121 protein-coding genes, 1 other RNA gene and 1 riboswitch (1 of these 123 only partly in view) are annotated in these 115,343 nt (G+C 36.3%); of the genes, 54 read left to right on the forward strand and 68 right to left on the reverse strand.

Features of this window, described 5'->3' with window-relative positions; all coding sequences use genetic code 11:
- Positions 1 to 86 precede the first annotated feature (86 nt).
- The 6 genes from ACFOUV_RS03880 to ACFOUV_RS03905 all read left to right on the forward strand — a co-directional run bounded on the left by ACFOUV_RS03880 (position 87) and on the right by ACFOUV_RS03905 (position 4,535).
- A complete protein-coding gene (locus ACFOUV_RS03880; protein ID WP_379495440.1) occupies positions 87 to 599 on the forward strand; it encodes a QcrA and Rieske domain-containing protein in 513 nt (170 codons plus the stop codon).
- Positions 600 to 605: 6 nt separating this feature from the next.
- Entirely contained in the window at positions 606 to 1,280 is a 675-nt protein-coding gene (qcrB, locus tag ACFOUV_RS03885; RefSeq protein WP_379495441.1) for a menaquinol-cytochrome c reductase cytochrome b subunit, read from the forward strand.
- 15 nt (positions 1,281 to 1,295) lie between these two features.
- Entirely contained in the window at positions 1,296 to 2,069 is a 774-nt protein-coding gene (locus ACFOUV_RS03890) for a menaquinol-cytochrome c reductase cytochrome b/c subunit (protein ID WP_379495442.1), read from the forward strand.
- 81 nt (positions 2,070 to 2,150) lie between these two features.
- Entirely contained in the window at positions 2,151 to 2,723 is a 573-nt protein-coding gene (locus tag ACFOUV_RS03895) for a DUF1405 domain-containing protein (protein WP_379495443.1), read from the forward strand.
- A gap of 794 nt (positions 2,724 to 3,517) precedes the next feature.
- Positions 3,518 to 3,790: a sporulation protein YpjB gene (locus tag ACFOUV_RS03900; protein WP_379495444.1), complete on the forward strand. Its 273-nt coding sequence runs from the start codon at positions 3,518 to 3,520 to the stop codon at positions 3,788 to 3,790.
- Between the two features lie 64 nt (positions 3,791 to 3,854).
- Complete coding sequence (locus ACFOUV_RS03905) at positions 3,855 to 4,535, forward strand: zinc metallopeptidase (RefSeq protein ID WP_379495445.1); 681 nt, start codon at positions 3,855 to 3,857, stop codon at positions 4,533 to 4,535.
- A 70-nt stretch (positions 4,536 to 4,605) separates the two neighbouring features.
- Here ACFOUV_RS03905 and ACFOUV_RS03910 read toward each other — a convergent pair whose 3' ends face one another.
- A complete protein-coding gene (locus ACFOUV_RS03910) occupies positions 4,606 to 5,478 on the reverse strand; it encodes a YitT family protein (protein ID WP_379495446.1) in 873 nt (290 codons plus the stop codon).
- A gap of 215 nt (positions 5,479 to 5,693) precedes the next feature.
- Between ACFOUV_RS03910 and ACFOUV_RS03915 the strand changes: the two genes are divergently transcribed.
- From ACFOUV_RS03915 to nth, 14 genes are all read left to right on the forward strand, one after another.
- Positions 5,694 to 5,984: a nucleotide pyrophosphohydrolase gene (locus ACFOUV_RS03915; RefSeq protein WP_379495447.1), complete on the forward strand. Its 291-nt coding sequence runs from the start codon at positions 5,694 to 5,696 to the stop codon at positions 5,982 to 5,984.
- Between the two features lie 62 nt (positions 5,985 to 6,046).
- Positions 6,047 to 6,841, forward strand: coding sequence for a 4-hydroxy-tetrahydrodipicolinate reductase (gene dapB, locus ACFOUV_RS03920; RefSeq protein ID WP_379495448.1), 795 nt, complete (start codon positions 6,047 to 6,049; stop codon positions 6,839 to 6,841).
- A 50-nt stretch (positions 6,842 to 6,891) separates the two neighbouring features.
- Positions 6,892 to 7,314, forward strand: coding sequence for a methylglyoxal synthase (gene mgsA / locus ACFOUV_RS03925; RefSeq protein ID WP_379495449.1), 423 nt, complete (start codon positions 6,892 to 6,894; stop codon positions 7,312 to 7,314).
- Positions 7,311 to 8,435 carry an N-acetyl-alpha-D-glucosaminyl L-malate synthase BshA gene (bshA, locus tag ACFOUV_RS03930; protein ID WP_379495450.1) on the forward strand — a complete coding sequence of 375 codons (1,125 nt, stop codon included), beginning with the start codon at positions 7,311 to 7,313 and terminating at the stop codon, positions 8,433 to 8,435. The genes mgsA and bshA overlap by 4 nt, the downstream gene beginning before the upstream one ends.
- A 10-nt stretch (positions 8,436 to 8,445) precedes the next feature.
- Complete coding sequence (locus tag ACFOUV_RS03935; RefSeq protein WP_379495451.1) at positions 8,446 to 9,657, forward strand: CCA tRNA nucleotidyltransferase; 1,212 nt, start codon at positions 8,446 to 8,448, stop codon at positions 9,655 to 9,657.
- Positions 9,633 to 10,622 (forward strand): biotin--[acetyl-CoA-carboxylase] ligase, encoded by a 990-nt coding sequence (locus ACFOUV_RS03940; RefSeq protein WP_379495452.1) that lies wholly within the window; start codon positions 9,633 to 9,635, stop codon positions 10,620 to 10,622. Before ACFOUV_RS03935 ends, ACFOUV_RS03940 begins: the two co-directional genes overlap by 25 nt.
- A gap of 53 nt (positions 10,623 to 10,675) precedes the next feature.
- The gene (panC, locus tag ACFOUV_RS03945) at positions 10,676 to 11,548 is read left to right on the forward strand and encodes a pantoate--beta-alanine ligase (RefSeq protein WP_379495453.1); all 873 of its coding nucleotides are present in this window, start codon (positions 10,676 to 10,678) and stop codon (positions 11,546 to 11,548) included.
- Between the two features lie 11 nt (positions 11,549 to 11,559).
- Positions 11,560 to 11,943, forward strand: a complete 384-nt coding sequence (panD, locus tag ACFOUV_RS03950) for an aspartate 1-decarboxylase (RefSeq protein ID WP_379495454.1) — start codon at positions 11,560 to 11,562, stop codon at positions 11,941 to 11,943.
- A gap of 89 nt (positions 11,944 to 12,032) precedes the next feature.
- On the forward strand, positions 12,033 to 14,834 hold the full coding sequence (dinG, locus tag ACFOUV_RS03955; RefSeq protein WP_379495455.1) for an ATP-dependent DNA helicase DinG: 2,802 nt from the start codon (positions 12,033 to 12,035) through the stop codon (positions 14,832 to 14,834).
- 329 nt (positions 14,835 to 15,163) lie between these two features.
- Positions 15,164 to 15,679, forward strand: a complete 516-nt coding sequence (locus tag ACFOUV_RS03960) for a cell wall elongation regulator TseB-like domain-containing protein (RefSeq protein ID WP_379495456.1) — start codon at positions 15,164 to 15,166, stop codon at positions 15,677 to 15,679.
- Between the two features lie 16 nt (positions 15,680 to 15,695).
- On the forward strand, positions 15,696 to 16,883 hold the full coding sequence (locus ACFOUV_RS03965; RefSeq protein WP_379495457.1) for a pyridoxal phosphate-dependent aminotransferase: 1,188 nt from the start codon (positions 15,696 to 15,698) through the stop codon (positions 16,881 to 16,883).
- A gap of 18 nt (positions 16,884 to 16,901) precedes the next feature.
- Positions 16,902 to 18,194: an asparagine--tRNA ligase gene (gene asnS, locus ACFOUV_RS03970; RefSeq protein WP_379495458.1), complete on the forward strand. Its 1,293-nt coding sequence runs from the start codon at positions 16,902 to 16,904 to the stop codon at positions 18,192 to 18,194.
- A gap of 104 nt (positions 18,195 to 18,298) precedes the next feature.
- Positions 18,299 to 18,982, forward strand: a complete 684-nt coding sequence (locus tag ACFOUV_RS03975) for a DnaD domain-containing protein (protein WP_379495459.1) — start codon at positions 18,299 to 18,301, stop codon at positions 18,980 to 18,982.
- 4 nt (positions 18,983 to 18,986) lie between these two features.
- Complete coding sequence (gene nth, locus ACFOUV_RS03980; RefSeq protein WP_379495460.1) at positions 18,987 to 19,643, forward strand: endonuclease III; 657 nt, start codon at positions 18,987 to 18,989, stop codon at positions 19,641 to 19,643.
- 49 nt (positions 19,644 to 19,692) lie between these two features.
- Here the strand turns inward: nth and ACFOUV_RS03985 are convergent, their stop codons facing one another.
- Positions 19,693 to 22,530 (reverse strand): transglycosylase domain-containing protein, encoded by a 2,838-nt coding sequence (locus tag ACFOUV_RS03985; protein ID WP_379495461.1) that lies wholly within the window; start codon positions 22,528 to 22,530, stop codon positions 19,693 to 19,695.
- An 18-nt stretch (positions 22,531 to 22,548) separates the two neighbouring features.
- Positions 22,549 to 23,142, reverse strand: a complete 594-nt coding sequence (gene recU / locus ACFOUV_RS03990; protein WP_379495462.1) for a Holliday junction resolvase RecU — start codon at positions 23,140 to 23,142, stop codon at positions 22,549 to 22,551.
- Between the two features lie 118 nt (positions 23,143 to 23,260).
- Here recU and ACFOUV_RS03995 point away from each other — a divergent pair, with 118 nt between their 5' ends.
- Positions 23,261 to 24,226, forward strand: coding sequence for a DUF2515 family protein (locus ACFOUV_RS03995; RefSeq protein WP_379495463.1), 966 nt, complete (start codon positions 23,261 to 23,263; stop codon positions 24,224 to 24,226).
- A gap of 29 nt (positions 24,227 to 24,255) precedes the next feature.
- Here the strand turns inward: ACFOUV_RS03995 and ACFOUV_RS04000 are convergent, their stop codons facing one another.
- The gene (locus ACFOUV_RS04000) at positions 24,256 to 24,366 is read right to left on the reverse strand and encodes a spore protein (RefSeq protein ID WP_379495464.1); all 111 of its coding nucleotides are present in this window, start codon (positions 24,364 to 24,366) and stop codon (positions 24,256 to 24,258) included.
- Positions 24,367 to 24,524: 158 nt separating this feature from the next.
- On the opposite strand from ACFOUV_RS04000, the gene ACFOUV_RS04005 reads away from it, so the two are divergent.
- From ACFOUV_RS04005 to ACFOUV_RS04045, 9 genes are all read left to right on the forward strand, one after another.
- Entirely contained in the window at positions 24,525 to 24,734 is a 210-nt protein-coding gene (locus ACFOUV_RS04005) for a hypothetical protein (RefSeq protein WP_379495465.1), read from the forward strand.
- A gap of 75 nt (positions 24,735 to 24,809) precedes the next feature.
- On the forward strand, positions 24,810 to 25,163 hold the full coding sequence (locus ACFOUV_RS04010) for a DUF1798 family protein (protein WP_379495466.1): 354 nt from the start codon (positions 24,810 to 24,812) through the stop codon (positions 25,161 to 25,163).
- A 77-nt stretch (positions 25,164 to 25,240) separates the two neighbouring features.
- On the forward strand, positions 25,241 to 25,642 hold the full coding sequence (locus ACFOUV_RS04015) for a cytidine deaminase (protein ID WP_379495467.1): 402 nt from the start codon (positions 25,241 to 25,243) through the stop codon (positions 25,640 to 25,642).
- A gap of 231 nt (positions 25,643 to 25,873) precedes the next feature.
- Entirely contained in the window at positions 25,874 to 26,182 is a 309-nt protein-coding gene (gene gpsB, locus ACFOUV_RS04020; RefSeq protein ID WP_379495468.1) for a cell division regulator GpsB, read from the forward strand.
- Between the two features lie 77 nt (positions 26,183 to 26,259).
- Positions 26,260 to 26,629: RNase P RNA component class B (rnpB, locus tag ACFOUV_RS04025), an RNA gene on the forward strand.
- A gap of 210 nt (positions 26,630 to 26,839) precedes the next feature.
- Positions 26,840 to 27,976: a THUMP domain-containing class I SAM-dependent RNA methyltransferase gene (locus ACFOUV_RS04030; RefSeq protein WP_379495469.1), complete on the forward strand. Its 1,137-nt coding sequence runs from the start codon at positions 26,840 to 26,842 to the stop codon at positions 27,974 to 27,976.
- 2 nt (positions 27,977 to 27,978) lie between these two features.
- Entirely contained in the window at positions 27,979 to 29,478 is a 1,500-nt protein-coding gene (locus ACFOUV_RS04035) for a carboxypeptidase M32 (protein WP_379495470.1), read from the forward strand.
- Between the two features lie 56 nt (positions 29,479 to 29,534).
- On the forward strand, positions 29,535 to 30,623 hold the full coding sequence (locus tag ACFOUV_RS04040; RefSeq protein WP_379495471.1) for a type III polyketide synthase: 1,089 nt from the start codon (positions 29,535 to 29,537) through the stop codon (positions 30,621 to 30,623).
- Positions 30,623 to 31,162, forward strand: a complete 540-nt coding sequence (locus ACFOUV_RS04045) for an isoprenylcysteine carboxyl methyltransferase family protein (protein ID WP_379495472.1) — start codon at positions 30,623 to 30,625, stop codon at positions 31,160 to 31,162. The genes ACFOUV_RS04040 and ACFOUV_RS04045 overlap by 1 nt, the downstream gene beginning before the upstream one ends.
- 20 nt (positions 31,163 to 31,182) lie before the next feature.
- Here the strand turns inward: ACFOUV_RS04045 and ACFOUV_RS04050 are convergent, their stop codons facing one another.
- The 4 genes from ACFOUV_RS04050 to ACFOUV_RS04065 form a co-directional block, all read right to left on the reverse strand.
- Positions 31,183 to 32,793: a b(o/a)3-type cytochrome-c oxidase subunit 1 gene (locus ACFOUV_RS04050; RefSeq protein WP_379495754.1), complete on the reverse strand. Its 1,611-nt coding sequence runs from the start codon at positions 32,791 to 32,793 to the stop codon at positions 31,183 to 31,185.
- A gap of 80 nt (positions 32,794 to 32,873) precedes the next feature.
- Positions 32,874 to 33,377 (reverse strand): cytochrome B5, encoded by a 504-nt coding sequence (locus ACFOUV_RS04055; protein WP_379495473.1) that lies wholly within the window; start codon positions 33,375 to 33,377, stop codon positions 32,874 to 32,876.
- A gap of 29 nt (positions 33,378 to 33,406) precedes the next feature.
- Entirely contained in the window at positions 33,407 to 33,544 is a 138-nt protein-coding gene (locus ACFOUV_RS04060) for a cytochrome c oxidase subunit 2A (protein ID WP_379495474.1), read from the reverse strand.
- A 383-nt stretch (positions 33,545 to 33,927) separates the two neighbouring features.
- Positions 33,928 to 34,128, reverse strand: a complete 201-nt coding sequence (locus tag ACFOUV_RS04065; RefSeq protein ID WP_087971491.1) for a cold-shock protein — start codon at positions 34,126 to 34,128, stop codon at positions 33,928 to 33,930.
- A 301-nt stretch (positions 34,129 to 34,429) separates the two neighbouring features.
- On the opposite strand from ACFOUV_RS04065, the gene ACFOUV_RS04070 reads away from it, so the two are divergent.
- From ACFOUV_RS04070 to ACFOUV_RS04120, 11 genes are all read left to right on the forward strand, one after another.
- Entirely contained in the window at positions 34,430 to 35,020 is a 591-nt protein-coding gene (locus ACFOUV_RS04070; RefSeq protein ID WP_379495475.1) for an HD domain-containing protein, read from the forward strand.
- A gap of 93 nt (positions 35,021 to 35,113) precedes the next feature.
- Positions 35,114 to 36,070 carry a thymidylate synthase gene (locus tag ACFOUV_RS04075; RefSeq protein WP_379495476.1) on the forward strand — a complete coding sequence of 319 codons (957 nt, stop codon included), beginning with the start codon at positions 35,114 to 35,116 and terminating at the stop codon, positions 36,068 to 36,070.
- A gap of 30 nt (positions 36,071 to 36,100) precedes the next feature.
- Positions 36,101 to 36,589, forward strand: coding sequence for a dihydrofolate reductase (locus ACFOUV_RS04080; RefSeq protein ID WP_379495477.1), 489 nt, complete (start codon positions 36,101 to 36,103; stop codon positions 36,587 to 36,589).
- Positions 36,590 to 36,720: 131 nt separating this feature from the next.
- Positions 36,721 to 36,939 (forward strand): twin-arginine translocase TatA/TatE family subunit, encoded by a 219-nt coding sequence (gene tatA / locus ACFOUV_RS04085; protein WP_379495478.1) that lies wholly within the window; start codon positions 36,721 to 36,723, stop codon positions 36,937 to 36,939.
- A 19-nt stretch (positions 36,940 to 36,958) separates the two neighbouring features.
- Positions 36,959 to 37,132: a twin-arginine translocase TatA/TatE family subunit gene (locus ACFOUV_RS04090; RefSeq protein ID WP_379495479.1), complete on the forward strand. Its 174-nt coding sequence runs from the start codon at positions 36,959 to 36,961 to the stop codon at positions 37,130 to 37,132.
- Positions 37,133 to 37,222: 90 nt separating this feature from the next.
- Positions 37,223 to 37,984, forward strand: coding sequence for a twin-arginine translocase subunit TatC (gene tatC / locus ACFOUV_RS04095; protein ID WP_379495480.1), 762 nt, complete (start codon positions 37,223 to 37,225; stop codon positions 37,982 to 37,984).
- Between the two features lie 15 nt (positions 37,985 to 37,999).
- Positions 38,000 to 38,215 carry a YozE family protein gene (locus ACFOUV_RS04100; protein ID WP_379495481.1) on the forward strand — a complete coding sequence of 72 codons (216 nt, stop codon included), beginning with the start codon at positions 38,000 to 38,002 and terminating at the stop codon, positions 38,213 to 38,215.
- Positions 38,216 to 38,592: 377 nt separating this feature from the next.
- Positions 38,593 to 39,006 (forward strand): VrrA/YqfQ family protein, encoded by a 414-nt coding sequence (gene vrrA, locus ACFOUV_RS04105; RefSeq protein ID WP_379495482.1) that lies wholly within the window; start codon positions 38,593 to 38,595, stop codon positions 39,004 to 39,006.
- A gap of 173 nt (positions 39,007 to 39,179) precedes the next feature.
- A complete protein-coding gene (gene msrB / locus ACFOUV_RS04110) occupies positions 39,180 to 40,139 on the forward strand; it encodes a peptide-methionine (R)-S-oxide reductase MsrB (protein ID WP_379495483.1) in 960 nt (319 codons plus the stop codon).
- A gap of 54 nt (positions 40,140 to 40,193) precedes the next feature.
- Complete coding sequence (locus ACFOUV_RS04115; protein WP_379495484.1) at positions 40,194 to 40,406, forward strand: DUF6501 family protein; 213 nt, start codon at positions 40,194 to 40,196, stop codon at positions 40,404 to 40,406.
- Positions 40,407 to 40,616: 210 nt separating this feature from the next.
- Positions 40,617 to 41,177: a histidine phosphatase family protein gene (locus tag ACFOUV_RS04120; protein ID WP_379495485.1), complete on the forward strand. Its 561-nt coding sequence runs from the start codon at positions 40,617 to 40,619 to the stop codon at positions 41,175 to 41,177.
- Here the strand turns inward: ACFOUV_RS04120 and ACFOUV_RS04125 are convergent, their stop codons facing one another.
- The gene (locus tag ACFOUV_RS04125; RefSeq protein WP_379495486.1) at positions 41,178 to 42,368 is read right to left on the reverse strand and encodes a M14 family metallopeptidase; all 1,191 of its coding nucleotides are present in this window, start codon (positions 42,366 to 42,368) and stop codon (positions 41,178 to 41,180) included.
- 140 nt (positions 42,369 to 42,508) lie between these two features.
- Here ACFOUV_RS04125 and ACFOUV_RS04130 point away from each other — a divergent pair, with 140 nt between their 5' ends.
- The 3 genes from ACFOUV_RS04130 to ACFOUV_RS04140 all read left to right on the forward strand — a co-directional run bounded on the left by ACFOUV_RS04130 (position 42,509) and on the right by ACFOUV_RS04140 (position 45,743).
- Entirely contained in the window at positions 42,509 to 42,748 is a 240-nt protein-coding gene (locus ACFOUV_RS04130) for a 4Fe-4S dicluster domain-containing protein (RefSeq protein WP_379495487.1), read from the forward strand.
- Positions 42,749 to 42,901: 153 nt separating this feature from the next.
- Positions 42,902 to 44,431, forward strand: coding sequence for an FAD-dependent oxidoreductase (locus ACFOUV_RS04135; RefSeq protein ID WP_379495488.1), 1,530 nt, complete (start codon positions 42,902 to 42,904; stop codon positions 44,429 to 44,431).
- A 169-nt stretch (positions 44,432 to 44,600) separates the two neighbouring features.
- Entirely contained in the window at positions 44,601 to 45,743 is a 1,143-nt protein-coding gene (locus tag ACFOUV_RS04140; protein ID WP_379495489.1) for a glycosyltransferase family 4 protein, read from the forward strand.
- A 298-nt stretch (positions 45,744 to 46,041) separates the two neighbouring features.
- On the opposite strand, the gene ACFOUV_RS04145 is transcribed toward ACFOUV_RS04140, so the two are convergent.
- The 10 genes from ACFOUV_RS04145 to dapA all read right to left on the reverse strand — a co-directional run bounded on the left by ACFOUV_RS04145 (position 46,042) and on the right by dapA (position 56,555).
- Positions 46,042 to 46,893 carry an LAGLIDADG family homing endonuclease gene (locus ACFOUV_RS04145; RefSeq protein ID WP_379495490.1) on the reverse strand — a complete coding sequence of 284 codons (852 nt, stop codon included), beginning with the start codon at positions 46,891 to 46,893 and terminating at the stop codon, positions 46,042 to 46,044.
- 523 nt (positions 46,894 to 47,416) lie between these two features.
- Positions 47,417 to 47,677, reverse strand: a complete 261-nt coding sequence (locus tag ACFOUV_RS04150) for a hypothetical protein (protein WP_379495491.1) — start codon at positions 47,675 to 47,677, stop codon at positions 47,417 to 47,419.
- Between the two features lie 213 nt (positions 47,678 to 47,890).
- Positions 47,891 to 48,031 (reverse strand): YpzI family protein, encoded by a 141-nt coding sequence (locus tag ACFOUV_RS04155; RefSeq protein ID WP_379495492.1) that lies wholly within the window; start codon positions 48,029 to 48,031, stop codon positions 47,891 to 47,893.
- A gap of 182 nt (positions 48,032 to 48,213) precedes the next feature.
- The gene (locus ACFOUV_RS04160) at positions 48,214 to 50,949 is read right to left on the reverse strand and encodes a GTP-binding protein (protein WP_379495493.1); all 2,736 of its coding nucleotides are present in this window, start codon (positions 50,947 to 50,949) and stop codon (positions 48,214 to 48,216) included.
- 227 nt (positions 50,950 to 51,176) lie between these two features.
- Positions 51,177 to 52,673 (reverse strand): glycoside hydrolase family 32 protein, encoded by a 1,497-nt coding sequence (locus tag ACFOUV_RS04165; RefSeq protein ID WP_379495494.1) that lies wholly within the window; start codon positions 52,671 to 52,673, stop codon positions 51,177 to 51,179.
- Between the two features lie 340 nt (positions 52,674 to 53,013).
- Positions 53,014 to 53,880, reverse strand: a complete 867-nt coding sequence (locus ACFOUV_RS04170; RefSeq protein ID WP_379495495.1) for a uroporphyrinogen-III synthase — start codon at positions 53,878 to 53,880, stop codon at positions 53,014 to 53,016.
- Positions 53,849 to 54,052, reverse strand: coding sequence for a hypothetical protein (locus ACFOUV_RS04175; RefSeq protein ID WP_379495496.1), 204 nt, complete (start codon positions 54,050 to 54,052; stop codon positions 53,849 to 53,851). The genes ACFOUV_RS04170 and ACFOUV_RS04175 overlap by 32 nt, the downstream gene beginning before the upstream one ends.
- Positions 54,053 to 54,174: 122 nt before the next feature.
- A complete protein-coding gene (locus tag ACFOUV_RS04180; protein WP_379495497.1) occupies positions 54,175 to 54,549 on the reverse strand; it encodes a DUF1801 domain-containing protein in 375 nt (124 codons plus the stop codon).
- Between the two features lie 48 nt (positions 54,550 to 54,597).
- Complete coding sequence (gene corA, locus ACFOUV_RS04185) at positions 54,598 to 55,551, reverse strand: magnesium/cobalt transporter CorA (protein ID WP_379495498.1); 954 nt, start codon at positions 55,549 to 55,551, stop codon at positions 54,598 to 54,600.
- Between the two features lie 110 nt (positions 55,552 to 55,661).
- Positions 55,662 to 56,555, reverse strand: coding sequence for a 4-hydroxy-tetrahydrodipicolinate synthase (gene dapA / locus ACFOUV_RS04190; RefSeq protein ID WP_379495499.1), 894 nt, complete (start codon positions 56,553 to 56,555; stop codon positions 55,662 to 55,664).
- 101 nt (positions 56,556 to 56,656) lie between these two features.
- A riboswitch (Lysine riboswitch) is annotated at positions 56,657 to 56,835 on the reverse strand.
- A 181-nt stretch (positions 56,836 to 57,016) separates the two neighbouring features.
- Here dapA and ACFOUV_RS04195 point away from each other — a divergent pair.
- Positions 57,017 to 57,481: a hypothetical protein gene (locus ACFOUV_RS04195; RefSeq protein WP_379495500.1), complete on the forward strand. Its 465-nt coding sequence runs from the start codon at positions 57,017 to 57,019 to the stop codon at positions 57,479 to 57,481.
- 225 nt (positions 57,482 to 57,706) lie between these two features.
- Here the strand turns inward: ACFOUV_RS04195 and ACFOUV_RS04200 are convergent, their stop codons facing one another.
- Genes ACFOUV_RS04200 through ACFOUV_RS04210 form a run of 3 tightly spaced genes read right to left on the reverse strand, consistent with a single transcriptional unit; the run spans position 57,707 to position 60,244 of the window.
- Positions 57,707 to 58,453, reverse strand: a complete 747-nt coding sequence (locus ACFOUV_RS04200) for an ATP-binding cassette domain-containing protein (protein WP_379495755.1) — start codon at positions 58,451 to 58,453, stop codon at positions 57,707 to 57,709.
- A gap of 52 nt (positions 58,454 to 58,505) precedes the next feature.
- Complete coding sequence (gene ssuC, locus ACFOUV_RS04205) at positions 58,506 to 59,270, reverse strand: aliphatic sulfonate ABC transporter permease SsuC (RefSeq protein WP_379495501.1); 765 nt, start codon at positions 59,268 to 59,270, stop codon at positions 58,506 to 58,508.
- A 23-nt stretch (positions 59,271 to 59,293) separates the two neighbouring features.
- Complete coding sequence (locus ACFOUV_RS04210; protein WP_379495502.1) at positions 59,294 to 60,244, reverse strand: sulfonate ABC transporter substrate-binding protein; 951 nt, start codon at positions 60,242 to 60,244, stop codon at positions 59,294 to 59,296.
- A 201-nt stretch (positions 60,245 to 60,445) separates the two neighbouring features.
- Here ACFOUV_RS04210 and ACFOUV_RS04215 point away from each other — a divergent pair, with 201 nt between their 5' ends.
- Together ACFOUV_RS04215 and ACFOUV_RS04220 are read left to right on the forward strand one after the other, a co-directional pair.
- Entirely contained in the window at positions 60,446 to 60,946 is a 501-nt protein-coding gene (locus tag ACFOUV_RS04215) for a DUF3231 family protein (protein WP_379495503.1), read from the forward strand.
- 71 nt (positions 60,947 to 61,017) lie between these two features.
- Positions 61,018 to 62,235, forward strand: a complete 1,218-nt coding sequence (locus ACFOUV_RS04220; RefSeq protein ID WP_379495756.1) for an MFS transporter — start codon at positions 61,018 to 61,020, stop codon at positions 62,233 to 62,235.
- A gap of 13 nt (positions 62,236 to 62,248) precedes the next feature.
- Here the strand turns inward: ACFOUV_RS04220 and ACFOUV_RS04225 are convergent, their stop codons facing one another.
- The 11 genes from ACFOUV_RS04225 to ACFOUV_RS04275 form a co-directional block, all read right to left on the reverse strand.
- The gene (locus tag ACFOUV_RS04225; RefSeq protein ID WP_379495504.1) at positions 62,249 to 62,857 is read right to left on the reverse strand and encodes a YitT family protein; all 609 of its coding nucleotides are present in this window, start codon (positions 62,855 to 62,857) and stop codon (positions 62,249 to 62,251) included.
- Positions 62,858 to 63,037: 180 nt separating this feature from the next.
- Positions 63,038 to 63,958, reverse strand: a complete 921-nt coding sequence (gene cysK / locus ACFOUV_RS04230) for a cysteine synthase A (protein WP_379495505.1) — start codon at positions 63,956 to 63,958, stop codon at positions 63,038 to 63,040.
- Positions 63,959 to 64,088: 130 nt separating this feature from the next.
- Positions 64,089 to 64,934: a gamma-glutamylcyclotransferase gene (locus ACFOUV_RS04235; protein ID WP_379495506.1), complete on the reverse strand. Its 846-nt coding sequence runs from the start codon at positions 64,932 to 64,934 to the stop codon at positions 64,089 to 64,091.
- Positions 64,935 to 65,163: 229 nt separating this feature from the next.
- Complete coding sequence (locus ACFOUV_RS04240; protein ID WP_379495507.1) at positions 65,164 to 66,027, reverse strand: 5'-3' exonuclease; 864 nt, start codon at positions 66,025 to 66,027, stop codon at positions 65,164 to 65,166.
- Positions 66,028 to 69,669, reverse strand: a complete 3,642-nt coding sequence (locus ACFOUV_RS04245; RefSeq protein WP_379495508.1) for a dynamin family protein — start codon at positions 69,667 to 69,669, stop codon at positions 66,028 to 66,030.
- A 462-nt stretch (positions 69,670 to 70,131) separates the two neighbouring features.
- On the reverse strand, positions 70,132 to 70,419 hold the full coding sequence (locus tag ACFOUV_RS04250) for a hypothetical protein (RefSeq protein ID WP_379495509.1): 288 nt from the start codon (positions 70,417 to 70,419) through the stop codon (positions 70,132 to 70,134).
- 109 nt (positions 70,420 to 70,528) lie between these two features.
- On the reverse strand, positions 70,529 to 70,738 hold the full coding sequence (locus tag ACFOUV_RS04255; RefSeq protein ID WP_379495510.1) for a hypothetical protein: 210 nt from the start codon (positions 70,736 to 70,738) through the stop codon (positions 70,529 to 70,531).
- A gap of 125 nt (positions 70,739 to 70,863) precedes the next feature.
- On the reverse strand, positions 70,864 to 71,178 hold the full coding sequence (locus ACFOUV_RS04260) for a hypothetical protein (RefSeq protein WP_379495511.1): 315 nt from the start codon (positions 71,176 to 71,178) through the stop codon (positions 70,864 to 70,866).
- A 180-nt stretch (positions 71,179 to 71,358) separates the two neighbouring features.
- Complete coding sequence (locus ACFOUV_RS04265; RefSeq protein ID WP_379495512.1) at positions 71,359 to 71,592, reverse strand: YczI family protein; 234 nt, start codon at positions 71,590 to 71,592, stop codon at positions 71,359 to 71,361.
- Positions 71,593 to 71,727: 135 nt separating this feature from the next.
- A complete protein-coding gene (locus ACFOUV_RS04270; RefSeq protein ID WP_379495513.1) occupies positions 71,728 to 72,270 on the reverse strand; it encodes a DUF1572 domain-containing protein in 543 nt (180 codons plus the stop codon).
- Between the two features lie 176 nt (positions 72,271 to 72,446).
- On the reverse strand, positions 72,447 to 73,136 hold the full coding sequence (locus tag ACFOUV_RS04275; RefSeq protein ID WP_379495514.1) for a VOC family protein: 690 nt from the start codon (positions 73,134 to 73,136) through the stop codon (positions 72,447 to 72,449).
- Between the two features lie 845 nt (positions 73,137 to 73,981).
- Here ACFOUV_RS04275 and ACFOUV_RS04280 point away from each other — a divergent pair.
- Positions 73,982 to 74,179 carry an alpha/beta fold hydrolase gene (locus ACFOUV_RS04280; RefSeq protein ID WP_379495515.1) on the forward strand — a complete coding sequence of 66 codons (198 nt, stop codon included), beginning with the start codon at positions 73,982 to 73,984 and terminating at the stop codon, positions 74,177 to 74,179.
- Positions 74,180 to 74,697: 518 nt separating this feature from the next.
- Here ACFOUV_RS04280 and ACFOUV_RS04285 read toward each other — a convergent pair.
- The 11 genes from ACFOUV_RS04285 to ACFOUV_RS04335 form a co-directional block, all read right to left on the reverse strand.
- Complete coding sequence (locus ACFOUV_RS04285; RefSeq protein WP_379495516.1) at positions 74,698 to 76,227, reverse strand: acyl-CoA carboxylase subunit beta; 1,530 nt, start codon at positions 76,225 to 76,227, stop codon at positions 74,698 to 74,700.
- A gap of 16 nt (positions 76,228 to 76,243) precedes the next feature.
- Positions 76,244 to 77,026, reverse strand: a complete 783-nt coding sequence (locus ACFOUV_RS04290) for an enoyl-CoA hydratase (protein WP_379495517.1) — start codon at positions 77,024 to 77,026, stop codon at positions 76,244 to 76,246.
- Between the two features lie 106 nt (positions 77,027 to 77,132).
- Positions 77,133 to 77,345: an acetyl-CoA carboxylase biotin carboxyl carrier protein subunit gene (locus tag ACFOUV_RS04295; protein WP_379495518.1), complete on the reverse strand. Its 213-nt coding sequence runs from the start codon at positions 77,343 to 77,345 to the stop codon at positions 77,133 to 77,135.
- A gap of 15 nt (positions 77,346 to 77,360) precedes the next feature.
- A complete protein-coding gene (locus tag ACFOUV_RS04300; RefSeq protein ID WP_379495519.1) occupies positions 77,361 to 78,713 on the reverse strand; it encodes an acetyl-CoA carboxylase biotin carboxylase subunit in 1,353 nt (450 codons plus the stop codon).
- Positions 78,714 to 78,816: 103 nt separating this feature from the next.
- Entirely contained in the window at positions 78,817 to 79,959 is a 1,143-nt protein-coding gene (locus tag ACFOUV_RS04305; protein WP_379495520.1) for an acyl-CoA dehydrogenase family protein, read from the reverse strand.
- A gap of 69 nt (positions 79,960 to 80,028) precedes the next feature.
- Entirely contained in the window at positions 80,029 to 80,661 is a 633-nt protein-coding gene (locus ACFOUV_RS04310; protein ID WP_379495757.1) for a TetR/AcrR family transcriptional regulator, read from the reverse strand.
- Positions 80,662 to 80,782: 121 nt separating this feature from the next.
- On the reverse strand, positions 80,783 to 83,230 hold the full coding sequence (parC, locus tag ACFOUV_RS04315; protein WP_379495521.1) for a DNA topoisomerase IV subunit A: 2,448 nt from the start codon (positions 83,228 to 83,230) through the stop codon (positions 80,783 to 80,785).
- Positions 83,231 to 83,312: 82 nt separating this feature from the next.
- Positions 83,313 to 85,265, reverse strand: coding sequence for a DNA topoisomerase IV subunit B (gene parE, locus ACFOUV_RS04320; RefSeq protein WP_379495522.1), 1,953 nt, complete (start codon positions 85,263 to 85,265; stop codon positions 83,313 to 83,315).
- Between the two features lie 297 nt (positions 85,266 to 85,562).
- Positions 85,563 to 85,979, reverse strand: a complete 417-nt coding sequence (locus tag ACFOUV_RS04325; RefSeq protein ID WP_379495523.1) for a CoA-binding protein — start codon at positions 85,977 to 85,979, stop codon at positions 85,563 to 85,565.
- 32 nt (positions 85,980 to 86,011) lie between these two features.
- Positions 86,012 to 87,538 (reverse strand): ABC transporter permease/substrate-binding protein, encoded by a 1,527-nt coding sequence (locus ACFOUV_RS04330; RefSeq protein ID WP_379495524.1) that lies wholly within the window; start codon positions 87,536 to 87,538, stop codon positions 86,012 to 86,014.
- Positions 87,535 to 88,602 (reverse strand): ABC transporter ATP-binding protein, encoded by a 1,068-nt coding sequence (locus ACFOUV_RS04335; RefSeq protein WP_379495525.1) that lies wholly within the window; start codon positions 88,600 to 88,602, stop codon positions 87,535 to 87,537. Before ACFOUV_RS04335 ends, ACFOUV_RS04330 begins: the two co-directional genes overlap by 4 nt.
- A 234-nt stretch (positions 88,603 to 88,836) precedes the next feature.
- On the opposite strand from ACFOUV_RS04335, the gene plsY reads away from it, so the two are divergent.
- From plsY to ACFOUV_RS04355, 4 genes are all read left to right on the forward strand, one after another.
- Positions 88,837 to 89,418 carry a glycerol-3-phosphate 1-O-acyltransferase PlsY gene (plsY, locus tag ACFOUV_RS04340; RefSeq protein WP_379495526.1) on the forward strand — a complete coding sequence of 194 codons (582 nt, stop codon included), beginning with the start codon at positions 88,837 to 88,839 and terminating at the stop codon, positions 89,416 to 89,418.
- A 125-nt stretch (positions 89,419 to 89,543) separates the two neighbouring features.
- Positions 89,544 to 90,482: a GTP cyclohydrolase FolE2 gene (folE2, locus tag ACFOUV_RS04345; protein ID WP_379495527.1), complete on the forward strand. Its 939-nt coding sequence runs from the start codon at positions 89,544 to 89,546 to the stop codon at positions 90,480 to 90,482.
- Positions 90,483 to 90,485: 3 nt separating this feature from the next.
- Entirely contained in the window at positions 90,486 to 90,719 is a 234-nt protein-coding gene (yidD, locus tag ACFOUV_RS04350; RefSeq protein ID WP_379495528.1) for a membrane protein insertion efficiency factor YidD, read from the forward strand.
- A 35-nt stretch (positions 90,720 to 90,754) separates the two neighbouring features.
- Positions 90,755 to 91,042, forward strand: coding sequence for a HesB/YadR/YfhF family protein (locus ACFOUV_RS04355; protein ID WP_379495529.1), 288 nt, complete (start codon positions 90,755 to 90,757; stop codon positions 91,040 to 91,042).
- 37 nt (positions 91,043 to 91,079) lie between these two features.
- On the opposite strand, the gene ACFOUV_RS04360 is transcribed toward ACFOUV_RS04355, so the two are convergent.
- From ACFOUV_RS04360 to ACFOUV_RS04390, 7 genes are all read right to left on the reverse strand, one after another.
- Positions 91,080 to 91,379, reverse strand: coding sequence for a hypothetical protein (locus ACFOUV_RS04360; protein WP_379495530.1), 300 nt, complete (start codon positions 91,377 to 91,379; stop codon positions 91,080 to 91,082).
- Positions 91,380 to 91,381: 2 nt separating this feature from the next.
- Positions 91,382 to 91,804, reverse strand: a complete 423-nt coding sequence (locus ACFOUV_RS04365; RefSeq protein WP_379495531.1) for an acyl-CoA thioesterase — start codon at positions 91,802 to 91,804, stop codon at positions 91,382 to 91,384.
- A gap of 131 nt (positions 91,805 to 91,935) precedes the next feature.
- A complete protein-coding gene (tlp, locus tag ACFOUV_RS04370; RefSeq protein ID WP_379495532.1) occupies positions 91,936 to 92,166 on the reverse strand; it encodes a small acid-soluble spore protein Tlp in 231 nt (76 codons plus the stop codon).
- 105 nt (positions 92,167 to 92,271) lie between these two features.
- On the reverse strand, positions 92,272 to 92,418 hold the full coding sequence (locus ACFOUV_RS04375; RefSeq protein WP_379495533.1) for an FbpB family small basic protein: 147 nt from the start codon (positions 92,416 to 92,418) through the stop codon (positions 92,272 to 92,274).
- Between the two features lie 66 nt (positions 92,419 to 92,484).
- Positions 92,485 to 93,078: a TlpA family protein disulfide reductase gene (locus ACFOUV_RS04380; protein ID WP_379495534.1), complete on the reverse strand. Its 594-nt coding sequence runs from the start codon at positions 93,076 to 93,078 to the stop codon at positions 92,485 to 92,487.
- A gap of 915 nt (positions 93,079 to 93,993) precedes the next feature.
- Positions 93,994 to 96,705 carry an aconitate hydratase AcnA gene (gene acnA, locus ACFOUV_RS04385; RefSeq protein WP_379495535.1) on the reverse strand — a complete coding sequence of 904 codons (2,712 nt, stop codon included), beginning with the start codon at positions 96,703 to 96,705 and terminating at the stop codon, positions 93,994 to 93,996.
- 271 nt (positions 96,706 to 96,976) lie between these two features.
- Positions 96,977 to 98,074, reverse strand: coding sequence for an ATP-binding protein (locus ACFOUV_RS04390; RefSeq protein WP_379495536.1), 1,098 nt, complete (start codon positions 98,072 to 98,074; stop codon positions 96,977 to 96,979).
- A gap of 234 nt (positions 98,075 to 98,308) precedes the next feature.
- Here ACFOUV_RS04390 and ACFOUV_RS04395 point away from each other — a divergent pair, with 234 nt between their 5' ends.
- Positions 98,309 to 98,767, forward strand: a complete 459-nt coding sequence (locus tag ACFOUV_RS04395; RefSeq protein ID WP_379495537.1) for a DUF2621 family protein — start codon at positions 98,309 to 98,311, stop codon at positions 98,765 to 98,767.
- Between the two features lie 33 nt (positions 98,768 to 98,800).
- Here ACFOUV_RS04395 and ACFOUV_RS04400 read toward each other — a convergent pair whose 3' ends face one another.
- The 8 genes from ACFOUV_RS04400 to ACFOUV_RS04435 all read right to left on the reverse strand — a co-directional run bounded on the left by ACFOUV_RS04400 (position 98,801) and on the right by ACFOUV_RS04435 (position 104,811).
- Positions 98,801 to 99,268 carry a CcdC family protein gene (locus ACFOUV_RS04400; protein ID WP_379495538.1) on the reverse strand — a complete coding sequence of 156 codons (468 nt, stop codon included), beginning with the start codon at positions 99,266 to 99,268 and terminating at the stop codon, positions 98,801 to 98,803.
- Between the two features lie 65 nt (positions 99,269 to 99,333).
- Entirely contained in the window at positions 99,334 to 99,759 is a 426-nt protein-coding gene (locus tag ACFOUV_RS04405; protein WP_379495539.1) for a Na(+)/H(+) antiporter subunit B, read from the reverse strand.
- A 66-nt stretch (positions 99,760 to 99,825) separates the two neighbouring features.
- A complete protein-coding gene (locus tag ACFOUV_RS04410; protein ID WP_379495540.1) occupies positions 99,826 to 100,530 on the reverse strand; it encodes a cytochrome c biogenesis CcdA family protein in 705 nt (234 codons plus the stop codon).
- A gap of 271 nt (positions 100,531 to 100,801) precedes the next feature.
- Positions 100,802 to 101,023 carry a YneF family protein gene (locus ACFOUV_RS04415; RefSeq protein WP_379495541.1) on the reverse strand — a complete coding sequence of 74 codons (222 nt, stop codon included), beginning with the start codon at positions 101,021 to 101,023 and terminating at the stop codon, positions 100,802 to 100,804.
- A gap of 46 nt (positions 101,024 to 101,069) precedes the next feature.
- A complete protein-coding gene (gene sirA / locus ACFOUV_RS04420) occupies positions 101,070 to 101,528 on the reverse strand; it encodes a sporulation inhibitor of replication protein SirA (RefSeq protein WP_379495542.1) in 459 nt (152 codons plus the stop codon).
- A 171-nt stretch (positions 101,529 to 101,699) separates the two neighbouring features.
- Positions 101,700 to 103,703: a transketolase gene (gene tkt / locus ACFOUV_RS04425; protein ID WP_379495543.1), complete on the reverse strand. Its 2,004-nt coding sequence runs from the start codon at positions 103,701 to 103,703 to the stop codon at positions 101,700 to 101,702.
- Between the two features lie 143 nt (positions 103,704 to 103,846).
- Positions 103,847 to 104,080: a DUF896 domain-containing protein gene (locus tag ACFOUV_RS04430; protein WP_379495544.1), complete on the reverse strand. Its 234-nt coding sequence runs from the start codon at positions 104,078 to 104,080 to the stop codon at positions 103,847 to 103,849.
- Between the two features lie 92 nt (positions 104,081 to 104,172).
- Complete coding sequence (locus ACFOUV_RS04435; protein WP_379495545.1) at positions 104,173 to 104,811, reverse strand: YneB family resolvase-like protein; 639 nt, start codon at positions 104,809 to 104,811, stop codon at positions 104,173 to 104,175.
- Between the two features lie 281 nt (positions 104,812 to 105,092).
- Here ACFOUV_RS04435 and lexA point away from each other — a divergent pair, with 281 nt between their 5' ends.
- Positions 105,093 to 105,716 carry a transcriptional repressor LexA gene (gene lexA / locus ACFOUV_RS04440; protein WP_379495546.1) on the forward strand — a complete coding sequence of 208 codons (624 nt, stop codon included), beginning with the start codon at positions 105,093 to 105,095 and terminating at the stop codon, positions 105,714 to 105,716.
- A 314-nt stretch (positions 105,717 to 106,030) separates the two neighbouring features.
- Here lexA and glnA read toward each other — a convergent pair whose 3' ends face one another.
- From glnA to mutL, 9 genes are all read right to left on the reverse strand, one after another.
- Positions 106,031 to 107,368, reverse strand: a complete 1,338-nt coding sequence (gene glnA / locus ACFOUV_RS04445; RefSeq protein WP_379495547.1) for a type I glutamate--ammonia ligase — start codon at positions 107,366 to 107,368, stop codon at positions 106,031 to 106,033.
- A gap of 90 nt (positions 107,369 to 107,458) precedes the next feature.
- A complete protein-coding gene (locus ACFOUV_RS04450) occupies positions 107,459 to 107,824 on the reverse strand; it encodes a MerR family transcriptional regulator (RefSeq protein WP_379495758.1) in 366 nt (121 codons plus the stop codon).
- A gap of 137 nt (positions 107,825 to 107,961) precedes the next feature.
- Complete coding sequence (locus ACFOUV_RS04455; RefSeq protein ID WP_379495548.1) at positions 107,962 to 109,212, reverse strand: methionine gamma-lyase family protein; 1,251 nt, start codon at positions 109,210 to 109,212, stop codon at positions 107,962 to 107,964.
- Positions 109,213 to 109,218: 6 nt separating this feature from the next.
- The gene (hflX, locus tag ACFOUV_RS04460) at positions 109,219 to 110,457 is read right to left on the reverse strand and encodes a GTPase HflX (RefSeq protein ID WP_379495549.1); all 1,239 of its coding nucleotides are present in this window, start codon (positions 110,455 to 110,457) and stop codon (positions 109,219 to 109,221) included.
- 92 nt (positions 110,458 to 110,549) lie between these two features.
- The gene (gene spoVK, locus ACFOUV_RS04465; protein ID WP_379495550.1) at positions 110,550 to 111,476 is read right to left on the reverse strand and encodes a stage V sporulation protein K; all 927 of its coding nucleotides are present in this window, start codon (positions 111,474 to 111,476) and stop codon (positions 110,550 to 110,552) included.
- Positions 111,477 to 112,130: 654 nt separating this feature from the next.
- On the reverse strand, positions 112,131 to 112,355 hold the full coding sequence (hfq, locus tag ACFOUV_RS04470) for an RNA chaperone Hfq (RefSeq protein WP_379495551.1): 225 nt from the start codon (positions 112,353 to 112,355) through the stop codon (positions 112,131 to 112,133).
- A 44-nt stretch (positions 112,356 to 112,399) separates the two neighbouring features.
- Positions 112,400 to 113,329 (reverse strand): tRNA (adenosine(37)-N6)-dimethylallyltransferase MiaA, encoded by a 930-nt coding sequence (gene miaA / locus ACFOUV_RS04475; protein WP_379495552.1) that lies wholly within the window; start codon positions 113,327 to 113,329, stop codon positions 112,400 to 112,402.
- A 22-nt stretch (positions 113,330 to 113,351) separates the two neighbouring features.
- Positions 113,352 to 113,801, reverse strand: coding sequence for a Dps family protein (locus ACFOUV_RS04480; protein WP_379495759.1), 450 nt, complete (start codon positions 113,799 to 113,801; stop codon positions 113,352 to 113,354).
- 102 nt (positions 113,802 to 113,903) lie between these two features.
- Positions 113,904 to 115,343: the 3' portion of a DNA mismatch repair endonuclease MutL gene (gene mutL / locus ACFOUV_RS04485; RefSeq protein WP_379495553.1), read on the reverse strand. 429 nt of this gene lie beyond the right edge of the window; the window shows 1,440 of its 1,869 coding nt (coding positions 430–1,869); the start codon falls outside the window, past its right edge — the gene reads right to left on this strand; it ends in the stop codon at positions 113,904 to 113,906.

Raw genomic sequence — 115,343 nt, forward strand, 5'->3', positions numbered from 1 at the left:
TAAATAGATTGCGCTATCATGGTATTGTCCTAGTAATCTGAAGTAAACTTATATGTCCGTGAATATTGTAAAGAGGGGGGAAAATCATGAGTGATGAAAAACAGCAAGTATCCCGTAGACAGTTTCTTAACTATACGCTTACTGGGGTAGGTGGCTTTATGGCAGCCGGACTACTTATTTCTCCAATAAGAATGGCGGTTGATCCCGTATTAAAAGAATCCTCAGCAGGTGACTTGGCAAATGTAGGCTTATCTGTTGATGATATTACATCAGATCCTCAGCGAATCGATTGGAGCGTTGACCAAGTAGATGGCTGGTATGAATCTGAAGTAAATCGCTCTGCATGGGTTTATAAAAATGAAAATGACGAAATTGTAGCCTTTTCCCCGGTTTGTAAACACTTAGGTTGTATTGTTTCATGGGAAGGCAGTGAACAGCATCCGGACGAATACTTCTGTCCATGCCACGATGGACGCTACTACAAGGATGGTACCAACGTTCCAGGTACACCACCGCTAGCTCCACTGGATGTTTATGAACAGGAAGTCAGGGATGGCATGTTATTCCTAGGCAATGCAATACCACAAGGGGAGGCGTAATGACTTATGTTACAGAAGATTTATGATTGGATTGATGATCGTATAGATATTACGCCAATATGGCGAGATATCGCAGATCATGAAGTTCCGGAACATGTTAACCCTGCCCACCATTTTTCTGCATTTGTTTATTGTTTCGGAGGGCTGACATTTTTCGTTGTAGTCATTCAGATTCTTTCTGGAATGTTCCTTACGATGTATTATGTTCCTGACATTGAAAACGCATGGAAATCCGTGTATTACTTACAAACGGAAGTTGCTCATGGGCAAATTGTAAGAGGTATGCACCATTGGGGCGCCAGTGTTGTCATTGTAATGCTATTATTACATACTCTTCGTGTGTTTTTCCAAGGTGCTTACAAGAAACCACGTGAACTTAACTGGATGGTCGGTGTATTGATCTTCTTTGTCATGCTTGGCTTAGGTTTTACTGGTTATTTATTGCCTTGGGATAATAAAGCATATTTCGCAACACAAGTTGGACTTGAAATGGCAGAACAGGTACCGTTTATCGGTACACAGCTGAAAGTATTATTGGCGGGAGACGCAACGATTGTTGGTGCCCAAACATTGACAAGATTCTTTGCGATCCATGTATTCTTCTTGCCTGCAGCACTATTTGGTTTATTAGCAGCACATTTTATTTTAATACGTAGACAAGGTATTTCCGGACCACTATAAGAAGGAGGGCAAGTGATGCATAAGGGTAAAGGTATGAAATTTGTCGGGGATTCAAGAATCTCCGCTGAAAGGAAACCAAATATACCGAAAGATTATTCTGAGTATCCTGGAAGAACAGAAGCTTTTTGGCCCAACTTTTTATTAAAAGAATGGTTGGCTGGATCAGTATTTTTAGTTGGATTTTTATGTTTGACATTAGCACATCCATCACCATTGGAGGGGATGGCAGATCCAACAGATGCAGCATATATACCACTGCCAGATTGGTACTTCTTATTCCTGTATGAGCTATTGAAATATGAATTTGCAAGTGGAGACTTTATTCTACTTGGCATGCTCGTGCTACCAGGACTAGCATTTGGTGCACTTTTACTTGCACCATTTTTGGATAATGGACCAGGACGTAGACCACATCAACGTCCGGTTGCAGTAGGAATGATGTTATTAGGCTTAGTTTCAGTTGTATGGTTAACTTATACTTCCGCGTCCCATGTGGATTGGGAAAGCCGAGCTGAAGCAAATAAACCAATTCCTGCATCTGAAGTTACGATCGATACTGAGCATCCTGGTTATGCTTCTTATGAAAACAGTTGTGTGGCGTGTCACGGGGCTGAATTGGAAGGCGGAGCAGGACCTGCATTGGTAGGTAGTGATTTATCTGCGGAAGAGATTGCTACAATCGCAGTAGAAGGTATTGGCTCGATGCCAGCTGATCAATTTCAGGGAACGGATGAAGAATTGGAGCAATTAGCAGACTTTATCGTTACCGTAAATGAATCAGCAGAATAACTGATAGTATCATAAAACACCTTTGCCATATTAAATTGGTGAAGGTGTTTTTTAATTAGTAACCACGGAAAGGATAAAACAATGATTAAATACATACTGCAGGACAAAAAGTTTATTCTTTTGCTATTTCTCATCAATTTCTTCGGAACGTTATACGGTTATTATTGGTATAAAAGCCAACTCGCCAATACACCCGATTTATTTCTAATTTTTGTTCCAGATAGTCCAACAGCCAGTTTGTTTTTCACCTTCTTTTTATTGTTCTTCCTGTTCGGAAGAAATGTTCCTTATATTGAAGCACTCGCGATTATAACGTTGTTTAAATACGGAACGTGGGCTGTTGTCATGAATTTTCTAACGTTAATTGTTGAGGGTTCCTTAGGCTGGCAAGGTTATATGCTTATGGCATCTCACGCTGGAATGGCAATCCAGGGCCTTCTATATGCACCATTTTATAAAATTAAATTAAGACATATTGTCATTGCTGCAATTTGGACACTTCATAATGATGTTATTGACTATTTATTTGGAATGATGCCTACTTACTCTTCTTTAAATCAATATATGAATGAGATTGGTTACTTTACATTCTGGCTTAGTATTCTGTCTATAGTTATCGCTTATTGGTTAACGATACACAAAAAGGAATTGTAAGTAACTCAACTTTTACAGAATGAAATGGACAAATAAGCCTTGATAGAATAGGAGGGCTCGTGATACACTGCTTAAGTTGATTTTGGATGAACATGTTAGCACTAATCTGTCTTGATACAGCGAGATTCCAAGGTCCTTTTCGATAAATTTGTTGCTTTTTATCATCGGATTTTGTATAAAATGTGAAGTAACTGTTGGTCGTTTTTAAAAATATGCGCTGTTGCTGCCGGCCGAGATCGCTCTGGGCGGATGCTTTCCGCGGGCACGGCCTCAGCCCCGAAGAGAAAACCGCTCTTCGGGTCTTCGGACACGTGCTGTTCCCGCAGGAGTCACCGCCCGCCGCTCACCCGGACTGGTGAAGCTGTATGATAGTATGATGCTATTTTAGCTTTTCGCAAGTGAAGTAATTGTCAGCAACCTTCTAACTAGCTTTGGGAAATACACGGAGACTCCTACGGGAAGAGAGGCATAGGTGAGGCACTGAAATGCGTTAGCATGAAGGGGCTCACCAGCCGCCTTAGGATGCGCGCAGTGTATTTCCCAAAGCGGTCGCCGAAGTTACTTATCCTAGTTCATAGTTTTTCTCAACTCTGCGATGATTAAAAAGCAATAAACATTAAGATAATATGGGCCTTATTTTTACCAAGTTTAGCAAGGGGATTAGTAGAGACATTCTAAGTTTGACCAATTTAACTGTTTGAACCTTACGAAAATTGAGTAGTAATTGTTATATCGTTCGTATCTCCATCATACACTTGAATAATAACAAGTTTATGAGGTGAGAGGTGATCTCTATGGTTAACAGAAGGAAACTACTTGTTCGGATCACAACCGCATTGCTCATAGGGATTTTATTCTATATTCAATTCAGTACATTATGGGTTGAAGCTAGTACAGTCAATAAAGGAAATACAATAGAAAAACATGTGGATATCACACTCCTTATTTGGTCTGCTTTAATAGTAGGAGGATGTATAATTGGTACATTATCTTACGTAAGCTGGAAAAAATATAATGCAGAAGTAAAATTAAAAAAGGAAGCAAGGAAGGACAAATCAGTTGACTAAATCAAGGAATTTGACTAAAATTGACCTTAGATAGATATTTCCAACTTCAAATGGAGGAATGCAAATGGGCTTAGGTAGTTACCTTATTTATATTGCTTTATTAATGATAATCCCCATGTGGGCACAATCAAAAGTAAAAAGCACCTATACAAAATATTCAAAAAAACCAACTTCATCCTCAATGACCGGTGCAGAGGTTGCCCGTAAAATTTTGGATGAAAATGGCTTATATGATGTACAGATTGGACAAGTTAAAGGTACATTATCGGATCATTATGATCCAAGAAAAAAAGTAATCAAACTTTCTGAAGGTATTTTTCATGGTCGTTCCATGGCTTCTTCTGCTGTTGCAGCACATGAAGTGGGACATGCTATTCAAGATGAGCAAGAGTACGCATTTTTAAAAATGAGAAGCGCCTTAGTTCCAATTGCTAACTTTGGTTCCAATATTTCTTTCTTCTTTATTTTAGCAGGTATTTTCTTCAGCATGACAAATATGCTCCTGTTAGGTATCATCTTCATGTCGGCAGCTGTACTGTTCCAGTTAGTAACCCTTCCTGTAGAGTTTGATGCATCTAACCGTGCAATGACTCAATTGGTTTCAGCTGGCGTGATAAACAATAATGAAGAACGTGAAACGAAAAAAGTTCTTAATGCTGCGGCACTAACATATGTAGCAGCTGCTTTGGTAGCTGTTGCTGAATTGTTAAGATTCGTATTAATTTACCTTTCACAGAGAGATTAATAATTAAAAGGGACAACAAGTAAACTTGTTGTCCCTTTATTTTTGATTCATTCACTATTCAAATGTTCATTTAGTCACGTATCGGATTCTTATTCTCGTCCAATGTAAATCCTTCACCCATTACATCATGTGCAGTCGTTACGGCTACAAATGCATGGGGATCAATTCCATTGATAATACCCTTCAGCCGAACAATTTCATTTCTTGCAACAACACAATAAAGGACATCTCTTTTTTCTCCTGAAAAACTTCCTCTTCCATCAAGTACAGTTACTCCACGATCCATGGAAGCGAGTATTTTCTCAGCTATTTCATCACTCTTACTGGATATGATCGTTGCCCCTTTTGCAGAATAAGCACCTTCCTGAAGAAAATCAATCACCCTTGCAGCTACATAGACAGCAACTAATGTATACATACCTTGTACCAAATCGAGAATAACAAAAACAGATGTGGCAATAACAATTAAATCAAACAAAAACATGGTCCGTCCCATACTCCAGCCTACATATTTATTAACAAGCCTTGCTATAATATCAACACCACCAGTTGTACCTCCATAGCGGAAAATAATCCCCAAACCAACACCGATAAACACTCCGGCAAAAAGTGCAACCAAAGTCATATCATTTTGCAATTGAATGGAAAATTGATAGGTCTGAAATATACTTAAAAATACAGAAACAGCAACCGTTCCAATGATCGTATAAAGAAATGTGCTTCTCCCCAGGAATTTCCAACCTACAAGGAACACTGGTATGTTCAATAAAATATTTGTAATCGCCGGATCCCAACCCCAAAGAAAGTAGAGCAATAATGTAATACCGGTAAAACCGCCTTCTCCTAAATTGTTTTGCATATTAAAATGGACGATACCAAAAGAAAAAATTGCTGATCCGAGCAAGATAAATAAGGTGTTTTTTGTTTTTATTCCAAACCTCATTTCAAAGTCCCTCCTAACATTAATCTATACCCTTTATTCCAAAGCAAAGTCTTTCTTAGTATAGACAATTCGTTTCATAAGAACAAATTAAAATTTATATGTATCAAAAATTTGTCAAAATAGTTCACTTTCGCTAACATGAAAGGAGTAAAGTGAAGAAGAGGTGAATTACCATCGACACACCAATCTACGATACAAAGGAAATTCAACAGAGAGTGGACAACTATATTTCTCAATATAAGGAAGGCTACTTTTCGCCATTAGCATTAATGGCAAGATTAACGGAGGAAGTTGGAGAGTTGGCCAGGGAAGTAAATCATTATCATGGTGAAAAACCTAAAAAGGCGTCTGAAAAAGAAAATACGATAGAAGCGGAATTGGGGGATATCATCTTTGTTTTAACCTGTTTTGCCAATTCACTTGATATCGATCTCTCAGAATCGTTTCAGATTGCAATTAATAAAATCGAAACAAGGGACAAAGATCGCTGGACCCATAAAGATTAACAATATCGTATAGATTAAAAAAGAGATTACTTTTTGAACATTCTATGAAGGAGATGGAGACCATGGCAATAAACATTATCTTAGCTGGACCTAGAGGAAGAATGGGTTCAGAAGCAGTAAATATGGTTTTAAATGAACCTGACTTTAAATTGGTTGCATGCATTGACAGAAAGCATGATGGAGAACAGTTAACAGACATCCAGGGATTACCTAATAAAGACGTTCCTATTTTCAAGGAAATTGAAGAATGCTTCCAGCAGGTGAATGCAGATGTTTTTATTGATCTTACGATACCTGAGGTAGGATATTATCATACAAAAACAGCCATGGAAAATAATATTAGACCAGTTGTTGGCACTACTGGATTTACAGATGAGCAGATCGTTGAACTTTCACAGTTAGCTCAAACGAAAAAAACGGGTTGTATCATAGCTCCTAATTTTGCAGTAGGAGCTGTATTAATGATGAAGTTTTCAGAAATGGCAGCGAAATACTTTTCCGATGTTGAGATTATTGAAAAACATCATGACAGAAAATTAGATGCTCCATCTGGGACAGCTAAAAAAACAGCAGAGTTAATCAGGAATACGAGGGAAGCTAAAAAACAAGGTCACCCAGATGAAACAGAAACAATACGAGGGGCCCGTGGTGCTGAGCTGGATGGAATGCGAATTCACAGTGTACGCCTCCCCGGATTAGTAGCTCATCAGGAGGTTTTATTTGGCAGCTCTGGGCAAACACTGTCCATCAAGCATGATTCATTAAATCGTGAATCCTTTATGGAAGGCATTAAATTATCTGTATACAAAGTAATGGAAATGGATGAACTTACATACGGACTTGAAAATATTCTATAAATGTTGCTAGGCATAGAAGTTCGATTAGTGAGTGAAAAAGGAAGGTTTATATGAATATTGCTCTTATTGCACATGATAAAAAGAAGGATGACATGATAAATTTCAGTATTGCATACTCCCATATACTAAATAGTCACCAGCTGTTTGCGACTGGAACAACAGGAAAGTTAATTTCAAAAGCAACAGGACTAAATATCCACAAATTTCAATCTGGACCACTTGGTGGCGATCAGCAAATAGGGGCTATGATTGCCAATAATAAAATGGATATGGTGATATTTTTCAGGGATCCACTTACTGCACAACCACATGAGCCCGATGTAAGTGCTCTAATGCGATTATGTGATGTCTATCAAATACCACTGGCAACAAATATCGCTGCCTCCGAAATTTTCCTACATGGTTTAGAACGCGGAGACTTAGAATGGAGAGAAATTTTAAAGGAACGCCAGCAGAAAGAAGGTAACAATTGAGAAAGATAGGAATAACATGCTATCCAACCGTTGGGGGCTCCGGAGTAATCGCTACAGAGTTGGGAAAGCTTCTCGCTGAAGAAGGAAACGAGATTCACTTTATCACATCCAGTGTACCTTTTAGGCTTAATAAAATTCACCCAAAGATATTCTACCATGAAGTAGAAATGAACCATTATCCTGTTTTCCAATATCCACCATATGACTTTGCACTTGCAGCAAAGATGGCAGAAGTAATTGATCAAGAAAAATTGGATATTCTTCATGTTCACTACGCAATGCCACATGCTATTTGTGCCATATTGGCGAAAGATATAGCACAACATGATGTTAAAATTGTCACGACACTTCATGGAACGGATATTACTGTTCTTGGGATTGACCATACATTTAAGAAAATAATTAAACATGGTATTGAAAAATCTGATGCAGTAACAGCAGTTTCCGGTAGTCTAGTTAATCAAACGATCCAAATGCTCGATCTAACTAAAGATATATCTGTTATTTATAATTTTGTTAATGAAGAAGAATACCATAAGAAAAGTGTTCCTACACTTAAGGAGCAGTATGGAATTGAACCTGATGAAAAGGTTCTTATACACATTTCCAATTTTCGAAAAGTAAAACGTGTCCAGGATATTATCTATTCATTTAATTCAATTAGAGAACAAGTTAAGAGTAAGCTACTTCTCATTGGAGATGGGCCAGAATATTCACATATGATGCAACTTGTAGAAAAACTCGAGTTAAAAGAACATGTACTTTTCCTTGGAAAACAAAATAATATTAGTGAACTGCTCTCCATTGCAGACTTAAAGCTGCTGCTATCAGAGAAGGAGAGCTTCGGACTTGTCCTTCTTGAAGCAATGGCCTGTGGGGTCCCATGTATCGGAACAAATGTAGGCGGGATACCAGAAGTAATTAAGCATAATGAGACCGGTTATATTGTTGAATTAGGTGATATTGAAACTACTGCTCAATATGCGATCGATTTGTTGAATAATGAGCATTTATTAAATCAATTCGCAGAAAACGCCACCGAGCACAGTAAGGAAAATTTTAAATCAAGTAAAATCGTGAATACGTATATAGAACTTTATGACACAATTATGAAAAAGTAAACAGGAGAAAATGGTGAATAGAATGTTACCGAAGGCATTTTTAATGGCGAAACCAGTACTGGAGCATATTGAGAAACACAATCACCAAGCATATTTTGTAGGTGGGTGTGTACGCGATCTTTTGTTAAATCGACCACTGGGCGATATCGACATTGCCACCTCTGCATCACCGGAGTATATCCAAGAAATTTTCCCTAAAGTAATTCCAGTCGGCATTGAACACGGTACAGTCATCGTAAGGTACGAAAAAGAATCCTATGAAGTTACTACCTTTCGAATGGATGGAAACTACTCAGATAAACGTCATCCTGATACCGTTCAATTTATTGACAAGATTGATAAAGACTTAGAAAGACGCGATTTTACTATTAATGCACTCGCAATGAATTTAAGAGGGGACATGATTGATTTATTTGGTGGTAAAGAAGATATACAGAAAGAAATCATTCGTACGGTCGGAAATGGGTATGAACGATTTACCGAAGACCCTTTACGTATCATTCGAGCGCTTCGCTTCTCCAGTCAGCTGGGATTCACGATCCATCCAGAAACTCTGGATGATATAAAATTGGTGCGGCATGAAATAAAAAGTCTTGCAATGGAACGTATAACAAATGAATTTACAAAGCTATTTGCTGGAACCTATATTACAACTGGTATTCAATACGTAAAAAATCTGGAAATAGGGAAATTTCTTCCTGTTTTCTCTGATTTTCCTGATATAATTAATCTAATTCCTTCAACCATGAAGCCATTAAAATCTTTTGGTGAGGTAATTACTCTATTACACCTCTTGAAACCAGAAGTAACCATAAACCATTGGGTCACCAAATGGAAGTGCTCGAACAAGACGAAATTTGAGGCAAGTCAATTGTTGGAAGCATATAAACATTACACCGTAAATGGGTTGGATAATATGCTCGTATACCGATTAAGACCTGAGTTCTATGCTGGCTTTGTCCGTTTAGTTCATATATTGGAGGATACGAGTGTCAGCATGCAACAAATGGTAATGATTGAAAACAAACTGGAGATTTATCAAAAAAGTGATTTGGCAATCAATGGACATGATTTAATCGAATTATTTCCCGAGAGGAAAAAGGGACCTTGGTTAAACCATGTCATCAATCAAATTGAACAAGAGGTTGTTACAGGTAAATTAATGAATAATAAAAACGTTATAAAGGATTGGGTAAAATGGAATCCACCCGCGATCGATTAATCAATCTATTGGCTGAGAATAAGGATAGCTTTATTTCAGGACAAGTATTATCCGATTCTCTGAATATATCAAGAAACGCTGTCTGGAAACATATGAAAGAGCTTGAAAAAGATGGTTATCAAATTGAGGCTAAACCGAGAAAAGGATACAGAATCAAGAAATATCCTGAGAAGTTGAGTAGTAATACAATTAAATGGGGATTGGATTCCAAATGGATTGCTAAGAAAGTAATACATTTGGAAACTGTCGAATCCACGCAGACCATTGCTCATCAGGCTGCAAGGGAAAATTCACCGCATGGTACAATTGTTGTTGCTGACGAACAAACAATGGGGAGAGGGAGAATGAACCGTTCCTGGCATTCTTCTAAAGAGAAGGGTATATGGCTCAGCATCCTATTAAGACCGGAAATACCGCCTAATCATGCTTCTCAATTAACATTAGTAACAGCAACTGTCCTAGCCGAAGTTTTAAGCAAAATCGAAAATGTTGAACCACTTATTAAATGGCCGAATGATATATTATTAAACAGGAAAAAGACAGCAGGAATTCTGACAGAAATGCAGTCCGAACAGGATCAAATTCAATATATATTGATTGGTATTGGTTTAAATGTTAATCATTCTATTCATGATTTGAATGAGGATATACAATCAAAAGCTACATCACTACGAATCGAAACAGAAAAAGAATGGTCCGTTAAGGATATCATTCAAAAATTACTTATTGCCTTCGAAACTGCCTATGATGCATACATGGAAGATGGCTTTGCCCCGACTAAAAAGAAATGGGAAAACTATGGATTTAAAATTGGGGAGAACATCGCTATTAAAACATTCAATGACAAATGGCAAGGGAAATTTCTCGGCATATCAGACGAAGGTGCCTTGTTGACTGAATCCAAGGATGGAACTCCTGTGAAACTTTATTCAGCTGAAATTGATTGGTTTACAGAACAAGATTAGGTAGTCATCAATCTTTCCGAATTGAAAATTATTACTCCAAAGTGGGGATAACGATGCAAATCATTAGAACTGTAAAGGAAATGCAGCTTATCAGTATCCAATTAAAAAATGAGCAAAAGCAAATAGGTTATGTTGCAACAATGGGCTATTTTCATGAAGGTCATCTTAATTTGATGAAGCAAGCAAGAAAAGAGAATGATATTGTTATAACAAGTATTTTTGTAAATCCATTGCAGTTCGGTCCGAATGAGGATTTTGAGAAATATCCAAGAAATAAAGAGAAAGATACGAGGGAAGCAGAAGAAGCAGGAATCGACTATCTTTTCCTTCCAAGTGTAGACGAAATGTATCCGGATAAGCAGCTGATTAAGATGCACATGGAAAGACGAGTTAACGTTTTATGTGGAAACTCAAGACCTGGTCACTTTGATGGCGTTCTGACTGTTTTAACAAAATTATTTCATATTGTTTTACCGGACAAAACGTACTTCGGTTTAAAGGATGCTCAGCAGGTTGCAGTGGTAGAAGCCCTGATAAGAGATCATAATTTCCCAATTAAATTGATAGGTGTTCCAACCACAAGAGAAGCGGATGGGCTAGCTAAAAGCAGTAGAAATGTTTTCTTAAACGAACAGGAACGGAAAGAAGCAGTCTGGCTATACAAAAGCCTGTTGCATGGCCAGCAATTAGTAGTTGACGGAGTTAAAAATCCTGATATCATTGTTAAAGAGGTCCACGAATTATTAAGAGAACATGTTTCCGGCAAAGTTGATTATATTGAAATGTTGAGCTACCCGGATCTTTTGCCTGTCTTAGATACAAATCAAAATATAATTTTGGCTGCCGCCATTTACTTTGAAGAAGCAAGAATAATCGACAATATTATTTTAAATGCAAAGGGACAGATAAAGAGCCAATTTGAGTAGGAGGAATTGAAATGTTCCGCACTATGATGAAAAGTAAAATTCATCGTGCAAGGGTTACTGAAGCTAACCTGAATTACGTTGGAAGTGTTACGATCGATGAATCCATATTAGAACAAGTGGACATATTACCACATGAAAAGGTCCAAATAGTCAATAATAATAACGGAGAACGCCTTGAAACATATGTAATTCCCGGTGAAAGAGGGACAGGGGTAATATGCCTTAATGGAGCAGCAGCGAGGCTTGTACAAGAAGGAGACATCGTTATTATCGTTTCCTATGCAGTTGTTTCAGAGGAAGAATTAGAATCTCATCGTCCAAAAGTTGCTATTATGAATAAATATAATCAAGTTGAACAACTCATTGAACAAGAGCCGCCTCTAACAATCATGTAGGCTTACATGCAAGATTTAAGAACTCTTATCGACTTCATTGATAAGAGTTTTACTATTAACCAGCTCGATTAGAAAGCAAGGTGGGAAAGATGGATAAATTTGTAGTAGTCGATCTCGAAACTACAGGACACTCTCCGTCCAAAAATGATAAAATAATTGAAGTCGGTATCGTTGTTATTGAAAATAATGTAATCACTGATACCCGTACGACCTTATTGAATCCAAGCAAATCCATTCCACCGTTTATTTCAAATTTAACCGGGATATCAGATGAGGACGTCGTAGAAGCACCATTATTTTATGAAAAAGCGGACAAAATTATTGATATATTTAAAGACAGTTATTTAATTGCACATAATGTCACGTTTGATCTTGGATTTCTTAATGCAGAACTTGCAGCAAATGGAAGAGAAAGACTAATGAATCCCGTATTGGATACTGTGGAATTATCAAGAATTTTATTTCCAAAAGCACCAAGTTATAAGTTGGGCCAGCTTGCCAGTTATTTGGATATCCGCCACGAAGATCCACATCGTGCACTTTCAGATGCATATGTAACTGCTAAATTATTCATAAAGCTAAAAGAAAAATTAGAATCTCTGCCATATGAGACAATTGATCATTTATTTAAGCTTGAAAAAATGTTTATCTCTGACGTGAAGGAACTATTATCAGAAAGATTAGAGGAATTAGCGTTTTCGATAGCTGATCAAAAAGATATTACATCTTTTAAAGGTTTAGCGTTTAAACATATCGATGACATCATAAAAGAAACATATGTCGTGGAAACCTCATTTGGAGAATACTTGGATGAAATATATGAAGAGAATGGCTCGATGCAAAGGCAGTTTACTAAATACGAAAAGCGTGCTGGCCAAAGAGAAATGTCAGAAATCATATATGATTCATTTCATTCATCAAGTCATGCGTTAATTGAAGCAGAAACTGGAACAGGTAAGTCTCTTGGCTATTTAATTCCTGCAGTCTATGAGGCAGTAAAAACGAAACATAAAATTATTATTAGCACCTATACAACTCAACTGCAGAGCCAGTTACTTGATGAGGAGATCCCATCCATAAGAGATTTCATAGAGATTCCTTTCAAAGTTGCATTGTTAAAAGGAAAAAGTCATTACATAAGTTTGGAGAAATTTACACATGAATTGGATAACACGCAAACAGATAACTATGACACAGCATTAACAAAAGCAATGCTGCTTGTATGGTTGACAGAGACGGAGACTGGAGATATTGATGAAGTACAGTTACCAACAAGCGGATACTTTTTTTATAAAAAGATTTCTACAGATGCTGAAAGTAATGTAGATCCCCAGTCACCTTGGTTTTCGAGGTCTTATTATCAGAAGGCTAGAAGAAAGGCCCAAAAAGCTGATATAATCATTACAAATCATGCACTACTTTGCACAGATATGTTTAATGATTATCAATTTTTACCAGGTTATGAGAAAGTAATTATCGATGAGGCCCACCATTTTGAAGATACTGCCTCTCGTCATTATGGGATGAAACTGGATTACATCAATATGCAGTTTACGTTTAATCAAATTGGTCGTTCCAATGATGGGAAAATGTTTGGTAAGGTTCTGAAAAATTATTCATTAACAGAGGAACATATTCCAATTGAAAGTTGGGATGAAATTCTTGATAAAACAAAATACGAAATAGATGACTTATTTCAAACGCTTTATCAATATGTTGTCTCACAACATAAAAACAGTAAATCCTTAAGTGATATTGGGCGACTGCAGTATCGATTCAAGGAAGAAAAGGAAGAACAAACAACTTGGTCGATTATTAAAGAAATGGTATCAAGAGTAACATTTTATATGAGGGACGCGATTCACATTTTATCTATAATTGAACAGCATTTGTCCGAGCGGGAAGTATTGGATAAATACGACAGGGAAGATTTATTATCAATGACAGCAATTCTTCAAGACTTTATCGATGGTTTGGAGCTGTTATTTTTTACAGAAGGTACTGTCCCTCAAATAAAATGGATTGAGATTGATACAAAGGGAAGTAAGAATGCTGTTTACTTATACAGTGAACCTTCCGATATCTCTGAATTGCTGGCAGATGAATTTTTCGAGAGTAAAAAAAGCGTTATCTTGACAAGCGCCACACTTACCATGAAGAATTCCTTTGACTTTATACAGAAAAGACTCGGTTTAAAACCGGATCGACTAATAACAAAAAAAATAGAATCACCATTTTCATACAAGGACCAGGTTCAATTACTTATTCCTAATGATTTCCCTGATATAAAGTACGGAAATATGGATGATTTTATCTATGCAACATGTGAAGCAATTATCTCTTTGGCCGAAATAACAAAAGGAAGAATGCTTGTTTTATTTACTTCTTATGATATGTTGAAAAAGTCATATTCATTATTAAAGGAAATTATTACGGATAATGAATATATACTTATTGGCCAAGGGATTACAAGTGGAAGCAGATCAAGGCTTAAAAAAAACTTTCAGACGTTTGATCAGGCAATTCTTCTCGGTACAAGTTCCTTTTGGGAAGGGGTGGATATACCAGGTGAAGATTTATCCTGTCTCATGATCGTCAGACTTCCGTTCCAGCCCCCGAATCATCCAGTATTTGAAGCAAAATCAAAAATGCTGAAAGAAAATGGGAAAAATGGATTTATGGAATTATCATTACCAAACGCTGTGATTAAATTCAAGCAAGGTTTTGGACGTTTAATTCGCTCTTCAAGCGACAGAGGGATTGTCTTTGTCTGTGATGCACGAATTATTAAAACGAGGTATGGAAAATTTTTTACGGAGTCCATCCCAGATGTTCCTTTAACATTTGATTCGACCAAAAACCTACTGACTAAAGCAGAAGAATGGTTTTAACTTCGAGTAAAAAAACTACTGATACAACCGTATTGTATCAGTAGGGAAGTTAGATATGTTGTGTGGGTTAGGAATATTTTTTGTCAAATTGAATATAAAAAGTAAATTACCTTCTTGGGCTAATTGACTGTAATCATACTTTGTACATCAATTTAACTTATACATAGTGTTTACTTACTGTTACGAGCTATGTATAGTAAAAATTGATAAAACATGAAGGAATAAAATTGGAGGAATACAGATGAATAGGTATAATGGAGGGATTTCGCTACGTACACTCCAATTTTCATCTATGAATAGACTAAAATTGAATCCACTGGATGAGATATATGCGTAGTTCGAGGTCCGGTTGGCTACTATGGAGTTCGTTACTGTTATTGGTTATTATTTTAGCTTGTATCATATATGCGGTATACTTGTACAATGATTTATATGATAGCAAGACAGAAGGATTTCATGAAACCTCAAAGCAAATCCTGAACCAAACATCCATAACAGAAGTAAAAAAAATTGAACGATACAATGGTTCAACGTCTTACCATGTCATATTTGGTGTAAATGATGAGAATGAGGAAAAGCTCATTTTCTATCCACTCGAAGGTAATGAAAAAGAACTTACAACGATTGACAGGTCCAAGGTACTGTCAGAAGAAGAAACTGTAAATCTTTGGAGAACACAATGCAACGAATGCGAATTCGTAAAAATTAATCCTGCATTGGAAAATGATGAGCCTCTATGGGAAATAACGTATCATGACAATAATAATCGTTATGTCATGGATTATCTTTCCATTTATGATGGCTCACCAGTTGAAAGCTACGTATTTAAAAAGATGTTTAATTAGAGAGGGGAACTAAAAAATGGAATTAGCACATCGAGTAAAAACATTATCACCTTCATCCACTTTGGCAATTACTGCAAAAGCAAAAGAATTAAAACAACAAGGCCATGACGTCATTGGCCTGGGAGCAGGGGAACCTGACTTCAATACACCAGACTACATACTGGAAGCTGCAAAAAAAGCAATGGATGATGGCATGACTAAATATACACCAGCAGGAGGAATTGTTGAACTTAAAAAAGCAATTGCTGCAAAGTTCACTGATGACAATGAATTATCCTATGCGAATGACCAAATTATTGTTACAACAGGAGCAAAACACGCACTTTATACATTGTTTCAAGTAATTCTTAACAAAGGGGATGAAGTAATTGTACCTTCTCCATACTGGGTGAGCTATCCTGAGCAAATTAAACTAGCTGAAGGAAGTGCCGTATTTGTTCAAGCTTCTGAAAAAAATCATTTCAAAATTACACCAAACGAATTGGAAGAGGCAATTACAGACAAAACAAAAGCAGTAGTTATTAATTCACCATCCAATCCTACTGGGATGATGTATAATAAGGATGAACTGGAAAAAATTGGTGAAGTCTGCCTGAAACATAATATCTTGATCATTTCAGATGAAATATATGAAAAACTTATTTACACAGAAAAGCCACATACTTCAATCGCATCTCTTTCAAACGAATTAAAGGAACAAACTGTTATTATTAATGGTGTTTCTAAATCACATGCAATGACTGGTTGGAGAATTGGTTATGCAGCAGGGTCAAAAGAAATCATCAAAGCGATGACTAACCTAGCTTCGCATTCTACTTCAAATCCTACTTCGATTGCTCAATATGCTGCACTTGCTGCATACAGCACGGAAGAAGACACAACACTAGAATTAAAACAGGTCTTTGCAGACAGACTTGATGTTTTTTACGATTTAATAAATGATATTCCTGGTATAAGCTGTGTGAAACCAGAAGGAGCCTTCTATCTATTTCCAAATGTAAAAGAAGCAGCTACCAAGAATGGATTTACAAGTGTAGATGAATGGGTTACAGCATTACTTGAGGAAGAAAAAGTCGCACTTGTACCAGGATCTGGATTTGGGTCACCAGATAATGCACGTCTATCCTATGCATTATCTTTAGAAGAATTAACAGAAGCTGCCAAAAGAATAAAACGATTTGTCGTAAATAATCAGTCTAAGTAAGATGGAGGTCAACTATTTATGAAAATAACCATATCACAAGCGTCAAAGCATAAGGAACAAACTGTTACGATTGGTGCATGGCTTGCAAATAAAAGATCCAGTGGAAAGATTGCTTTTCTCCAGTTACGTGACGGGACAGGATTCATGCAAGGTGTTGTCGTAAAAAGCGAAGTATCCGAAGAAACATTTAATCTGGCTAAAAATTTAACACAAGAAACATCCATGTATATAACCGGAAAAATTGTTGAAGACACGCGCTCTGCATTCGGTTATGAGATACAGGTTAGTGAAATTGAAGTCATCCATGAAGCGGCTGATTATCCAATTACACCAAAAGAACATGGTACTGAATTTTTAATGGATCATCGCCATTTGTGGCTACGTTCCAAAAAACAGCATGCTGTTATGAAAATCAGAAATGAAATTATTCGCTCGACGTATAAGTTCTTCAATGAAAATGATTTTGTTAAAATTGATCCGCCAATCCTTACAGGGTCATCAGCAGAAGGGACAACTGAATTATTCCATACAAAGTACTTTGATGAAGAAGCATATTTATCACAAAGCGGACAATTATATATGGAAGCTGCAGCGATGGCATTTGGAAAAGTATTTTCTTTCGGGCCTACTTTCCGCGCTGAAAAATCAAAAACACGCAGACATTTAATTGAATTCTGGATGATTGAACCTGAAATGGCATTTGTTAATCATGAGGAAAGCTTGCAGATCCAAGAGAATTATGTGAGTTATATTGCACAATCTGTACTTGATAATTGTAAGCTTGAACTAGATGTTTTAGAACGTGATACGTCTAAATTAGAACTAATCAAAGCTCCTTTCCCTAGGATTTCCTATGATGATGCTATTGAATTATTAAAGAAAAAAGGGTTCGATGATATCGAATGGGGAGAAGATTTTGGGTCTCCACATGAAACAGCAATTGCTGAACACTTTGAAAAACCAGTTTTCATTACAAATTATCCAGCCGAAATCAAAGCATTTTATATGAAACCTGATCCGGAACGCTCAGATGTCGTACTCTGTGCAGATTTAATTGCCCCAGAAGGTTATGGAGAAATTATAGGTGGCTCACAACGTATCGATGATCTGGAATTGATGAAAGAAAGATACGATCAGCACGGATTGAATGGACCTGCTTATAAGTGGTATATGGAATTAAGACAATATGGAAGTGTTCCACATTCTGGCTTTGGATTGGGACTTGAAAGAACAGTTGCATGGCTATCAGGTGTTGACCATGTCAGGGAGACCATTCCATTCCCAAGATTACTAAATCGGCTATATCCATAAGAAATATAATTATATTAAAATCCCTTGCAAATACGTAGCAAGGGTTTTTAATTTCTTAGAATGACTTCTCGTTCATGCTATACTAATATAGAGGTGCTAGAATTATGACAAAAAAAATTTCTATTCAACAAATCCTTTCCAATCAATTGAACATACCAAGTATTTTGCTTTCAAAGTATAAATCAATAGGTCTAGATGAAAAAGAGGTAATGATTATTCTTCAATTATTACGCTATTTAGAGGATAATAATGACTTTCCAACGCCATACGACCTTTCTCAATATGTCACGATGAATGAAAAAGAATGTGCGAATATGCTTCGCACATTAATTCAGAAAAACCTGCTTTCGATAGAACAAAAAGAAAATGAAAAGCATCAATTAAGTGAAGCTTATAGTCTAAACCCATTGTGGGAAAAGATGTTTACACAGGAAGAGGATAAACCCGATGAAGATCAAACAGTTGGTACTATTTTTATTCTGTTTGAGCAGGAATTTGGACGGCCATTATCTCCGTTTGAAATTGAAACAATTAATGCCTGGATGGATGAAGATGAAATCGAACCTTCGCTAATTAAAGCTGGCTTAAGAGAATCTGTACTAATGGGTAAACTGAATTTCAAATATATTGATCGTATTCTTCGGGAGTGGAAGAAAAAAGGTATCCATACTGTAGACCAAGCCCGTCAAGCAACCAAAAACTTTCATAATAGAAAAAGCACAAAAGAAGAAAAAACAATAAAAAGAGATACATCCTTTTATTACAACTGGTTGGAAGGAGAAGACTAAAATAATGCTTAACAGAAAGCAGATTAGATATTGCCTTGATGAGATGGCGGAAATGTTTCCAGATGCGAAGGGTGAGTTGGTACATTCCAATCCATTTGAACTTGTGATCGCCGTTTTACTTTCCGCACAATGTACGGACAAACTTGTTAATAAAGTAACTGCTAACCTTTTCAAGAAGTATAAAAAACCGGAAGACTACTTAGAAGTCTCACTTGAGGAACTGGAGAATGATATTAAATCCATTGGTCTATACCGTACAAAAGCAAAAAACATTAAAAAATTATGCCAAATGTTACTGGATGATTATAACGGGAAAGTACCCCGAACTAAAGAAGATTTAATAAAGCTTGCCGGCGTTGGCAGAAAAACTGCAAACGTTGTAGCCTCTATCGCGTTTAATGAGCCTGCCATTGCAGTGGATACACATGTTGAGCGTGTTTCGAAACGTTTAGGTATCTGCAGATGGAAAGACTCTGTCATAGAGGTAGAGGAAACTCTAATGCGAAAGGTGCCGCGTGATGAATGGAGTGTTACACACCACCGAATGATATTCTTTGGCAGATATCATTGTAAAGCTCGTAATCCTAATTGCCCGGAGTGTCCATTGCTGGAACTTTGCAGAGAAGGACAGAAACGAATGAAAAAGCAAAATGCACAATAAAAGAGGTAAACTCATCATGAGTTTACCTCTTTTTGTTATTCACCTACACCTACTCGTTTTCAGTTTCATCCGGTTCTTCTGGTTCTGGTTCTGGTTCTGGTTCTGGTTCTGGCTCCGGTTCTGGTTCTGGTTCTTGGTCCGGTTCTTCAGTTTCATCTGCATCTTGTTGATCTTCACCGTTTCCGTTTCCATTATTGCCGTTATTACCGTTATTACCGTTATTACCATTCCCATTGTTTCCATTACCGTTATTTTCATTATTCCCACTATCTTCTTCTTCATCAGGTGGGACATCTACACTAGTACTTTGTGTCTGACCTCTTTGTCCTTCGTTATCCCCATCTCGACCAATCGGAGTAACCTCAATGGTGTAGGTTTCCCCAGGTGCAGCACCACTAATTTCAATCCCTTGTGACTGTACATTCTGAGTTTGGCCATTGACTGATACTTCAAAAGAAGCAGACGGACCTTCATAGCTCCACGAAACATCAATTAAAGAATCGTCAGCAATATACTGTGCAGTCAAGTCACTTACTGGAGGAATCGTTTCTTCCTCTTCATCACCAGGCACTGTTACTGATGTTGTAGCAGGCTCACTGGTCATCGTTCCACTCGTTACGACTACCTGTATCTCATAAGCTGCTCCTGGTTCTACTTCTGATATATCCATCTGAGTTTCTTCTGTAGATGAGAGGCTTTGTATTTGCCCGCCATCAACGCTGGCACTAACTTCAAACGATACATTTTCGTCCGTATCATAATCCCATTCAATTTGAACCGAATTGGCCTCTTCGTCGTATGACGCATTTAATCCTGAGACAGGATCGAGTTCATCAAACTTTTCAGATCTTTTCGTTGGTTCTGTTCCTTTTACAAATAGCTCTGTAACAATTTGTGAAGATGGTGTGTATTCACTTGGCAGTGCAGGTGGATTCGAGCCTTTTTCCACTTGTACTTCCACAACAGAACTTGGTTTTTTGAAATCTGCTGTATCTTTTCCTTCAGAAATGGTTTCCATTGTGTTCTTGAATAATGCCTTCGAAATATTCGTATCTTCAAGAGGAACACGCTTTGGTTTACCTTCTTCATCCACAATATAACCACCTGTCCAAGCGGCTATCGTATAGTTAGTAGAATATCCGCCAAACCAAGCATCCGGACTTCCTTCTATATTCTCCAAATTGGTTGTACCTGTTTTACCGGCAATTGGTATACCTGGGACATTGGCACCCGTACCAGTACCTTCTGTAACAACCGTTTTTAGCATGTCTGTTACCATATATGCTGTGTAATCAGACATAACTGCTTCGGATTTTGGTGTTAAATCAACAACTTCACCATCAGGGAATTCCACTTTTGTAACAGCATATGGCTCATTATAGATCCCCTCATTACCGAATGCGCGAAAGGCTCCAGACAATTGAAGTGGTGTAACATTGGTTCCTGCTCCACCGATGACATCCGTAAGCGCCATTTGATCATTGGCAAAGTTTATTCCAAGGTTTTCCGCAAACTCTTGGGCTTTTCCGATACCAACTTCCTCCATTAACTTAACAGTCGGCACATTAAGTGATTGACTTAAGGCATGTCTTGCGCTCATCCACCCTCCATTTGTACGATTCCAGTTACGAATCGAGTGGTCTGTTCCCGGAATCGGAATTGGTGCATCATCATTAATTTGGTGATACGTGGAAACTTGATTATATTCGATGGCAGGTCCATAAGACATAATTGGTTTTGCTGTTGAACCTAACTGTGAACCACCTTCAATGGCATAGTTAAAGCCATAATCACCTTCATTATTGCGACTGCCGCCTATTGCTTGAATTGCTCCCGTTTTTGTATCCAAAACGGTCATGGCAGCTTGGGTATTATCCGGATATTTAATTGGGTTTTCTTCACTGTCTGTAAGTAAGAATTCCACATGTTCCTGTACATTTGGATCCAATGTGGTGTAAATCTTTAATCCATCTGTATTGATATCCGTTCCATCCATTTTTTCGCTTACTTCTTTTTCAACTTGTTGAATGAATGCCTCATATGCTGATGAGTCCGGCCGTGATTCAACAAGAAGGGAAGGGATGTCTACTTCTCTTGCTTCATCAGCCTCAGCTTGTGTAATTTTGTCATGTCTTACCATTAATGTTAATACGGTATTCATTCTATCTTTCGTTAAGTCAGGATTTTGAAATGGATTATATGCCGTAGGTCGCTGTGGCAAACCTGCAAGAATAGCGGCCTCTGGCAATGTTAAATCATTTAAATCCTCTTTCCCAAAATAGTTCTCTGCAGCCTTGGCAACGCCTGATGAATTACTTCCGTAAAAGATACCATTTAAGTACATTTCCAGGATCTCTTCTTTGGAATATTCTCTTTCCAACTGTAATGCAAGCCACATTTCTTGAACCTTTAAACTAATTTTTTTATCCGGGGTAAGAAAAGCTCTTTCAACAACTTGCTGGGTTATGGTACTCGCTCCCTGCGACCCAAATCCGTCGGTAATATTTGCGAGTACAGCACCGCCTATTCGACGTACATCAATACCGGGATGTTCAAAAAACCTTGCATCCTCTGTAGCAATTACGGCATCTATTAAAACCTGTGGCATATCTTCATAGGTAATCTTCTCACGTTGTGCCTCTTCGCTTAGGTTCGCGAATTCTTCACCATTTTTATCGTACAAAGTGGAGGAGAAGGGAACGGAAAGCTGTGATTCATCAAGTTCTGGTGCTGTCGCTATCCAATACGCACTCGTAACGATTGCTCCGATTCCTAATGCGACTATCATAATAAGAGTTGTTAATAAAATTTTCTTCCAAATCGGTTTGTTCTTTTTGGTTTTTTTCTGTTTTCGTCTAGCTGATCGACTCTGGCTGTTTTCTGCCATCGTTGTATACCTCCGTCTCTAAAAATAAAGCTTATCTATGATTGATAAATAATCGACTCTTGTCTGATATTGAAAGGGAATAAGAAAACTGTTCTGTTTTACCTGCTCATAAGAAATGGACTTTTTTCCACCCTTCAATTTGTCGTTCCAAAATGAAAAAAGTTTCTCTGTTTCCATGAAATATGTTTCATCATAGGCAGCAAAACGAATGATTAAAAAACTGACTCCGCCATGCCCAATAATAGATTCCATATGACTGATCTGATGATCATGAATATTAGCTAGAGGAAATAGCGTCTTATTCTTTGTTTCTTTAGCTTCAAAATCAATATATTTACCACGATACAAGCCATTGTAATCCGTTGTTGAAGCTTGTTTGAAATATGCTTCTGTAATTACTGCAGCACTACGTTTTGGATAGTTCACGTTTACGATTTGTACCGGGGTTGGCTTTTTATGAATTACAGCTTTATTTGTATCCAAATAAAATTGATTCGTTATATTTATGTCATCCTCTAAAGTCATTCCCCGATTACTGAAACTCTTAGATTCCTTTTCTGACGGTGTCTTCCTGACTGGCAAAGTTTTTCTTTGTCCATTTGGATAGTTCAAAAGATTTTCCCTCCCAGCATAATACAGTATGATATCAGAAAAAAAGGTAAATGATAACTTTTAACTGTACTGCATGCGTATGTTCTATTATTCCAAAAAGAAAGAACGTGTCAGATCAATGATTACTAATAACCACCAACATCTCTTACATTATATAACAAATCTGACCACAACACATAATACTGACAATATCGCGAGAACAAAAGCTTATCAAGAGTTTTATTTGAAATACCCTGAGATTAAATGGGCATTGATTGCCAGTATCGTGTCTAGAAATGCAGGCTGGAACATGACTGATTTATGTTTACCCCCATTCCAGGGGATATTAAGCAAAAAAGAAAGAGACCGTTTATTCATGACTTATGAGAGGGCTAATTGGTTAATTTTTTCAGATGCCTATCCTCAGCTGCTGATTTATCGTTTTTCTAAAGACTTCAATCAACCGTTGTTCCATTTGCTTTCTAAATTCAATGTTTCCACCTTTATGATTAATGAATGGTATTACTTCTGGAAATCACGTGACTTGAATAGATTAGTAAATTCTTTAATTATCAATGAACAAAATCTCATACAATTACCTGTTATTGACCAACCTTTCTTTAAAACGCATGTATTCAAAGCCATTCCCTATAAATTGCAAAACATATTATTTATGAACGCTGTTTTGATACCGAATCTTATAGGGAATATTTACGGATTATATGTACATGGTTTCACAAACGTGGACAACAGAATAGAAGTGGGAAAAAAATTAGCTGCACTAATTGATATACCCTCCATTCGCTATGAATTGCTTGACTTTATAAATTCTGTTGAACCGACCGGCTCTCGTCATGAATATGAACAATTTTTAAATCTAAATCTAAGAAGAAGTTCGAAGTTAAGAGATGTCTATCCAGTTGTTACCCATCAAGATATAATTCGAAATGATTGGTACAAAAGGGGGGGTATGAAAACAAAATGGCTTAAAAAATCCAACCTATCTTCTAAGTTGGAAATAGGGAAATCCTTTTATGTTAAAAGAAAGTTATTATTTGCTTATTATCATATTAAAAAAATTTGCAAAAAGGATTTGTACCAGTAATCAGTACAAATCCTTTTACTTCGGGAAATTTATGTGGATGGACGGTTTGGACCATTAAGTTTTTTATCACCAGTTCTTAAGGATTTTGCTTTACGGTCTGTTGTGCTGCTTTGTTGTCTTTCTTTTTTTGACTGTTTCAATCGAAACACCTCCTTTTTTTTAGTTTGCCTAATTTCGGACAAAAGATAAGTAATTACACTAGTTTTGTACAATTACTTCTAGTTTTGTCGAATGGGAAGGAGAGTCTTAAGAATCCGGCGAATTATTTATATAACAAATAAATAATAGGGGTGATAACATGTCAGCAATCCTGGACAAAATGGAAATGGAAAAGAACGGTATTAGCATCGATGAGGCAAAATTGAGCATACAGGAAATGACGGATCAACTACTCCTTATCGACCAGAAGTTAAAAATAAACGTCGATAGGGAAGTATGGTTACATTTTCAAAATGAAATTCATCAAATCGATCACACTAAAAATACTATTGATAAAATGACACGCTAATCAGATGCCTTTTGATTATAATAATGATAAAGTAGTATATATCGATTTACTACTATACAAAGGCGGATAACATATATGGAACTAAGCAGTCAAACAGAATTATTAAAAAGACATCTAATTCGATTAAAAGCCATTTTCGAGAAAAATGAACCCCCTGAAAGCACAAAAGATAAGAATTTCTTTCTAAAAGTAAAAGATGAAACGATGCCTGTTTATGAACTTTTGGAAAAATGGGAAGAAACAGCACTGAAAGTCGTTAAGGAAAGAAAGGCTAACGTACATCCACAACAAATAACCTCTACAAAGGAAAATATGGAATTAGTCTTAATGCACAGTTATTATGTGGATGCACGAAGAAAGCGCTATATGGAATTGCACAATTCTATCCTGTATGTATTTGATTTGCTTTTAGAAGACATTAGACCTTAAGTACTGATACAGAGCTTTACAATAATTCTTATTTCTCTTATAATTACCTGCACAAACTTAAAAGGGTGAAATGAACGATGAAAACAGATCATTTAATTGAAGAAGCAATTAAAATTATGAATAATGCATATGCTCCATACTCAAAGTTTCAAGTCGGAGCTGCATTACTGACTAAGTCAGGTAAGGTTTATACAGGGTGCAATATTGAAAATGCTGCATATCCTGTTTCTTGCTGTGCAGAACGTGTTGCTATATTTAAAGCAATATCTGAAGGGGAAACAGAATTTCAGGAGCTTGCAGTTGCGGCAGATACTTCAAGACCCGTACCTCCGTGTGGTTCTTGTCGTCAAGTAATGAGTGAGTTCTTCCCTAAGACAATGAATATACATTTGACCAACCTTACTAAAGAAACGAAATCTTTAACAATGGAAGAACTGCTTCCGTTTTCATTTGATACGGAAGATTTATTAGGCAGCTGAATGAATCAGAAAGGATTCTATTACAAAAGACTTATTTCTTCTTGTTAGGCGTAAAAACTTTCCTTTATTATTAAGAATCTTTAATATTAACAAGGAGACTGATATTCAGTTTCCTTTTTTATGATATAATAAAGCGTAATTGGTACTAAAAATTAATCTTAAATAATAAACTAAAAATTGACCATGAGTAAAATTTAAAAATAGTATAAGTGAAAATGATGAGGTGAAGAGATGAGTTTAAACCGCGTTCAATTAAGTGGAAAAGATATTTTAGAGAAAGATTTTAAAACAGCTATGAGAGGTTACAATCAGGAAGAGGTTGATGAATTTCTGGATGCTGTCATACAGGATTATGACATATTTAAGCAGGAAATAGAAAGACTACAGGCAGAAAATGAAAAACTGAAAAAAAACCCTGTAGAACAACCAAGAACAAGAGCCCCACAACCAAATACACAGGTCAACTATGATGTGTTAAAACGTCTGTCCAATTTGGAAAAAGCTGTTTTCGGTAAGAAATTCGCTGATTCAGCAGAATAGATACACTTGTTCTGCCAATTTTTAACATCGATTGATAACACGTTAAAATTATGATATGATTATAAAACATTACTTAAATGCTCAAGTAATCGCTGCATATATTTGCAGAGGAAAGTCCATGCTCGCACAAACTGAGATGTTTGTAGTGTTCGTGCTTGATGAATTCATAAGTCAAGGTAGCTTATAAGCTAACGGCAGAAGAATTCCTAAGTCTCTTTGATAAGGAACGATTCTTGAAAGTGCCACAGTGACGTAGCTGAATGGAAACATTTCAGGTGGAACGGGTAAACCCCACGAGTGAGCAACCCAAATAATGGTAGGGGCATCCTTTAGTAGGGAATTCAACCGAAAAAGGGACAAGTTATTACTTGTAGATAGATGATTACAGCCGGAGTACGAGGCCGACCACCGTTTGCAGTACAAAGGCACAGAACATGGCTTATCGAGCATTTAATGGTCTTTAATATGAAACTAAAAACCTTTTCTTTGTCAATATTGACAAAGAAAAGGTTTTTTTTATTTGCTTATGTATATCATTTTAATGAATACTACAGATCTATTAGGATCAATCCACACCGTTTGTCGGCACTTCCGCTTTTGTTTGCGCAATTTAATATGGTAAACTAAAACTAATTTTAATTCGAAGGGAATAATTCAATGCGGAAAGTAACATTAATCGCAACTGCTGCTATGGGTTTGGAATCAGTAGTTGCACAGGAAGTTAAATCATTAGGGTATGAAGTAACAGTAGACAATGGAAAGGTTATTTTTGAAGCACCAGTATCAGCAATCCCCAGATGTAATCTTTGGCTTCGAACGGCAGATCGAATTAAAGTCGTTGTAGGTCAGTTTAAGGCTTTAACATTTGATGAGCTTTTTGAAGCGACAAAAGCATTACCATGGGAAGAATACATTTCTGAAGATGGACAATTCCCTGTCTCCGGAAAATCTATAAAATCCAAGCTGTTCAGTGTTTCGGATTGTCAGGCAATCGTGAAGAAAGCAATTGCAGAAAGATTAAAGCTAAAATATGGCCTTGCCACTAAGATGCCTGAAACAGGAGCACTATACAAAACAGAAGTTGCTTTGCTTAAAGATGTCGTGACTATGACGCTGGATACGTCCGGTGCTGGACTTCATAAACGGGGATACCGTGTTGGACAAGGGGAGGCTCCATTAAAAGAAACATTAGCTGCCGCTCTTGTAATGCTTACAAACTGGAAGCCGGAATACCCATTTGTGGACCCATTCTGTGGGTCAGGAACATTAGCCATTGAAGCAGCATTAATCGGTCAAAATATTGCGCCAGGCTTCAATCGTGAATTTGCATCAGAGGATTGGACATTTATTAAACGAAAGTTATGGGACGATGCATTTCAGGAAGCAGAAGACAATGCAAATTATGATCAGAAACTGGATATAACTGGTTCAGACATCGACCATAAAATGATAGAAATAGCTACTGATAATGCAACGGAAGCCGGGCTTGGCGATCTTATTTCGTGGAAACAAATGCAAGTAAGTGATTTATTTATCCGCCGGGACAACGGTTATTTGGTAAGTAATCCTCCTTATGGTCAGCGTATAGGTGATAAAGATGCAGTAGCAAAATTGTACAGTGAACTGGGAAGTGTGATGAATGACCATCCTTCATGGAGTGTTTATATCATTACAGCCTTTGATGCTTTTGAGAAACACTATGGCCAACAGGCAACAAAAAAGCGCAAATTATTTAATGGTTTTATAGAAACGAATTACTATCAGTATTTCGGGAAAAAAATTAGGGAGGGATAAACTTGGAAAACACATATCTTAACGAGAAAGATTTTAAACTTTTACTAAATGAACTTAATGCTTATCGTGAAACACTTACATTAGCGCAATGGGATATGCGTACAAAAATTCCGAGAAAAGCTGTTGCACAGAGAACAGAGGTAGTTGGATTTCTTGCAGACAAACAGCATCAATTGGAAACCTCAGAAAAAATGAAGTTCTTTATTGATGTATTAAAAGATAAAACAGAAGATCCTATCATCCAGAAAATTGTTGAAGAATGCGAAGAGAATTACGAGAGAAACCGTAAAATACCAAATAATGAATACAAAGATTATGTCATGCTTCAGTCCAAATCCGAGGCAATTTGGCAAGAAGCAAGAGAGAAAGACGATTTTTCCTTGTTTCAGCCCTATCTCGAGGAGCTCGTAGATTATAATAAAAGGTTTGCTGACTATTGGGGTTATGAAGATAATGTATACGATGCATTATTACATACTTATGAACCAGGTATGACTACCAAGACACTTGACAATGTATTCCCTAAGTTAAGGGATTCATTAAGTAAACTTGTCGACCGAATTCAAAGAAGTACAGACAAACCAGATGCAACTATATTAAAAGGCCACTTTCCTAAAGAAAATCAAAAATCTTTTACCATCGAGATATTAAGGCAGATGGGATACGATTTTGAATCTGGTCGACTTGATGATACTATTCATCCTTTTGCTATCAGTTTGAATTTAAATGATGTACGTATAACAACACGATACGATGAAGAAGACTTCCGCATGGCTGTATTCGGTACCATTCATGAAGGCGGACATGCATTATATGAACAAAATATCAGTAAAAAACTTGCTAATACACCGCTTGCAACTGGAACATCAATGGGTATACATGAATCACAATCCTTATTTTGGGAAAACTTTGTAGGGAGGAGCAAAGATTTTTGGGCTAATCATTTTGAACTGTTTAAGTCATATGCTCCAAAGCACTTACAAACTATAGACAGGAATGACTTTTATCGTGCTATAAATGAGGTCAAACCTTCACTAATCCGGATTGAAGCGGACGAATTAACTTATTCGCTTCATATTATGATTCGATATGAATTGGAGAAGGCATTAATTAATGGAGAAATAAAAGTAAAAGATCTGCCTCGTTTATGGAATGAAAAAATGGTCGATTATTTAGGGATTGAACCACCAACAGACCGAGAAGGCGTCTTACAGGATATCCATTGGGCAGGAGGAGATTTTGGTTATTTTCCTTCTTATGCATTAGGATATATGTATGCTGCACAGTTTAATCATTTTCTATCTAGAGAAATGAATGTGGGAGAGTTGATAGCTGAGGGTAACTTCACAAAGATAGGTCAATGGATGACCGATAATATCCATCAATACGGAAAAACGAAAAAACCGTTGGAGATTATTAAAAATGTTACAAATGAACCACTCAATCAAAAATATCTTATTGATTATCTAACAACTAAATATACAGATATATATAATTTATAATAGGTGTTGAAATTCACAAGCCAGGGGGAAAATAATTTTACATAAAGGTGATTACATTGACCAATATCTGTTCCATTGGATTAGGTATTCCAGAATTCGCTATTGAACAGCAACAAATAAAACAAATCGTTCAAAAAATCTTTTCCTATTCGGATAAACAAATTAATCGATTATTACCTGTCTTTGATAATGCGGCAGTAAATAATCGCCAGTTTGTTGTTGACCAATCCTGGTTTCTGAAAGAACATACATTTAAAGAAAAAAATGATCTCTACCAGGAAGCTGCCAAGAGGTATTCATTGGCTGCTATTGATGACTGCCTGAAAAATTCGGATTTCTTGAATAGTGAAATGCCTTATGAAGCAATTGATATGATCATATTCGTATCAAGTACAGGTATTGCAACTCCATCGATGGATGTTCATCTAATGAACGCCAGGCCATTTAGACAGGATATGAATAGAATGCCTTTATGGGGGTTAGGGTGTGCAGGTGGCGCAATTGGAGTATCGCGGGCACATGATTGGTTAACAGCCCACCCCGACAAGACAGTACTTATTGTATGTTGTGAGCTTTGTAGTCTGACATTCCAGAAAGGGGACAGCAAGAAAAGTAATATGGTGGGAACAGCTCTTTTTGGAGATGGTGTCAGTGCGGCATTAGCAGTGGGAAGTGAATCACCTTATCTTTCCCTAAGAAAAAAATGTACCCCACAAGTAATGACAACAAGTTCCTATTTAAAGCGTGATAGTGAGGGTGTGATGGGATGGGAAATTAACGATTCCGGTTTTGAAGTTGTCTTTAAAAAAAGTATCCCAGCATTGGTGAATTCCTTTTGGCGAGAACATGTGATGAAATTCTTGCAAGACACAGCTCTGATGGAGGAAGATATTCATTCCTTTATATCACATCCAGGTGGCAGAAAAGTAATGGAGGCCATGGAAGAAGTTATTCAATGTTCAAAGGATAAATTGAGATACTCTTATCAAGTTTTGGCTGACCATGGAAATATGTCTTCTGCAACGGTATTCTATGTTTTGCGCGAATGGATAAAACGAAATATTGCTCCAGATGAGAAAAGTATTTTATCTGCTTTGGGTCCAGGATTCAGTTCTGAATTATTATTACTGGAGTGGAGTAGCTGATGTCGGTCTATTTGTGGGTATTGTTAATAATTATTGTATTGCAGCGACTTTTCGAAATGGTGATAGCCAAGAGCAATGAAAAATGGATGAAAGATAGAGGTGCTATTGAAAAGGAAGCAGATCATTACAAATGGTTTATAATCTTACATGTACTCTTTTTTATTTCTATTTTGATGGAGAGCTATTTAAAAGATACTGCAAACGGGTCATTAAATTTTACTTTGCTTGTGATTTTCATTTTAACGCAACTTGTAAGAATTTGGTGTATATCTTCGCTTGGAAGGTTTTGGAATACGAAAATAATTATTCTTCCTGGTGCACATTTGGTAAGCAAGGGGCCTTATAAATATGTGAAACACCCTAACTATGTCATCGTAGGAATTGAACTATTTGTTATCCCTCTTCTTTTTGAAGCAATAATTACAGCAGTCCTATTTCCACTGTTTCATATTTTATTACTTAGTGTACGAATTCCAGCAGAAGAACGAGCATTAACTGAAGTCCTTTTAAATACAAAAAGGGAAGAGACAGGTAAATAACCTGATTCTTCCCTTTTTTATTAGGAATTTCCTATTGGCCAATCAAATGGCGGTGACCCTGGTGGTGAGTTTTGTATAATATCTACAAACGGAATCGTGTATGCAAATAAAATCAATGCAATTGTAATTGCTATCCACAATTTCCAGTTCTCCAGCCACATAGGTGTCGCTGGTGCATCTTCTTCTTCCTCTGCGATAGGGAATTCCTCTTCGCCCTTAGGAGAGAAAAATGTTAGCTTAATGAAAATATAAACCATTAAGACGATGCCGACGAATAAGATGGTGCCACCAATTGCCTGTGCCATTTGATATGCACCCCATTCAGCAGCTTGTTCCGTACCACCATAATCAGAGTAGGAAGATCGTCTTGGTGCTCCGAGTAGCCCTTGAATATGCATTGCGCCTGACATAATTGTCATACCAATTGTCCAAATAAACGTTTGAATTATTCCCAAGCGATTAATTTCTTTTGTGAGCGTTCTACCTGTTAAATGCGGTATAAGCCAATAGGTAATACCGAAGAAGGTTAAAATTACTGTTGTAGCTACGGTTAAATGAAAATGCCCTGTTACCCAAATAGTATTATGAACAACCGCGTTCATTTGATGGGATGCATTAATAATTCCGCCAGCTCCACCAGGTATAAATGCTAACATACCGATAAACGGAGCAAGGAAACGAACATCCTTCCATGGTAAATGTTTCAACCAGCCAAATAAACCTCCATATCCTTTTCGGCGTCCGGTTATTTCAAAAGTAGCAAACATCGAGAATGCGGTCATCAAACTAGGTATAACAACCATAAATGTAAGAACAACTTGGATAAATTTCCAGGTAGGATCAATTCCTGGTTCTGTCAGTTGATGGTGGAAACCAACCGGAATGGAGAAGAATAGAAACAAAACAAATGATAATCTTGCCAGCGAATCACTGAATATTTTTCCACCAATAATCTTTGGAATGATTGCATACCATGCCATATAAGCAGGTAACAACCAGAAATATACCAACGGATGGCCAAAATACCAGAATAATGTTCTGCTTACCAATACATTAATCGTCTCCGCATAACCAAGAGACCATGGAATAAATTGTACAAGTACCGCGATTGCAACTCCTAAAGATGCGATAAACCACATTAACATATTGATCGTTACCATGAAAGCCAATAAAGGTGACTTTTCGCCAGGATGTGCTTTTTTCCAAACATATAATTGGCGCCAATTAACAAAACCAGCAACCCAGCTACCAACAATTACAAGAGTCAAACCAATATAAAATAATGGATGAGCTTTTAAAGGCGCATAGAACGTATAGAGAACACTTGCCTTACCTACGAGAATGGTCGCTGCAGTAATCGTAGTTCCAACAGTCATGATCCAAAAAGCAAGCCAGGATACTTTACGCTGTTTATCTGAAATGCCAACCGTTTTCCCCATTAAAGCATATTGAAAACCAAGAATAAAAAACGTTGTTAGAACGAGAGCAAGAACAACACCATGTAAAGTTAAGATTTGATAATAGCCAATTCCCCAAGGTAATGTAAAACTTCCCGATCTAACTAATACTTGAAGAAGTCCCATTAATCCGCCAATAAACAATGAAATAAATGCGACATAAATAAATGACATATACAGATTGGCTTCTTTTTTACTAATTGAAAGTGGTAATCTGGAATTCTCTTGAAATACATCTAATTTTGGAATAGCCATTATTCATACACCTCCACAGTTGCAAACATCATGTGATGTCCAACACCACAATATTCATTACATAATAGTGTAAACTCTCCAGCCTGATTCATTTCCGTTTCTATACTGCTTATAAATCCAGGTTCTACCATCATATTTACATTGGTTCCGGCTATATTGAAGCCATGTACCACGTCAGGTGTTACTACTTGGAAAAGGACAGTAGCACCTTTTGGTATTTTAATATTTTTAACTGGTTTTCCTTCGTCATCAACACCAAGGTCATAATTAAATGCAGTTGCGACAATGTTGACAATATACTTATCATCATCTACTTTGGTAAGTCCAAGATTTTCAGTCTGAAAGGCTTCATTTGCTTCAATATTTCCTGGGTCAATTATGACACCATGGCTTTGTGGGTGAGTTCCGAGATAAAATGCTCCAAACCCAAGAATAGTTAAAAATAAGATTAATGCAGAAATCCCAGATATCAGCCATATTCTTTCATACTTGTGTAAATGCATGGATTGTCACTCCTTTAAAATTTCTTTTATTATCTTGAAATAAATAATGCAAAAATGGCAAACCAACTAACAACAATTATAAAACCCAAAATTCCGACTGAAATAAATGTTCCTTTTAAATTCGTTTCATCGTCTGATCCTGCATGCTTTTTCCCATTGCCATCCATTCGTACCACCCTTTCTTAAAAGAATCGGATACCTTCTGTTTTTATCATACACAAAGTACGAATAGAATTTAGTAAATTTGCAAACGTTTCACATTTTGTTCAATTATGTGCATGCAAGCTCCTATCAGTGTTTTACTAACTTTTTAGTATAAAAAGTATGTGAACAATTTGTGAACAATTTAGGTATTTTATTGACAAATCGTTATTAATTATTTCAACAAGGCAGAGAGCGATTGATTCATTAGAAAACTTGGTTGTCACCAAGCTTTTGGGTGACAGCCTTAGTTGCACTTATGCAGTAAAGGAAGTAGTTTATACTTTCTTTACTGCCAAAAAAAGCGGAAATCCATCTGGATTTCCGCTTCTGCTTATATATGTTATCCTTATCTTTTTACAACATTTGCAGCTTGTGGACCACGTTCTCCATCCACAACTTCAAAAGAAACTTCTTGGCCTTCTTCCAATGACTTGAAACCTTCTTCCTGGATAGCGGAATAATGTACAAATACATCATTTCCTTCGTCCATTTGAATAAATCCGTAACCTTTTTCTGCATTAAACCATTTTACTACTCCATTTTCCATGTAATTCTTCCTCCTAAATAATTCCACGTAAAAGGCGTGTTAATACAAAGTTAGCACAGAATATATTAAAAAGGGCGGCGTCTATTAGAAGTGTAGGATCACTATTGCATCCACTTCTATAGAAGCCGCCCATGTCATTAATGATTCCGTACATCTTCTTTGCTTAGTATTAATATTATATTATTCAAAATGTACAGTCAAGAAAAGGAACTTGTTTTGAATAAATAATTACACTATTTAAACTGAAAAAAAATGGAATGGAGGTTATACTGTTTAGAGAAACAAAAGAGGGAGAAATTCTATGAAGAAGGATAAACAGTTGGCAGCGATTAGGGATTATGCATTTCAACTTTTCAATGCCGATGTTACTGGACATGACTTTTTTCATATGGAGCGTGTAGTAAATTTAGTAGAGCAGATTGCAAGGGAAGAAAATGCTGACCGTTTTATTTGTGAAGCAGCTGCTTGGCTACATGATGTAGGGGATAAAAAACTATTTAAGAATCCAGCGCAAGCAACAGAAAATATGCATTTATTTTTAGATTCCATTTCCATGGAAGAAGCCCACATTACCGTTATTGATACAATCATTAATAGCATCTCTTATAGTAAAGGAAGAATTCCGGAAACACTGGAAGGAAAAGTAGTTCAGGATGCTGATCGATTGGATGCAATTGGTGCAATTGGAATTGCCAGGACGTTTGCATATGGTGGGGCCAATCATCAAATGATTCATCAACCCGGGGTCACCTTCACATCCATCCAGCATTTCTACGATAAGTTATTAAAATTGAAAGATCTGATGCATACCGAGACAGCGAAGAATATTGCAGCGGAGCGACATCAATTTATGGAAAAATTTTTAGAACAATTTAATAAAGAATGGAATTAACGCAATACTGGATTAAGACGTAAGAAAACTTTATAATAAACACATTCCTATTTGAACTCACAGAGCGTACATAAATAAGTTAGGAGAGATACGATGCTAAAAAGTGAACAAGCTTATCTGGATTTATGCCAGCATATCTTAAATAATGGCTTTAAAAAGGGAGATCGCACAAATACCGGAACACACTCTGTCTTTGGACATCAAATACGCTTTGATCTATCAGAAGGCTTCCCGTTACTGACCACAAAGAAGGTTCCTTTTCGACTAGTTGCCAGCGAACTTCTATGGTTTATAAAGGGAGATACAAATATTCGTTATTTACTCGAGAACAATAATAATATTTGGAATGAATGGGCTTTTGAAAAATGGATAAAGAGTGAAAGATATACCGGACCTGACATGAAGGATTTTGGAATCAGAAGTCAGCGGGATCCAGAATTTAACGAAATATATCAGGAACAGATGCAAAAATTTAAAGAAAACATATTGCAGGATAACACCTTTGCTGAGGAATTTGGGGATCTTGGATCTGTTTATGGAAAACAATGGCGAAACTGGAAAACCTCACAAAACGATACGATAGATCAGCTAAAAGAAGTGATTGAATCCATTCAAACGAACCCTGACTCACGCAGACATATTGTTTCTGCATGGAATCCGGAAGATGTTCCAAACATGGCTCTTCCTCCATGTCACACATTATTTCAATTCTATGTAGCGGATGGAAAATTATCCTGTCAACTCTACCAGCGTAGTGCTGATGTCTTTCTTGGAGTACCTTTCAATATTGCAAGTTACGCATTGTTAACCCATCTCGTTGCACATGAATGCAATTTGGAAGTTGGGGAATTTGTGCATACGTTCGGGGATGCGCATATTTATTCTAATCATATCGAACAAGTAGGAACACAGTTAAAAAGGGATATACGACCATTACCAAAGTTAAACATCAATAAGAAAAAATCATCTATATTTGATTTTGAACTTACTGATTTTGAAATAGTTGATTATCATCCTCATCCAAGTATTAAAGCACCAATCGCAGTATAACTATTTAAGTACCGATAGGAGGGGAAAACAATGATTTCATTATTGGTTGCGATGGATAAGAATCATGTTATAGGATTAAATAATGGCATGCCGTGGCATTTACCAAAAGATTTACGCTTTTTTAAAGAAAAGACTACAGGAAATACAATAATCATGGGAAGAAAAACATACAACTCTATGGGTGGAGCACTACCTAATCGTGAAAATGTTGTGTTGACTAGAAGCAAATTGGAGATTCCAGAGAATGTTAAAGTCATTGACCAACTTCAAATCATTACAGAGTGGAATACAAACCATCCCGAAAAGGAATATTTTATTATCGGTGGAGGAAATATATTTAATCAAGTGATAGATATAGCCGATCGAATGTATATTACTTGGATTGATGAGTCGTTTGATGGAGACACGTATTTTCCGACTTTTTCCAAAGATGAGTGGCATTTAACTTCGAAAGTAAAAGGGGAGAGGAACGATACAAATCCCTATGACTATTATTTTTTGCAATATGACCGTAAATAGAATTCTTAATATAATAAATTAACTTGTTTAGTAAAAGATAAACATGGTATTATATAGTTGTACGATACGATATAATGCAAAATAAAGTGATACAATAAATTAATTAGACTATTTATGAAGAAGGTGTACGTATGTTGGCAAATATTGGAGTACCAGGATTAATATTAGTCGTATTGCTCGCATTAATTATATTCGGACCGAAAAAACTGCCGGAGATTGGTAAAGCAGCAGGACAAACATTAAGAGAATTTAAAGATTCCACACGTAGCTTGACCGACGATGCAACTGCCGAGATAAACGATGTGAAGACTATCGTTCAAGGTGATAATAAAAAAGAAGAAGCTAAATAACCTTTCGGAGTGATACGGTATGTTCAGCAACATTGGAATTCCTGGATTAATACTTATTCTTATCGTTGCCTTAATTGTATTTGGGCCGTCAAAATTGCCTGAAATTGGCAAAGCCCTTGGAAGTTCACTACGTGAATTTAAAAATGCAACACGAGATATTGTTAGTGATGTGGACGATAAAAATAAAAAGTAATAAAAACGTAAAAATATTTTGATTAAAAATGGAGGTGTAGGGTTATTCCTTACATCTTCTTTTGTGCTATTCACAGGGGAGTGTTCAAGAATGTCAGAAGATCAGCAACAAATTGAAAGTGAAAAGGATATGAATCTGGTTGGTCATTTATCTGAACTAAGAAATCGGCTGATTGTTACTGCTATTTTCTTTGTTTTATTTTTTATTGTAGGTTTTATCTATGTCAAAGATATTTATTGGTTTTTCGTTAATGACATTGATCTGGAATTAACAGCCATTAGCCCAACTGAAATTATATGGATTTATTTTACCATGGCTGGTCTTGTAGCTATTGTAGGCACAATTCCCATTTTAGCTTATCAGATATGGGCTTTTATAAAACCGGGCTTAACTCCACATGAAAGAAAATCATCCTTATCTTACATACCAGCATTGTTTCTATTATTCATTTTAGGGTTAGTTTTTGGCTATGTCGTATTTATATACTTAATTATGCCTTTTCTACTCTCGTTAAATGATGGTATGTTTAACATTATGTTTACAGTAGATCGATATTTCAAATTTCTACTCCGGGTAACATTGCCATTTGCAGTGTTGTTTGAATTACCAATTATCGCTATGTTCCTGACAAGTTTAGGAATCATAACTCCTGATTTCATGATTAAAAATAGAAAATATGCGTACTTTATACTAATTGTTGTTGGTGTTCTAATTACACCGCCAGACTTCGTTTTGCAAATTGTTGTAGCCGTACCTCTCATTATTCTATTTGAAATCAGTATTCAGTTGTCTAAGGTTGTCTACCGAAAAAAATTAAAAAAGCATGAAGAATTTCTGGAAAATGAAGGTTAAAAATGAGGTGTAATAATGCGTTCCTTCTATCTTTTTTTAATGACTTATCGTGGGAAGATAAAGCCTGATGAAGAATCATTACTTGCAGACTGGGCATTTCAGGATCATAATTTTCCAAAGCAAGCTACTAACTATGATGAAATCAGTAATTATTTAGAGTGGAATAGTCCTTTTCCAAATGCATTAAACGTATTTGATGCGATTTGGGAAACTTATCAAACGACTGAGTAATATTAAAACAGCCATGGAGAAATATTCCATGGCTGTTTTTTAAATGATTCAAATTCCCCCAATCGATTGGTCTGTAAGGGAGCTGAATTAATCGATTAATAGAGATAAAATAAATTCAAACAAACGTTTGATCAATTAACTGATAATTATAATATCGTATATTTAATAAATTAAAATGTTATTATTGTATCTAATCTGCATGGTTTACATAAAGCGACATAATTCTCGATAAATTAGGAAGGGAAGATAAGGATTTTGTTGATTCCTGCGGTTGCCCGGGAAATATATCCTCTTATGTATTTTATTTGCCTACACGTAAATCCATTCGAAGCGTAAACTAATGTTAGATGAATTATAAAATGTAGAGGGGGATATGTATGGTATTTTCACCGCGACAACAAAGTCAGCACCCATACCCAATGGAAAGAAATTCGAGGAATATTAGGAATGCCAGAAATGACATGCAACCATCCCGATTGGCCACTAAATCTCTCGGGGCCAAAAGTGTAAGCGGAATTACTAAAACATTGGATAGTGTTCAGCAAGTTTTAAACATCGTGCAGTCAAGCACCCCTTATATTCAGGAATATGGACCAATGATAAAAAATCTTCCGGCTATGTACAGAATGATGAAAGCTTTTAAAGAAATTGAAAGCAGTGATGAGGGTAATCATAGTGAAGCATCATATAAGGAAGAGGAAGAGGAAAATAAATCAGATACTGTAGTAAGTGGAAAAAAACAGAAAAAAACAGTAGCAATAGGGGAGTCTAAACCGAAGCTATTTATATAATTTTCCATGAGTTAAGTCGGTCTACTTGATTTTTACCAGCAAAAAAGGAAAAATAGAGAGTAGAAAATGAACTATTCATTTGGTGAATTGTATTCTCTTCTGTAATATAATGGAAAGAATAAGCATTCTATTGTTCACTGATAATAAAATGAATAGGACTGGAGGAATTTTTCATGTCTCAAAATATTGAAACAGCGACATTTGCCGGAGGATGCTTTTGGTGTATGGTGGAACCTTTTGATCAGCGTCCAGGAATTGAAAGCGTGATTTCTGGTTATACTGGGGGGCATGTTGAAAATCCAACATATGAAGAAGTTTGCTCCAACACAACTGGACATGTGGAAGCAGTAAAAATTACCTTTGATTCAAGCATCATGTCCTATGAGCAATTGTTAAATACGTTCTGGCAGCAAATCGATCCAACTGATCCTGGTGGCCAGTTTAATGATAGGGGAGAATCCTATCAAACTGCAATCTTCTATCATACGGAACAACAAAAACAGATTGCAGAAAACGCAAAACAGGAATTGGGGGCAAGCGGAAAGTTTTCTAAGCCGATTGCAACCCAAATCTTGCCAGCAAAGACTTTCTATCCAGCAGAGGAAAATCATCAGGATTATTATAAGAAACAATCATTTCATTATCGATTGTATAAAAAGGGTTCAGGTAGAGAAGACTTCATTAAAAATACGTGGCAAGGCAAAGTAGATAAGTCCGAATTAAAGAAAAAACTCACTCCAATTCAATATCATGTGACCCAGGAAAATGGAACTGAGAGACCTTTTCAAAACGAATATTGGAATAATGATAAAGAAGGAATCTACGTTGATATTGTTTCTGGTGAAGTTTTATTTTCTTCTAAGGATCAATATGATGCGGGATGTGGGTGGCCAAGCTTCACCAAGCCCGTCGACCCTTATCAGGTTGAAAATCAAACAGACAAGACTCATGGGATGGTTCGTACTGAAATCAGGAGTAATAGTTCAGACTCACATCTAGGACACGTTTTTGAAGATGGACCGACAGAAGCTGGCGGGTTAAGATATTGTATGAATTCTGCTGCAATGCGTTTTATACCCAAAGAAGAGATGGAAGAAAAAGGGTATGAAAACTATTTATATCTATTTAAATAAACGGTATTAACCATAACAATATTATGTAAACTAACTAAAGTGAGGAAATTAATAATGATTCATTTAGACTGGGAAAATAGAGAAACCATGAAACAAATAGAATGTGTACACGCAAACGCCAACAAATTTATAGTTGATCATAAACTGACTCCAGGGAAAAAGTATGATGTAAAAAATGAAACCGACGAATTTTACTTTATTATCGATAACAGCGAACGGATTGCTGGATTTAGGAAAGATTATTTTAAAGAAGTAAATAAAAAATAACAGGATAACTCCTGTTATTTTTTTGTTATAAGAAAGGATAAGATTTTGACAACTTCATTCGTTCACTTAAACAGCACGTACAGCTCCAACTTCCAGTTATTTTTTACATAAATTATTAAATATTTTTAAAATTAAATTATATTGTTTTCTATTTCCATTTAAAGTGCTATAATTTAGCAAACATACCAATTAAAAAGGGATTGATCAAACATGAGAAGAATATATTTTGTCCGACATTGTTCTGCAGATGGTCAACATAAAGATTCTCCTTTAACAAGGGCTGGTATCAGACAAGCAGGAGAACTGGCAAATTTTTTCAATGAGAGAAAAATCCCCGTTGATATAATCCTTTCCAGTCCTTATTTAAGAGCAGTAGAGAGCATTAAACCGTATGCGGAAATGATTGGGAAAACAATTATAAAAGACGAACGTCTAAAAGAACGCATTCTTAGTGAAGATCCTGTTGAAGACTGGGTGGAGGCACTGAATAATTCCTTCTTGGATGATAGCTACAAATTATCTGGCGGAGAGTCCGCACAGGATGTAGTTGCTCGTTCCATTGAAGTACTTCAGCAAATCTATAAAGATGCCTCAATAAAAAATGCCATCGTAGTAAGTCATGGAAATCTTTTGTCACATCTATTCAATCAATTTGACGAAAAGTTTGGTTTCGAACAATCGAAGGAATTAAGAAACCCAGATATTTATTTATTGCAGCTTGATCACAATAGTAAATTCTATAACATAGAATGTGTGTGGAAACCCAGATAACTATAAGTAAAGATTTGCCAGCATAATTCCTAAGCTTTCTTCATAGATTTCATCAAATTGTTCAGTAGGAAGAGGATTTACTCCCGACCCTAGTTCCACCGTAAAGCCCGGTTGTTTAATCTCCTGTATAAACCAATCTTTGTATCCTGCATAACTATCGATATATTGAATCGGGTTATAACCACTGACCCTTTCATACTCGCTAACAATATCTATCGATTGAGGGGGCTCAAGACCTTCAAACCCCCAATAAATCACCTTACCTTGTGTATGAAATGCATTCATTCTTAAAAAATTCCTATCTTCTGCCAGGTTTGCCATTGCAATCGCCTCAGGTTCTGTTAGTGGTGCAGTACCTGGGTAATCTCTTGGTTGTGGAGTCATCGGTTTTCTTTCAGCTTCTACTTCCCATAAAGCTGGATATTGGTTATTCAAATCAACCCCATTTATATTGGCTTTCCATCCAGAAAAATCATCACTCTCCTGATTAATAGCTAAAACAGACTCGCTATATTGCCCTGCAGCAGATAGGCCTTCTATTACAAGATTTACTCCATCTGGATTTACCATTGGGACAACAGACAACTGTGTTGTGTTATAAAGAGGCAAGAGAGGGAGACCTCTCATTGGCAATCGATTCGTGATAGATAAAGCATATTGATTAATAAAACGCATCATAATTGGAGTTGTAATCCATTCATTTGCATGAAAAGAACCGTTTAGATGAACTTCTTTAGAACCTGCACCAATCTGCAACTCTGCAATTTCTTTACCCATTACAGAATATCCTACTGTACGCTTCATCAGAAAAGGATAAATCGATTGGAGTTCGATCATATCTTCCATCATTTTTTCAAATGTATAATTAGTTATATCATTGACTACCATTCTGGTAACTCTTCTCGGCAAAACAATTATTTGGCCAATTTGCAAGCGTGCAGGATCTATACCTTGATTTGTCAGTTCCAAAATGTCTAATGGAATATTATTTACCCGCGCAATGCTCCAAAAAGAATCATTTGCTACTATAGTATAGCTTTCATTCACATAACCAGGTATTTGTATTACCTGACCAATCTGCAATCGGGAGGCGTCCATTCCCGGGTTAGATGTTTCTATAAGAATAAGTGGAACACTAAAAAGCTGACTGTAATACCAAATTGTATCACCTGACCTTACCTTAATTTCCATCCTCTTTCTCCTTTCTGTGACGAATATTACATCATATGATAAATACTAGGAATGATGAATCTTTTATTTTTTGACGATAATGAGTTATAATAATTGAATACTAATATTTATTCATCATTGGCACGAAGGAGGAGAGTAGTTTGGCATTTGTTATTACATCACCATGTAAAACGGAAAAAGCAGGAGAATGTGTTGAGGTTTGTCCTGTTGATTGTATAGAAGAAGGAAAAGATATGTTCTACATTGACCCTGACATTTGTATAGATTGCGGAGCATGTGAAGCAGTTTGTCCTGTTGAGGCTATTTATATGGAAGATGAAGTTCCTGAAAAAGAATCAGAATATGTTTCTTTGAACCGGGTATTTTTTGAAAACAGATAACCAAAGGAAAAAGCCGCTTCCATATAATAGGGAGGCGGCTTTTATTTGAAAATTCATTCATTCATCGACACTGACCATGCACAGTTACATACATAAAGAATCCTGTGAAGGGAATAATAATCCTATCTAAATGGAAGATAGGAGAGAGATCAATTGGTAAACCCCCAATTACCGCAATTTCCCGAGCCGATATGGCGGGATCATTTATCTTTGCCAAGTTTCCCTGCTTTAAATGAATCGATTAAAGCAGATGTAGGAATCGTTGGTGGAGGAATAACCGGGATAACAGCAGCATATGTACTTGCTAAACAGAATTTTAACGTTGTTTTAATTGATGCTGGTCCTGTTTTGAATGGAACTACTGGTCATACGACTGCAAAAATAACTGCACAACATGGCATTATTTATGATGAATTAATTAACCATTTCGGATTGGAAAAAGCTTCTCTTTATTATGAAGCAGCTGAAGAGGCGAAAAAATTTATTGAAGATACAGTAAGGGAAAAGAAAATAAAATGTGATTTCAGCAAAGAGGATGCATACATTTATACAAACGATTATTCATATGTAAACAAACTTGAAAAAGAGAAGGCAGCATATGATAAATTAAAGATTGACAGTAAGTTAACTGACAAAATACCTCTCAATTTTCCTGTTAAGAGTTCCTTAGTCATGCACAATCAGGCTCAATTTCATCCTTTAGAATATTTAAAAGCGCTTCTAACAGACGGACTTAAAGATCAGTTACGTGTCTTTGAAAATACGACAGCTACAGATATCGAACACAATAAACACACGAGTATCATAACAAAAGATGGACATCGAATTACATGCAATTATGTTATAGCAGCATCTCACTTTCCATTCTATGATAGCCAAGGCTTTTACTTTGCTCGAATGTATCCAGAAAGGTCTTATTTATTAGCAGGAAAATCTCCCGAGAAATTTGCAGGGGGAATGTACATTAATGCGGAATCCCCGACACGTTCGATTAGGTCGGCAAAAATAGAGGGAGAAGAAATGCTGTTGATAGGCGGCGAAAATCATAAGACTGGTCAAGGTAAATCAACGATGGACCATTATGAAGCTTTACAAACCTTTGCCCTGGAACATTTTCAGATGGAAAGAATAGCTTACAGATGGTCGGCTCAAGACTTAACAACGTTGGATAAAGTTCCTTACATTGGCCCGATTACCAAAGGTGAACCAACTATACTTACTGCTACTGGGTTTCGGAAGTGGGGAATGACCAGTGGAACGATAGCAGGTAAACTATTGGCAGATCATATCTTAGAAAAAGACAATGCCTATGCAGATTTGTTTACACCATCAAGATTCCAGGCTGATCCCGCTGTTAAGAAGTTTATGGAAATTAATGCAGACGTTGCAAAACATATGATTAAAGGAAAACTTGAATTCACTCAAAATAACGTTGCAGATCTCGCAACGGATGACGCTACTGTTACAAGAATCGATGGCAAACGAGTTGGTGTTTATAAAGATAAAGAAGATTCCATTCATATGGTGGATACGACTTGCACACATATGGGATGTGAAGTAAAGTGGAACTCTGGTGATCGTACATGGGATTGTCCTTGTCATGGATCAAGGTTCGATTATACTGGCGAAGTAATAGAAGGTCCAGCAAAGAAAGCCTTAAGCAAAATTCATAGTAACAAATAAGCAGTTCTACTGCTTATTTGTTTCTTTATTGTAAAATTGATTTATCTATTGGTTTATCTTTTATTAAAAATGTTAAATTATATTATAATAGAACTCGTATCATTTTATGTAAGCACGAATAAAAGATGTCTTACCTCTGATGACATGGAAATAAAGGAGCAGTTCAGCCTTGAAAATAGCAATCGTAACAGAAACCTTTCTACCATCTACTGACGGCGTAGTAACGAGACTTACACAAGCAATCAAATATTTCCGTTCTAAGGGGCATGAAGTACTCGTTATCGCTCCTGATCTAGGAGTAAATGAATATGAAGGGGCAGAAGTAGTTGGTATCAAACCTATAACCCTACCATTTTATCGTTATAGACCGTTTACATTACCATCTAAGAAAGTGAAAGCTATATTGGAGAACTTCCAACCAGATATCGTACATGCTGCTAACCCCATTTTACTAGCAGCATCTGCAGTACAATATGCTAAAAAGTTAGATTATCCATTAATCGCTACATATCATACGCATGTACCAAAGTATTTGGATTATTACTGGATGTACAAGCCAGCAAAACCACTTCTCTGGCATCATATTAAAAAACTGCATAATACTGCAGATTTGAATCTCTGTACATCAAAAGCTATTAAAGAAGAGCTTATAGAGAAAGAATTTCATAACCTTCATGTACTGCAACGCGGTGTTGATATTTATCATCGTCATCCTAAATACTTTGATAACCATATGCGAAATCGATTAACAAACGGGGACGATTCCAAAAAATTACTTATTTTTATTGGTAGACTAGCAATTGAAAAAGAAATTCATAAAATCAAACCTTTATTGGATGCCAGAGAGGATATAGCTTTAGCTATCATTGGTGATGGACCACTACGAAATGAACTGGAAAATACGTTTAAAGGAACAAATACTATATTTACAGGTTTCCTACACGGAGAAGAGCTTTCACAGGCATATGCGTCAGCTGATGCTTTTATTTTTCCATCTGTTACTGAAACACTCGGATTAGTCATACTCGAAGCAATGGCATCCGGATTGCCTGTAGTTGCTGCTAAGAGTGGACCAACAATGGAACAGGTAAAAGACGAAGAAACAGGACTATTATTTGAAAATGAAAATGTTAGCAGCATGATTGATGCAGTTAACAAATTGGACAATAATGATTTACTACTAGAAATGAAGCAAAATGTACGTCTGGAAGCTGAAAAATATGCATGGGAAAAAGCATCTCAACAATTATTGGATTATTATTATCAAACAATTGATATACACAACAATACAAAAAACCTGGTTGCAAATTAATTGCTACCAGGTTTAGTTATAGTTTCATATATCAAAAAGATTTATGTAGTAAATCATATTTAAATTACTGAGAACTAAATTGTTCTTTAAAAATAGAATTAAAAATGAATAGAATACTAAAATCAGACTCAAAATTTTAATTTTATCTCAATATCTGAAGTATACTTGGTAATGAGATGAAATATTATTATTTTTTATTTTACTTCCTATAATAAATATTATGTCTACTCGAAAAAAATAAAATAAATGAGTTTACTTATCATCTCAAAATTGATAAATAAACTCTTCTCTCTCTGGTTTATTCTTTTATTTCAAGTTTTCTTTTTTTAATTGCATTTTTATGCGTCTTAATACCTCTATCTTTTAACTGCTCAATCGGTGAAGTTTCTAGTTGAAATTCATTATATTTCCTAACTAAATATAATCCTTTATCTTTATACATCCAGTCAGAGAAAAGTTTGATAGTTTTTCTACCACTAACATAAACCCGAAAATAAGTACCGTGTCTAGTAAAGTTAGTTTCAAAACCTAACTTTTCAATCTCTTTCTTAAGTGTTGTCATGAATGATTCAGATCCACCAACAAAACTAACAAAGTATTTATGATACTTCACAAATCCATCCCCATCAAAATATCCTCTAACAAAATGGCTTAAGTATTTCTCAGGTACTTCTGGAAACTTAACATCATAAGATTTATTCGGCATTATTCCATGAATAGTCATTATATCTTCTTTCATGATCTTACTATTCAAGGTCAATATATATACATCAGTTTTTTTATTTAGATATAAAGGCTGTTCCGAGCCAATTTCTTTTCTAATACTTTCTAAAATGTACTTTTCCTTCTGAGCAAAACTTATAAATTGACTTTCTCGTGCAACAGTTCCATCTGCAATGAAAAAACCTAAAATATAAGCCATATTATTTGTCCAAGTCTTAAAATAATGTTCGTTTAATTGATATATACGTTTCCAGCTACCTCTTGGTCTTCTCTCAATATTATTTTCCTTTAATAACAAATTAATATATCTGGAAGACACATTTGCCCGCTTTCCAATATCAACTGTACTATATCCCTCTATATACAGACGAATAATTTCATCTGTACTCAATGTTCTTTTCCGAACTTTATTTTTACCCTCATCCACTTCTATCTCTCCTAACCGGAACACTTGTTCTAATTAGATTATAACATTATCTAAGATAATCAGACAATAGGTATTGAACTTTTTTCAATTAACTGACCTTATTAAAAAATAATTCCCTATTGGGGTACTACCAGCAAAAAGCGGAAAACATACGCTAAGGATACTGTTCAAATAACCAAGAGCTACTGAACGCCTTATCCGGGAACCAACTTTAGTGCTAAACATATACCACCACCTTGGAACCATTTTCTCTTTTATGGCGGAATTATTGGAAGTTAGCTCGTATAATGGATGCATAACCGCTTTTGTACCATGTTTTCTATAGGCTAAGGCTTTGTTATAGTTGTAACAAATCTTATCTTTTGCCTATTAACTGAACATAGATAAAGAGATAAATTATTGAACATTAAAAGATAAGGAAAATCTCATAAATCCTTTAGCAGTTCAACTGTCGCCATTTTTGAAAAGGAGGAAGGAGGATTAAGTGATTTGAATACTATTATCAGTAATTACGTTTGTTTTATTACAATGAAAAAATATAAAATGCCAACACAATAATAGAAATAGCTGTTACAATCACATAAATAAAAGATAGATTTTTAACATTTTTGGTAAGTGACTCTTTTTCATAATCGTTCGATCGCTTTAATTCGTTCGCAGCGCTGTCCTCTTCTCCCTCGTATTTTTTTATTTTTTTATCTTCTTCTTTCAAAACACGGACGGTTAACACTAATGATACAATGATGACAGCAGCGCTAATTAAACCAAGCATCCAATAATCCATCTTAAATCCCCCTTTTTTCTATATTATAACAAGATTGTATTGTAGAATGAGTAATCGCATTAAAAACCTTTGTAAGGCTGTTTGTTCATATATTGCCATTGTGACATAAAAAAATTAGGATGCAAATCCCTTTCAGGAAATGCGTCCTATTATTGAGTGATTTTTCAGTTCAATGATTAACAATAGTTAAGTAGGTCTCCTGTATTTTAGATTCTACTTTTTACCGTCGTTCAATCTTCTGGCTTCTTCAGGACTTGACATTTTGGTTGATCCTTTATAGCGTAGACCGACATCTCGATCTGATTCTACTCGTCCACTCTCTTTTAACTTTTTTTCTTGACGATCTCTTCCCATGATTAACACCTCCTATTCTTAACATGAGTTCTTTAATGAAATTTATACAGCAACTTCCAAGAATATTAGAAAACTCGGCATCCGCCAAGCCTTAGTTGCCCTTATGCAAGTAAGAAAGTTTTTACTCTCTTACTTGCCGAAAAAGGAAGATACGTAACGTATCTTCCTTCAGAAAGTTTTGATTATACCTTGATTTGTTCACCTGCAGTAGCCATCCATTCAAATTGACGAAGCTTTAGGTCAAATTGTGTGAGTGGGTCGCGGTAAATTTCAGGATTTTCCCGCATATTGCTTAAAGTATCTTTATCTTCTTTAATCTCCTTATGTGTATTTTCTAAGCTTTCGTGAAGCACTTCATGAGGTTTGGCGAAAAACATGCTCATATCCCGTGCCAATGATTGTTCGAATATCTCAAACTGCTGCATAAACGTGCCTGTAATCGATTTTGCAGTTTCACTATAATCTTTACCTTCAATGAATTGCTTGTATTTATTTTGAAGTATCCCTTTATTTTGCGATAAGGATCCAAATAGCTTTCCAGCACTTTTAAATAATAACTGTGACGGGGTGGAACGCAACAGTATATTGGCATTTGCCAGTTGGATGTTTCCCCTTGTCATACGATCTGCATCTCGGCGCCAGTCATCCAGTACTTTAAAGTCGCAATCCAATACAATTTTTTCTTCACCGTACAGATAATTAAAACTCTCACTCAATTCATTTAAATTTGCCTGACTTTCTTTAAATTCTTCTTCGCTTTCTATAATCCATCCTTGGATTGCTATGCGAAATTCCGGTAAGATCGTTCCTTCAATATAATTAAATACTTGCTTATTCATTTCTTCATTAAGCTGTACATGAATTTTTTCAAAATTACTGTCTTCATTTACCATTCTAGAGCATTCCCGAAGCAGTTTAGGTATTTCCGCTGTCAATTGTTCGCTCATTTCAGCTTTAATCTTATTATAGGAACGATGAATAATTCGAACTTTCTCTTCTTCCATATCACTTACCTGATTTACCGCACCTTCGAGCTTTGTTACCATCTCTTCATTCCATTTTATATTATCAATTAAGGAATTTTCTATTTCCGTTCGTCTATCGAACAGATACTTAATCGATTCCTTAATATAATAAAGGATTGTATTTGCACGGCGCACTTCCATGTCTCGCTCATCTTTGTCTTTCATCGAACCAATGAACGCTGACAACTCATCTAACTGACTTTCATGTTCATAATATTTGGAAAAAGCAAAGACTTTAGCATATGGAAAATACGTCTTGATTTTTGCTTTCGTACTCTCAATAAGTTCCATTGCTTCATCGTTATTATCGATTTGCTCCATATTTCCTAATATAAAATGAATTGACATCTCGGGTTGCTGCTCGTTCATTCTAACAGCCATATCAAGTTCTTTACCTGTCAGTGGCAAATCAGCATTAAGGACATATAGCACACTGTCTGCTACATGTAAATAAGGAAATGCTGCACTCCTGCTTTCGGTTTGATTTGAAAGTACCGGAGTATCAATCAGGGTAAGTTTGTTTTTATGCAAATACGATATCGGTTTTTTCCATACAATGAATGGATTTTGTATATTTGTATGAACCTCACCAAGGTGGGATATATTTCTAATCTCATTATCTGAAATAGCATGCATCTCCGCTTCGTCACCATCTTTAAAAAGAATGGCTGAAGTATAATCTCCTTCAAGTTCATCGCCAACCAACGTGTTCACAAAGTCCGCTTTCACACTCGCTGAAGTCCCGGCAATCAGAAGGTGGTGATTTTCCAAATCTGTTTGCTCACGAATCCACCATCCAAATTGTTCACTCAATAAAACGCCATTATTTGTTGCCCATTTTTGTATAGCATCGAATAGCCTCAATCCGTTTTCCATCCCATTATGATCATGGGAAGATTCACTCACAATGCTTTCCGCTACAGTAACAATAGAAGCGTCTATCTGGGACGGGAAAATATCATTCCATGCAAGTACAGCCGTTGAAGAAATGAGACCATCTGAAACGGTAGATATTTTCATCCAATTTGTTAAATATTTCGGTATGACGTCCGATAAGTCCCTTATTAAATAATCTCCGTTAATTAATTCAAAGTAGTTTTCTCTATAGAGGATCGACAGTTTTTGCCATATATGGGAACGTCCCAGCTCTATATTCAGTAAAAGATCGTTGATTTCATGAAGCCACGGAAAATACAAATCATTTTGTTTGTAACTATTCCATAATGCTACGACGAGACTCTCAAAACGAACTTGATCAATCGTGTATAAAGTTATTAATGCCTCACTAAAATAGTTAGGTGTGATTTTCGCTGTATAGCCCCGTTCTACATACGTTTCTAAAACTTCATACCATGACAGGGATTCCGTTCGAATCGCTTCCTTGACAGCAAGTCTAACCGCATTGGGAAAATCCTGTTGTTCCTCAAAAAATGCCCGCGCTAAATCAGTTACATTAGGATAATCTGGATTGAAGTCAATTGCATTTGTAATGGAATTAGCCGCCTGTTCAATTTTCCCTCGCTCTATGTATAGTGAAAACAGCTGTAGAAGTAATTCCGATTTTAAAACATCCGAATCAGTTTGGACAGCTTTATAATATTCCTCAGCAATTGCAAGCAAATCCAGTTCATAATGAGCATCCGCTATATTTTTCTGAGCCCATGGCTTTAAATTATCTGAAATATTCTCCCATTTAAAAATAGCTGATTCAAAATCTTTGTTTAAAAAATATACCTCTCCTTGAGAGAAGCGAATAGACGATAAATCCGTTACTTCTTTCTTTTGTTCAGTCATATACATCTCACCTAAAACCTGAATAGGGTGCATACTTTCATTGCCTTCTATAAATGTTTTATAATAGGTTTTATTGATTAGTTGCTTCTCAAATGTCATCATGAACCTCCGCAGTCTTTTTAAATAATATATTCATTAAATCGATAAGTATATCTCCATATGTATTTATAATGTTTATACCACTCTATAATCAATTCGTAACATCTAAGGTATTTATGACTTTTTACCCGATAATAACCTTAATTTAAAAAGATAACGTTTAATCCAGGTACTAACTGAATCTCCGTTATCTTTATTATTTCACAAATACCAGGATAATACCTTTTTCAAATTCCCAATGTCTGATTAATGCTGTTAGAATTAAATGCATTCAACTTTTTCAAGTCCCATTTTTTTACATTCATTGTTAAATTGCGATCTGCGTAAAAGTGGATTTCCTGATCGTCCGTGTAATCGAAAACTCTTGCAGAAAATACTTCTTCCCCACCGTTTATAAATATTTCGATTGAAGAAGTGTCCTTATATAATCGAATACTTCTTAATTCGTCAAGTACACAATATCTTTTTTCAAACGTATGATTGTCTGCAAGGTTCAATCGTTGGAAGGAAAATGTTTGGGTCGATTTATCATATGAAATTTCCTTATTTTCCCCGATTGTAGTAGTAAAAGACTTCCAATCACCGGATTTAATGGTAATCTCCAGTTCCAATACATTCCCTTGAATGTTTGGAAGTGATATTTTATCTCCGTTTAATGGCACGTCTGCATATTCTATTTTATTTTCACGTAATCCTTGAAGTTCCTCTACTGGATATTGCATTAATTTGCCCTCTTCCCACTCAAGCTGCCGCGGCAAGGTAAGGGTATGAATCCATTCATATCTCGTTGTTGGATGGATTGACTCCCCTTCTTCTGCATTCCCCATCCAACCGACCAATAGTCTTCGCCCTTTTGAATCGATCATGGTTTGCGGTGCATAAAAGTCAAATCCTCTGTCTAACTCAGTGAATGGGCCATGTTGAAAGGATACATTATCATAGTCTACTTTCCCTGCAAGATATCCGGCGTGGAAGATATTATTAAGTTCATAGCCTCTTGGTACAAGTCCCTGTGGGCAAATGATTAAAATATCCTGATTATCTAATTTAAATAAATCCGGACATTCCCACATATACCCGAAATCTCCAAGGCCATTATGTCCACTTCCTGCGAGAGCACCATGAAAAGTCCAATTTTCCAAATCTGGAGAAGTGTATAATACAACTTCTCCCTTTTCTTCTGTTGTTTGCGCTCCAACTACCATGTACCATTGATTTTCTTTATAGAATACTTTCGGATCTCGAAAATGTGCTGTGTAACCCTCAGGAACATGAATGATCGGTCCTTTTTTATGAAAATCTATACCATCTTCGGAAACAGCCATACATTGATAGGATTCTCTGTTCTCTTCGTCATCCATTACATTTCCTGTATAAAATAGATATAATTTCCCCTGGTGTACGACAGCACTTCCAGAGTAACAACCATTCATGTCATACCATTGATCCGGAGCCAAGGCTATTGGTGCCTCTTTCCAATGAACAAGGTCTTCAGAAATATAATGTCCCCAGTATTTGATACCGTGTTTTGTTTCAAACGGATTCCATTGATAAAAAATATGGTAACAACCATTGAAATAGGCAAAGCCATTTGGATCGTTCAAGAGTCCGATTTGTGGCATCAGATGGTAATGCAGTCGATACGGATCATCAGCTACCATATTTTGAATTTCCTTTATCCGATTCGTAATAAGCTCTTCAATTTCAAATATCGTTTTTGTCATGATGTAATATCCTCCTTAAAAAGATAAGGCTGAGTCTTATTATAATTTATTTACACCAATTTTAATTATGGTAAACAACTCGGTTCATATCCTAATTATTAATCAAGCCAACCTAAGTGGTAATTGTAAATTAGCAAGTAATAATTGTAAAATAAAATCGTTTAAAGAATGAAGGGACATGTTAAGATTCGTCCACACCTTCGATAAATCTTCCCTTTTTATACCCCGATAAGGTTTACATTAGCCATTGGCAAGCCATAAGGAAATAAGCTTTAGTTACTGCCGAACGGAGGTTTTGAAAATGGCAAAGCAAAAAGGATCTTCTCTAATAAGGTATTCGTTAAAATTCATCTGTTGGTGGTGTTTTTATATAATAATCGCTAAGTTCAACGACCAAGGCACCCATTTTTTGCTTTTCTGGTTGAAAAACATTAATAACTCCTTTTTTACCAAGTTCAGCTGCAGTTACTTTTCCAACCGCTACGGCTAAGACCTTTTTATTTAATGCTTTAACGATTTGCTCTGCAGAAGTTTGAAAAAGGTTCTGCACCTGTGTTTTACTTGTGAAAATAACTGCGTCCAAGCTTTGATCTAAGATAGCCTGCTTCAGATCCTTCAATGTTTTATCGTCTGGTGGCATAAATTGGTATGGTTTTGACAAATAGACATGATATCCAAGATTTTCAAGGGATTTTTTTAAGTTAACGTCGTCCTGATTATACGCCTGCAGAAATAAGTGTTTACCTGTGTATGCTTGTTCCGTAGCCATTGCTGCCAATAGACTATCCATGGTCCCATCTTCCGCAATAAATTTTGCGGACAACGAATTATTTTTTATCCATTTCAATGTTTTACTTCCGCGAATGGCCAAGGTTGAACGCTCCAGTTTCTGGATGAAATTGGAATGTTGATTAAGGCGATGTGCTGTATTTTCCAATGTTTCAGCGCCAACACCTGTTGTTAACACCACCATATCAAAGTGAGTAACCAATAACTCCCTTACATTTTCTTCACAGATACTCTCGTTTAATTGTTGTTCTCCCTGAATGGGAAATAGTTTTGGTGTTCCCCCATTTTTCTGTATAAGTGTTGAAATTACGTCCGCTTTACGGGCTGCTGCAACACCAATTATTTTGCCGTTCAAGCCTTTCATATGAATAATAATCCCTCCGTCATCAGTTAAATAATTGCAGTACTTCTCGTTCATTGTTTTGATTCATCTTTTTCAATTGATCGATTCTATCTTTGAAGCGTACTACTTCCCCAACAACGATTATAGCAGGTTTTTTTATTTCCGCTTTTTTCACTACATCGACAATTGATACCAATGTACCAGTAACTGTTTTTTGTTGTTGTACAACCACTGTACGCGAATTCATCTTTTAAGTCATAATTTAACAATAAAATAAGTCTAAAGAACTAATTAAAATTCCAGCTTATTGACTGAAGAGAAAAAAGCGCAATTCTCATTTAAGAATTGCGCTTTTTGGCAAGAAAGTCCTTATTCGTTTTCATGCTCATTCAATGCTACTGCTTCCTGAATAAGTGAGGTAAAGAATGTAGGTTTAATATCTTCACTATTTTTTATTCGAATATGTCTCATTGTTTTCCCTGTACCCTGTAATAGTTTAAACGCATCTATTTCTTGAAGTTCATTACCTTTATGAAAACCAAGGTTCACATGCTTCTTAGCAGTTTGCAGATAACAAACCAACCCGTTGTAGGAATAGTTCGGCATAGACCATTTAAGCTCTTCTACAAGCTTCGGAGAAGAATTAAGGATTAGTTTCCTTAAATCTGCTGTAATGATTTGAATTTCCTCTGGTAAATCTTCAATAAACTGATCAACCGCTTCTGTTCTCCTTTTATCAGCCATTAAGTGTCTCCTTTTAAAACGTAATTATTAACTTTAATGTTCCAGTATTTAAAACCACTTTTTCTTTTTAAACCAAAGGATCATCGACATGCTAATTATTGCCATTAATCCAAGGGAAATAAAATAACCATACTCCCATGCTAATTCAGGCATATTCTCAAAGTTCATTCCATATATACCAGCTATAAACGTTAAAGGTGCGAAAATCGAGGTGATGATTGTAAGTACTTTCATAACATTGTTTGTTTGATGTGAATTTAAAGACAAATAGCTGTCACGAATGTCAGCTGTTACTTCTCGATTAGACATGACCATTTCCGATAATTTTAATAGGTGGTCATAAATATCGGAAAAATACTCTTTTCTTTCTTTAACCCCATCTAAGTGTTGAGAATTCAGCATGCGATAAAGTAAATCACGCATAGGATTAAATGTATGTCTTAAGTTCAGTAGCGTGTGTCTGATATCAAAAAGCTCATTCATTAAAAGATCCATTGATTTATTTTGCGTATTGTCTTCTATTTTGTCTAATTCATCTTCAATTTTATAAATAAGCGGAAAATAATTATCAACAATCTTATCCAAGATTCTATATAGCACATAATAAGGTGCCCACTGAAAACTACTTTTCTGTGTTAAAAAAAGGTCCCACACATCTTCAACTTCTTTTGTATGTTCTTGATGATATGAGACGATATAGTTATCTCCTATAAAAAAATTCAGCTCATCTTTTGAAACATCCTTGCTTCCTTCTCTCACCGTTTGTGTCACATAAAAGGTGTAATCATCGTAATAGTCCAATTTTGGTCGTTGTAGTCTGTATACACAGTCTTCAATTGCAAGTGGGTGAAAATGAAAAGTCTGTTCTAAATGATTGATTTCTGCTTCATTTGGGCTATTAAAATCAATCCAACACATTTTATACTCAGATAAATTTAGTTCATTTATGGAAACATTTCTTTTCAACTGTTGGTCATTAGTGATGCCACTTATTCGTATCATGTTGCTACCCCTTTATTCTTGAAACCATGATTAAAGTATTCTTACAAGTTAGTTTAACATATCCTAATGAGAAAAAGGGAATAAGCATATGCGCTTATTCCCCTAAGTGATCAATATCCTGCTACTCTTTTTTCCTCGTAGATTGCAATTACTTTTGATAAAGATTCACGTTCCAAATCATTTAACGGTATGAGTGGCAAGCGTACACTTCCAACAGGCACACCGATTCGATTTAATGCTTCTTTTACTGGCGTTGGGCTTGGAGCTTGAAACATTGCATTCATCACCGGCAATATACGACGATGGATGTCGCCTGCTTTCGTAACTTCACCTCTATTGAAATGCTCAATCATCTCCTGCATTTCGTTCCCGATGATATGGGAAGAAACAGATACGATCCCCGTACCACCGATAGCGAGCGTAGGCAGTGTTAGACTGTCTTCTCCACTGTACACACTAAAGTCATCAGACGTATGACTGATAAGTTCTGCTGTACGATCTAAAACTCCACTTGCTTCTTTTACAGAGACAATGTTTTTAATTTGAGATAAACGTATAATCGTATCCAAATCTAAGGAAACAACACTTCTTCCTGGTATATTATACAGCATGACAGGCAATGCAGTGCTTTCTGCGATCGTGCGGAAGTGCTGATACATACCTTCCTGTGACGGTTTATTGTAGTACGGAGTAACAAGCATAATTGCATCCACACCTGTTTTCTCCGCTTCTATTGTAAGTTCAATAGAGGCTCTTGTATTATTTGATCCTGTGCCTGCAATGACTGGAACTCTCCCATCCACTGCCTCCACAACAACTTTAAATAATTTTAATTTCTCATCATGCGTTAATGTAGGCGATTCACCTGTTGTTCCCGCAACCACTAACCCATCTGAGCCATTTGCTATCAAGTAATTAACCAATCCTCTAGTAGCTTCAAAATCTACTTCTCCATATGGATCAAACGGAGTTACCATTGCTGTTAATACGTTACCGAAATTCATAACTGTTCACACCTTTTCTTTAATTTTTTGGATAGGTGTGGAGGACCAAAATAAAAAGCACCAACGAGAGCCCGCTGCTGCTTAGAACTTGTGTTAGTTCTACGCTTGATAGCCCTCCATATAGTTCCCTATATGACAGTTCTGCATCTATTAAATAACAGAACCAACTTCAGGATGATGAGTCTCCTTCCGCTTCGGCAAATTCCCCTTTCCTTATGTATCCCCGGATCTCATTCTCCTAAACATAAGTACTAATGGTTTCTGCACCTCTATCCTTACCTTAAAAAAATCTAAAATAAGAAAGTATTTGATTGTTACTTGTATTATAACAAAAGTATCTTAGAATAAACAAGCATTATCCATTTTTTCCTATAAAGATTTAATGCAGTTCCTTCGTATTTTACAATATTCAAGTGGTATAATAAAAATTGATTCTTAAATAACATCTATCTGGAGGTAACATGCTTACATTTGAAAAAAAACTAGCAATTATTGAAGACTTTACAGAATTAGAGCGTCATGATGTATCATTAGGCCGTGTCAATTTTCATTTTGAAGAAAGTGTCATGGAAAAGAAGATTGTCGTCTATCATCTTCATCCAAATGGCAATGGATTTGTTTATGCTGAACAAATAGATGAAAACTATACGGTTGATTCTAAAGGAATGGTAAATATCCGTGATTTTACCCCTGATGAACTGCGTAAAATCATAAAGCAATCCATTAAATCCCTCGCTGAATCAGAACCTTTTGAAGAGAGCTGGATTAATAACGAACTACAAATCCTTAAAATAATTCATGATTTTGACTTATGGAATATCTATGCAGGAGACTTATTGGATGGTACATATGCAACCTACAATGCCGCTGCTGATTATCTTCAGCAAGAAGGCTTCAGAAGACTCGATGATGAAGATTTAGAATAGTAACCGAAAATGAACCTACTTTTTATAGAGGTTCATTTTTTATCCTAACAAAATAAAACAACCTAAACGGGACCCCCTCGCAATTTTAACTGTCCTTATGTGTACAAGTGCTGCATTTAATGAGAGAAATCGTTTCAGGGAAGAAGCTGATAAAAACTCTTTCGGTAAGATGATTTTGATAATTGGTGTAGCTTTTATCATTTATGGAGTGAAATGGAACTAGTTTTAAATGTGGGATTCCTTTGAATTCCTTACTAAAGCGATTTTACCCTTATTACGATCAAGAATTTTCTCCAGTATTTCTTCTACATACATCGAAAAAGCAGGATGTGTACGTTGTCTCGGCCTAGGCAAACGAATAGTCCGATTCAAGCTTATACTTCCATTTTCAATTAATATGACTCGATCAGCGATAGCAACCGCCTCTTCCACATCATGTGTAACGAGAATAGATGTAAACTTCTTTTGTTTCCAAAGTGACTCGATGAGATCCTGCATCTCAATTCGAGTAAGTGCATCAAGTGCTCCGAGTGGCTCATCCAATAGTAGTAGTGAAGGATTATGAACTAAAGCCCTGGCTAACGCCACCCGTTGCTTCTGACCACCGGATAGTTTGGACGGCCAGTCGTTCATACGATCTTCCAATCCAACCTGATGTAAAGCTTCAACCGCTTTTACTTTGAAATCGCTAGGAAGTCCAATACACACATTATCAATCACCCGCTTCCATGGAAGAAGCCTCCCATCCTGAAACATGATACGTGCATATTCATTTAAATGGTTCAATGGTTCATCATTTATATAAATGGAACCCTTATTGAAGTTTTCCAGTCCTGCAATTAATCGAAGTAAGGTACTCTTCCCACAACCACTCTTCCCAACGATTGCTACAAACTCTCCTTTTTCTATACTAAGGTCCAATCCTTTCAGAACCGCCCGCTCTCCATACGATTGCTGTAAATTAGTAATCATAATATACTTTTCTTTTGTAGATTGTTCCAATTTCGGTTACCTCCTTGGTAAATTAGGTGTTCCAGCGAAGTAACTTTCCTTCCAAATACCTTGCTATAACATCGGATAACTTTCCGAATAACGCATAAAGCAAGATACTTAAAACAATTACATCCATTTGCATAAATTCCCTAGCATTCATTGCCATATATCCAATACCACTATGGGCAGAGATCGTCTCCGATACAATCAACGTTAACCACATTACTCCTAAAGAAAATCGAATACCTACAAGAATAGACGACATTGCACCCGGAAGAATAACAGAAAAGAATAGCGATGTTCCTTTTAATCCGTACGCGCGTCCCATCTCTACTAATCCTTTATCAACCGATTTAATGCCATGATACGTATTGATATAGATTGGAAAAAGAACCCCTAACGCCACTAAAAAGATTTTGGATGTTTCCCCAATCCCAAACCATAAAATAACAAGTGGAATTAATGCGAGGTGTGGAATATTCCGCAGCATTTGAATAGATGTATCGAAAAAAAGATCAGCAAAACGAAATATACCGTTAAGTAACCCAAATACAAATCCAATTACTCCCCCTATGAGGAATCCTGCTAATGCTCTGCCAAGACTAATAGAAATATGGCTAAATAATTCCCCCGTTGATAAAAGTTCCATACCAGCTTGTAAAACCTTTGTGGGTGCTGGCATAATTCTTTCGGGAATTGCCCCTACCCATGATAATAGTTGCCATCCAACAAGTAATAAGAGGGGTAAAAACCAGGGAATGAACTTTTTAATATAACCCTTTAGTAAAAGTTTCATTTGCCCAGCCCTCCTTTCTGTCATTATTGCCTATCCATGACATCTTTAACATCTATTTTCTTTGGAATAATGTCCAGTCGAAAAAATGTATCTGCAATCTCCTGCTGTTCTTTTATTATCGTTTCATTTAATGAATCAACACCATAGACTCTTCGTTCGATAGCCATCTTAATGGATTCTTCATCAATTTTTAAAATCGGTGCTAGCATATCGATTAACGCTTCATGATGATTGTTAGCCCAGACAGAGGAGTTCTCAATCTCTTCCAAAATAACGGCAATCAAATCTTCGTGTTTCTCTGCGAACACTTCATTCGCTATAAAAAAATCCCTATCTGTTGTAAACCCTTCACCATTGACTAAAAGTGTTGCATTCATATTAACTTCCGTTGATGAAGTAAAAGGATCCCAAACTACCATTGCGTCTGTTTTCCCTTGTTCAAATGCTACTCTGGCATCACCAGGTGACAAAAATACAGGAGTAATATCTGTATAATTTAATCCTTCACTTTCCAGCGCTTTCACAATCAAATAATGGGAGCTCGATCCTTTAGCAAAGCTTACCTGCTTCCCTTTTAAATCTTTTATAGATGTTATTTCTGAATCCTCTGGCACTAATATACCGCTTCCTTCAAATTTGGATTTCCCTGCCGCTATGGTTACGAATGGTGCGTCTGCAGCTTGAGCAAAAATAGGTGGTGAATTTCCGGTTCTTCCAAAGTCTATACTCCCTGCATTAAGAGCTTCTACTAATGCTGGACCTGCCTGGAACTCATTCCATTCTACCTTGTATCCATTTTCTTTAAGTCTTTCTTCCAATGTACCAAGTGACTTTAAGATAATCAGTGGACCATTTTTCTGATACCCAATTCGAACAACATCTTCTTTTGAACTAGATGAGGAATCATTCATACTGCAACCCGCAACAACAATACATAGCATAATCATCATATACAATGAAATTTTTTTTATCATATTTGCAACCATCCTTACCAAAATGGAATTTATATCTGTGTTTAGATTATGTATAAATCATAAGTAGGTTCCTGTCTTGGGTAAAATACCTAAAGTAATAAAATCTCACTTGAGCGATATGCAGCTGAATGGGTTCTTAATAGGATAATTTATCTCATTTCAGGAAAACTTATATAAATGAATAAACTAGGAGGGATCCGAATGGGAGTAATAAATAATAAAGCAAGGGAAGAACCATTACACTCTGGGGAAGTTTTCAATCTGTGGTCCTATTTGTATAGCATGAAAGGAACACTCGTTACACTCCAAGTTTTGATTAATCATACTGGTGAACAGGATCTAAAAGTTTTTTTAGAAGACCTCCTGGAAAATGTCTTTACACAAGAAGAACAACAAGTTGAGACTCTTCTAAAGGAATCAGGCATTCGTTTACCACCGGCTCCTCCTGATCGCCCAAACGTGGAAGTTCAGGATATCCCTGCAGGTGCACGGTTTAACGATTCGGAGATTGCTGTACTCATGCAAAAAGAATTAATGACAGGGAGACTATTATGCAGTTATATAATAGGTATAGCTATTCGGGAAGATTTACGTACCATGTTCAGTGAGTTCAGCACTCAAAAAGAAGAATACGAGCTTAAATTATTAAAAGTAATGAAGGAAAAAGGGTGGTTGGTTTCTCCTCCAATAAACATAAAATAACGTGTACTTCAGAAATTAACATCAATATACTAAAGGGGAGTAGATAGTACGTGAAGAAGAAAAATAAGGGTATGACTATAACCACTATTGGATCTATTCCTCTTATTATGACACTTGGAAATTCCATGTTGATTCCAATATTACCTGAAATGAAAACTTCTTTAGAGCTTTCTCAGATGCAGGTAAGTTTAACAATAACCGTATTCTCCATTGCAGCTGCAATCTTTATTCCTTTTGTTGGTTACCTTTCGGACCGATTTTCCCGTAAGATTGTAATTATACCGTCTTTACTACTGTTTGGTTTAGGAGGGTTAATCGCAGGGTTAGGTGCTGCGTTTTTTTCAAATGCTTTTTTATGGATTATGATTGGCAGAATTATACAAGGAGTCGGTGCTGCAGGGACGTCCCCTATTGCGATGGCATTGACTGGTGATTTGTTTAAAGGTGGAGAACAAAGCCGAGTACTTGGAATTTATGAAGCATCCAATGGCTTGGGTAAGGTTTTGTCTCCAATACTTGGGTCTATCCTAGCTTTAATCGTTTGGTATTCCGTATTTTTTACTTTCCCTTTGATTAGCGTTGTCTCAGCTTTACTCGTATGGATTTTTATTAAAGAAAAGAGCAACCGTCAGGCTCCTCCTCCTTTTCGTAAATATGTTAGAGGCCTTTTAAGTGTTTTTAAGCACGAGGGAAGATGGTTATTTACAACGTATCTAGCTGGTGGAACATGTTTATTTGCCTTATTTGGTATTTTATTTTATCTATCGGATAATTTGGAAACAGATTATAACATCGAAGGTGTTATGAAAGGATTAATTCTAGCACTACCATTGTTGGTGATGGTAACCGTTTCCTATTTCACCGGAAGTAATATTGGAAAGAATCTGGTGAAGATGAAAAGATTAGTATTGCTTGGTTTTCTATTAAAGACAATTTCTTACGGGTCACTTGTATTTATTGAAAAGCTTATTCCCTTTCTTGCCGTACTCGCTTTAAGCAGTGTAGGAGCTGGTCTAATCCTACCTTGTGTAAACAGCATTATAACAGGGGCAGTTGGCAAAGAACGAAGAGGTTTTGTGACTTCTTTATACGGATCGGTAAGATTTCTTGGCGTTGCATTAGGTCCACCAATTTTTTCTCGTCTGATGGATCTATCAAGAACAGGTATGTTTTTGTCTATCGCAGCATTCACTTTTATCGTTGGTTTACTCGTACTACTCTTGCTTCATGTAAAAGGCAAAGACGGGAAAGAAAACAAACACACAGCAGTACGATACAACTATATGTAGACTGTTATATATATTATTTTTTCCTCCAGTTAAGTGTATAGGTTTGAAGAAAGGTCATTTGACACACTTGATCAACCATCTTTGTCGAAATCCATTGGCTAATCAGAGCGAGGAGAATTATTTTCCAATCAATTATAATTCCAGTAACTAGAAAAATACATATATTTATCACAAACAAAGGTCTTCCTGGAAGAATATTTCTTTTAGTAGAGATAATAAGGGCAACTACCCCAATTCCCCCGTTGGAGACTCCTTGCCTCATCAGAATTCCTATACCTGTACCAAGGAATACGGATCCAGCTACTATATCAAAGAATAAATTTCTATCCGGTGTGAAACCTTGCTCAAAAAAATGAAGCGAAATAGATGTAATCGTAATTCCCATCACTGTCCAGACTGCAAATCGCTTTCCGAGAACCTTTACACCAAAAAACAGCATGGATACATTAACCAGCCATAGTGCTAGTCCAATATTTATATTGAACCAGTAGTTTATTAATACAGCAATACCTCCAGCTCCACCTGATGGAATATAATTAGGAAATAAAAATAGACCCATACCTAGTCCTTGAATAGCTCCTCCTGCAGCTACTAGCCCAAACTTTGCAATAAAATGTTTCACGTTGTTCCTCCTAAGCCCTAATCTTCTATCTGGGGAATGGACAACTACTTTCTCATTTTATTCAAACCTTTCTATAATCATGAATAAATACATTTAAAAAGGAGTCAGAACAAATATGTTCTGACTCCTTTTTGTAAAATAATAATTTCTTGATTTAACTTGTTGTTCCCTTACCTATTATTATTCATCAAACAGATTCATGCTTAGATATCGCTCACCCGTATCCGGAGCTATACATACTACTTTTTTACCTATTCCAAGCTTTATAGCGACATCTATTGCAGCATATACCGCTGCTGCTCCCGATGGTCCAAGAAAAATACCTTCTTCACGCGCCAATCTCTGCAATAACCCTATTGCATCTTCATCACTAATTTGGATAATTTCATCATATACAGATGTATTCAAGATATCCGGCACGAATCCAGGACTTGTTCCAACAAGTTTATGTTTCCCTGGTTGACCACCAGATAATACAGGCGAACCCTCCGGCTCTACAACCGCCACATGGATTCCCTTAATTTTTTCTTTTAATGTTTCACCAGTCCCAGTTACAGTTCCACCAGTTCCCGCCGTACATACAAATGCATCCAGTTTACCTTCTGTCTGCTCGAGTATTTCTAGAGCAGTTGTAGTCCGGTGAATATCCGGATTGGCAAAATTCTCAAATTGTTGTGGAATGAAACTACCAGGGATTTCCTTTTGAATTTCCAAAGCCTTTTTAATGGAACCAGGCATTTTCTCCCCACTTGGAGTCAATACAACTTTCGCTCCATAGGCTTTTAAGATATTTCTTCTTTCCATCGTACTATTATCCGGCATAACCAGAATAGCTTTATAACCTTTTGCGGCAGCAGTCATTGCAAGACCAATACCAGTGTTTCCGCTCGTCGGTTCAATAATCGTATCTCCGGGTTTTATTAACCCTTTTTCTTCAGCTACTTTAATCATATTGAACGCGGCACGATCCTTCACACTTTTGCTCGGGTTAAACATTTCCATTTTAATGTATACATCTGCCGCTCCTTCAGGAACAACCTTATTTAATTTGACTAACGGCGTATTACCGATTAGTTCTGTAATATCATTTACCACTTTCACAATTAGTCCCTACTTTCTAATCATTTATCTTTCTCCGTACAGCAATCAGCCAACTATCTATAGAAATTATTATAGACATTTTTTAAGTCCTTTACCATGATTTACGTCTAAACCCAAATCGCAGAAGGTTTTATCCCAATAAAAGACCAATTCGTTGTCGCAAACCTTCTATATAAGAAGAACTTAGTAACTTACCTGCACCAGTCAAAATTTCATCCGCGTATAGTTGTGTAGGTTTCGTTTCTTCGCTTTTATCAATCCCGATAAAAGTCAATGCTTCTACATTACGCCCGCCGGAAGTTTCCAGGGTGACAATTGCAGGCCGGTATGCTTCGATATATACTCCCTCGCGTTCATACAAGTAATCAACAGCCTCCATAGGTACTTGATAAATAGCTCCTTCCACCAATTCACCAGGTGATCGGATTAAATCAGCCTTTCCGCCGTCTTTCGAACTTCTACTGAAACGAAAACCATAATCCTGTAATATCCCGCATCCTATAACATTACTAAAATATCGATCTACTTTTGCCAGTTTAAATCTTCTATCGTCCATACAAGAACCATAAGCAAAATAATACATCGGCCCTTTCCGAACATATTGGTAAACTTTCCAATCACCAAATGGAATAACATCCGTTGAATCAGCGAGTGATCTTCCCGTAATATAAGTCAACGCTTCCGTTACCTTTCCAGTTTCATCATAAACAGTAACCATTTTTCTTTCAAATAAATTGTCGGGTTGCCCCTCATAGCCCTCCAATTGATTAATTGCTACAAGCTGTTCTTCATTCACTTCATATAATTCACCATATACCTTTTCATTATTATGTTCTTTCATAACCGGATAACCAAACTTTGTATCAAACAATTTACCATATATCCACACTTGATTCTGCAAGCGTGTAGATCCCTGCAGATAGTTATGATTATTTTCATTTATACGTAAGGTTCCATATACAAACACTTTGTTCATAACAAATTCCTCCTAATTGAGAATAGCGTTCTTTATAAGTTATTCCTCCTATACAAAAGCTATACAACTTGCATTATAAAGCTACTACTCTACCTGTTCCGTTGCCCTACTTACTATTTATCGATATAAAATACCCTTGGGGGTTTATACCCGTACCCCTTATTATTACATTTCGGCGTTGAAAATAAAAATCCCCTGTAAATGAATACAGAGGATTTACGATACGTAATTATAATAACTTCGCCAAATTTTTAAATTCCAATTCCTCAAATTTCATTGTTACTCTATCTTTATCATACTCCCATAACGCTTGATCTAATGCACAAGTAATTGGTACATCGCATTTAATTTGCGCTAACGATCTCGATAAATGCAACATATCCATATTATTGTTGATTTTCGCTTGGACACCCTTTGGTAATTGATCTAGATTTTCCAGTAGATTATCGATCGTTTCATACTCCTGTAGAAGTTTTAACGCAGTTTTCTCACCTATCCCCTTTACTCCAGGATAGTTGTCGGAAGAGTCACCCATAAGTCCTTTTAGATCAATGACTTGTTTTGGCTGTATCCCTTTCTTTTCATAAAAGTTTGCATGATCGAAGACCTCGTAATTTCCTTGTCCTTTTCTCATAATCGCAACGCGGATACGATTATCAACAAGCTGCAATATATCCTGGTCCCCAGTAAGAATCGTTACTTCGTTATCTACACTATAGAGTTTAGCGAGTGTACCAATGCAATCATCCGCTTCGAAGTTTTCCAAACCGATATTTGGCATATTAAATGCATCCACGACTTCTTTTATTAAATCAAATTGAGGAATTAACTCAATTGGTGGGGAATCTCTGTTGGCCTTATATCCATCATAGAGATCCGAACGAAATGTTTTACTTCCCATATCCCAGCAGCAAACTACATGCGTAGGTTCAAAAGTGTCCACCGCATCCAAAAAGTATCTCATAAATTGATAGACACCATTTGTTGGTACTCCTTTACTTGTAATCATGAAATTTCCACGAAATGATGTTGCAAAAAAACCTCTGAAAAGCAATGCCATTCCATCCACCAATAAAACATTATTTTTTTCCATTTAAGACACTTCCCCTATATTATGCTGCTTAATAATCGAACTAATTTGTTCCTGTTTTTGCAATAATACTGACACATCCACTGTTGAGATAAGCATCTCAAGATAATTATTCAGTTGTAAACTAATATCCTGCTCGACTTGCTCTTTCATCCCATCGACAAACTCGTTCCATTGTCTCAAATACGCCTCCAACATACGAGAATTGCTATCTTCCACATACTGGTTAGCATAAGGTTTTATTATAGCATAAATCTCTTCTTTCATAAATTCCTTTTCATTTTTCTCAAAAAATGCTTTCGTACCTTTGAATTTTGAAAGTATCCGATCAAATTTACTAGTATCCAAATCTTTAAATCCCTGTTCGTACTCAGGAGTTATCATTTCAAGTATGTTCATTTCCGGAAGTTCGAATAGTTTATCAGTCTGTATGCTAATAACTGCCAATGTTTTATGAACTTCTTTTAATTGTACGTGAATATACGACTCCATCCTTAATGAAACAGCCTGCATTTCCTGATGAAGCTCAAATGCTATATATTCAATCAGATTATCCAAACAATTTCTTAATTGTATTTGCGCTTTCTTACCAGACTCCGTAATGGTTGTTGGGTTAAACATTTCCTTAAACATATCATGGAAACGAATCGCTAATCTTTCTATTACATAGAAAAGTTGTTTTTCCATTTTCTGTTCCATTTGTTCTTTGTAGCTGTTTGTAGACAATGTGCGAATGTCTTCGGAAAGTCTCTCTTTCTTTGCAGTTAACTCTTGCTTTCTTTTTTGTTTTTCTTGTTTATCCAGCGTTAACGAATTGACATAGTTGTCCACTGCATGACTTGTTCTGTTCATATCCCAAATTGCCGAATCAATCGTTAATTCTGCTAAATCCTGATAGATAAATTGGTTAAAATCACTTTCCATTCGTTGCATTTGACTATTTACAGTTCGTTTCTGGATTTTTTCTTCCAGGGAGTTTTTACTGGACACTGGATAAAGTCTAGGAAGTCTAATCCCTAATTGCTGTAATTGGTCCTGTACATAATCAATTACCAATTTCAATTCCGTTTCATCTGTAGCCAGATCAGCTGCATTGACGATAAAAAACATTTTATCCAATTGAAAAGCTTCTTTAACTCGACCAAGCTGCATCAGAAAATCTCTATCTGCACGGGATAACGCATGATTGTAGTAGGTCACATAAAGAATTGCATCCGCATGTTTAATATAATCAAAGGCAACATTCGTATGTCTAGCATTAACAGAATCAGCACCAGGGGTATCCACCAAGGTAATCCCCTGTCTCGTTAATTCACAATCATAATAAAGATCAATGGATTCGATATAGCATGCCTTTGTTTCATCCGTCACATAGTTTTCAAATTCTTCTATAGTTATTGTAATACTATTTCCTATGTAACTCTTTATACTTTCATATCCAGCAATCATCGCCCGCAAATAAGACTGATACATTTTATTAAGTTGGTCACTCTTATCAATCTGATTGGATCTCAGCCATTCCATCATCTCATTAAATTCGGTTGCATGAGGTGCTAATTTTTTTGTAATCATACGTAAATCATTCGTAAGTACATCCCTGCTTTTAAGAGTTACGACAACCGATCCATGCTTATTTCCTTCGTCTACAGGTCGAATGCGGTTTACCGTTGCCGTAGTTGGATTTGGTGAAACCGGTAAAACTTTCTCACCCATTAACGCGTTGGCAAATGATGATTTACCGGCACTAAAAGCCCCGAATAATGCAATCGTATAGGATCGATGTTTTAAACGATATTCTTTTTCTTTTAAATCATTTAATAAGGATTCAAACCCAGGTAATTCCTTAATCACATCCATTGTTTTATCTATACTACTTAACACATTTTCTGTCGATGATTTTCTAATGACAGATTTTATCTCGGTCTCCTTCGTTAACTGCTCTTTCCGAGGAAAGAGTTGGGGCTTATTTGGTGATATACTTTCCTTTCTGATCGGCTTTGGTTTAGTATTCAGTTCTTTTTCTATTAGCGCCCAAACAGAATCATCAACATTCGGATTGATTAATTGACTATCCAATTGATCACATACCTGCTTTTCTTCACGTTGTAATCGAAGCAGTTCCTCTTTTACATTTTTTTCTTTTTCCAATTCAGTAAGGTTCCGCACATATTTCGCTTTATGGTCTTCATTTTTATTTTTAATGGAAGCAAGAATGGGTTTTAAAATAATTCTTGCTGCCTGCTTATATTTATTTTTAATATCAGCAGCTACATCATTGGTATAATTCAATACATAATCGCCATTTACTTTCGCACCCGATTTGATTAAATTTCTGGCATGTTCACTGCTGTATGCGACTTCCAATTCATTTACTTTGCTTTGAAGTTCTGCATCATTTAAATCATACTTTCTTAGTAATGCACTGAATTTGTCACGCAGTCGCCACTGAATCGATGTATTCCTATTTTCGTTCAATGCAGATAAGAACTCTAACTCTCTTCTGTTTTTCTCTTCTGCTGTTTTTTTCTTAGAGGCAAATAACCCAATCTTAAACTCCGATTGTTGGGACTCCAAGTACAATTGTGCTTTATCTCTAAGGCTGGCAGGCATTAAATAGGCATTATTTAAAGTTTGCTGCAATTCAGCCAGATAATCCTTTTCAAACTGTATGGGTTCATTTTCCAATCGGAAGAGATTTTCCTCCGTTTTTCCCAATTCTTCAGGATCTGCGAAATCAATAGATTTGTCATCATTGCCGGTGAGGTCATTTATCAGGGTTCCATAATGGTTTTTTAAATAGCGTTTATGGTCTTTCATTACCTGCCTTACAGATTGTGCGATATTTAAATGTTCACTTTGGTTGGCCATAATAGAAGACAACTTTTGCTTAATATCTTCAATTTGGTTATGCGCTGTAGTAAGGTCCACTAACGAAGTATAGTATATATTCTCTGGCTTTAGGTTCCATTGATCAAACGTTTGTTTAATATTTTTATCGAACGTATAAAAGGTCAATTCCTGCTCATCATGTTTATCAATTTGATTGATTACCACATAATATGGCAAGCTTTTTTCCTGAACAGATTTCAGGAACTGGAGGTTAACCTCGGACTGTACATGATTATAATCCATAATATAAAGGAGTACATCAGCCAGGTGCAATGATGCTTCCGTCATAATGCGATCTGCATCATCCGCTGCATCAATACCGGGAGTATCGATAATTGCAGATCCTGAAGGAATGATCTGTTCTCCTGTACTGATCTCTATCTTTTTAATGGCTTCTTTATCTTTCGAATATTCCTTTATCATATCGATGTCATATGGTTCTTTATATTCCACTGGGTGATCATTCGTAAAATATACGCGTGCAACCCCTTCCCCAGAATTAATCTTTACCACATTTGCACTTGTAGGTATTGGACTTTTCGGTAAAATTTCTTTCCCTAACAATGTATTAATCATGGATGATTTACCTGCAGAAAAATGACCTGCAAAACTAATGACTAATTCCTGTTTCTGAAATTTTTCATATATATCTAGCATCTTAACGGTGTTTGCCCTGTCACCGTTATTTTTCATTTGATGATAGACCGCAGCAATCTGGTCCGAGTTTACGGTTTTTATCCTTTCTTGTACAATCATGACATTCAGTTCCTTTCTTCCACATCCCAATTTAAAATCTATTATACGGAATTAAAGTGTGGAATACCACCCATTTTAAAGCGATTTCATGTAGGTTTTCACTTAATACAAACCATTAAGTTTACATAATAAGATTATGGTTAATTTTAAAAGATTGGCAGATACTACATTAAAGGATTCCGTTTTTGAGGTGCATACTGATTAGACAGACCAACTGACGTATGAATTGGCATACGTCAGTTTTGTTGTTATATCAACGATTAAAGTTAAATATGGTTTTTTGGCATCCGAATATCTCATTTCTTTTTTATGGGACAATAGATTTTGTACATATTAATGCTGATGTCAATTGCACTTTCATTTTAGATAGTATAACGTTAGTTAGCTAACACAAAAAGGACCTCTGTTAAGAAATCCTGATCAATTTTCTTATTTAAATAAAGCACCAAATAACGGAAGAAGTTACAAATCTTCTTCTGTTGCTTCTTTTTTAAATATCCCAACAAATAACATAACAAGTCCTACGATGAAACCTATGGGAAATAGGATCCACATAATCATTGACGCCCAACCACTTCCAACGATAGCTGCGTATGTTAGCCCAATCGCGAAAGATAAGGCTGGGGAAATTGACACCATAAGAGCGAAGCCCCATATCCTATATTTTCTTTTTTTCGACTTTCCTTCACCAAACTGATAAGCCAAAACTGCTCCAAGAACTGCTATTGCATACCCCACGACAATTGCCATTTTTTAATCCCCGCCTTTATAAATCTTAAATTCTCCATCTGAAAGGAACCTGCCCTGTAACCGTCATACCTTTGTTCAAGTAATAGCACTAATTAACACAAGATAAAAGTCAATATTTCTCTTCATTAGATTTTGATATAAGATACATTAGTGGTCCAGCAAAAATTAACCCAGCAGCACCTACACCCAGGAAAAAAGCCGTATAGGGGAACAACTCAATCTCTTTTCCCAAAATAAAATCTATTATGACACGAAGAAACGTAATTATTGTGGGAAATACAAGCGACCAAAATAACATAATTTTTAATACTTTTGGCACGTTTTATCCCTCCCTTAAAAAATAGTTCAATAACCCTGCTTTTATAACAAAAGAGCGACTGCCTTGTTCCATAATCGCACCAGTTTGTTTAAGTACACCCTTTCCACAAACAGTAATTTGATATTCTACTTTGCTGTTGTGTCACGATATACAATCATAGTAATTATATTTAATAGAAGTGTAACGATAAGAAGAACTGAACTTACAATCACCACAGCCACTTCCATAAGAGCAGACCAATCTTCAATCTTAACCAGATAATGACCATAGACTATCTGGAAATATAACGATATCGCACAAGCACTGATACTCATAATGGAAAGTCCGCTCCAATTCTTATGGTTATGGTTTTTATATCGCATAAGATTAACAACAGGAAGTGTCCAAGCAATAAGACCAAGAACGAGACTACCAACATTAAGCCAACCCCAATCAATCATTATTTACCACCCTTTGCGTTTTTTTATCTGCATTTTTGTTCATAAATCAGTAAATATCCTTCTGTTACTAACTGCCAGATAGATCAACAGCCTCTTATTTAACATTAACATAATATTCCTAGCATTATTAGAAAAAAAAGACAATCAAATTCTGATTGCCTTATTCAACACTTGTACCATTTAGTTTAATAATAAACCTTGCACAGAAACGTAAAAAACAAAAATGGAAACATTAATACAGATTACACCCATTTTCTTTCGGGCATCCTTGATTTCGGCTATACCCATAACCAATAACATTGCACCCATAAAAAACATCATATATGGCATTACTTCGTGGTTACCAGATAACAAGCTATATCCCGCTAAAACAAAAACAATTATGGGTAATACAATTCTAAGTATTTTTAGCAATAAGTTCACTCCTTGTCGCTCAAAATTACATTTACTCCACAGTCTGAACCGATTGTTGAACACAACAAACAATACTCTTTAACTCTTCTGCCAAGCACCACAATAAGCGATTACTCTTATTGTGATATCGCACATTCACTTTAGTCTTCGATGATTTTTTAGTATTTGTTTCAAATATACTTCTGATTTTCCTTTAGGGATACTAAGGTTTTGCCATTCCTCATTTTTAATTTGTTTGCCGACATAAACAATTTGTCCAATATGATAAGCGTAATGAGCCATTTGCCTTTCAATCGCATCAATAACCGTATGGCTTTCGCCGCGTATATTAATATTTTTTAATAAATCCTCTTCATTTAAATTATCAATTGTTTTAAAAAGAGTATTCCAACCTCTTTCCCAATAAGAAATCATTTCTTGCTTTGAAGATATAGTGTCTTCAAATTCTTGGTCACGTTTCCTATTGGTTTTTTCACCATCAGAAGTTAAAAAATCAGTCCATCTTGAAATCATATTTCCGCTTAAATGCTTAACGATAATTGAAATACTATTAGAGGATTTATTTAAAGCCCAATGTATATCATCTTCCGACAATTGTTGTATTGTTTTATCTCCTAGTTCTTTAACACTTCTAAACTTTTCTTGGACTACTTTTAAATACTCATTCCCTACAGTCATTACCGTCCACCCCACTGATAGTAAGTATATTATAAAACCACATTAAGCTGCCCCTTCAGTTCAATAAACCGTCTTAAATTCTACCATAATATTCAAAAACATTGTTTGAAGATAAAAGGCGACCGTTTCGATGATCGCCTTGTTTAACTCTTGCACCCGTTAGCTTAATACAGATTTTAGTTCGTTTTTTCTTTGTAAACTTCTAAAATGTGTTCGGAGTTTACAATAATTTTACTGTTAGTAGATGTAGTGATTTCCATCGGATAAATGGCGGATATTTTATCAGAAAATATCCATTCTCTTCCTGGCTGATTAAGTAATATAAAAATTCCCTTTGATTTTTCTCCCATAAAATTAAGGGATGTTGAACTTAAAGGGTCGTTATCCCGTTCGTTTATTCCAATTTCAATTAATTTTTCCCCAGCACTTATAGCATCAGCTACTGTAAGTCCTATTTCACTAATATTTAATACACCTTCTATAGAGAAAGGCTCCTCTCCTTTTTTAGAGGTGAAAGGTCTTGAAATGAACTCCACTATATTACCAGCGGGGTCGTAGAAATAAAAAGCATGAGCTTGGAAATGTGAAAAGTATACTTCATCCTCTCCATCCCTGACGTTTAATTGTACTCTTTCTTTTACCCATGATTTAGCTTCATCAAATTTATTCGCAAAAATGTTAAAAGCAAAATGGTAATAAGGGTGACCTTTTACATTTTCAGATGTGAATTCCAATTCACTTGAACCAATTCCAATACGAAAACTATGATCATCCTCCATAAGTACAGGAAACCCAAAAGTGTCTACATAAAATTCTCTCATTTTTTTTATATTATTTGTTTGAAGAGTTAATGATTTTATTTCCATTATCAACTACACCTTTTTTATAAATTTTCTTAAGACTCTATCAATGTTATTGTAATATATAAACCAATATAATTAAAATGCTAATTTATAATCAAAAGGCATAATAAGAAGTTATACTAAAAGGATTAGGGTATAACTCCCTAATCCTTTTAGTAATTCCTTATTGGATTAATGCACTCGTTAACTTAAAAAGTAATCTTGTACTGAAACAAATATATTAAACAAGCCAATAATAATTAGTAAATAACCAACCGTTCATTTAATATCACCTCTATATAACTACTAAGTAACCGTGCAGATAGTTCAGTATCTATAAACAAATAATAACATAATGCTTACTATTTCAATTGTAAATTTCAGAAATTAAATATAAAAGTAAAATACAAATATAAGAGTAATAACCAGGGCTTGGGCAAAACAAATAACTAAATCATTTTTCCAATATGTTTTACCAAAGGGACTCCATTTACCACCAAATAAGCTAAATTACCTAGCAATTAAAAAGCTACATAACCAAATACTAAAGAAGCTATTATAAACCCCATTGTTGTCCCTCCTCTAATTGTAAACAAATAAATCTAATGAAATTTAAGTTTCTTCAACTCTAGCACCTGATAGTTGAAAAGAACTTTACCTTGTTCTTTAATTCACAAATCTATCTTGATAGCGGAAAATACCTTGAAGGAAACAATATAAAGAAGAACCCTCGCAAATAAGAAATGGAATTTTAAAAGTTATTAACAATAAAAACCGAAAGTTAAGTTGTTATGTGATAAATTAAGTCTGAACATTTTATAAATGGATAGAGGAAAAATGACAAAATGTGATGTAAGGAGTTTTCGTACATGATCGTTTATAAGGAGACTGAGTACAGCGGTAACGGATCAATTTTCTTTATCCATGGACTTGGTGCGAGTCGTTGGATGTGGTGGCAACAAGAGGCAGCTTTTTCAGATTATCAAGTTATCATGGTAGATTTACCAGGACATGGGAAAAGTGTAGCTACTCCTTGGATTAGTTTAGCGGATACAACCTGGAGATAAAGAATCTAGAGGTATTATTGAATCCATTGAGACAGCTCCGAAATTTATAACCAATGCCGAGGGGAGATTAATTCCTGGTGCTCAGCATGTTTGGGCTGTGCAAAAATCCTACCAATTTAATCGTATTTTGGGAGATTGGTTAGTTCATAATCAGGATAGTAGAGATTGACAGAAAAAATTAAATAAAATGAAACACCGAAATGAAATTTCCAGCAAATAAACATCTCTCTTCTAATTCCTAAATAACCCATTCTCGATAAGTAAATCATTTTTCACTCTTCCACTAACTAAACTGCCCATTTAGTTTAAGAACAATATTTCACAAAGTTATTTTACCATATATTAGTAATCTCTAAAAAACTTAACATTAACCCTGTCATTATAATATTAAAAGCCGTCTGATTTAGACGACTTTAATTTGCCATTTTAACAGTCAATTTTATTGTCATTTGAGGTGTATTTATTGAAAATGCACCTCAAAACGGAACCCTTTAATACTACATCTACCAATCTTTTTATTATACTGGATATACGCCATGTTTTCTTTTCGTGAATGTAATATTTTTAGCGGCATATACCGAAAAACGTTTCGTTAGTTCTGCTCTTAATGTATTTGGATCAATAACTGCATCTATCACCATTTCAGATGCTAGTCGATAAACATCAATGTTTTCCTTGTATTCGTCCTGTTTTTGTTTAATATAAGCAGCACGTTCTATTTCAGGCAATTGGGCAATTTTATTTGCTTCGACTGCATTAACTGCTGCTTCTGGTCCCATAACGGCAATTTGCGCATTTGGAAAAGCAAGACAGCAGTCCGGATCAAAAGCTGGACCAGACATAGCATAAAGACCTGCGCCATATGCTTTACGTACGATCACCGAAATTTTTGGCACCGTTACTTCACTCATAGCGAATAGCATCTTTGCACCATGCCTAATAATCCCTTGTCGTTCCACTTTTGTTCCAATCATAAACCCAGGAACATCTGTCAAGAATAGTAGCGGAATATTGAATGCATCACATAATTGAATAAACTTGGCTGCTTTATCCGCAGAATCCGTAAACAGCACACCTCCTTTAACGCGAGGTTGATTAGCAATGATTCCGACTGAATTCCCTTCAATCCTTGCTAGCCCTGTAATTAATTCAGGTGCAAATTTCTTTTTAATCTCACAAAAACTGTCTTCATCAATGATTCGATCAATTAAATCATACATATTAAATGGTGCATTCTGGTTTTCTGGAACAATATCCGTAATTGATTTCTCGAAGGATTTAACGTCCCTTGTTTCAAATACTTTCGGCTTGTTACGGAAATTGGCGGGAAAATAGCCCAGGTAATTTTGAGCATAACGGATAGCTTCTTCTTCTGATTTTACTAATACATCACCAACTCCCGAGACCGTACAGTGCATATTAGCACCACCCATCTCTTCAAGCGTGACTTTTTCTCCGATTACTTTTTCTGCCATTCGTGGGGAACCCAAATACATGGAAGCATTCCCATCAACCATAATAACCACATCACAGAATGCTGGAATATAAGCTCCACCAGCAGCAGATGGACCAAATAATAGACATACCTGTGGTACACGACCAGAAAGTTTTATTTGATTATGAAAAATACGCCCTGCTCCTCGTCTTCCAGGAAACATTTCAATTTGATCGGTAATTCTTGCCCCAGCCGAATCAACGAGATAAATCATTGGCAATTCCATTTTTTCTGCTGTTTCCTGAATTCGTAAGATCTTCTCTACCGTTCGTTTCCCCCAGGAGCCAGCTTTAACAGTAGAATCATTGGCCATTACACAGACATCTTGCCCATTAATCTTACCAATACCAGTTACTACACCATCAGATGGCAAGTTATCATCCATACTATTAGCAAAAAAAGCATCTTCTAACTTCAAGCCTTCATCAAATAAAAGTTCAAGTCTTTTACGTACAAATAGTTTTCCTTTTTCTTCATTACTTTTATGATATTTTTCTTTTCCTCCTTTTTCTATTTTATTGATCCTCTCCTGTAACTCTTCCAAATACGACATATTTTTCCCTCCTTGTCTATCTTCCTTCATACATGGGTTTTCTTTTTTCCTTAAATGCCTGTAATCCTTCCATTCTGTCTGCAGTTGGTATTGTTTCCAGGTAACTTACATGTTCAATCTCCAGACCCTCTGAGATATTTGTTTGCATTCCGGTATTGATCGCCGTTTTAGCTTGTTTCAAAGCTATTGGTCCATTGCCTGCAATTGTTTTTGCTAAAAATAATGCCTCAGACTGTAAACAATTTTCATCTACCGTTTGTTCTACTAAACCAATCGATAATGCTTCATTTGCATCAATCGGTTTTGCTGTATAGATTAACCGCTTTGCATGTCCTAGTCCAACTAATCTGGGCAAACGCTGCGTTCCACCGGCCCCAGGGATAATCGCCAATGATGTTTCAGTTAAACCTAGCTTCACACCCCGAGCAGCAATTCGTAGATCACATGCTAGTGCCAATTCCAATCCACCCCCATAGGCCGCACCATTAATTGCCGCTATGACTGGCATTTTCATCTTTTCTATTGCTGTGGTTGTTTCTCCTATGTAGCGCACCGCTTCAATGACCTGCTGTTCTAACATTCCGCGTCGTTCTTTTAAATCCGCACCTGCACAAAATGCCTTCTTGCCAGAACCTGTTAGGATGGTGCAGAAAACATGATGATTCTGATCAATTTGTTGAATTGCCTCATTCAACTCTACTAACATTGCTTTTGATAAAGCATTTGCTGCTTCTGGCCGATTGAGTGTGATGACAGCAATATGCTCTTCTTTGATATCTAACTGTAGTAAGTCAGCCATGATAACCTCCTCTACTATTTGCAAAAATTTCACCTAAAACGGCATGAAATAAAGTCGCTTTGGCTAGTCTCTAGTTTACCTAAAGCGACTTATTGTACGGAATTAATTATTCTACGATTGCAATAATGTCGCCTTCGTTGACAAAATCACCTTCAGCCACTTTTAATTCTTTTACTGTACCAGCAGCTTCAGCAGCTATTGGTATTTCCATTTTCATCGATTCAAGAATGACGATGTCCTGACCCTCTTCCACTGAATCTCCTATATTTAATACTATTTTCCAGACACTACCCGCCATACTTGCTTTCACTTCCTGCATAATCATTCCTCCACACTATTTATTCATTTGAGTTAAATAATAATTGTCCACAAATGCAGTCGATGTATTGCCCGCTAAAAATTGTTCATTGTCTATGATGTTTAATAACATAGGTATATTTGTTTTAATACCTTCCACTTTATATCGTGATAACGCTTGCTTCAATAATCGAATAGCCTCACCTCTCGTATTTTCTTTAACAATCAATTTTCCGATCATAGGATCATAGAAAGGGGTAACATTATAATCTGCAGTTACCGCAGTTTCATTACGAATACCCTGACCTTCAGGTAATTCAAAAATAGAAATATGCCCGGGTGATGGTAAAAATGTTACTGGATCTTCTGCATATATTCGTGCCTCGATGGCATGCCCATCAATAAACAAATCTTCCTGTTTGACTGTTAATTCCTTACCACTGGCAATATTAATTTGCTGTTCGATGATATCGATTCCGGTAATTTCTTCTGTTATCGGATGTTCTACTTGTATTCTTGTATTCATTTCGAGAAAATAAAAATTCTCCTGTTCATCAACTAAAAACTCTATCGTACCTGCATTTGTATAATTTAGCATGTTGACTGCTTTAATTGCAGCAACCCCCATCAGATTACGAGTTTTATCCGTTATAAACTTGGAAGGCGCTTCTTCAATCACTTTCTGATTACGACGTTGAATGGAACACTCTCGTTCAAACAAATGAATAGCATTGCCATGATGATCAGCCAAAATTTGTATTTCAATATGGCGGGCATTTTCAATTTTCTTCTCCATAAACATGGATCCATCACCAAAAAAAGTGATAGCTCTCTTTGAATTACTGTCAAAAGCTTTCGCTAACTCTTTGTCGGAATGTACAACTTGCATACCGATACCGCCACCACCAGCTGACGCCTTTAGCATGATTGGGTAGCCAATTTCTTTTGCAGTCTCTATAGCTTCCTCTACAGTTGAAACAACTCCATCTGTTCCAGGTATTACTCGAACTCCTGCTTGCTTCATAGAATTTCTAGCAGCTATTTTACTCCCCATCTGTTTGATTACATTACTGTTTGGTCCTATAAAAACGATACCTTCTGTAGCACAGAATTCTGCAAATTGTTCGTTTTCACTAAGAAAACCATATCCAGGATGAATGGCATTCGCTTTGGTTATCTTTGCGACCTCTAAAATCCTATATACATTCAAATAACTTTCATTTACCTTTGGCGGACCAATCAGGAAGCTCTCATCTGCAATGGAAACATAAGGAGCTTGCTGATCGGCTTCTGAATAGACTGCAACCGTTTCAATTCCCATCTTTTTACATGTCCGTATTATTCGAGCAGCTATTTCTCCCCTGTTTGCAATTAATATTTTTTTAATCATAAACTTCCTCCCTATAAATGAAGTTCTTTAACTGTAAACGCGATTTAAGTTAATGTAGCTTTAAAAATTCCAACAGAAATCAATTTCCCCTTGTCAATTTTTACTAACAGCCTAGTTCTCTAGCAATGACAAGTCTCTGAATTTCAGATGTACCTTCTCCGATTTCCAATAGTTTTGCATCCCGTAAATATCTTTCCACTTCATATTCACGCATGTAACCATAACCCCCGTGTATTTGTATCGCTTGATTCGCTGATCTGAATGCTGTTTCAGTAGCAAATAATTTTGCATAGGCCGCTTCTTTCCCAAAAGCTTTTCCTTCATCTTTCAGCCATGCTGCCTTATGTACCATATTTCTGGCGAGTTCAACCTCCATTGCCATATCTGCCAGTTTGAATTGAATCGCTTGAAAACTCGAAATGGATTTTCCAAACTGTTTACGCCCTTTCGCATATGCCAATGCTTTTTCCAGTGAAGCTTGAGCAATTCCCAACCCTAGAGCCGCAATAGAGATTCTTCCTCCATCCAATGTATAAAGAAACTGCTTGTGTCCTTTATGTTCCTCACCCAACACGTTTTTTCTTGGGACACGGACATGTTCAAGTATGATTTCTGCAGTATCGGAACCACGTACACCCATCTTGTCATAGTTACTCGTAATTTTGACACCATCCGCATCAGTTGGCACAATGATAGAAGAAATCATATTCTTTCCCTTGTCGTTCTTCCCTGTGACAGCGGTTACAATTATAATCTTAGCAAAACTCGCATTTGTTATAAAACACTTTTCTCCATTAATTACATAATCATTGCCATCCACAATCGCAGTCGTTTTTGTTCCTCCTGAGTCTGAACCTGCATTCGGTTCGGTTAAACCAAAAGAACCAAGTGCCTCTCCTTTTGCAAGTGGTCTCAAAAATAATTCTTTTTGTTCATCGGTTCCAAAATAATAAAGTGGACTTGCCCCAAGTGAAACTGCAGCTGCATAGCTTAATCCAGTGCTGCCACATACACGACCAATTTCTTCAACAGCTAACGCATATGACATCGTATCCCCGCCAGATCCACCGTACTCTTCTGGAAATGGTATCCCCAGTATCCCCAGTTTTCCCATCTGATCAAAAATATCTTTAGGAAAAACTGCTTTAGTATCAATTTCAATTGCTCTTGGCCTAATTACTTCTTCCGCGAAATCACGGACCATTTTTTTTATCATTGTCTGTTCTTTTGTTAATTCAAAATTCATTTTATCCCTCCCACACGATACGTAAGACCGACTAGTTGGTCTGTTCTATTCATCGTTAACTAATTTTCCTTATCTGGAAAAGAAAGGTTTTTCTAAAAGAATTTCCTCGTAATTGTTAATGGCAATCATTTCGGGCTGTAAAACGGCATGCATAATTAAATCTATAAAAACATCCCCAACCTCTTCGATTGTATTGGTCCCTGATGTTTGGTACCACTTATACATCCAGTTAACCATGCCTAAAATCGCCATTGTAGTTATTTCGACTTGAAGATCTTCACGAAATTCCCCACATTTTTTCCCATCGTTAATAGCCTGTTTAATAATTTGCTTAAATTGATGTCTCTTTTCTTTAACCAGATTTTCATACTGTGGTTTTAGGTAAATACTCTCCTGATAAAAAACAGAAAGATGCGGTTTATAACGATCAAATACGTTAACAAAATCTTTTACAATTGCTTGCAGCCTTTTTATCGGTGAATCGTACATCTTATTTGCATCTGTTGCTTTATCCAACACATACGTTATGAATGTATCATGAATAACAAATAATAATTCATTTTTTGACGTAAAGTGATGATAAAAACCGCCTTTGGAAGTACCTACATCTTTAATAATTTGATTAACAGAAACTCCGTGAAAACCATGTTTTTCGAATAGAAGTAAAGAAGACTGAATAATTTTTTGACGTAAATCCGTTATAAACCCTCCTTTATAAAATTCACTATTACTTTAACATAATAATCTGAAAATATAAAGTATTTTTTATGTTTTATCGAATAAAAAAGAGGCAGTTCTATGTGAGAACTACCCCTTATTCATGTTAAAAAACATCAAATGGTTTATTGTAGGTCGCTTCTTTCCATACTTCAACGACTTCACCCTGGTGATCACTGTCTATGATAAATGATCCATTACTGTATCTGTCACTGGCAGTTAGTTCCAAAGGAAATACATGATGTGTCTCACCGTTTGCAGTTTGGAAACAGATCGTATCATTTTCGTTGAGAACAAAGAATCCTTTTATTCGATGTGTTTTTTTCTTCAATTCTCGTAACATGAGGAGTCCACGCTTGGCTCGAGTGGTTTTTTCAAACTCCTTCAATTTCATTCGCTTGCACGATCCACGCTGTGTCACGATAGCAAGTGAAGGATCAGACAAATCATCAAATACTTGTCCATTTACAACATATTCCTCATCTTTCAGCAAAATAGCTTTCACACCTGCAGCACGTTGACCTACTACCGTTATTTCTGATTCGTGATACCATAATCCATAACCTTTATTCGATGCTATGAATACATCAGAATTTCCATTGGTCTGGCAAACATTTACAACTTCATCATCATTCTTTAAATTCAATGCGATTAAAGCTTTCGAACGGCGTTGTGCATCATACAGTTTAAATTCACTCCGTTTGACCATCCCGTTTTTCGTGAAAAACACTAAATAATCTGTCGTATCTTTAAAGTCACGGACTGGAATGCATTGAATTAAATGCTCATTTTTGTCGAGCTGCACAATGTTGGATACATGCTGTCCAATATCTTTCCAGCGTATATCCGGAAGTTCATGGACGGAGGTCATAATATATTTGCCTTTATTGGTGAAAAGCAGTAGCTTATCCGTCGTATTTACTTCGATCAAGCCAATTGGGTAGTCATTATCTTTTAATGCCAGACCTTCACCATTTGAAGCACCATAGGACCTGAGACTGGTTCGCTTAATGTAACCTTCTCTTGTAACAGAAACGAGTACATCCTCACTCGCTACAGTAACCTCAATATTTATTTTCAATTCTTCAATTTCATCTACAATAATCGTACGTCTACTCTCCGCAAACGTTTTTTTGATATGCCTCAGATCTTTTTTAATTGTTTGGTACAGCTTTTTTTCACTGGAAAGGATTGCTTCCAAATCACTGATACTTTTTCTCAGTTCATCCGCTTCCTTTTGCAATTGTGTAATATCGGTATTTGTTAAACGATAAAGTTGGAGCATAACAATCGCTTCAGCCTGAGCCTCGGAAAAATCGTAAGCTTCAATAATTCTATGTTTGGCATCTGGTTTATCTTTTGATGCTCGAATAGTAGCAATCAATTCATCCAATATCGAAATTGCTTTTATAAGTCCTTCTACAATATGTGCACGATCTTTTGCTTTCTTCAAATCAAATTTTGTCTGTCTTGTCACAACATCTTTTTGATGTGAAATATAAGCTTCAAGCATTTTTGGAAGTGAAAGTAATTTAGGCGTCTTATCCTGTATAGCTACCATGTTGAAATGGTAGGTTATTTGCAAGTCTGTATTTTTGTATAAGAAATTTAGTACACCTTCACTATTGGCATCTTTCTTCAGTTCAACAACAATACGCAAACCCGTACGGTCACTTTCATCTCTTACTTCAACGATGCCTTCCACTTTACGATCAAGGCGAAGCTCATCCATCTTCTTAACCATGCTGGCTTTGTTGATCTCATAAGGAATTTCAGTAATGACAATTTGCTCACGGGTATTCCGCATCGTTTCTACGCTCGCTTTTCCGCGTACAATTACTTTGCCACGACCTGTTTCGTATGCCTTCGTAATTCCTTCTACACCTTGAATGATACCCCCTGTAGGAAAATCGGGGCCTTTTATCACTTTCATTAACTCCTGAACACTGACTTCCGGTTTATCAATTTTCATAATAACTGCATCTATTACCTCATCCAAGTTATGTGGTGGTATATCCGTTGCATAACCCGCGGAAATTCCTGTTGAACCATTTACAAGCAAGTTCGGAAATTTAGCAGGAAGAACAACCGGTTCAGAAGTAGTCTCATCAAAATTGGGAATAAAGTCCACTGTTTCCTTATCAATATCACGCAATAGTTCGGATGAAATCTTGGATAGCCTTGCCTCTGTATAACGCATCGCTGCTGGTGGATCACCGTCCATACTACCGTTGTTTCCATGCATCTCAACTAACACATCTCGCAGTTTCCAGTCTTGACTTAGACGTACCATTGCTTCGTATACGGATGAATCACCATGTGGATGGTAATTACCAATAACTGTACCAACTGTTTTCGCTGACTTACGGAAATGTTTATCATGCATATTTTTTTCTACATGCATTGCATATAAAATTCTTCGTTGCACAGGCTTCAGGCCATCTCTAGCATCCGGAAGTGCCCTATCCTGAATAATATATTTACTGTATCTCCCAAATCTGTCACCTATTACTTCTTCCAATGGAAGATCTAAAAACTTTTCTGTTTGTGACAAATCTACCCCCCCTTACTTATCTCAATCGTTATCCTTTTTGGAGTCGTTTCTACTTTATCATTATGTTAATAGAAAATGAGGTCTATTCCTCGGTTTGGATTTTTTCGTTTTCCAAAATATTGGAATCTTCCTCAAGGCCAAACTTTACATTGCTTTCAATCCATTTTCTTCTTGGAGCAACTTTGTCACCCATTAAGGTGGTAACTCTACGTTCAGCTCGTGCAATATCATCAATCGTTACTCTTATCAATGTACGGGATTCCGGATTCATTGTCGTATCCCATAATTGATCGGCATTCATTTCACCAAGTCCTTTGTAACGTTGAATCGTATATCCGTTTTTAAATTGCTTTAAAGCGGTTTGCATCTCTTCCTCATCCCAAGCGTAAACGATTTTTTCGCTTTTTCCTTTTCCTTTGGATATTTTGAAAAGTGGTGGTAAAGCAATGAAGACTTTTCCAGCTTCTACAAGCGAACGCATATAACGATAAAAGAAGGTTAAAAGTAGTACCTGAATATGGGCACCATCTGTATCTGCATCTGTCATAATGATAATCTTGTCGTATTGCACGTCTTCAAGATCAAAGTCTCCCCCTACTCCAGCACCGATTGTATGGATAATAGTAGAAATCTCTTCATTTTTAAATACATCTTGCAACTTTGCCTTCTCTGTGTTTACTACTTTGCCTCGTAATGGCAGTACCGCCTGAAATTTACGATCTCTTCCTTGTTTTGCAGATCCACCTGCGGAATCTCCCTCCACAAGGTAAAGCTCATTTCTTTTCGGGTTTTTCGATTGCGCCGGAGTCAACTTTCCGCTTAGTATATCTTTTCTTTTTCGTTTTTTACCCGTTCTTGCATCTTCCCGTGCCTTCCGGGCTGCTTCACGTGCTTCTTTGGCTTTGATTGATTTCTTGACGAGCATTCCTGATACATCTGGATTCTCTTCCAAAAAGTAATTTAGATGTTCAGAAACAACAGAATCGACGACGGAACGGGCTTCTGTAGTACCCAACTTTCCTTTCGTCTGACCTTCGAATTGCAACTTATCCTCAGGAATTCTGACAGAAATAATAGCTGTTAATCCTTCACGAATGTCCGTACCTTCTAGATTCTTATCTTTGTCTTTCAGCAATCCGATTCTTCTTGCATAATCATTAAACGTTCTTGTGATTGCCGTTCGTGCACCCGATTCATGTGTGCCTCCGTCTCTGGTACGAACATGGTTTACAAAGGAGAGCATACTCTCTGCATAACCATCATTAAATTGGAAAGCAAAATCCACTTCCAATCCCTGCACTTGCCCTTCCAAAGAAACAACCGAATGCAAGGTATCTTTCTCTTCATTTAAATAGGCAACAAATGATTCCAATCCATCAGGGAATTCATAACTTTCTTTCTCGTCATTCCGTGCATCCGTGATCTCTATTTTCAATCCTTTTAATAAAAACGCTGATTCGCGCAACCGCTCGGAAATCGTCTCAAAATTATAGACGGTTGCCGAAAAAATGGAAGGATCGGGTTTAAAATGAATTAACGTTCCTTTTTTCCTTGTTGCTCCTCGTTTTTCAAGAGTTGTAGCTGGTTTACCTCCATTTTCAAATCGTTGGAAGTATGTATTGCCCTCCCGATAAATAGTCACTTCCAACCACTCAGATAAAGCATTTACGACAGAAGACCCTACCCCGTGAAGTCCTCCACTCGTCTTGTAGCCACCTTGTCCAAATTTACCACCGGCATGCAATACTGTAAAAATAACCTCCGTAGTTGGCTTTCCCGTACTGTGCATACCTGTAGGAATCCCACGGCCGCTATCCTGTACAGAAATACTGTTGTCTTTATGTATCGTGACCTTTATTTCATTCCCGTAGCCAGCCAAAGCTTCATCCACTGCATTATCTACAATTTCAAAAACAAGATGGTGTAATCCACGGGTATCTGTACTCCCTATATACATACCAGGTCTTTTCCTTACAGCATCGAGACCTTCCAGTACCTGAATGGAGTCATCCGAATATTGATATTCATTAGCCATTCAATTATCTACTCCTTCCTTACAAAAAACATGAGCTATCTAATATATTAGAACAATTGTTCGTTGTTGTAAATTGATAGTTTACGTTTCATATGCGCTTTATCAAAATTATAATAACGCAGAATATGTTACTAAGTATACTATAACTGCCGATTTTATGCTGAAAACATTCCTATGTGTTACGATTTTGCTTGCTTTTTCCTTCACTGATTAACGTTACATGAATTTCATACGGCAATAAAAAGAATGCCATAAATTTGGCATTCTTTTCAAGTTAAATTGCTGTTTTATATCTGTTTATTTGACAAGTACTGCGTGGACTACCTTAATACAGAGGTCCATAATAACCGTAAAATCTCTTTCTTTCAAATATTGGTAGGCCTCTTCATTTGCTATTCCTAGTTGTGCCCAAAATACGCGACAATCTGTTTCTGCTGCATCTTTAGCTACTTCAGGTAAATATTCAGGCCTTCTGAAAACATTAATTATATCAATCTTATCGGGAACATCTTTCAGTGAAGGATACGCTTTTTCACCCAGCACCTCATCAACTGTCGGATTTACTGGTATAATCCGGTACCCTTCCTGCTGCATAATCTTGGAGATCTGGTAAACGGTTTTCTCTTGGTTATTCGATAGACCAACAACTGCAATTGTCTTAGCAGATTCTAGAATACTTTTTAGTTCTTCATCAGCGGGATTTTTCCAAGCCATGTAAATTCCTCCTTTAATTGTGTACATCCTCTTTAATTATCGAGTAAACCTTCATTTGCTAAATATGCTCTTGCCACTTCATTTGGAGACTTATCTTCATAGTCCACCTGGTAGTTCATTTGCCGCATTTCATCATCGGTTATTTTTCCACTTAGTTGATTTAAGATTGCTTCCAATTCCGGATATGCTTCCAGTGTATCTTCCCGCATTAAAGGCGCTCCCTGATAGGGTGGGAATAGATTCTCCGGATCTTCAAGCGTTACTAAGTCTAATTCTACCATATAACTATCTGTTGCATATGCGTCGATAATATCTACTTCCCTATTTGTAAGAGCACTCTGCCTGATTCCTGGTTCCATCGTTTTAATATCAGCAATATCCAGATTATAAACCTCCTGCATTCCTACATAACCATCATAACGATCATTGAATTCCAGTGTAAATCCTGCTGTAATCTCGTTTTCAATTTGCTTTAGATCACCAATTTCCTGAAGACCGTATTGATCAGCCATTTCGCGTGTAGTTGCTACAGCATACGTATTGTTAAATTCCATCGGCTCAAGAAACTCCATATCATATTTATACTTCATTCCTTGCTTAGCCTGCTCATATACAACGTGTGCATCATTGCTTTGTGCTTGTTCTTCCATATGAGTAACAATGGCAGTCCCTGTAAATTCCGGAAAAATATCAATACTTCCTTCTTGAAGCGCACTGAATACAAATGCTGTTTTTCCAAGGTTGGGTTCCAGACTAACCGTCAATTCAGTTTCTTCTTCAATCAACAACTTATACATATTAATTAATATTTCGGGTTCAGAACCCATCTTTCCACCGATAACAAGTTCCGCCTGTTTTGTCCCATTAAACATAAAAGGAGTTACAACGATAAAGACAGCAATAAGAAGCATTGCAACAAAAGACTTCATCCCTGCTTTCTTAGAAAATCTCTCAAGCACTTTTAATATTAAATCCAAAAGAATGGCGAGTAATGCTGCAGGAATTGCACCAAGCAAAATTAAATTAATATCAGCTCCACGGTCCAACCCCAACAAGATGATTTCACCTAATCCCCCAGCACCAATCAGGGCAGCGATGGTTGTCGTACCTACAATAAGCACCATGGAAGTACGAATCCCCGCCATGATTACCGGCATTGCTATTGGAAGCTCGACTTTGGTCAATCGTTTAAAGGAATTCATACCCATTCCGGTTGCTGCTTCCTTAAGAGCAGGATCAACTTCATTTATACCAGTATATGTATTTCTCAAGATAGGCAGAAGACCATACAAAACCAATGCTATAATCGCGGGTGTCGTACCAATACCAAAGAATGGAATTAGAAATGCTAACACAGCAAGACTCGGTATCGTTTGCATGACAGCAGATGTGGCAATAACCGGTTCAGCCGCCTTCGGATACCTTGTTAGGATCAATCCTAAAGGAACTGCAAATAAAATGGCGATAATAAGCGAGACCATAGAAATCTGCAAATGTTCGAGAACCGTCTCTAGCAGCATATCTTGTCTATTTTGAAAAACGGTAATAAATTCATTCATGTCTGAATCACCCCGTTTTCACTAAATGTTGTACTTTTCAAATGCTCCACAATATTTTTATATGTTAATATTCCTACCAACGTTTGATCTTTCAATACAGGGAATAAGGCTTGGTCACTACCATCTAAAAGCTCTGCTGCATCATACAATGACATATCTTGTTCGATGGTCAATCCCTTTACTACGTTTCCGTTCACAAGTATATCTACAAAAGTATTTCTCTCATCTACAAGGATAAACATTCCCTGTTTTGGAAAGTTATCCGCTTTATAACTAACCATTGTAATCATGTAATCCTCAGGGGAAAAGGAGATGTTTCCTACCGTCGATTGCCATGGTGACTTTCTATTTCCTATAAAGTCTTTAACAAATTCATTACCTGGGTTCATAATTAATTGTTTTGGTTGATCAAGCTGGACGATTCTACCTTCCTTCATCAAACAGACACGATCTCCTAATTTTAGTGCCTCATCCATGTCATGGGTTACAAAGACGATTGTCTTTTTTATTTCCTTTTGTAATTTTTGAATGTCATTTTGCAATTGCTCCCGGCTTATTGGATCAAGTGCACTAAAAGGTTCATCCATCAAAATAATATCGGGATCAGCGGCCAGCGCACGAATAACTCCGATACGCTGTTGCTGTCCACCGGAAAGCTCATTTGGCATTCTATTCTTGTATATTGAAGGATCCAGACCAACCATTTCCAGTAATTCATCATTTCGTTTCAGGATTTCCTTTTTATTCCACTTTTTCATTTCAGGGACGATGGAGATATTCTCTTCAATCGTCAAATGAGGGAATAAGGCAATTTGCTGAAGTACATAACCAATATTCCACCTCAATTGATGTATATTATAGTCTTTGATATTTTTATCGTTTATGTATATAGTTCCTGACGTAGGCTCAATCAGCCGATTAATCAATTTCATCGTCGTTGTTTTCCCACAACCACTAGGACCAATTAATGTCAACGTTTCCCCTCTTCTTACTTTAAGCGTAAAATCCTTAACTGCCTCTGTTCCATCTTCATATACTTTAGATACATTTTTAAATTCAATCATATCTTTCCTCCTTGCCATTAAAAATACCCGGTAACAACTATATTAAACCAATAACTGCTAGATTACCCATAAAATGACTGTTTCAAATCATCTTTAAATAGTATCACTTTTTGCATTAGCACAGCAAAATTTTAGGTTCTTTATCTTAGTAGTTCGTGCTAAAATAACGATAGAGCTTATCATGGCACAGCAATGTTAAGTATCCAATTATTTAAAGACGAAAGTAGGAAGATTATGGAATATATTTTATTTGCTATTCTTGCATATTTTTTAGGATCTATACCGTCAGCATTGATTGTTGGTAAGATTGGTTACAAGATTGATATTCGCGAGCATGGTAGTGGAAACCTAGGGGCTACAAATACGTTTCGGGTACTCGGTTTTAAGGCAGGTATAATCGTTACCTTTTCCGATATTCTAAAAGGTACCGTCGCAACCCTGTTACCGCTCTTCTCGGGTGCTGATATTTACATATTAGCAATCGGTATTTTTGCAGTTATCGGTCATACCTATCCTATCTTCGCTAAATTTAAAGGAGGTAAAGCAGTTGCAACGTCAGCGGGCATTATCTTAGGGATGTATCCTTTGCTCTTTGTCATTATGATTACCACATTTCTAATTACTTTGTACTTTTCCAAATACGTATCTCTTTCCTCGATGATCACGGGGGTAGTATCGGTGATCCTATCCTTGTTTTTTAAAGATATTGGACTCGTTATAATTATTTCATTGTTGACAGCTTTTGTATTCTATCGACATACAGAAAATATTAAACGTATTAAGAATGGTACCGAACCAAAGATAAAGTGGATGTAATTTTTCTAGTTAAATAAAAACCAATAAATTGAATAATAATGGGCTATTCAGTATACTAAAGACTAGTCACTTAACCAATAGATATGCTAAGGTTAGCAATTCATCGCTAGAAAGGGGACTATGCTATGCAGCAAACAAAAATAATCCCATTAAAACAATTACCGACAAAAGAACAACGACATAGATTATTCGGTTCTGTCCAACCAACTGAGAAGACAAAACCGGTTGAAAAAAGTAAGATGGCAGACTTACAAAATACAAAAAAGGATTTTCTATTTAACCTCGATGTGGTCGGTATATCAAATGTAAAATATCCCATTACCATTGACAGTAATTTAAATCCGAATTTCCAGTCCAGTATTGGGACTTTTAAATTTTCTTCTAGCCTAACCAATACGAGTAAAGGCACTAATATGAGCCGGTTTATGGAACAACTGAATGATTATTATGAACAGGGTTTTTCTATAACAATTGCAAACTTGAACAAATTTACGAAAGGATTAGCAAAACGTCTTGATCAGAAAGATGCGACGATCGAAGTGTCTTTTCCATGGTTTTTTGAGAGAAGAGGTCCCGATTCCGGTTTAACCGGTCTAAATCACGCAGATGCGATGATACGTGTTACCTATGATCAAACAAAAGGATATTCAGCAGATGTATCCTTATCTGCACTAATCACTACTTTGTGCCCTTGTTCCAAAGAAATAAGTGAATACAGCGCGCATAATCAGCGTGGAGAAGTAAACATGGAAGCTACACTTTCCGATGATTTTGATGAGAAAAAAACCGATTGGAAAGAAATGCTTCTGGAAGCTGCAGAAAGTAATGCAAGCGCAAGACTTCATCCCGTACTGAAACGGCCGGATGAAAAAATGGTTACGGAACAGGCATATGAAAATCCTAGGTTCGTAGAAGATATTGTGCGCCTTGTTGCTGCTGATTTATACGAAATACCCTTTATAACAAAGTTTAACATTTCCTGCAAAAACGAAGAATCCATTCATATGCATGATGCAATCGCATCAATAAAATTTGATAAATTAGCATCACTGCATGAGCACTAGGTTATGAAATATTTATTTATTGGCCTTATTAAATTTTACCGGGTAGCAATTAGTCCTTTTACTCCTTCCACTTGCAGATTTTATCCATCGTGTTCGGAATATGGGTTAGAAGCTTTCAAGCGTTTTGGTGCAATAAAAGGATCCTATCTGACCGTGAAAAGAATTAGCAAATGTCATCCCCTTCATCCTGGTGGCGTTGATCTCGTTCCTGAGAAAATGGCTAAACGTAACAAGTAGCATGCGCATTCAAACATAAGAGGGAGTTGCTGAAAATGAAACTTGATATTAGTAATGAAGCTGCGATTTGGTATAAGGAAGAACTGGATATTGACGGTACAGAAGAGATTCGCTTTTTCGTCAGATATGGTGGCGTAGGTGGTAAAATACCAGGTTTTTCGCTCGGTGTGAAAAAGGATCATCCGCAATCGGTTCATACCTCTAAAAATGTGGAAAACATAACGTTCTATGTAGAAGACGCTGATGTTTGGTATTTTGAAGAGAGTGATTTGAATATAGAATTTGATGAACAGCGCAAGGAACCACTAATGAAATATGTATAATGGATATTCATTATAAAAGGCGTCTTATGGACGCCTTTTATAATTTAAATTTTTCTATTTGATCCCATTTATTTTCCTTTTGTAATACTTCCTTTTGATAATCACCAAACAAATCAAAATGGGGATATTTTTCATCTCTGTGAATCCATTGTTCATGAAGACCATAGGATTTACCCCAGTTTTTGAGTTTATCTATATCACTGCAACCTACTTTTGTCACTGTGTTACAACCTGGAAATCGATCATCAATCCAAAAATGAGTTAAAAAGTCTATCTCTCCATTTTCGACATTTTTCTTCCACGAAATTAACTCACTTCTTTTTAATCCAAATGCCATCCCTATTCTCCTTCGATTTGAGTTATATATGCTTCATGCCATTCAGGAAATGATCTTCTTAATGAGATTGGTCGAAATGAATCTTTTTTGACAACAGCATGTTTGGAAAATCCACTCACCGCAATATCACCTTCAGCATTGAGAACCTGATACCCATATACAGTCCTAATTCCATCATATTCTTCCAACCATGTTTCTACATAGGCATCTTCACCATATCGAATGGGCTTTTTAAATGTAATCTGAGCATCAAGTACAGGAGAAACGACATTATTTTCTTCCATCTTTGCATAACTCAATCCAAGTTCTTCTACATATTTGGTTCTTCCTATTTCAAACCATACCAAATAGTTTGCATGATAAACAACACCCATTTGGTCCGTTTCCTGATATCTTACTTCTATTGGTGTTCTTGATTTTAACAATAACGCTTCCCCCTAGTTTCCAAGTTTATTTAATCGTATCATAAAATAAGTAACTATCGGAATATTAATGGTCTGTAACCTCATGAAATAAAATACCTCAAATCGTAATGATTTGAGGCTGATCTCTGTATTTAATCATTTTGGTTATGATATTCATCTTTTATTTCGCTGCGAAACCCTTCAATTGCTTCTTCTCTACGCTTATTTTTCGCTATGATTTGTTCTTTCTCCTGACCACTTGAAAATTCCATAGTTTCATGGGCTTTTTCGATATTTTGAATGGTGTCCTGTACCATATCCTGCAACTTCTCTACATTATCACTACGATCATCAGGTTTGGGTTGATACTGTTTATCTGTCATTTTAAGAACTCCTTTCTACAATAAGATACGCTTATTTTTTCATTAAATCCTATTCCTATACAAAAGAATGCTGCATTCCAAAATATTGGAATACAGCATTCTTCCCTAATTTTCATTTGTTTTTTTAACGGTTTGATGCATTCGCATGTCCAAATTATGTTCGATTTTCTCCATTAGCATGCGATCCTGCAAAATCTGTTTTCGGTTCTCGGCAACTAATTCGTCAAAACTAAGCTTTTTCTTAAGAGACATGGCAATCCACCCTTTTTATAAAGAGTATTACCAAAACTTAAGAATTTTATAATAGATTAAATTAATTTAGTTTAGTTTATGAACCATTTCTTCCATGAACTCATATTCCATTGGACCAATCCTTCTCGTCTGTTGAACGATTCCATCTGTTCCGATAAAATAGGAAGTCGGAGCAGCATGAATTTTGTATTGTTCTGCAACAGTCTCTTCACGATCCAAGGGTACAGAATAAGTAAATGAAAATTCATCTATAAAGTCATGGACATCTTGTTCACTTTTTTCCATATATGTTAAATTCACTGCAACGATTTCTACTTCATCCCCAAATTCCTCATAGAATTTTTGCATTTCCGGCATTTCTTCACGACATGGCGGGCACCAGGTATACCAGAAATTTAAAATTACTTTCTTTCCTTTTAGATCGGAGAGTTTGAATTGCTCCACATTTAGAGTTTCTAATTCAAAATCAGGAGCTGCTTCTCCAGGCTCTATACCAATACTTTCAACTGGGGCAATTGCTCCGCCTTCTACATTGGTATCTCCTGTAACATCATATATATTAGGTTCGGTTTTCTTCTCAAATTGCTGTTCTATAAAGTTACCGATTACAATTCCTGCTAAAACGAGTAACATAGTTATACCAAACATCTTTTTAAACAATATGTTCTTCCCCCATTACTGGCATTTAATTACAAAAAGTTTGTCTATCTTACTTATCGTATGTATTTATTCAGCATTTGTAAAGAGAGTCAGCTTATTGTTCTTAAAATAGTCATTAATAATTAACTCAACTTTCGCACCAATAAAATAAGTTCGAACAGTTAGCCGGGTTAAATTTAGAATGTCTCTAATCTTTGCTAACTTTGATAAAAAAGGCTGGTTTTGCACTGTTTATAGCCTCTTAATCATCGCAGAGTTGAGATAAAATGCGAACTAACTACTTTTCCCGCCGTCCGGGATCGCTCTGGGCGGATGCTTTCCGCGAGCACGGCCTCAGCCTCCTCGAGAAAACCACTCTGCGGGGTCTTCGGACACGTGCTTTTCCCGCAGGAGTCACCGCCCGCCGCTCACCCGGACTAGTGAAGTTATATGTTGTTATTTTAGCTCTGCAAGTATAGTAATTATTTGCAACCTTCTAACCAGCTCTGGGAAATACACGGAGACTCCTACGGGAAGAGAGGCATAGGTGAGACACTGAAATGCGCCAGCATGAAGGGGCTCACCAGCCGCCCGTGGAAAGCGAAGTGTATTTCCCAAAGCGGTCGCCAAAGTTTCTGCATACTGATAGAAAACAGCAGTTACTTCGCATTTTATATAAAATGCGATGGTAAAAACAGAGAAATTAACGAAAAGGTCCTTGAGTATAGATGTATTCAGACTGCTCAGCGCTAATTGTTAATCCAAAGTTAACTTGATTAGTGTAGCTCCAGTCCTCCTAATTCTACCAAGGCTTATTTATCCATTTCACTCTGCGAAAATTGAGTAATTAAGAATGAGTTTGTATAGCTGGGTAGGCTTTTTTCACAGCATAAAAAATACTCCGGCGATATGCACGGAGTATTTTCTAAATTACTTCTAGACTTTCAATTTATCACGCAATACCATGCGAAGAATACCACCATGACGGTAGTAGTCGATTTCCACGTCACTGTCAAAGCGGGCAACTGCATTGAATTTGGTTACTTTTCCTTTTTCATCCGTTGCAGTGACCTTCACTACATCTTGCGGACGAACAGTCTCATCAATTTCCACATTAAATGTTTCTTTTCCAGTTAAGCCAAGTTTTTTAGCGCTTTTCCCTTTTTCAAACTGTAATGGTAGTACACCCATCATGACCAGATTGGAGCGGTGAATACGCTCAAAACTTTCAGCAATAACCGTTTTAATGCCTAACAGATTCGTACCTTTTGCAGCCCAGTCACGGGAGGATCCCATACCATAATCTTTTCCACCCATGACAACAAGGCCAGTTCCATCTTGCTGATATTTCATGGCTGCGTCATAGATTGGCATAACTTCACCTGTAGGCCAGTAAGTAGTATAACCACCCTCTGTACCAGGTGCTAACAGGTTACGAATACGGATATTGGCAAACGTACCACGCATCATAATTTCATGGTTACCACGACGAGATCCATAAGAGTTAAAGTTTCTCGGTGATACCCCTTTTTCCTGTAAGTGTTTACCTGCAGGCATGTCTTTTGCGATTGCGCCGGCTGGTGAAATATGGTCAGTTGTTACAGAATCACCGAATAGACCAACGGCACGCAAGTTGTTTAATGGTTCAACTGTTCCTGCTTCTGGTGTTAAACCTTCAAAGAATGGTGGATTTTGAATATATGTTGATTCGCTATCCCATTCAAATAACGGTTCATCGGTTGTTTCAATCTCATTCCATTTTTTATTGGAATCAAATACATTTTCATACTCTTTACGGAAGATTTCTGGTGTTACAACACTTGCAACTTCCTTTTTGATTTCTTCCGATGTAGGCCAGATATCATTCATATAGACCGCATTGCCATCCTGATCTTTTCCAAGCGGTTCTTTCGTTAAATCAATATCAACCGTACCAGCCAGTGCATATGCAACAACTAATGGCGGAGATGCGAGGTAGTTAGCTTTTACTAATGGGTGAATACGACCTTCAAAGTTACGGTTACCTGATAGTACAGATGAAGCAATCAAATCACTATCCATAATTGCTTTTTCAATTTCCTCACGTAGTGGACCAGAGTTACCGATACAAGTCGTACAGCCATAACCAACAAGGTTGAATCCTAGCTTGTCAAGATACGTTTGTAATCCTGCATCTTCAAGATAACGAGTAACTACCTTCGAACCCGGTGCCAATGAAGTCTTTACATAATCTGGTACTTTCAAACCTTTTTCAATAGCTTTTTTAGCAACCAAACCTGCTCCAAGCATTACATATGGATTGGATGTATTTGTACAAGATGTAATTGCGGCAATTGCCAGTGCACCTGTTTTCATTGTGCTCGTGTTACCGTTAGGATGCTGTACAATTACCTGTTTATCAAATTCTGATTTGTCCATTCCAAACCCTTGGTTACCTTCAGGTGCTGTAATTGCTTTGTTGAATTCTTTTTGCATATTGGATAAAGCAATTAAATCCTGAGGACGTTTAGGTCCGGATAGATTAGGTTCTAATTCAGAAAGATTAATCTCGATAACCTTCGTATACTCTGGGTCCGGTTGATCAGATGAATACCATAGATCATTTGCTTTACAATATGTTTCCACTAAATCAATCTGGTCTTCACTACGACCAGTAAGACGAAGATAATTTAATGATTCTTCATCAACTGGGAAGAATCCACATGTTGCACCGTATTCTGGAGCCATATTGGAGATAGTAGCTCTATCAGCCAACGGCATATCTTCCAATCCAGGACCAAAATACTCTACAAATTTCCCTACTACACTTTGTTCACGGAGAACTTGGGTTACTTTTAATGCTAAGTCTGTCGCAGTTATTCCATTAGGATAGCTACCGGTAAACTTCACGCCGATGACTTCTGGTGCAGGGAAATAAGATGGTTGGCCAAGCATCCCAGCTTCTGCTTCAATACCACCAACACCCCATCCAAGCACACCTAAACCATTAATCATCGTTGTGTGGGAGTCTGTACCTACCAAAGTATCCGGGAAGGCATCATATTCTCCGGATTCATTTTCCAACGCATGAACAACATTCGCAATATACTCCAGGTTCACCTGATGCACAATACCTGTTGCAGGAGGAACAGCGCGATAATTATCAAACGCTTTTTGAGCCCAATTCAAAAATTCATAACGCTCTGCATTACGTTCAAATTCCAAATCCATATTTGCTTTCAGTGCATTGGCTGTACCATACTGGTCCACCTGTACGGAGTGATCAATTACAAGATCTACTGGTACTTCTGGATTAATTTTATTAGGCTCTCCGCCTAAATCAACCATTGCTTTTCTTAGAGAAGCAAGATCAACAACTGCTGGCACACCTGTGAAATCCTGTAGAATTACTCGAGATGGCTTAAATGGAACATCTGTCCCAATTCCTTTTTTTGTGCCCCATTTTGCAAGCTCTTCAACATGTTCGTCTTTAATTTGACGTCCATCATGTTGACGTAATAGAGATTCTAAAAGTACACGGATGGAAAATGGCAAACGCCCTACTTTACCAACTCCAGATTCTTCCAGGCTTTTTAATCGGTAATAATTATACGTTTTCCCGTTTAGATCAAATTGTTTTTTAGCATTATAAACATTACTGTCAGTCATATTGTTACCCCTTTCATTTCCTTCTTTTTCGCCAAATTTCCCACTACTAGTAAGAAAAATATTCGACAAACTTTTCCCTTTTTAAAAATACTCTTAATCATTAATAATTAATTAGACCTTTAATACTAATAATATAGGAATCTACATGATAAAACAAATGATTATCGCAAACTACTATATATAAATATGTTATGTATAATGATAACCTTTACTTATAGCAAATTAGGATGCAACTAATAACAAGTTATCATAATAAATTAATCCAAAAATATTATTTAGAAAAAACTAATTGAAAGGTACTTCCCTTTATTTTATTTTGTTTAATTTTTAAAGTTGCATTATGGGAGTCAAGAATCTGCTTTGAGATTAAGAGCCCCAAACCCGTACCACTTTGTTTCGTGGTAAAGAAAGGTTCACCAAGTTTATGTAAGATGTCATCTGGTATGCCGTTTCCTTCATCCGCTATTGATACATCGACGCTTTCGTGATTACAATTCACTGAAAGGGTAATTTTCCCCACTGTATGCATTGCTTCAATCGCATTTTTAACCAAATTAATTAATACTTGCTTAATTTGGGAACGATCACAGTATATTTCTCCATGAATTGGTTGTTGAACAACAAGGTCAATATTTTTTAACTTTGCTTGTGGCTGCAGCAGTACAATCACATCTTCAATCATTTGTTCTACACTTTCTTTTCGTCTATTTTCCGTTAAGGGCTTCGATATAAATAACAGTTCCGATGTTATTGCTTCTATCTTATCAATTTCGTCAATCATGACATGAAAATATTCTTCTTTGTGACTAACCCCAGCTTGCAATAGTTGTAAGAAACCTTTTAACGATGTTAAAGGATTGCGAATTTCATGGGCTATTCCTGCAGCCAACTGACCAGCAATTGTCATTTTTTCAGAACGAACCATCATTTCCTCTGTTTCCTTTTTATACGTAATATCTTTCAAATATGCTAAAATATAGGTGTCCGTCCCATCAACATATTGTTCAAACTTACAATCCAGTAATATATATTTTCCGTCGTTATTAAGGACATTTATATTCACATTCTTTTTATCACCAGGATATTCACGTACCTGCTTTCTTACATATTCAACATCTTTTAGAGGGATTTTTTCATACCAATACGTGCCAATCAATTCCGACACTTTATAACCAATAATTTTTTCAATTGCTGTTGTTACATATATCAACTTTCCATCCGTATCTGCTAAAATAAACACTCCGTCACTGTTCATATTAATCCATTCCAAAATACGATGCGGCAGTTCAGAGACATCCTTGATATTGCGCAGATTATCAGGTTTCTTATCGTATTTAGGAGATATATCGTCATTATTATTTATTTCCATACTTGTTCCCCCTTCCAAATTACATTTTTCTATATATATGTATGATTATGGCGAATAGAATATGATACTTGTCTATACGGAATATTGACATTATAATATAAGCAATGTCTTTTCAAATCTACTTATTATTGGTAATCTTACTACAAATATAATGAAAAATAAATTAATTATTAAAATATTAACTACTATTTGAAAAATAAAGGCTTAAAACTAAGAAAGAATCAGGTGAAGAAGATGTCAGTAATAATTGTACTATGGGGATTTTTGCTTATTAGTCTAATGGCCATCGGCGGGTTTTTTATGTTCCGGAAATTTCTCAAAAAACTGCCAAAAGATGATGGGAAATCGGTTATGGATTGGGAAGAATTTTATATGGAAAAGACCAGACACATGTGGGAGAAGGAAGAAAAAGAATTACTCGAAGAATTAGTATCACCTGTTCCTGAGCTATTCAGGGATGTAGCAAGACATCGAATAGCTAGCAAAATCGGAGAAATTACGTTAGAGAAAGAACAAGACTATATTAGTCAACGCACATTAATCGAAGGTTATATCTTAGCAACACCAAAACGTGATCATAAATTTTTGAGAAAAAAGCTGAAACAAAAAAGGATAGATGTTGAACCGTATGAATATCTCTTTAAATTATCAAAATCCAATTACAATGAAAACTGGGAAACAAAATATAAATAAAAGATAATGCGCTTAACATAACAGTTAAGCGCATTATCTATAACTCAGCTTTTTTAATTGCATAAATTGATATAGCATTGTAATTCTCCAAGTGAAAATCATTCCAAAAGCGAGCATAAAGAACATCCCACTCGTCTCACCGAAAGAAATCTGACTTCCGACAATTAGTTTGATAATCATTCTAGCAATCAGAAGAGCAATTAAAATAAGAGGAAATGCCTTAGACGGAATTAGAAAAATATCATTGCCTCGTAATTCAAACTTAGATGATCTAATAAGGAATATGGAAAAGAACATGCCCACTAGAAATGCCTCGAGTACTTGAATCCAAGAGATTTGGAACACCGGAAAAGCAAACATCAGGGCACCTGTACTCATAAAGAGTGGTGGCAAAATTATTTTTTTTACGGAAGCTGGTTTTTTCGCTGCTTTTAATCGGACTACTATCATTGCAGCAGCCATGAATGCTGCGACAACTGTACTTGCAATTAGCCAAAACATATCATATCACTCTCTCGTAAACAAGTGTCACTATAACAAGTATATTAGTCAAGGGAATTCGCAAATTATTGATCTTCTGCAATGGTTAAAATAATTGTCATTACGACACCAACAACAGTAAAGTAAACTCCGAAGTCAAACAGCATAGCGGTAGCTAGTTCCACTTCCCCAAATACAGGAAACGTAAAGTAACCAAATGTTTGGGATAAAAATGGTACATTAAAGATAAATGAACCAACACCAGTTGCAACTGCAATTAGTAATCCAATTGGAATGAGCATCGTAAAATTGATTGGTAGCATTTTTCTTACCGTATTAATCCCATATGCCATATTTAACAGTAAAATTGCTCCAGATGTCATCAAACCACCGACAAACCCACCACCGGGTGAATTATGCCCTGCAAATAGTAAATATACTGCAAACCCCAATAGGATAAAGGCTATTAATGATGTTGTCGTTTGTAAAATCATATTATTTGGTTTGTACATAAATATATTCCCCTTTATAGCGCATGTGATATATATAATACTAATATATCATCAGTTAAAAATCCATTAAAACCCCGAAAAACCAAACCATCCTGCTAAAAATGCAGTAAGTTTTGTCATCCAATCAAAGAACAAGGCAACACCCATAAATATCATTACCCATCCGCCTATTTTCACGATGCGTGAGCTGTGTTTTTTTATCCAGCTTAACTTTCCTATAAAAAAGGATAAAAGTAAGAATGGAATTGAGAATCCTAATATATAACTGATCATCATAACCATCCCTATGTCTGGATTGGTTGCAGCCAAAGAAAGTACAATAGCTAAAATTGGACCTGTACACGGAGTCCAGCCAAGAGAGAAAGCCATCCCTATTATAATAGATCCAAAAAATCCTGCTGGTCGGTTTTTGAAGTTTATTTTTCTGTCTTTCATTAGAAATTCAAAATTTAATACACCGACAATTACCAGGCCAAAGAATATGATTAAAATTGCACCAATCTGTCGAATCATATCTTGATAAGTTAACAGGAACTCAGAGATATGAGTAGTCGTAAAACCAATCATGATAAAAATACTGGAAAAACCGATTAGAAAACATATCGTATGTATTAAAGCTTTCTTGTTCATCCTCTTATTGTCATCTTTGAGTTCGCTTACACTCATTCCGGTAATATAAGATAAAAACACGGGATATAGTGGCAGCACACAAGGCGAAATAAAGGATAAAAATCCCGCTCCAAACGCGAGAAATACATTTATCTCTGACATAAAAATCCTCCTATCTGTCCATAATCAATTTTAACAGATACAGCGGTAAAATAAACCATTTGAATTTGACAAAAAGAGGAATATTTTAAACGACTTGAAACGATATTCATTTTTAGATAAATAAAAACCACTTCTTCTGCTACAATTGTCTCAGAAAAAGTGGTTAGGAAGTAAGATTAACCAAAATAATTGCTAATATTACGATGAAAAATTATTCAATATGAAAATTCATGTATATTAAACGATGCGATAACACCTGAAGATTCAGGCGTTACTTCTCGCTTTGGCTATTCATGGAACGCATCATTTGATTAATTTTCTTTTGGGATGGTTTTTGCCCCATTTGCATCATTAAAGTTCGAAGCATCTGCTCATTAATCGGTGGATTCTTTTTCAGATAGTTCATCATATATTTTCTTGCAATAAAAAAACCAAGAGCAACACCAGCAATTAATGCTGCTATAGCAATTAGTACGACCCAAATTGTGCTCATTTCTAGATTTTCCTCCTTCGTGTTGTCTCTTATACAGTATATTAAATTAGCGGTAAGAATACAATACTTGTCTTACCCTATCACTATTTTTTTGAGTGATCGGAGAAATCCAGCCATAATTTGGTACATTTTTCCCTTTTACAAACAGATAAGGGTAAAAATCACGAATAATTGGAAATAATAACATAACGGCTTCTTGTAGATTACGGCATCTGAAATTTAATAACCCATTTTCTATCTGGACCAGGATGGACTGTCCTTTTCGTTTAATATATATTATTTGTCCAACCGAATGAACAGTTATATTTTTTGGTGCATGATTATTCAAGTGAGAAATAATTTCCTGATATTGAACTTGACGAGTAATGTATAAGTACTGGGATTTTAAATCACTTCTGCTCGGTTCAGCTTCATATTCTTTCAAAAATCGTAATAGAATATCACTTTTATGAAAGTAACTTTTGGCAACTTCTTCTTCAATCCAATAAATAGAGTACTCATTCATTTCTATATTCCTCCCTCTTATCCTCTATTATAAATAAAAAGGGAACAAAATATTGTCACATTATAACGCAAATTTCAACTACTTTTGTCGAATCCAGAGCGGATTACGTACGAGTGTGCTTTTCTATAAAAAAAGCAAAAAGATGGCTCCAGAAGGAACCATCCTTTAATGCTATTTTATAACTTTTTCAACATGGCTGATTACATTTTCCACTGTAAAGCCATATTCTTCTATCACTTTATCGCCATTAGCCGAAGCACCGAAACGATCTATTCCGATAACAGCTCCTTGGTCACCAACATAACGTGCCCAACCAAATGATGAAGCCATTTCGATTCCAACACGTGCTTTAACTTGTGGTGGAATTACTTCGTTCTTATATGCCTGATCCTGTTGTTCAAAACGATCCCATGATGGCATACTTACAACACTTACATCTATACCCTTCTCTTTTAGAGCTTCTTGAGACCTTACTGCAAGCTGTACTTCAGAACCTGTTGCAATTAGTAGTGCATCAGGTGTTTCTTTATCTGATTTACTTACTACATAGGCACCTTTTTTAACACCTTCATATGCATTTTCTTTTGTACCTTCTAGTGTAGGTAAATTTTGTCTTGTTAAAACTAATGCAGTCGGCTGATCAGTAGATTCGATTGCAAGTCTCCATGCTGCCTGTGTTTCATTTCCGTCAGCAGGTCGTATCAATGATAGTCCAGGAATTGCACGTAATCCTGCTAATTGTTCGACAGGTTCATGTGTTGGCCCATCTTCTCCAACCGCAATAGAATCATGTGTAAACACATACGTAACCGGCACATTCATGATAGAAGCTAAACGAATTGCTGGTTTTAAGTAGTCACTGAAGACAAAGAATGTACCAGCATATACGTTGAGACCACCGTGTAATGCCATACCATTTAGCGCTGCTCCCATCGCATGCTCACGTACACCAAACCAGATATTTCTGCCTGAATAGTCTTTACGCGTGAAATCAGCATCATCATTCAAGTTCGTTTTATTTGAACCTGCTAAATCTGCACTTCCTCCGAAAAGATTAGGAACTGATTTTGCAATTCCATTTAGAACTTCACCGGAAGATGCACGTGTTGCAAGTGCTTTATCTTCAGGCTTATATACAGGAAGATCTTTGTCCCAATTAGCAGGCAGTTCACCTTTTAATGCTAATTCAAATTCCTCAGCAAGTTCTGGATATTTTTCTTTATAGTTTTCAACCAAGTTATTCCACTCGGATTCTTTCTCTATACCATTGTCCACAATTTTCCCTTTAAAATCTGCATATACCTCTTCAGGTACGTGGAAATCTTCATGTGTCCATTTGTAATATTCTTTTGTTAACTTCACTTCATCCAATCCAAGTGGTGCACCATGGGAGGATGCAGAAGCAGATTTATTTGGTGAACCATAACCAATAATCGTTTTAATTTCAATTAAAGTCGGTTGTTCTGTGTTAGCTTGAGCCTCTTTAATTGCGCTTCGGATTGCATTTAAATCGTTACCGTCTTCTACTTGGATAACCTGCCAACCATAAGCTTTGAAGCGTTGATCTGTATTATCAGAGAAGGAACGGTTTAAATCACCATCAAGTGAGATATCATTGGAATCATATAGAGCAATTAATTTCCCGAGACCTAAATGTCCTGCAAGTGATGCAGCCTCATGGGAAATACCTTCCATCAAGTCACCGTCACTAACAAGAGCATATGTAAAATGATCTACTACAGATATGTCCTCTTTGTTAAATTTTGCTCCAAGATGTGCTTCTGCCATTGCCATCCCCACAGACATGGATAGTCCTTGACCAAGTGGACCGGTTGTAGCTTCAACACCATCCGTATGGTTTACTTCGGGATGTCCTGGTGTTCTTGAATCCCATTGGCGGAAGTTTTTTAAATCGTCAATTTTAACGTCATATCCGGATAAGTGGAGCAAGCTGTAAAGCAACATAGAACCATGCCCGGCAGATAGTACAAATCTATCTCTGTTAAACCATTTTGAACTTTTTGGATTGTGATTCATAAAATCCGTCCAAAGTGTGTATGCCATCGGTGCTGCCCCCATAGGTAGACCTGGATGACCTGAATTAGCTTTTTCTATTGCATCAATAGATAATGTACGAATCGTATTAACTGATAACTGTTCGATATTTTCTGACATAATATTACTCCTTCCATTTTTTAAGGAAATTAAGTATCCACATACATTCTATAATGAAATGTCGTTTGCAACAAGTAATTTCTTGTAATTAGTTTATCAACCAAATTAATTTGAATGATTCTTAAATCTTTTTTTGGTATTCTTTAGTGTTTTTTGTTTCTTTCTTGAAGATCTCGAACTTTTTGTGGGGTTACATCATTGCCTTCTGGATCAACGACGGTCATTGTTTTAAACTGATTTTTGAATGAGCTTCTAACATTATTTAAATACTCTTCTCTCAGTTTTTTTTGTTCCACTTTTTCCTTATCGGATAAACCTTCATTTTTAGATTTTTTTGCCAATATATTAATCCGCTCCAGCTTTTCTTTTGATAGCATTTCTTTACCCTCCCGGTAAATTTAACAAAATTAAAAAGGCGGGAATTTTGTATATTCCTGCCTTTCCATCGTACTCTACCAAGATTGGATATTCAAGTATTTTGAGATTCCCTATATCTCCTATGTACTGTTGCTTTAGAGACATTATAGCCTAAACCGTTTAGCGCTTTGGTTATTTCATCAAAGGTAAGTTTATTTTCGCGTAGACGTATAACCTCTTCAATTGGAAAAGAAATACGTTCCTTCCCCGGAGCCTTATTGTTATTGGAAAGGTTACGTCTCGGATCATATCCTTCACTTACTGCTTTTTTCATACCTCTTTTTATTTTCATATTATGAATTTTACGTTGATATTCTTCGACAATGCCTACAATCTGAAGCACCATTGAATCCGACTCTGTCAATTCCAGTTCACCATCATGAATTGCCGTATATATAGAGATATTTAACTTTTGAAGTTGATGAAATAGAGCGATTTTCGTATTCCCTCTGCCGAGTCTTGTTTCATCCTGAATCAATAAGCAATCAGCTTTCTTTTCAGAAAAATAATCCAACATTTTAAATATACCTTCCCGCTCGATTTCGTATCCACTAACCTGTTCTTCAATAGAGTCGATCACAGTAAAATTATATTTATCGGCAAGACGGAGCAATTCCTGTTTTTGCCGCGTCAATGATGTTTCCTGTGTTTTCTTGTCTGTACTGACACGACAGTATATTACTGCATTCAATCCAATGCCCCTCTTTCATTAAAATTTATCCACTAATAATCATGGAAAAGTATAGGAAACCCAATGATAATGCAAAAGCAACTAAATAGAAAGCATCCGTTTTTGAAATTTTTTCAAACATGTTATAGTCCCCCTTAAATTTTTTAGAACTATTGTTCGCCTATTTAAAGTATACTACCGAACATATGTCCTGTCAATGGATTTTAGAACGAATGTTTGCTTATACAATAATAAAATGGTAAACTATCATTAATAAATCCTATGTGAGAGGTGAGCACTAGATGACAAAACTTTCAAAAAGACAGCAAATGATTCTTGATTTTATAAAAAGTGAAGTTAAACAAAAAGGTTATCCACCTTCCGTTCGTGAAATAGCAGTAGCTGTTGGTCTTGCTTCAAGTTCGACCGTACATGGTCACCTAGAAAGAATAGAAAGCAAAGGTTTCATTCGAAGAGATCCTACCAAACCGAGAGCAATAGAAATTATCGACCTAAACGAAGAGAATCAGATCCCTAAAAACGAAGCACGCTATGCTCCTGTAATCGGTAAGGTAACTGCAGGGCTTCCTATTACAGCAGTTGAAAACATCGAGGAATTTATTCCACTTCCTAGTTCCACTGCCAGTCCTGATGACAATTTATTTGTACTAGTAATTGATGGTGAAAGTATGATAGAAGCTGGCATACTTGATGGCGATATGGTAATCGTAAAACAGCAAAACACAGCTGATAACAGTGATATTGTAGTTGCTATGACAGAAGATGATGAGGCTACGGTGAAGCGTTTTTTCAAAGAGAAAGGCCATATACGTTTGCAGCCTGAAAACGCTACGATGGACCCTTTATTCTATCCTAATGTAACTATCTTAGGTAAAGTAATCGGGTTATACAGAAATATCCATTAACAAAAAGAGAGGCTTCACCAGATGTTGGTAAAACCTCTCTTTTTGTTTTGTATAAAAGCAATGCAGACTTCGAATTTCCAGTGTATGAATACTAAAATTTATTCTGAATCTATTATTTCAGTATATTTATGAACATTTTTAATTTCTGTATTCTTTATGATATGTCACAATATTTCAGAAACTTTTAGTATTGTGAATTTATGATATTGGTATATGTATAACCCAAACATAATTGTTGCCATGAAATCATTCGATTGTGACCTTTTTCAGAAAAAAATACCGCCCAGTTTGACATGGACGATATTTTAAATTTATTAGTAGTTCGTCAAATACTGCTCACGTTCCCACGGGTGTACAGTAGTTCTAAACATATCCCACTCAATCTCTTTCGCTTCGATAAAGTGTTCAAACAAATGTTCTCCTAGGGCATTGACAAGAACTTCATCTTTTTGGAATTCTTCTAAAGCATTCATAAGTGTAGCTGGGAGATCTTTAATTCCATTAGCTTCACGTTCTGCTTTGTTCATTACATAAATGTTACGATCAATCGCTTCTGGTGCTTCTAATTTTTTTTCAACACCATCAAGTCCAGCAGCCAATAAGACAGCTAAGGCCATGTATGGATTTGCAGAAGGATCTACACTTCGAACTTCAATACGGGTACTTAATCCTCTTGAGCTAGGCACACGAACCAATGGGCTACGGTTTGAACCGGACCAAGCAACATAACAAGGTGCTTCATAACCAGGTACAAGACGTTTATAAGAATTTACAGTTGGATTTGTAACAGCAGTAAAGTTTGTTGCATGATCCAATATACCTGCCAAGAAATTATATGCGGTCTGACTTAATTGCATATCTCCATTTTTAGAGAAAAATTCATTCTTTCCATCTTTGAATAAAGACATATTTACATGCATTCCAGAACCATTTACACCAAATAACGGTTTCGGCATAAACGTAGCATGCAAGTTATGCTTTCTTGCAATTGTTTTTACAACTAATTTAAATGTTTGAATATCATCCGCATGTTTAACAGCATCCGAATATTTAAAGTCAATTTCATGTTGACCAGGAGCAACTTCATGGTGAGATGCTTCAATTTCAAAGCCCATTTCTTCAAGCTCTAATACAATATCTCTACGGCAGTTTTCCCCTAAATCAGTAGGTGCTAAATCGAAATAACCACCATGATCATTAAGCTCTAGTGTTGGGTCACCTTTTTCATCCAGTTTGAATAAGAAAAATTCCGGCTCTGTACCAATATTGAAAGCATCAAATCCTAGCTCTTCCATTTTTTTCAGGTTGCGCTTCAGGTTATACCTTGGGCAGCCTTCAAACGGAGTACCATCAGGATTATAAATATCACAAATGAATCGTGCTACTTTACCTTTTTCTGACGTCCATGGGAATACGACGAAAGTATCCAAGTCAGGGTATAATTGCATATCCGATTCTTCGATGCGAACAAATCCTTCGATGGAAGAACCATCAAACATCATCTTATTGTCCAACGCTTTATCCAATTGACTTAATGGAATTTCCACGTTTTTTATATTTCCCAACATATCTGTAAATTGTAAACGAATAAACCTTACATTTTCCTCTTTAATTTGTTGAATGATTGCATCTCTCGTAAATTTCTCTCCCATTCAGTTTCCTCCTAGAATTTTTTTAAGTATATAATCAGAAAAACTCAGCTCATTTAAGTATGTATGAGGCTTTATTTTTCTAATACTTTATCAATTGTTTACAAAAAACCTAGATAACTCACCCTGCCTCAAGCTTGTTCTTCCTAATCTTCCAGCTTCCTTTAGTTCATTCTGTAAAACTGTTCTAAGTTCTTTGTCAGATAAGTCGGAGTTTTTCTCTTTGCTTTTCTCTACTTTTACTTCTTCAGAAAGCAAGAGTTTAATACCAGCCATGTTAAGGCCTTTATCCAACAAATTCTTAATTTCCAACAGCTTGTCAACATCATTAAATGAAAACAAACGTTGATTTCCAGATGTTCGTTCTGGTTTGATTAGTTTGTTTTCTTCATAATATCTAATCTGTCTTGCTGTGAGTTCAGTCAATTTCATGACTGTACCGATTGAGAACAAGGGCATCGAACGACGATCTTTATCATTCAAAAGATAACCCCCTATCTGTTTATAAAACAAGTATAAAGTATGTGAGTTTATATGTCAAATGCATGTAAGTGTTGCTGACATCTAAACTATTGTGATTTTCACACTTTATTATTTTACCCTTTTAATGATGGTATAAAACCTTTATCTATTAATGATTTTACTGATTGCAATAATGCTATCTTTATATGCGCATAAGTAAGCCCACCTTGTACAAAGGCAGTGTAAGGTTCTCTGATTGGACCATCCGCTGAAAGTTCTATACTCGCACCCTGTATAAACGTTCCTGCAGCCATGATTACTTTGTCTTCGTACCCAGGCATTTCACTTGGATACGGCGTAACATACGAGTTGATGGGTGAGTTCTTTTGTATCGCCTGACAAAAAGCAATCATTTGCTCTGGTTCACCAAAGGTTACCGATTGAATTAAATCTGTCCGTTGTTCCGTATAACCCGGGGACGTGCGGAATCCAGCCAACTCAAGAAATCTCGCTGTTAACACTGCACCCTTCAAAGCTTCTCCGACTATATGAGGGGCCAGGAAGAATCCTTGATACATCTCTTGAAGCATATTTAAAGTAGCACCCGTTTCCTTACCGAGCCCAGGAGCAGTTAATCTATTCGCACATTGTTCTATTAATGTATGGTGACCGACAATATATCCTCCAGCTCGTACAATTCCACCACCTGGATTTTTGATTAAGGAACCAGCCATGATATCGGCACCAACATCTAGTGGTTCTTGTTCCTCAACAAACTCACCATAGCAATTATCAACGAAAATGATGATATCTTTGTTTATCTCTTTAACAAAGCGTACCATTTCTCCTATTTCTTCCACTGTAAATGATGGTCTATAATCATATCCTTTTGAACGCTGAATTCCAATAACTTTGGTTTTCGTACTAATTGCATCCTTAACTCCTGCATAATTGACACTACCATCATCATCTAGCATTACTTCATTGTACAGAATTTCAAAGTCACGCAAAGAACCCGCATTACTGCCACGCTTTCCGATTACCTCTTCCAACGTATCATATGGTTTTCCTGTTATGTAAAGCAGTTCGTCTCCTGGGCGCAACAGACCAAACAGTACCGTTGTTATGGCATGCGTACCTGATACAATTTGTGGTCTAACAAGTGCATCCTCTCCCCCAAAAACAGCCGCATACACTGCTTCCAAAGCTTCTCTCCCTAAGTCATCATAACCATAGCCGCTCGTAGAATGAAAATGGCTGTCACTAATTCTATTTTTAATAAATGCATCAAGCACGCGTTTCTGATTTGTTTCTACGATGGAATTAATTTTTCTATGCTGTTCATTGCAATCTGTTTCAGCCTGATTTATCAATGTTTCAATCATGTACAATTATTGCTCCTTTAGTAAACTATTCAATGAATGTTCTTTTTTAATAAAACCACTTATTACGTAATGATTAGCTTTTTCATCAAAAGCTTTATCTTTTATAATTGTTTCTGTTATTAGTTTATTGATTAATTTCCCGTTATCAGGCTCAAGCACGATATGATAACTTTCCCATTCTTCTATCAAAATTTCTTCAATCTTGTGTAATACTGCTTTAATATCCGTCTCGTCATAAGCACTCATCATTATGTACGGATGGTTCATCGGAATAAAGTCCTCTTGTATTAAATCCTTTTTATTGTATAACGTTAACATAGGCAAATTTTGCGCTTGCAATTCATCGAGCAAATCGTTAACCGTATCCTGTTGTTGTGCCTGATCTGGATGTGAACCATCCACCACATGCAAAAGAAAATCGGATGCTGTCACTTCCTCCAATGTAGAACGAAAGGATGCAATTAATGACGTCGGCAGTTCCTGTAAAAAGCCCACGGTATCCGTTATGAGCACATCGAAACCAGAAGGCAGGCTTAGTTTTCTTGTTAAGGGATCCAAAGTCGCAAATAAAAGGTCTTCCTCCAATGATTCACTTTGTGTTAATCGATTAAATAACGTTGATTTACCGGCATTCGTATATCCTACAATAGCTATTTGAAATACATCGTTATTTTTTCTTTGTTTCCGGTATTGATCCCTTTGCTTCACAACCAATTTCAATCTCCGTTTTACATCAAAAATCCGACGGCTAATATGGCGTCTATCTGATTCTAACTTTGTTTCACCTGGACCTCTAGTACCGATTCCACCTCCAAGTCTTGACATTGCTACACCCTGCCCGTGAAGCCTTGGAAGCATGTATTCCAACTGTGCAAGTTCAACTTGCAGCTTTCCTTCTTTCGTTCTGGCTCGCATGGCAAAAATGTCCAATATGAGCTGACTTCTATCTATGATTCTTACACCTATTTGGTCCGTCAAATTTCTCATCTGACTAGCAGAAAGTTCATCATTCGAAATGACAAGATCAATTTCATCTTCATCAATCATTTCTTTTATTTCAACGATTTTACCTTCACCAATATAGGTAGCAGGATGGATCCGATTTCTTTTTTGAGTCACGACCTTTTCCACCGTACCTCCTGCTGTTTTACCAAGTGAAATCAATTCATCCAACGAAGATTGAAATCGGTCTTCGGTTTGTTGATTGCGTTTTACAGCAATGATAAGTATTTTCTCCTGAGACATGAACAGACCTCTTTCTTTACATGTGTTGCTCGTAATTTACAGTTATTTTATCCTCATCATATCAAAAAATCCTTTTGAAAAAAATAAATTTACTAACTGTAGCCTCGATCAAGCTGCAAATCGTTACCTGTTAGTAATATTAGATCTTTGGACGTATAGCTATTTTGTTTCAGTAACCTTACAGCATGCAAACGTATTCCACGCTCAATAACATTTCTTACATATCTTGCATTGGAAAAGTTCCTCGATTTCTCCTGCAACTTTTTATATAGGTGATTTCTGAGTTCCCATTCGGCTTCCTTCGATAAATTATATTCACGCTCTTCAGCCATTCTATTCGCAATTTCCATCAGCTGCCCGACTTCATAATCATCAAAATCCAATATGAATGGAAACCGAGACTCCAAGCCGGGATTAAACGTAAGAAAACGATCCATTTCATATGGATATCCAGCAAGAATAAGGACAAAATCTTGATGTTCATCCTCCATATGTTTTACAAGCGTGTCGATTGCTTCTTTCCCAAAATCCTTTTCTCCCCCACGCGCCAGAGAGTAGGCTTCATCAATAAATAGTACGCCACCCATTGCTTTTTGGATAACAGCCCGCGTTTTCTGAGCAGTCTGGCCGATATATTCTCCGACTAAGTCTGCTCTTTCTGCTTCAATAAAATGCCCTTTCGAAAGTATATTCATATCTCGATATATGTTAGCAATCTTCCGCGCGACGGTTGTTTTTCCAGTGCCGGGATTTCCTTTAAAAAGCATATGCAGTACTTGTTTCGAATCCTTTAATCCCATTTCTTTTCTTTTTTCATTAATTAAAATGGACGCATAGATTTCCTTAATCGAGTTTTTCAGGTTTTTCATCCCTACAAATGATGAGAATTCATGCTCTATATGCTTAAATGGACTATTTTCAATGGTCTCCACCTTGCCTGTTCGCTGAAATTCGCTTTTATCCCGATCTTGTAAAATAATATTGATTTTTCCATTTTTGTAGCCTTGCACCTGTGCCATTTAATCACCCCTTACTCTCCCACAGTATACGCAAATGCCCATAAGAAGGTGACAATAGCCTATTATTTTATGTAATAGCTGTTTTCTAAAAGATTATGGTTTTGCCACGAAAATCTATAAACTACGAAGTAACTGCCATTTGCAATAGACCTTTAGCTAATAATGGAAGCAAGTTTCTTCGGCAACCGCTCGGGGAAATACACTGCGCTTTTCGCGGGCGGCTGGTGAGCCAACTTGCGCTAAAGCGCTGCGTTGTCTCACCTATGCCTCTGCTCCCGCAGAAGTCTCCGTGTATTTCCCCGAGCTAGTTAGAAGATTGCTGCCATATCCTTGCAATAGCTATTGATGATGGAAAAAATTTTGGTGTTGTTTAAAAAATGTTGGCTGATTTGAAAGTAAGTTATTGTTATAGAGCAGAGTTCTTTTTTGAAGAAACTCCATAACAGCAGCCCGTATACACGTAGACTCCAGCCGCCCTAGGATGCGCGAAGTGTATACGGGCTGCGGTCGCCTGAGAGCCTATTTTCCATTATAAGCGTTGTACATAAATAGAAGTTAGTTCGCATTTTATCTCTACTGTATATAAAGCAACAACCATTTAGAAAAAATCCTATATAATTTAAAAACGGACACTATTAGCGTCCGTTTATGTAGCTATTCTTTATCAAGTGTCACGTTTTTAACTGGAGCAAAGGTGGAAATAGCATGTTTAAAGATTAGTTGTTGTTTCCCGTCTGTTTCCAGTAAAACCGTAAAATTATCAAACGCTTTAACCATACCCCTTAATTGAAAACCATTTGTCAAAAATACAGTAACCGAAATATGATTTTTTCTTAATTGATTTAGGTACTGATCCTGAATATTAACTGTTTGAGCCATGGAAGTTCCTCCTCTTTTCTATCTGTATTAAACTAATTCTACCATTATTTCAAAATTCCTGCTAATTCGTCTAAAATAATTGCAAATTTTTCATCAATCAAAGCAGGAGACATATTATACCAGGTTATATCCATTTTATTTCGAAACCAAGTAAGCTGCCTTTTTGCATATCTTCTGGAATTACGCTTTAATAAATCAATCGTTTCTTCAAGGCTTTGTTCTTCTTTGAAGTACGGAATAAACTCCTTATAACCAATCGCCTTCATTGACTGACAGTTTTCATATCCTTTTTCATATAAACCTCTAACTTCATCCAAGAGACCTTCGTTTACCATGAGATCCACTCGTTCATTTATCCGACGATAGAGTAGTTCTCTTTCCATATCAAGGCCAAGTAATATCGGCTCATAAGGCGATTCCATTGTCTGGGATTCTTGATATGCTGTCATCGTCATTCCGGTTGATTCATAGATTTCTAACGCTCTGATTACGCGTCTGTGATTGTTAGGATGAATCTTCTCAGCCTGAACAGGGTCTATTTCTACCAATCGGTTATACAGTGGCATAATCCCTTCTGACACAATTGTCTTTTCCATCTTTTTTGTAATGGCATCATCCCTTTTTATTTCGGAAAAATTATAGTTATACAATGCAGCCTGGATATATAGACCGCTCCCTCCAACAATGATCGGTAATTTATCACGCGATGTAATATCATTTATGTATTTTTGCACATTCTCTTTAAAATCAGCAACAGAGAATTCTTCCTCAGGTTCTCTAATATCAAGCATATGATGTGCTATACCTAGCATTTCAGAACGTTTTACTTTTGCGGTGCCGATATCCAGTCCCTTATACACTTGCATGGAATCACCACTGATAATTTCACCATTGAATCGTTTTGCAAGCTCAATGCTCAGTTTTGTTTTCCCTACAGCGGTAGGCCCCATTATGGCAATTACATTTTTTTTCATAGTATTCCCCTAGATTATGTTATTATTCATAAGCAGAATATGCTTTTAGCATCCAGATATCCTTCTCTAGTTTACTCTGTAGATTTGTTAGCATATCTACAGTTGGTTCATCATTTACTTTCTCTGCCAGCGGCTTACCCGATTGATTAATTTCAGTAATCATTTGGGAAAAATCCTGTATCATTTGATCAATCATTTCCATTTCCTTATCATCAGCAGTCGCTTCTTCCAATGTCGACTCCTTCAAAAATTTACTCATCGTTGCAAGTGGTTTGCCATTAATCATTAAAATTCTTTCCGCTATCTCATCCAATTCTACCGCAAAACGACTATACATTTCTTCAAATTTTTTGTGAAGGACAAAGAAATGCTTACCTTGTACATACCAATGATAGCGATGTAGTTTAACATACATAACAACGTAATTTGAAAGCAATTGGTTCAAAAAATTTATTAGTTTCTGGTTCTCCAATTTCCACACCTCGAATTTTAAATGCTGAATGCTTATTGCCATTATTTTAGACATCAGCTTTTAACCTTATCTTCGTCGGCATATGGAAATTTTATACATCTCTTACATAATCCGTTTGAACATTTTTTCCAATTCATACGTGGAGAAATGTACAATAATCGGTCTGCCATGTGGACAAGTAAATGGGTCGGTCGTTTTACGTAAATCCTCCAGTAATCGGAACATTTCATCCTGATTCAAATAGTGATTTGCTTTAATCGAACGTTTACACGACATCAAGATTGCTGCTTCTTCGCGAATGGATTCTACATTTACCTTTTCTTCATTTATAATCTGATCAACCATTTCCCGGATTACTTCTTCTTCAAATCCGGTTGGAAACCAATTAGGATGGGAACGTATAACATATGTTTGATTACCAAATTCTTCAAAAAATAACCCGACCTTTTCAAAATCTTCTTTGTACTGATCAATAAAAATCGCTTCTTGTTTGGAAAACTCAAATGTCATTGGTAACAGGAGTTCTTGTGATTCATTAAATGGCCGACCAAGTTTTTCCTTAAAAAACTCATACTTTATGCGTTCCTGTGCAGCATGCTGATCGATCATATAAAGTCCATTTTCATTTTGAGCCATTATATAAGTACCTTGCAATTGTCCAATCGGGTAAAGCGTTGGCACACGGGATTGATCCGTATTATTTGTAAAAGAATCTGTTTTTGTCTGGCTTTTATTATTTGCAGACACAGTATCATAATCCTTATTTGAAGGGAACACATTGTTGGTTACTTCAGATTCCTTCGTAGGAAAGCTACTATGTTTCTCCTCTATAATCGGCGGAGTGGATTCATAAATTACCTCTTGATCCTGTTTCTGTTTCAATAAAGATTCTTCAGATGATTGCTTCTGCACTTCTTTATCAAAGTTCATCGTATCTTGGAAAGACTTTTTCTTTACGTTCGGCTTTTGTTCCATTTCTGGTATGAGCGTCATTTTTCGGAACTTACTTTTAATTGTTTGTTCAATCGCTTGATACAGTTCTCTATCTTTACTGAAACGTACCTCAAGCTTGGCGGGATGAACGTTTACATCGACTAGTATTGGATCCATTTCAATTACCAGGACTACAATAGGCGAACGTCCAATTGGCAATAATGTATGATAGGCACGAATAATCGCTTGTGATAAAGCAACATTTCTAATATAACGGCCATTAATAATCGTGGATACATAAGCTCTTGAAGCCCTTGTAACCTCAGGCTTGGCAATATAGCCTTCAATAGAAAAGTCTAGTGTATTATGTTTGATTGGAAGCATCTTTTTCGCTACATTCATCCCGTATATTTGAGAAATAACCTGAAGCAGATCACCCGTTCCAGATGTTTTAAATAGCCCTTTTCCATTATGTGTAGCTTCAAATCGTATTTCAGGATGCGAAAGTGCTAACCTATTCAATAGGTCCGTGACATGCCCTAATTCCGTGTGCAGGCTTTTCATATATTTAAGTCTGGCAGGTGTATTGAAGAAGAGATCTTTAACAAT

This window comes from Oceanobacillus longus (assembly GCF_042650085.1).
Classification (GTDB): Bacteria; Bacillota; Bacilli; order Bacillales; family Amphibacillaceae; genus Oceanobacillus; species Oceanobacillus longus.

Excerpts from the sequence above, each read along its gene's own strand:
- ACFOUV_RS03880 (WP_379495440.1), top strand. The coding sequence starts at position 87 with ATGAGTGATGAAAAACAGCAAGTATCCCGTAGACAGTTTCTTAACTAT.
- qcrB (WP_379495441.1), top strand. The coding sequence starts at position 606 with ATGTTACAGAAGATTTATGATTGGATTGATGATCGTATAGATATTACG.
- ACFOUV_RS03890 (WP_379495442.1), top strand. The coding sequence starts at position 1,296 with ATGCATAAGGGTAAAGGTATGAAATTTGTCGGGGATTCAAGAATCTCC.
- ACFOUV_RS03895 (WP_379495443.1), top strand. The coding sequence starts at position 2,151 with ATGATTAAATACATACTGCAGGACAAAAAGTTTATTCTTTTGCTATTT.
- ACFOUV_RS03900 (WP_379495444.1), top strand. The coding sequence starts at position 3,518 with ATGGTTAACAGAAGGAAACTACTTGTTCGGATCACAACCGCATTGCTC.
- ACFOUV_RS03905 (WP_379495445.1), top strand. The coding sequence starts at position 3,855 with ATGGGCTTAGGTAGTTACCTTATTTATATTGCTTTATTAATGATAATC.
- ACFOUV_RS03910 (WP_379495446.1), bottom strand. The coding sequence starts at position 5,478 with ATGAGGTTTGGAATAAAAACAAAAAACACCTTATTTATCTTGCTCGGA.
- dapB (WP_379495448.1), top strand. The coding sequence starts at position 6,047 with ATGGCAATAAACATTATCTTAGCTGGACCTAGAGGAAGAATGGGTTCA.
- mgsA (WP_379495449.1), top strand. The coding sequence starts at position 6,892 with ATGAATATTGCTCTTATTGCACATGATAAAAAGAAGGATGACATGATA.
- ACFOUV_RS03935 (WP_379495451.1), top strand. The coding sequence starts at position 8,446 with ATGGTGAATAGAATGTTACCGAAGGCATTTTTAATGGCGAAACCAGTA.
- ACFOUV_RS03940 (WP_379495452.1), top strand. The coding sequence starts at position 9,633 with ATGGAATCCACCCGCGATCGATTAATCAATCTATTGGCTGAGAATAAG.
- panC (WP_379495453.1), top strand. The coding sequence starts at position 10,676 with ATGCAAATCATTAGAACTGTAAAGGAAATGCAGCTTATCAGTATCCAA.
- panD (WP_379495454.1), top strand. The coding sequence starts at position 11,560 with ATGTTCCGCACTATGATGAAAAGTAAAATTCATCGTGCAAGGGTTACT.
- dinG (WP_379495455.1), top strand. The coding sequence starts at position 12,033 with ATGGATAAATTTGTAGTAGTCGATCTCGAAACTACAGGACACTCTCCG.
- ACFOUV_RS03960 (WP_379495456.1), top strand. The coding sequence starts at position 15,164 with ATGCGTAGTTCGAGGTCCGGTTGGCTACTATGGAGTTCGTTACTGTTA.
- ACFOUV_RS03965 (WP_379495457.1), top strand. The coding sequence starts at position 15,696 with ATGGAATTAGCACATCGAGTAAAAACATTATCACCTTCATCCACTTTG.
- asnS (WP_379495458.1), top strand. The coding sequence starts at position 16,902 with ATGAAAATAACCATATCACAAGCGTCAAAGCATAAGGAACAAACTGTT.
- ACFOUV_RS03975 (WP_379495459.1), top strand. The coding sequence starts at position 18,299 with ATGACAAAAAAAATTTCTATTCAACAAATCCTTTCCAATCAATTGAAC.
- nth (WP_379495460.1), top strand. The coding sequence starts at position 18,987 with ATGCTTAACAGAAAGCAGATTAGATATTGCCTTGATGAGATGGCGGAA.
- ACFOUV_RS03985 (WP_379495461.1), bottom strand. The coding sequence starts at position 22,530 with ATGGCAGAAAACAGCCAGAGTCGATCAGCTAGACGAAAACAGAAAAAA.
- ACFOUV_RS03995 (WP_379495463.1), top strand. The coding sequence starts at position 23,261 with ATGATTACTAATAACCACCAACATCTCTTACATTATATAACAAATCTG.
- ACFOUV_RS04005 (WP_379495465.1), top strand. The coding sequence starts at position 24,525 with ATGTCAGCAATCCTGGACAAAATGGAAATGGAAAAGAACGGTATTAGC.
- ACFOUV_RS04010 (WP_379495466.1), top strand. The coding sequence starts at position 24,810 with ATGGAACTAAGCAGTCAAACAGAATTATTAAAAAGACATCTAATTCGA.
- ACFOUV_RS04015 (WP_379495467.1), top strand. The coding sequence starts at position 25,241 with ATGAAAACAGATCATTTAATTGAAGAAGCAATTAAAATTATGAATAAT.
- gpsB (WP_379495468.1), top strand. The coding sequence starts at position 25,874 with ATGAGTTTAAACCGCGTTCAATTAAGTGGAAAAGATATTTTAGAGAAA.
- ACFOUV_RS04030 (WP_379495469.1), top strand. The coding sequence starts at position 26,840 with ATGCGGAAAGTAACATTAATCGCAACTGCTGCTATGGGTTTGGAATCA.
- ACFOUV_RS04045 (WP_379495472.1), top strand. The coding sequence starts at position 30,623 with ATGTCGGTCTATTTGTGGGTATTGTTAATAATTATTGTATTGCAGCGA.
- ACFOUV_RS04050 (WP_379495754.1), bottom strand. The coding sequence starts at position 32,793 with ATGTCATTTATTTATGTCGCATTTATTTCATTGTTTATTGGCGGATTA.
- ACFOUV_RS04055 (WP_379495473.1), bottom strand. The coding sequence starts at position 33,377 with ATGCATTTACACAAGTATGAAAGAATATGGCTGATATCTGGGATTTCT.
- ACFOUV_RS04060 (WP_379495474.1), bottom strand. The coding sequence starts at position 33,544 with ATGGATGGCAATGGGAAAAAGCATGCAGGATCAGACGATGAAACGAAT.
- ACFOUV_RS04065 (WP_087971491.1), bottom strand. The coding sequence starts at position 34,128 with ATGGAAAATGGAGTAGTAAAATGGTTTAATGCAGAAAAAGGTTACGGA.
- ACFOUV_RS04070 (WP_379495475.1), top strand. The coding sequence starts at position 34,430 with ATGAAGAAGGATAAACAGTTGGCAGCGATTAGGGATTATGCATTTCAA.
- ACFOUV_RS04075 (WP_379495476.1), top strand. The coding sequence starts at position 35,114 with ATGCTAAAAAGTGAACAAGCTTATCTGGATTTATGCCAGCATATCTTA.
- ACFOUV_RS04080 (WP_379495477.1), top strand. The coding sequence starts at position 36,101 with ATGATTTCATTATTGGTTGCGATGGATAAGAATCATGTTATAGGATTA.
- tatA (WP_379495478.1), top strand. The coding sequence starts at position 36,721 with ATGTTGGCAAATATTGGAGTACCAGGATTAATATTAGTCGTATTGCTC.
- ACFOUV_RS04090 (WP_379495479.1), top strand. The coding sequence starts at position 36,959 with ATGTTCAGCAACATTGGAATTCCTGGATTAATACTTATTCTTATCGTT.
- tatC (WP_379495480.1), top strand. The coding sequence starts at position 37,223 with ATGTCAGAAGATCAGCAACAAATTGAAAGTGAAAAGGATATGAATCTG.
- ACFOUV_RS04100 (WP_379495481.1), top strand. The coding sequence starts at position 38,000 with ATGCGTTCCTTCTATCTTTTTTTAATGACTTATCGTGGGAAGATAAAG.
- vrrA (WP_379495482.1), top strand. The coding sequence starts at position 38,593 with ATGGTATTTTCACCGCGACAACAAAGTCAGCACCCATACCCAATGGAA.
- msrB (WP_379495483.1), top strand. The coding sequence starts at position 39,180 with ATGTCTCAAAATATTGAAACAGCGACATTTGCCGGAGGATGCTTTTGG.
- ACFOUV_RS04115 (WP_379495484.1), top strand. The coding sequence starts at position 40,194 with ATGATTCATTTAGACTGGGAAAATAGAGAAACCATGAAACAAATAGAA.
- ACFOUV_RS04120 (WP_379495485.1), top strand. The coding sequence starts at position 40,617 with ATGAGAAGAATATATTTTGTCCGACATTGTTCTGCAGATGGTCAACAT.
- ACFOUV_RS04125 (WP_379495486.1), bottom strand. The coding sequence starts at position 42,368 with ATGGAAATTAAGGTAAGGTCAGGTGATACAATTTGGTATTACAGTCAG.
- ACFOUV_RS04150 (WP_379495491.1), bottom strand. The coding sequence starts at position 47,677 with ATGGATTATTGGATGCTTGGTTTAATTAGCGCTGCTGTCATCATTGTA.
- ACFOUV_RS04155 (WP_379495492.1), bottom strand. The coding sequence starts at position 48,031 with ATGGGAAGAGATCGTCAAGAAAAAAAGTTAAAAGAGAGTGGACGAGTA.
- ACFOUV_RS04160 (WP_379495493.1), bottom strand. The coding sequence starts at position 50,949 with ATGACATTTGAGAAGCAACTAATCAATAAAACCTATTATAAAACATTT.
- ACFOUV_RS04165 (WP_379495494.1), bottom strand. The coding sequence starts at position 52,673 with ATGACAAAAACGATATTTGAAATTGAAGAGCTTATTACGAATCGGATA.
- ACFOUV_RS04170 (WP_379495495.1), bottom strand. The coding sequence starts at position 53,880 with ATGAACGAGAAGTACTGCAATTATTTAACTGATGACGGAGGGATTATT.
- ACFOUV_RS04175 (WP_379495496.1), bottom strand. The coding sequence starts at position 54,052 with ATGAATTCGCGTACAGTGGTTGTACAACAACAAAAAACAGTTACTGGT.
- ACFOUV_RS04180 (WP_379495497.1), bottom strand. The coding sequence starts at position 54,549 with ATGGCTGATAAAAGGAGAACAGAAGCGGTTGATCAGTTTATTGAAGAT.
- corA (WP_379495498.1), bottom strand. The coding sequence starts at position 55,551 with ATGATACGAATAAGTGGCATCACTAATGACCAACAGTTGAAAAGAAAT.
- dapA (WP_379495499.1), bottom strand. The coding sequence starts at position 56,555 with ATGAATTTCGGTAACGTATTAACAGCAATGGTAACTCCGTTTGATCCA.
- ACFOUV_RS04195 (WP_379495500.1), top strand. The coding sequence starts at position 57,017 with ATGCTTACATTTGAAAAAAAACTAGCAATTATTGAAGACTTTACAGAA.
- ACFOUV_RS04200 (WP_379495755.1), bottom strand. The coding sequence starts at position 58,453 with ATGATTACTAATTTACAGCAATCGTATGGAGAGCGGGCGGTTCTGAAA.
- ssuC (WP_379495501.1), bottom strand. The coding sequence starts at position 59,270 with ATGAAACTTTTACTAAAGGGTTATATTAAAAAGTTCATTCCCTGGTTT.
- ACFOUV_RS04210 (WP_379495502.1), bottom strand. The coding sequence starts at position 60,244 with ATGATAAAAAAAATTTCATTGTATATGATGATTATGCTATGTATTGTT.
- ACFOUV_RS04215 (WP_379495503.1), top strand. The coding sequence starts at position 60,446 with ATGGGAGTAATAAATAATAAAGCAAGGGAAGAACCATTACACTCTGGG.
- ACFOUV_RS04220 (WP_379495756.1), top strand. The coding sequence starts at position 61,018 with ATGACTATAACCACTATTGGATCTATTCCTCTTATTATGACACTTGGA.
- ACFOUV_RS04235 (WP_379495506.1), bottom strand. The coding sequence starts at position 64,934 with ATGAACAAAGTGTTTGTATATGGAACCTTACGTATAAATGAAAATAAT.
- ACFOUV_RS04240 (WP_379495507.1), bottom strand. The coding sequence starts at position 66,027 with ATGGAAAAAAATAATGTTTTATTGGTGGATGGAATGGCATTGCTTTTC.
- ACFOUV_RS04245 (WP_379495508.1), bottom strand. The coding sequence starts at position 69,669 with ATGATTGTACAAGAAAGGATAAAAACCGTAAACTCGGACCAGATTGCT.
- ACFOUV_RS04250 (WP_379495509.1), bottom strand. The coding sequence starts at position 70,419 with ATGGCAATTGTCGTGGGGTATGCAATAGCAGTTCTTGGAGCAGTTTTG.
- ACFOUV_RS04260 (WP_379495511.1), bottom strand. The coding sequence starts at position 71,178 with ATGATTGATTGGGGTTGGCTTAATGTTGGTAGTCTCGTTCTTGGTCTT.
- ACFOUV_RS04270 (WP_379495513.1), bottom strand. The coding sequence starts at position 72,270 with ATGACTGTAGGGAATGAGTATTTAAAAGTAGTCCAAGAAAAGTTTAGA.
- ACFOUV_RS04275 (WP_379495514.1), bottom strand. The coding sequence starts at position 73,136 with ATGGAAATAAAATCATTAACTCTTCAAACAAATAATATAAAAAAAATG.
- ACFOUV_RS04280 (WP_379495515.1), top strand. The coding sequence starts at position 73,982 with ATGATCGTTTATAAGGAGACTGAGTACAGCGGTAACGGATCAATTTTC.
- ACFOUV_RS04285 (WP_379495516.1), bottom strand. The coding sequence starts at position 76,227 with ATGTCGTATTTGGAAGAGTTACAGGAGAGGATCAATAAAATAGAAAAA.
- ACFOUV_RS04290 (WP_379495517.1), bottom strand. The coding sequence starts at position 77,026 with ATGGCTGACTTACTACAGTTAGATATCAAAGAAGAGCATATTGCTGTC.
- ACFOUV_RS04295 (WP_379495518.1), bottom strand. The coding sequence starts at position 77,345 with ATGCAGGAAGTGAAAGCAAGTATGGCGGGTAGTGTCTGGAAAATAGTA.
- ACFOUV_RS04300 (WP_379495519.1), bottom strand. The coding sequence starts at position 78,713 with ATGATTAAAAAAATATTAATTGCAAACAGGGGAGAAATAGCTGCTCGA.
- ACFOUV_RS04305 (WP_379495520.1), bottom strand. The coding sequence starts at position 79,959 with ATGAATTTTGAATTAACAAAAGAACAGACAATGATAAAAAAAATGGTC.
- parE (WP_379495522.1), bottom strand. The coding sequence starts at position 85,265 with ATGGCTAATGAATATCAATATTCGGATGACTCCATTCAGGTACTGGAA.
- ACFOUV_RS04325 (WP_379495523.1), bottom strand. The coding sequence starts at position 85,979 with ATGGCTTGGAAAAATCCCGCTGATGAAGAACTAAAAAGTATTCTAGAA.
- ACFOUV_RS04330 (WP_379495524.1), bottom strand. The coding sequence starts at position 87,538 with ATGAATGAATTTATTACCGTTTTTCAAAATAGACAAGATATGCTGCTA.
- ACFOUV_RS04335 (WP_379495525.1), bottom strand. The coding sequence starts at position 88,602 with ATGATTGAATTTAAAAATGTATCTAAAGTATATGAAGATGGAACAGAG.
- plsY (WP_379495526.1), top strand. The coding sequence starts at position 88,837 with ATGGAATATATTTTATTTGCTATTCTTGCATATTTTTTAGGATCTATA.
- folE2 (WP_379495527.1), top strand. The coding sequence starts at position 89,544 with ATGCAGCAAACAAAAATAATCCCATTAAAACAATTACCGACAAAAGAA.
- yidD (WP_379495528.1), top strand. The coding sequence starts at position 90,486 with ATGAAATATTTATTTATTGGCCTTATTAAATTTTACCGGGTAGCAATT.
- ACFOUV_RS04355 (WP_379495529.1), top strand. The coding sequence starts at position 90,755 with ATGAAACTTGATATTAGTAATGAAGCTGCGATTTGGTATAAGGAAGAA.
- ACFOUV_RS04360 (WP_379495530.1), bottom strand. The coding sequence starts at position 91,379 with ATGGCATTTGGATTAAAAAGAAGTGAGTTAATTTCGTGGAAGAAAAAT.
- tlp (WP_379495532.1), bottom strand. The coding sequence starts at position 92,166 with ATGACAGATAAACAGTATCAACCCAAACCTGATGATCGTAGTGATAAT.
- ACFOUV_RS04375 (WP_379495533.1), bottom strand. The coding sequence starts at position 92,418 with ATGTCTCTTAAGAAAAAGCTTAGTTTTGACGAATTAGTTGCCGAGAAC.
- acnA (WP_379495535.1), bottom strand. The coding sequence starts at position 96,705 with ATGACTGACAGTAATGTTTATAATGCTAAAAAACAATTTGATCTAAAC.
- ACFOUV_RS04390 (WP_379495536.1), bottom strand. The coding sequence starts at position 98,074 with ATGGAAATAAATAATAATGACGATATATCTCCTAAATACGATAAGAAA.
- ACFOUV_RS04395 (WP_379495537.1), top strand. The coding sequence starts at position 98,309 with ATGTCAGTAATAATTGTACTATGGGGATTTTTGCTTATTAGTCTAATG.
- ACFOUV_RS04400 (WP_379495538.1), bottom strand. The coding sequence starts at position 99,268 with ATGTTTTGGCTAATTGCAAGTACAGTTGTCGCAGCATTCATGGCTGCT.
- ACFOUV_RS04405 (WP_379495539.1), bottom strand. The coding sequence starts at position 99,759 with ATGTACAAACCAAATAATATGATTTTACAAACGACAACATCATTAATA.
- ACFOUV_RS04410 (WP_379495540.1), bottom strand. The coding sequence starts at position 100,530 with ATGTCAGAGATAAATGTATTTCTCGCGTTTGGAGCGGGATTTTTATCC.
- ACFOUV_RS04415 (WP_379495541.1), bottom strand. The coding sequence starts at position 101,023 with ATGAGCACAATTTGGGTCGTACTAATTGCTATAGCAGCATTAATTGCT.
- sirA (WP_379495542.1), bottom strand. The coding sequence starts at position 101,528 with ATGAATGAGTACTCTATTTATTGGATTGAAGAAGAAGTTGCCAAAAGT.
- tkt (WP_379495543.1), bottom strand. The coding sequence starts at position 103,703 with ATGTCAGAAAATATCGAACAGTTATCAGTTAATACGATTCGTACATTA.
- ACFOUV_RS04430 (WP_379495544.1), bottom strand. The coding sequence starts at position 104,080 with ATGCTATCAAAAGAAAAGCTGGAGCGGATTAATATATTGGCAAAAAAA.
- lexA (WP_379495546.1), top strand. The coding sequence starts at position 105,093 with ATGACAAAACTTTCAAAAAGACAGCAAATGATTCTTGATTTTATAAAA.
- glnA (WP_379495547.1), bottom strand. The coding sequence starts at position 107,368 with ATGGGAGAGAAATTTACGAGAGATGCAATCATTCAACAAATTAAAGAG.
- ACFOUV_RS04450 (WP_379495758.1), bottom strand. The coding sequence starts at position 107,824 with ATGCCCTTGTTCTCAATCGGTACAGTCATGAAATTGACTGAACTCACA.
- ACFOUV_RS04455 (WP_379495548.1), bottom strand. The coding sequence starts at position 109,212 with ATGATTGAAACATTGATAAATCAGGCTGAAACAGATTGCAATGAACAG.
- hflX (WP_379495549.1), bottom strand. The coding sequence starts at position 110,457 with ATGTCTCAGGAGAAAATACTTATCATTGCTGTAAAACGCAATCAACAA.
- spoVK (WP_379495550.1), bottom strand. The coding sequence starts at position 111,476 with ATGGCACAGGTGCAAGGCTACAAAAATGGAAAAATCAATATTATTTTA.
- hfq (WP_379495551.1), bottom strand. The coding sequence starts at position 112,355 with ATGGCTCAAACAGTTAATATTCAGGATCAGTACCTAAATCAATTAAGA.
- miaA (WP_379495552.1), bottom strand. The coding sequence starts at position 113,329 with ATGAAAAAAAATGTAATTGCCATAATGGGGCCTACCGCTGTAGGGAAA.